Genomic DNA, 113,465 nt, shown 5'->3' with positions numbered 1-113,465 from the left:
GCACTGCCTGCGCGCGCTCGCGAAGCACCGCGCGCAGGCGACGCCCGACGCGCTCGCGATCTGAGGGGGCCGCCTAGGTGGGGCCGCCCAGGTGGGGCCGCCCAGGTGGGGCCGCCCGGATCGGGCCGCCCACGCGCGGGCGCCCGGACCCGTTTTTACAGCCGGTTATAAAAAAGCCAGCGCGCGCATGCAGTAGCCCGATGTGGCGCATGCGTGCGCAGGCCGGCACGGTTTTCGCTGTACCTCATGCACGGACGGTTGTCGCGACAAGTGTCGCCGTCAGCCGGATTGTTTTCCGACATCGACAGGAGGTGCAGGTGAACGCGACTCACGATCCAGCCAGACCGCCGCTCGCCGGCCGGACCGCACTCGTGACCGGGGGCGGCCGCGGCCTCGGCGAAGCCATTTGCGAGGAGTTGGCGCGGCACGGCGCGCATGTGGTCGTCGCCGATCTCGACGGCGACCGCGCGGCGGCCGTCGCGCAGCGGCTCGAACGGCACGGCGGGCACGCGGTAGGCCGGCCGCTCGACGTGCGCGACGAGGCATCGGTGCTGCAGGTCATGCACGATGCGCGCGAGTCGCTCGGCGATCTCGACGTGATCGTGAACAACGCGGCGATCGACGTGACCGCGCCGATCGACGACGTGAGCGTCGACGCATGGCAGCAGGTGCTGATGACGAACCTGTTCGGCCCGTACCTGATGTGCCATGCTGCCGTGCCGATGATGAAGGCGCGCGGCAACGGGCACATCGTCAACATCGCGTCGACCGCGTCGAAGCGGGCGTGGCCGAACGCGTCCGCGTATCACGCGACGAAGTGGGGGCTGCTCGGGCTCTCGCACGCGCTGCATGCGGAACTGCGGCCGAGCGGCGTGTGCGTGTCGGCGATCGTCGCGGGCGGGATGCGCACGCCGTTCCTGCTCGACCGCTTTCCGGACATCGACGAGGACACGCTGCAGCCGCCCGAGCACGTCGCGGCCGCCGTGCGCTTCGTGCTGACGCAGCCGCCGGGCACCGTGGTGCCGGAGCTGATGGTGCTGCCGATGAAGGAGACGTCATGGCCCTGAAGCGCGAACGGCGGCTGCCCGGCGCGGTGCTGCTCGACAAGGACGGCACGCTGCTCGACGACGTGCCGTACAACGTCGATCCCGCGCGCATGCGTCTCGCGCCGGGCGCGGCGCGCGCGCTGCGCACGCTCGGCGCGACCGGCATGCCGCTGGCGGTCGTGTCGAACCAGTCGGGCGTCGCGCTCGGCCGCTTTACCGAAAACGAGCTTGGCGCGGTCCGCCAGCGTCTCGCCGAACTGTTCGAAGCGAACGGCGCGACGCTGGCGGATTTTTTTTACTGCCCGCATCACCCGCAGGGCAGCGTGCCGCGCTATAGCGTCGAGTGCATCTGCCGCAAGCCGCGCCCGGGCATGCTGCGCCGCGCGCTGGCCGCGCTCGACGCCGTGCCGGAATGGAGCTGGATGATCGGCGACATTCTCGACGATGTCGAAGCCGGCCGCACCGCGCGCTGCGGTACGATCCTCGTCGACCGCGGCCACGAGACGGAATGGCGTGTCGACGCGGCGCGCACACCGCACCACGTCGTCGATCGCGTCGACCTGGCCGCCGACATCGTCGTGCGCGAAGCCGTGCGCCGGCACGGCGCGTGGGTGCGGCAATGAACACGGCCTGGAGCCGCGCCCGCCGCATCCTGTGCGTGCGGCTCGACAGCATCGGCGACGTACTGATGACCACGCCCGCGTTGCGTGCGCTGAAGGAAAGCGGCAGCGACCGCCGGCTGACGCTGCTGACGTCGCGCACGGGCGCCGCGCTCGCCAGGCATCTGCCGATGGTCGACGACGTGTGGAGCTACGACGCACCGTGGGTCAAGCATCCCGACGTGCGCGGCGATCCGGTGGCCGATCTCGACATGATCGACCGGCTGCTGGCCGGCCGCTTCGACGCCGCCGTGATCTTCACCGTGTACAGCCAGAACCCGTTGCCCGCCGCGATGATGTGCTGGCTCGCCGGTATTCCGCTGCGGCTCGCGCATTGCCGCGAAAACCCCTACGAATTGCTGACCGATCGCGTGCCGGAAACCGAGCCGGAATCGCACGTGCGCCACGAGGTCGCGCGCCAGCTCGCGCTGGTGCGCGCCGTCGGCGCGAAGACGTCGGACTGGCGGATGGCGTTCGCGCCCGGCGACGCGGCGCGGCATGCGGTGCACGCGCGCTTGCAGGCCGCGTTGCAGCGCGTCGGCGGCGCGCGCGAGCCGGATGCCGGGCGCGCGCGCTGGCTGGTCGTCCATCCGGGCGCGAGCGCGGCGTCGCGGCGCTGGCCGGCCGAGCGGTTCGGTGAAGCGGCGGCCGCCGTCGCGCCGCTGTTCGACGGCATCGCGGTGACGGGCAGTGCGGACGAACGCGCGCTGGTCGACACGGTGTGCGAACGGGCGGGGCCGCGCGCCGTGCCGCTCGCCGGCGCGTTGCCGCTCGGCGAACTGGGCGCGCTGATCGAGACGGCCGACCTGCTGCTGTCGAACAACAGCGGCCCCGTGCATCTCGCGGCCGCGCTCGGCACGCCGGTGGTCGACCTGTACGCGCTGACCAACCCGCAGCACACGCCGTGGCGTGTGCCGCACCGTGTGCTGAACGTCGATGTGCCGTGCCGCAACTGCTACCGCAGCGTGTGCGACCAGCCCGGCCATCCGTGCCTGCGCGGCGTGAGCGTCGACGACGTGGTCGCGGCCGTGCATGCGCTGCTGCGCGGCAGCGCGCGCCATGCGCAACGCGCGGCCGCGCGGGCTGCCGTGCACGGCGAAGAGCCGGCCGCGGCGCACGCATCGAACGTGATTCCGTTCGCGCACGTCATCACGAGGAACTGACGCATGCCAGACCCGATCCATACGCTCGGCATCAACGCCGCCTTCCACGACAGCGCCGCGTGCATCGTGCGCGACGGCGTCGTGATCGCGGCGGCCGAGGACGAACGCTTCACGCACGTGAAGCACGCGAAGCGCCCGGTGCCGTTCTCGACCTGGGAGCTGCCTTTCCACGCGATCGACTATTGCCTCGCGGAAGCCGGCATCACGCTCGCGGATGTCGACCACGTCGCGTATTCGTACGACCCGTGGTTCGAACTCGATCGCGAAGGCACCGCGCCGGCGCTGACCCTGCCGCTGTCGCCGTCCGCGCATGCGCCGCGCGAGGACGGCGCGTCGCCGTGGCATCCGCTGTTCCTGTCGTCGATCGTCAACGCGCCGCGCCAGCTCGCGGGCGGCGCGCCGCATCATCTGCAGCGGCGTTTTCGCGGCGTCACGCACGACGGGCCGTTCCGCTGGCATTTCATCGAGCACCATCTCGCGCACGAGGCGAGCGCGTTTCTCGCGGCGCCGTTCGAGCGCTGCGCGGTGATGACGATGGACGGGCGCGGCGAGCGCGCGACGACGAGCTACGGCGTGTTCGACGGCCGCTCGTACCGGCGGCTCGGGCAGGTGAACCTGCCGCATTCGCTCGGGCTGCTGTACGAGCGCGTGACGCGCTATCTCGGCTTCCTGCACTCGTCCGACGAATACAAGGTGATGGCGCTCGCGTCGTACGGCAAGCCGGTGTTCGCCGACGAGATGCGCAAGCTCGTGCAGTATCGCGGCGAAGGGCGCTATGAAGTGGTCGACGCGGACCTGGCCGCGCTGTTCGGTGCGCCGCGCGAGCGCGGCGGCCCGATCGAGCCGCATCACTGCGACATCGCGCATGCGCTGCAACTGGTGCTCGAGGAGACGACGCTGCGGGCGGTCGACTGGCTGGCCGCCGAGACCGGCGAGCGGCAGCTCGCGATGGCGGGCGGCGTCGCGCTGAACTGCGTGATGAACGCGCGGATCCGCGATCGCGGCCCGTTCGACGACGTGTGGGTGCAGCCGGCCGCCGGCGACGCGGGCACGGCGCTCGGCGCCGCGCTGTGGACCGACTTCCGGATGCGCGGCGCGCGCGGCGACTGGCGCATGGATCACGCGTATCTCGGCCCGGCCTACGACGACGACGCGATCGAGGCGTTCCTGAAGGAGGCACAGTTGCCGTACCGCCGGCTCGCCGACGTCGCCGCGCAGACGGCCGCGCTGCTCGCGGCGAACCGCGTGATCGGCTGGTTCCAGGGGCGCATGGAGTTCGGCCCGCGCGCGCTCGGCGCACGGTCGATCCTCGCGTCGCCGATCGACCCCGACATGCAGCGCAAGCTGAACCGGATCAAGGATCGCGAGGATTTCCGGCCGGTTGCGCCGGTCGTGCTCGAGGATCGCGCGCATCACTGGTTCAGCGGCGGCCGGCGCACGCCGCTGCGCGCGCCGTTCATGCTGTTCGTGTACGACGTCCTGCCCGAGCGCGCCGACAAGATTCCGGCGGTGCGCCACATCGACGGCACCGCGCGCGTGCAGACCGTCGATGAAACCCAGCATCCGCTGCTGCATGCACTGCTGACCGAGTTCGACGCGCTCACCGGCGTGCCGGTGCTCGTCAACACGTCGTTCAACACGCGCGGCGAACCGATCGTGTGCTCGCCGCGCGATGCGATCGAATGCTTCTGGACCTCGCCGCTCGACGCGCTCGTGATCGGCCCGTTCCTGCTGGAGAAGCCGAGATGAACATGCGCGACACGCACGTGGCGCCGGTCGTGTCGGTCGTCGTGCCGACCTACCGGCGGCCCGATCTGCTCGAACGCTGCCTCGATGCGCTGTGCGTGCAGGCGTTCGATCCGGCCACCTACGAGATCGTCGTGGTGGACGACGATCCGGCCGGCAGCGCGCGCGCCGTGGTCGATGCGTGCCGCGCGCGCGTGACCGACGTGCCGGCGATCCGCTACATGACGGCGCCCGACACGCAGGGGCCGGCCGGCGCGCGCAACGTCGGGTGGCGCAGCGCGGACGGCGCGCTGATCGCGTTCACCGACGACGACACGATTCCCGATCCGGCCTGGCTGCGCAACGGCGCGGCCGCGCTGCTGGCCGCGCCGTCGGCGGCGGCCGCGGCCGGCCGGATCGACGTGCCGTTGCGGCCGTGCCCGACCGACTACGAACGTGACGCGGCGGGGCTCGCCCATGCGGAATTCGCGACCGCGAACTGCTTCGTGCGGCGCGCGGCGCTCGAACGCGTCGGCGGCTTCGACGAACGCTTCACGCGCGCGTGGCGCGAGGACGCCGACCTGATGTTCGCGTTGCGCGAGCACGCGGGGCCGATCGTCGAGGCCGATGCCGCGCGCATCGTGCATCCGGTGCGTCCCGCCCGCTGGGGATCGAGCATCGGCGCGCAGTCGAAGGTGTATTTCGATGCGCTGCTGTACAAGAAGCATCGCGCGACCTACCGGCGCCATATCCGGCCCGTGCCGCCGTGGCATTACTACGCGGCCGTGCTCGCCGCGCTCGGCGCGCTCGGCTGTTTCGCGGCCGGCTGGCCGGCGCCGGCCATCGTGTGCGCGGCGGTGTGGGCCGCGATTACCGCCGGGTTCTGCGCGAAGCGATTGCGCGGCACGCAGCTCACGCCGTCGCATGTGGCCGAGATGATCGTCACCTCCATCGCGATTCCGCCCGTGTCGCTGTACTGGCGCATGCGCGGCGCGCTTCACTTCCGTGTGCTTTTCCTTTGACGTCCCCCTACCTTTCCTTCCCGCCATCCATGGCGGGGTTTCCCGGAGCAGATCGTGATGAAGCTCGATCCAGACCTCGATTCCGACGGCCCGCGCGGCCCGAAACGGATCGCGGTGTTCCGCGCGCTGCAGCTCGGCGACATGCTGTGCGCGGTGCCCGCGCTGCGGGCGTTGCGGCGCGGCGAACCCGATGCGCGCATCACGCTGATCGGCCTGCCGTGGGCGCGTGAATTCGCGTCGCGCTTTTCGGACTACGTCGACAGCTTCATCGCGTTCCCCGGCGCACCGGGGCTCGGCGAGCAGCCCGAACCCGACGCGGCCACGCGCGAGGCATTCATCGCCGAATGCCGCGCGCGCGACTTCGATCTCGCGATCCAGTTGCACGGCAGCGGCGCGCACACGAACGCGATCGTCGCGTCGCTCGGCGCGGCGCGCACGGCCGGCTTCGTGCCGGCCGACGGCGGCACGGCCGCGCTCGACTGCGCGCTCGTGTGGCGCGACGACGAGCCGGAAGTGACGCGCTACCTGGCGCTCACGCGCAAGCTCGGCTACGCGGACTGGGGCGACTTCCTCGAATTCCCGCTCGGCGGGCTCGACTACGCGCTGTGGCACGTGCTCTGCGACGAACATGGGCTGGATCCCGGCCGCTACGTGATCGTCCATCCCGGCGCGCGGATGGCGTCGCGCCGCTGGCCGGTCGAGCGCTTCGCGCTGGCGGCGCGGCAGCTCGCCGACGACGGCTGGCAGATCGTGCTGACCGGCACGCGCGCGGAACTGGCGCTGGCCGCCGCATTCGCCGAGCATCTCGGGCGGCCGTGCGTGAATCTGTGCGGCCGTACGCCGCTCGGCGCGCTCGCCGCGCTGATCGCCCGCGCGCGGCTGCTGTTGTGCAACGACACGGGCGTGTCGCACGTGGCGGCGGCGCTCGGCACGCCGAGCATCGTCGTCGCGTGCGGTAGCGATACGGCCCGCTGGGCGCCGCTCGACGCCGAACGCCATCGCGTACTCGCGAACTACCCGGCATGCCGGCCGTGCATGTTCGATACCTGTCCGTACGGGCACGAGTGCGCGACGGCGATCGGCGTCGGCGACGTGATCGAGCGGGCGGGCGAACTGCTCGCGGAGGAGAAGCGCCATGTCTGTTAAGCGGTTGCGCGTGCTGACCTGGCACGTGCATGGCAACTATCTGTATTACCTGTCGCAGGCGCCGCACGATTTCTACATCGTGACGAAGCCGCAGCATCCGCCCGGCTATGCGGGCCGGGTCGGGCACCTGCCGTGGGGCGACAACGTGCACGAGGTGCCGGCCGAGTGCGTGCGCGACACCGAATTCGACTGCGTGCTGTACCAGCACGTGAAGCATTACCAGCACGACCGCCTGCGGTTGCTGAGCGAAGCGCAGCGTGCGCTGCCGACGCTGTTCGTCGAGCACGATCCGCCGCGCGAGCATCCGACCGACACGCTGCATCCGGTGCAGGACCCGAACGTGTTGCTGGTGCACGTGACGCCGTTCAACGCGCTGATGTGGGACAACGGCGTGACGCCGACGCGCGTGATCGAGCATGGCGTGCTGGTGCCCGAAGGCATCGAGTATCGCGGCACGCTGCCGAAGGGCGTGGCCGTCGTGAACAATCTCGCGCGGCGCGGCCGGCGCCTCGGCGCGGATCTGTTCGAGGTCGTGCGGCACAGCGTGCCGATCGATCTCGTCGGGATGGGGTCGGCCGAACTCGGCGGGATCGGCGAGGTGCCGAACCCCGCGCTCCCGCAGTTCCTGTCGCACTACCGGTTCTTCTTCAATCCGATCCGCTACACGAGCCTCGGGCTCGCGGTGATCGAGGCGATGATGATCGGGCTGCCGATCGTCGCACTCGCGACGACGGAGATGGCACAACTCGTGAGGACCGGCAGCAACGGCGTGGCCGATACGCGGCCGGGCGTGCTGATCGACGCGATGCGCATGCTGATCCGCGATCCGGACCTGGCGCGCGAGTGGGGCGCGGCGGCCAGGCGCGACGCGTGCGAGCGATTCGGCATCGAACGCTTCGCACGCGACTGGGACGCCGCGCTGCGCGACATGACGGCGTGACGCGCCGACGCGACGGCGGCGGCGTGACCCGCCGCGCTCACGGCGTCGTCGCGGACGGCGACGCAGGCGGCGCAGCGGGGGCGCCGCCGCCGTTCGATGCATTCCCGGCCGGTGGCGCGTTGCCGCTTGCCGCGTTGCGCTCGCTTTCGGACAGCAGCGCGAGCCGGTTGTACAGCGTTTTCAGGCTGATGCCGAGCGCCTTCGCGGTGCGCGGCTTGTCGCCGTTGAAATGCCGCAGCGACGCGACGATGAAGCGCTGCTGTGTGTGCGCGAGCGTCGTGCCGATATGCAGCGTCATCGCGTTGTGACGCACTTCCTCGCGCGGCGGCGGACGGCGCGGCAACTGCAGTTCGATCTGCTCGTCGGCGAGGATGAACGCGCGCTCGAGTGCGTTGCGCAGTTCGCGCACGTTGCCGGGCCACGTGTAGGTGCGCAGCGCCTTCATCGCCTGGGTGGACAGCCGCTTTCGCGTGCGGTGCCGCGCGTTCAGCCGTTCGACGATCTGCACCGCGATGTCGCCGACGTCGTCCTCGCGCTGCCGCAGCGCGGGCACGTGCAACGCGATCGGCGCGATCCGGTAGAACAGGTCCTCGCGCAGCCTGCCGCTGCGCATCGCCTCGACCGGATCGTGATGCGTGGCCGCGACGATCCGCACGTCGAGCGGAATCGGCTCGTGACCGCCCACGCGCACGATCGTGTTGGTTTCGAGCGTGCGCAGCAGCTTGACCTGCAATTCGAGCGGCATCTCGGCGATCTCGTCGAGAAACAGCGTGCCGCCGCGCGCGGCTTCGAACATGCCCACGTGCTGCGCGACGGCGCCCGTGAAGCTGCCTTTCTCGTGACCGAACAACTGCGACTCCGCGATGTCCTTCGGAATCGCGCCGCAATTGACGGGCACGAACGGGCCGCGACGGCGCGGGCTCATGTCGTGAATGAGCCGGGCGACGATATCCTTGCCCGCGCCGCTTTCGCCGACCACCAGCACACTCACGCGGGTGGCGGCGACGCGCGACACTTTCAGCAGCAGATCCTGAATTGTTCGCGAACGACCGAACAGTCGCGTGCCGTCATCGTGGGATTTCGACATGGGGTAATAACCGGATTGGGAAGTTTTGACCGAATGTGTCGTGGCCAGGTAGAAACGACGTGACACACGTCGTCTTTCAGGTGCTCAGAATACCTTTTATGCCGATTCGCCGACATTGAATCTGGCAATGCGGCTTGCGTCGGCGGATAGATTTATTCGATGGGCGACGAATGCGAGACACCGTTCTTCTATACTGCTAAGCACGCGTTTTCATTGCAGGACAGCTTGTCTGCGATTCGTGTGCAGCGTGGAGGATGCCGTCGTGGGCTCTGTGACGCGCATTGCGCTGCACGTGTCGCGGCGCCGGCCGATGTACGCGCCGGCCCGCATTACAAGGAGCCTCGATGCCTTACGTCCTGATCGTCGAAGACGACGCCGATACGCGAACGATGCTCGCCACGCTCGCACGCACGCAGCAGCTCTCGTGCGATACGGCCGCGACGCTTGAAGAAGCGCGCACGCTCGTCTCGACGCATACCCCCGATCTCGTGCTGTGCGACCTCGTGCTGCCCGATGGCAACGGGATGGATCTGTTCGACGCATTGCCCAAGCGCGGGCATTGCGAAATGGTGCTGACCACCGGCCACGCGAGCCTCGAAACCGCGATCGACGCATTGCGGCGCGGCGCGAGCGACTATCTGGTGAAGCCGCTCAACATGCAGCGGCTGAACAGCATCTTCGCGCGCGTGCCGCGCACGACCGCGCTGCACGAGGAAATCGCGGAGCTGCGCTCGGAGCTGCAGCGCCTCGGCCGCTTCGGCCGCATGCTCGGCAGCTCGCCCGCGATGCAGGCCGTCTACGATGCGATCGGCCGCGTCGCGCGCACCGAAGCGTCGGTGCTGCTCACCGGCGAATCGGGCACCGGCAAGGAACTCGCCGCGCAGACGGTGCACGACCTGAGCCTGCGCCGCCGCGGGCCGTTCCTCGCGGTGAATTGCGGCGCGATCGCCGCGAACCTCGTCGAGAGCGAGATGTTCGGCCACGACCGCGGCAGCTTCACCGGCGCCGAACGCCAGCACAAGGGCTTCTTCGAACGCGCCGACGGCGGCACGCTGTTTCTCGACGAAATCACCGAGATGCCGCTCGAATCGCAGGTCAAGCTGCTGCGCGTGCTGGAAACCGGGCGCGTCACGCGGCTCGGCTCGACGCGCGAGATCGACGTCGACGTGCGCATCGTCGCCGCGACGAACCGCGACCCGGAAGCCGCGATGGCGGACGGCAAGCTGCGGCCCGACCTGTTTCACCGGATCAACGTGTTCCCGATCCCGCTGCCGTCGCTGCGCGAACGCGGCGACGACATCCCGATGCTCGCCGATGCGTTCCTGCAGCGCTACAACGAGGAGAGCGGCCGCAACCTGCGCTTCTCGCCGGCCGCGCGCGAAGCGCTGAAGACCTACGAATGGCCGGGCAACGTGCGTGAGCTGCGCAACTTCGTGCAGCGCGCGAGCATCTTCACCGATGCCGACGTGATCGACACGCTGCCGCCGCCGATCATGGACGAGCTGTCGAGCATGGTCGATTCGCACGAGGATCGCGTGACGGTGCCGTTCGGCACGCCGCTCGAGGAAGTCGACCGCAAGCTGATCCTCGGCACGATCGCCCAATGCGGCGGCGTGAAGGCGCAGGCGGCCGAGGTGCTCGACGTCAGCCTGAAGACGATCTACAACCGGCTCGCGCAACTGGAAGACGAAGCGGAAAAACCCGATTCCTGATGCCGCTACGATCGCGTTCACGTTCCCGCTCATGTGCCCCTTCCGGTCTCGCGGCGCGTATCGCGCTCGAGCAGACGGCGCATGTGTTCGATCCGTGGCGGGATCGTGCGTCGTTCGCGCAGGATCCACGGCAGCCCGGCGAACGTGCGCACGATCGCACGTTCGCGGCGCAGGAGCGGCAGCATGCGCACCGTATGCAGCCACGCGGCGGCGGCGGGCCATCTGAGCCACGCGGTCCACACCGCGTTGCGGGCGGCGGTGTGCGCGCGCATCGTCCGGTCGCGCCGCGTCGACGGATGGTGATGGACGGTCAGGCCCGGCGCATACACGAGCCAGTGGCCGGCGCGATACAGGTCGAGCGCGAGCAGCGCTTCCTCGCCGCCGAGGAAGTAGCGCGGATGGTAGCCGCCGGCGCGCACGAACGCGTCGCGCCGGAATGCGGTCGCACCGGCCAGCAGCCCGAGGATCGGGCGGCCGGGCAGCGCGACCGGCGCGTCGAGCGGGCTGTCGGCCATCAGCCGGCAGGTCGGGTCCTCGCGCTCGTCGGGGCCGACCAGCACGCGTGCGGTGACGGCCGCGACGTGCGGATACGCGTCGAGCAGATTCGCGGCTTCGGCGATCGAGCCGGGCGCCCACCACGTGTCGTCGTCGCAGAACGCGACGTGGCGCGTGCGGGCCGCGGCGACGCCGAGATTGCGGCCGGCGGCGCCGAGATTGCCGGGCGCGTGCACGAGCGCGACATGCGGGTAGCGCTCGCGGATCAGCGTGGCCGTCTCGGCGTCCGCCGCGTTGTCGACGACCACGATCGCCGGCCGGTCGGGCAGCGCGGAAAGGTGGTCGAGCGTGCGCGCGAGTTCGGCCGCGCGCCGGCAGGTCAGCACGATCGCGGTCACGCGCGGCTCCCCCGGCGGCAGCGCGACGCGCGCGGGCGTTACGCGGACGTGACGTCGCATTCGAGCCGCCAGATCGTTTCGGGTTCGCGGAGAGCGGCACGCATATGAGGCTCGAGCAGCGTGACCTGGCTGGCATAGGCGTCGACGGCGGCGGCTTTCGCGGCGGCGCCGTCCGTCCCGCTGGCCGGCGGGGCGACCGGATGCGCGAGCCAGCCGTGCTCGCGCCAGCCGGCCACGCGCTCGGCCATCAGCCCGTCGATGCGGCGGTAGGGCGCGTCCTCGTAGAAGCGCCAGACGCGCGACGCATCGTCGTCGCGCAGCAGGCGCAGCATGGCTTCGTGCACCTGCAGATGATCGCGGTGGAACAGGCCGGCCGGCGCGAGCACGCCGAAGCCCGGGTGGGCGTCGATCACCGCGGCCACGCGTGTCGCGATCGCGGTCGACGTAGTCGGTATGCCATACTGATCGTCGAGGAAGTCGAGCCACACGGGGCGGGCGTCGAGCAGCGCGAGCGCGCGGCGGTCTTCGTCGCGGCGCGCGCGCATCGCTTCGTCGGCGTGGCGAAACCCCGCGCGGCGGTCCCACGGCGGCGCGGGCGTGCCGGGTGGCGGCATCCCCGCGAAGACGGTCACGACGATCGAGCCGGGCGCGTGCGCGAGCAGTTGCCCGCAACTGAAGACGGCATCGTCGAGATGCGGCGAGACGACGAGCCAGCGTGTCGGGTCGGGCATGGCGTGAAGATCTCCATCGTGAGCGGCCGGGCCGCCGGTGCGAATCGGCCAGCATGCGGGCCAGCACGCGCCGTGCCTGCCGGCGGCATCCGCGCCGGCCGCCGCCGACTGTCCCAGCAGGAGCGTGTCCGATGACCGAAATTGCACGGCCGCAGGCCGGAAATTACGCGACGGCCGTGATGCTGGTCGCGATCGCGACCGTGCTGCAGACGCTCGCGATCCGCTTCGGCGGCGTGAATCTGCCGTTCGTGTTGTATTACCCGCTGCTCGCCGGCGCCGCGTGGGTGACGTCGTTCCTGTTCGGCATCGTGTCGACGGTGGTCAGCGGGCTGCTCGTGTGGACGCTGTTCCTGTCCGATCCGGCTGCCTATACGGCGCCGCTGCCCGACCGGCTCGTGCAGCTCGGCACGTTCATGCTGATCGGGGCGCTGGTATGCGCGGTCGCGTCGATGCTGCATCGCACGCGCGTCACGAGCGATCGCGCGCGCCGCCGCGAGGCCGCCGCGCGCCGGCGGCTCGAAGCCGTGCTGCGCGCGCTGCCGCACGGCGTGATCGCGACCGATCCGACGGGGCGGCTCACCTATCTGAACGCGGCCGCGGCCGAACTCGTCGGCTGCGAGCCGGACGAGGCGATCGGGCGGCCGGTGCGCGATGTATTGCGGATCGTCGATCACGAAGGGCGCCGCGTGCAAACCACGCCGCTCGATCGCGCGCTCGGCGGGGCCGAGGCGACGTCCGACCGGCATTGGCTGCGGGCCGGCGACCACGATCCGGTGCCGATCGTCGCGGTCGCGTCGCCGATCGGCGACGCGGACGGCAACCTCGACGGCGCGGTGCTGCTGTTGCGCGATGCTGGCGCGGAGCGCGCGCGCGTGGACGCATCGCGGCTCCAGCAGGCGGTCGTCGAGGCGTCGCCGGATGCGATCGTCGGGATCGACGCCGACGGCCGCATCGCGAGCTGGAACCCGGCCGCGCAGCGGATCTTCGGTTACGACGAGGCCGACGCGCGCGGCCGCCGGCTCGACACGCTGATCGCACGGCGCTGGTTGCGGCTCAATCCGCTCGCCGATACGTTCGACGCGATGCGCGAGCCGGTCGGGCCGGTCGAACTGCTGTGCGTGCGGCGCGACGGGCGGCGGTTTCGGGCGACGGTATCGGCGTGCCCGGTGCAGGGCGACGCGCGGGCCTGCGTCGCGCTGTCGCTGACACTGCGCGAAACCGGTGCGCAGCGCCGCCGCGACCTGCGGGCGCAGCGCTCGCTGCAAGGCGCCCGCGATGCGCTCGACCAGGCCGACACGTCGAATCGTCTGAAGGACGAACTGCTGGCCACGGTGTCGCACGAATTGCGTACGCCGCTGAACGTGATCTACGGGTGGATCGAGGTGCTGCGCAACACCGACGACCACGCGTTGCAGCATCAGGCGATCGACGCGATCGACCGCAGCGCGCGTTCGCTCACGCGGATGGTCGGCGACATCCTCGACGCGTCGTCGCTCGCGACCGGCAAACTGCGGCTCGATGCGACGCCGGTCGACGTCGTGCGGCTGTTCTCCGATCAGGTCGGCACGTTCCAGACCGCGGCGTCGTCGGCCGGCATCATGCTCGAATTCGACTGCGACGCCTCCGCGTGCATCGTGTCGGGCGACGCCGAGCGGTTGCGGCAGATGCTGTCGAATCTCATCTCGAATGCGATGAAATTCACGCCGGCCGGCGGCAGCGTGACTGTCCGGCTCGCGCGCGACGATGCGCATGCGGTGCTGACCGTCACCGATACCGGGCAGGGCATCGCGACGGAGTTCGTGCCATACGTGTTCGACATGTTCCGCCGCGCGGACGATTCGCCCGCGTCGCCGCGGCGGGGGCTCGGTCTCGGCCTGTCGATCGTGCGGCACATCGCGGAGCTGCACGGCGGCCGCGTGACCGTCGCGAGCGCGGGCCGCGATCGCGGCACGACGTTTACGGTGACGCTGCCGGCCGGGTGGCAGCCGGCCGGCGCGATGGCGTGGGGCATCGTGCAGGCGAGCGGCCGCCGCGACGCGCTCACGCTCGATACGCAGCGCATCCTGATCGTCGACGACGACGCGACCACGCGCGCGAGCCTCACGGCCGCGCTGACCACGCTCGGCGCGGCCGTCGCGATCGCGTCGTCGGGACGCGAGGCGCTCGCGATGGCGGCCGACATGCGCCCGACCGTCGTGCTGTCCGATCTCGCGATGCCCGACGGCGACGGCTTCTGGCTGCTGGAAGCGTTGCGGCGCGGCGCGCTGAACGGCGACGGCGGGCCGCCCGACGTGCGCGTGCTGGCCGTCACCGCGCACGCGGGCCTCGCCGACGAACGCCGCGCGCTGGAGGCCGGCTTCGACGGCTACCTGTGCAAGCCGGTCGACGTGCGCGAACTGGCGCGCAAGATCGCGCACGTGACGAAGCGCGACGGTTGACGCGTTTCGTCCAGCGGCGGCCGGCCGCCCGTCAGGTGGTCGGTGCCGGCCGGTTCTGCGTATGGACCTGCGCGAGCAGATGCGACGCGATTCGCGTGCTGCGCACGAGATCGCCGGGCGTGTGGTGCGTGACCTGGCGTTGAATGAAGTACCGCGCGGTATGCGCGAGCCCGTTCGCGAGCGTCGTCGTCGCGCGCCAGCCAAGCCGCTTCTGCGCGGCGGCGAGATTCGGCCGCCGCTGGCGCGGATCGTCGGCCGGCAGCGGCCGGAACTCGATCGGCACCGTCGCACCGACGATTCGTACGACTTCCCGCGCGACGTCGATCATCGCGATCTCGACGTCGCTGCCGAGGTTGACCGGCTCGCTCGCGTCGCCCGCTTCGTCCATCAGCCGGATCAACGCGTCGATCATGTCGTCCACGTAGCAGAACGAGCGCGTCTGCTTGCCGTCGCCGTAGACGGTCAACGGCTGTTCCGCGAGCGCCTGCGTGACGAAGTTCGACACGACGCGCCCGTCGGCCGGATGCATGCGCGGGCCATACGTATTGAAGATCCGCGCGATCCGCACGTCGACGCCGTACTGGCGGTGATAGTCCGCGAACAGCGTCTCCGCGCAGCGCTTGCCTTCGTCGTAGCACGCGCGGATGCCGGTCGGATTGACGCGGCCGCAATAGTGCTCGTCCTGCGGATGCACGTCGGGGTCGCCGTACACCTCGCTCGTCGATGCCTGCAGGATGCGCGCCTTCACGCGTTTGGCGAGGCCGAGCAGGTTGATCGCGCCGTGCACGCTGGTCTTCGTCGTCTGCACGGGGTCGCGCTGGTAGTGAACGGGCGACGCAGGGCATGCGAGGTTGTAGATCTCGTCCACTTCGACGTAGAGCGGAAACGTCACGTCGTGCCGCATCAGCTCGAAGTTCGGCGCATCGAGCAGGTGCGCGATGTTGTCCTTCGTGCCCGTGTAGAAATTGTCGACGCACAGCACGTCGTGGCCCTCCGTCACGAGGCGCTCGCACAGATGCGAACCGAGAAAGCCGGCGCCGCCGGTGACGAGGACGCGTTTTCGATCGTAGCCCTTCATTACGTATTCTCCTTGCGGTGTGCGAGCACGCCTTGCGTGGTGCCGACCGGCGTGCGCCGGCCGGTGGCCGCCGACGTGCCGGCGCGCTGCGCGCGGGCGACGTCGCGGTAGATGTCGACGAGCCGGTCGGCGACGCCTTGCCAGGTGTAGAAGCGGTGCGCGCGCAGGTAGCCGGCGCGGCCGAGCGCCGCGCACAGGTCCGGTTGCGCGCGCAGTTGCACGAGGCGCGCGGCCAGCGCGGCCGGGTCGCGAGGCGGCACGAGATAGCCGGTGGCGCCGTCGTCGACGGTCGTGCGGATGCCGCCGACGTCGCTGCCGATCACCGGCGTCGCGCATGCCATCGCCTCGACCGGCGTGATGCCGAACGGCTCGTACCACGGCGTCGTCACGAACACGTCGGCCGCGCTGTAGTACAGGTGCAGCGCGTCGCGATCGCGGCGGCCCACGAAGGTCACGCGGTTCGCGATGCCGAGTGCGTGCGCGAAGGCGGCGAGCCGCGCGAGTTCCGGGTCGCGCGCGGGGTCGGGCGTGGGCTGGCTGCCGCCGACCACGTACAGGTGCGTCGGCCGTTGCGGATCGCGCGGCATGCGCGCGAGCGCGTCGATCACGGTATCGATGCCCTTGCGCGGCACGAGGCGGCCCAGTTGCAGTATGACGAATGCGTCCTGCGGCCAACCCAGGCGTGCGCGCGCATCGACGCGCGGCACCGGCCGGAATTCCCGCGCGTCGAAGCCGCACGGCACGATCTCGATACGTGCGGTGTCGGCGCGATAGTGCGTCGTCAGGTCGAGCGCGTCCTGCGGGCATTCGGCGATCAGGCGGTCCGAGCGGCGCGCGAGCGTGTCCTCGATCGCGAAGCGCGCGTCGGGGAAGCCGTCGGCCGTGCCCTGGTGCAGCCGCCGCACGCGGCCGAGCGCATGGAACGTCATGACGAGCGGGATGCCGAGCGCCTTTTTCACGCGCAGCGCGGCGTCGCCGGACATGAAGAAGTTCGCGTGCATCACGTCGACGGGGTCGGGCTCGCGCCGCATGCGCGCGATCATGTACTGCGCGAACGCGCCCATGTACGGCAGCAGCCGCTCCTTGGGCACGTCGGTCGGCGGCCCGGCCGGCACGTGGATCACGCGCATGCGCGGGCCGATCGGCACGACTTCCGGCAAGTGCGGATTGTCGCAGCGCGTGTAGACGTCGACGTCGAGGCCGCGCTCCTCGAGCTGCTTCGCGACGTTCGCGACATAGATGTTCTGGCCGCCGGCATCGACGCCGCCGATCACCCCCAGCGGCGATGCATGTTCACTGATCAACGCGATTCTTTGCATGGTCTTGCTCCCGATATCGGGGCCGCGCACACGGGCCGCCGTTACCCGTCGCTCGGCAATCGGCATGCCCGCTGCATTGCGGGGAAAACCGCTTCCCCGTGTGCCGAAAAAATTACAACGCGTTGGATGAAAGGGCGTCTGATCGCGCTGGCGTGCATGCATGCGGCGCACGCGGCGCGGCACGCGACTTGCGCGGCTCCCGTTCACCTGCCGGCGCGTCCGGCTTGACGAAAAGGAGGTCACGATGAAGGTATCCCCGCTACCAGCCCGCTCCCCGCGAATCCGCCGTCAACGCGCGCTGCGCACCGGCATGGCGGTCGCGATCGCCGCGGCCACCGCGTGCATGGTCGTCGCGCCGAACGCGGTCGCCGCCGGCGACGACGGCGCCGCATCGTCGTCGACGTCGTCGTCGCGTTCGAGCACCGGCACGAAAATCCGCGACGCGACGATCACGACCAAGGCGAAGGCCGAGCTCGTCGGCACGAGCGGCCTGTCGGCCGGCGACATCCACGTGAAGACCCGGCACGGCACCGTGACGCTCACCGGCAGCGTGCCCGACGAGCAGCAGCGCACGCAGGCCGTCGGCGTCGTCAAGCAGGTCGACGGCGTGCAGGACGTGCGCGACCAGTTGACCATCCGGCCCAAATAACCGCGCGTCGACCGTCACAGGAGTCCAGCGATGAACTGCATGCTCAAACCGGTCGGCGAACAGACGATCGTGATTACCGGCGCGACGAGCGGCATCGGTCTCGTCACCGCGCGCAAGGCGGCGCGGCGGGGCGCGAAGCTCGTGCTGTTCGCACGCAACGAGGACGCGCTGAACACGCTGTGCGAGGAAATTCGCCAGCACGGCGGCCTCGCGGTGCCGGTCGCCGGCGACGTCGGCAACATCGAGGATCTGCAGCGCGCGGCCGCGACGGCGGCCGATACGTACGGCGGCTTCGACACCTGGGTCAACAATGCCGGTGTGTCGATCTTCGGGACGGCGGCCCAGGTGCCGCTCGAGGATCAGCGCCGGCTGTTCGACACCAACTACTGGGGTGTCGTGCACGGCTCGCTCGTCGCGGCCGACCATTTCCGGCGCAAGAGCGATTTCCACGGCGGCGCGGTCATCAACATGGGCAGCGAGGCATCCGACGCGCCGGTGCCGCTGCAAAGCGCGTACGTCGCATCGAAGCACGCGGTGAAGGGCTTCACCGATTCGCTGCGACTCGAGATGGAGGCCGACCACCTGCCGGTTTCCGTCACGCTGATCAAGCCGGCCGCGATCGACACGATGTTCGTGATGCACGCGAAGAACTACATGAACGTCGAGGCGAAGCTGCCGCCGCCGATCTACGACCCCGACCTGGTGGCCGACGCGATCCTGTTCGCGGCCGCGCATCCGCGCCGCACGCTGTTCGTCGGCGGCGCCGCGAAGTTCACGTCGGCGAGCGCGTACCACGCGCCGCGCCTGTTCGATCGCGTCGCGGCCACGCTGTTCTCGCGCGGCCAGCGCACGGTGCGGCCCGCGCGGCCGCGCGACGACAACGCGCTGTACGACTCGCGCCATGCGCTGCACGAGCGCGAAGGCATGGAAGGCCCCGTGCTGCGCAGCTGTGCGTACAACACGGTGGTGCAGCGGCCGAAGGTTGCCGGCGCGGTCGCGCTCGGCGCGGCGGCGCTGATGTTTGCCGCGTTCGCGCGCGCACGCCGTCCGTCCGCGTGATTTTCGTTCATTTTCCAAGGAGGCTTTCATGACATCCCGACAACATACGGGCCACGAATACAGCCACTCGCGTGCGCACGAAGGCGAGCGCACGCAGCAGGACCACGACAAGGGCGGCCATCAGACGGGCCACGGCAAGCCGCCGAGCCCCGTCGACGTGCAGAAGGCGCTCAAGGGCATGGACTACCCGGCGAGCAAGTCCGACGTCGTGCAGTGCGCGGAACGCGCGCATGCGGACCGCGAGGTGCTCGACATGCTGCGCAAGATCCCGGAGCGCGAGTACGACACGCCCGCATCGGTATCGAAGGAACTCGGGCGGCTGATGTAAGCGCCGCCCCGTCGCGCCGCGTGCGCGAGCGCGCGGCGCACCCATCACGAGGAGCACGACCATGGCGATGATCGTCGCAGGCCGTTTCACGACGTTCGATGAAGCGGAAGGTGGGGCGCGTCACCTCTACGAGCGCGCGTTCGGGCCCGACGACGTGTCGATCTTCTTCCTGAACCCCGGCGGCCAGCACGCGCGCTTCCCGATCGGCGGCGACGTGTATGCCGACACGGCGGCGAAACCGGGCGGGCGCGGCGCGATGATCGGCGCGATTCGCGGGCTGCTGATCGGCGTCGTGGCCGGATTGATCGTGTATGCGGTCGGCCTGCGCTACTGGGTCGTGCCGGCCGCTGGCGCGCTGGCCGGCGCCTATCTCGGCGCGTTCGGCGGCGCGCTCGGCCGGATGCGCGGCGAGCAGGCCGAAGGCAAGGGCACGCTCGCGCAGAGCGAAACCGGCGTGATCCTCGCCGCGCGCGTGACGCCCGACACTGCGACGGCCGCCGAAGACGTGCTGCGCGCGACCGGCGCGAAGTCGATCGAGCGCGTCGAGGGCGACTGGCAGAACGGCGAATGGCGCGATTTCGATCCGGTGCGCCGGCCCGACGAAGCGCCATCCGACGTGCCGCGCTGAATACGCCCTTTTTTCCAAGCGCTTGCAAAGCACACCGTCGAAACCCGGCCGGCGCGCGCGGGCCGGCGTGCGCCGCGCGTGGCACGCCGCTTGCGCAGCATCGACGGCATTCGTTCAAGGAGGAACACATGACCACCGCACAGACTCCACCGCCGCAGAAGCAGTCGCATCAGCCGGGCACCGAGCGCGGCATGCACCCGAAGCCGCGCGACGAGGCGGCCGAATACGTCGGCAGCGGCAAGCTCGCGGGCAAGGTCGCGCTGGTGACGGGCGGCGACAGCGGGATCGGCCGCGCCGTGGCGATCGGTTTCGCGAAGGAGGGCGCGGACGTCGCGATCGTCTACCTGAAGGAATCCGACGATGCCGCGCACACGAAGAAGCTGATCGAGCAGGCCGGCCGGCGTTGCGAGGCGATCGCATGCGACGTCGGCGATCGCCGGCAGGCGCGCGACGCGGTGGCGCGCACGGTCGAGCGGCTCGGCCGGCTCGACGTGCTCGTCAACAACGCAGGCGAGCAGCATCCGCAGCCCGGCATCGAGGACGTGTCCGAGGAACAGCTCGAACGCACGTTCCGCACGAACGTGTACGGCATGTTCTTCTGCACGCAGGCGGCGCTGCCGCACATGAAGCAGGGCGGCCGCATCGTCAACACGGCGTCGGTCACCGCGTATCGCGGCAGTCCGAAGCTGCCCGACTACTCGGCGACCAAGGGCGCGATCGTCGCGTTCACGCGCTCGCTGTCGATCGAGCTGGCCGAGCGCGACATCCGCGTGAACGCGGTCGCGCCGGGGCCGATCTGGACGCCGCTGATTCCGTCGACGTTCACGCCCGAGCAGGTCGAGAAATTCGGCTCGAACGTGCCGCTCAAGCGGCCGGGCCAGCCGGACGAACTGATCGGCTGCTACGTGCTGCTCGCGTCGGAAGGCGCGAGCTACATGACCGGGCAGACGCTGCACCCGAACGGCGGCTCGATCGTCGGCGGCTGATGGCCGTTTCCACGCAAGTACCAGGAGAAAGCAGATGAGACAACCCAACTGGACGATCGCGGCGCTCGCCGCCGGCGTGCTCGCGGTGTCGGCGCTCGCCCGCGCGCAGATGCCGAGCGAGCCGCCCGCGTCGAATTCGCATGTGCCGGGCGGTGTGATCAATCCGTCGTCGGGCGCGGGCGCCGCGGGCGACCCCGGCATCGCGAAAGCGCCGAAGGGCGCCGACGCGGAATTCGTCGACAAGGCCGCGATGGCCGGCAAGGCGGAAGTGCAGGCCAGCCAGCTCGCGCTGAAGCAGGCGCAGTCGGCCGACGTGCGGGCATTCGCGAAACGGATGGTCGCGGACCACGGCAAGGCGAACGCGAAGCTCAGTGAGATCGCCGCGCGCAAGGGCATGAAGCCGCAGGTCGACACGATCTCGGACCCCGACGTGGAGGCGCTGCGCGGCAAGCGCGGGCACGACTTCGACACCGCCTATCTCGCGGCGGCCGGCCCCGATGCGCACAAGAAGGCGGTCGCGTTGTTCGAAGACGAAGCGCGCGACGGCAAGGACGCGCAACTGCGCGCGTTCGCGAAATCCACGCTGCCGACGCTCAAGCATCACCTGAGCATGGCGGAAACGGTCGCACGCAAGGTGGGCGCGCAATAACGCGCGCCCGGTTCCACCCCTGGGCCGCACGTGCGGCCCGCTTTTTCGGAGAAGCAGTCATGGCCCAACGGCAATCGAAGCACGAAGGTATCCTCGAACTGCTCTGCCAGGCATACGAGACCGAGCTTGGTGGCGCGCAGATCTACGAGGCCGCGCTCCAGTGCGCGACCGACGAGGACCTGCACAAGGAATGGGAGAAGTACCATCGGGAGACGCTGCATCACCAGGAGGTGCTGCGCAAGGTATTCGAAACGCTCGGCCTCGACCCGGATACGCAGTCGCCGGGGCGCGCCGCGGTGGCGGCGACCGGCAAGTCGCTGGTGCAGGTGATCGAGCAGGCGAAGAAGCAGGCCGACCCGGCGGTTGCGCAAGTCGTCGCGGCCGAATGCGTGGTGCTGGCCGAAACCAAGGACCACCTGAACTGGGAGCTGATCGGCTACGCGGCAGATCAACTGCCCGACAGTAACGCTGCGAAGGTGTTGAAGGCCGCGCACGATGAAGTCGAGGCCGACGAGGATCATCACCTGTATCACACGCGTGGCTGGGCGCGCGAGATGTGGATCGAGTCGATGGGCTTCAAGGCGGTGCTCCCGCCGCCGGAGGAAGTGAAGAAGGTGGAGTCCGCCGCCGATGCGGCGCGTGCCGAGCGCTCGCGCGGCAAGATGATGTAATGTCGCGGGCCAAGCGGGCGGCGCGGCCGCCCGCTTGCCGGTTCAAGCGGTTGCGCACGCAACCTCGTTCATCTCCGTTCCATCGATCACGTCAGCAGATCGACGATCATCGTCGCCACCGCCGCCGCCATCAGCACGACCGCCAGCCAGCCGAACAGTTTCGACACCGGCCCGCTGCCGGGCTGGCCGGCCGCATCGCGCTTGCGCGACAGCAGCATCACCAGCACGAGCATCGGCACCGCTGCGATGCCGTTGAGCACCGCGCTCCAGTACAACGCGCGGATCGGGTCGATCGGGCCGAAGCAGATCGCGATGCCGACGATCACGCACAGCGCCAGCACCGTGTAGAACGCGGGCGCGCGCTTCACGGGCTCGTTCAGCCCTTCGCGGAACCGCCACGCTTCCGCGCACCCGTAGGCGGCGCTGCCTGCGAACGCGGGAATCGCGAGCAGCCCGCAGCCGACGATGCCGAACGCGAATACGAGAAACGCGGCTTCGCCGGCGATCGGCCGCAATGCCTCCGCGGCCTGCGCGGTGCTGCCGATGTCGTGCCGGCCGCGCGCGAAGAAGACGGCCGAGCCGATCACCATGATGCAGAACGACACCGCGTTGGTGACGATCATGCCGGTCCACGTGTCGAACGTAATGCGCCGCTCGGTCTCGCGGCGCGTGCTGCGCTCGCCGTCCTGTTGCTCGGCCGTGGTTTCCTCGACTTCGAGCGCGGCTTGCCACACGAACAGGTACGGGCTCAGCGTCGTGCCGAGCACGGCGACCGCGGTGGTCGCATACGCATGCGTGAATGCGATCTGCGGCAGCACGATCGCATGCAGCAGGCCGGCCCAGTCGATATGCACGAAGCCGAGTTCGAGCACGTACGCGATCAGGCCGAGCGTCATCCATTTCAGCCAGCGCGCATAGCGTTCGTACGACAGCAGCACCTGCAACGCGAGCGACGCGATCCCGTAGAGCGGCGCATACCAGTAGCTGCGGCCGCCGACGACGAGCGCCGTCGCATCGCCCATCGCCGCGAGATCCGCGCCGACGTTCACGACGTTGACGATCACGACCATCACGATCAGCGTCTTCGCGACGCGATCGGAAAAATGCTCGCGGATGCCGGCCACGAGCCCTTCGCGATTGCGCCGGCCGATGAATGCCGACGCGAGCTGCACCGCGACCATCATCGGCAGCGTGACAATGATCATCCACAGCATGTTGAAACCGAACTGGCTGCCGGCCTGCGCGTAGACGGCGACGTTGCTCGGATCGGCGTCCGACGCGCCCGCGAGCAGGCCGGGGCCGAGCCGCCGGTACCACGGCTTCGCGGCGGGCGGCGGCGCTTCGGCCGCCGGCCGCGCGCCTTCGTCGAGTCCGCTCATCCGGCGTCCCCGTGCGACGGACGGCCGCCGCCGTGGCGCCGCTCGCGCGCGAGGCGCGACGCCGTGCGCAATGCGTCCACCAGTGTGCGGTAGGCGTGTTCGCGGGAATCGGCGCCGCGCGTGCGCAGCACGTACGACGGATGATAGGTGGCGACGACGAGCCGGCCGTCCTCGGTGCGCACCGGCGCGCGCGTGCGCTCGAGCGTCGCGTCGTTGTCCTGCAGCACCGCGCGCAGCGCCGTCGCGCCGAGCGCGACCACCACGCGCGGCTGTACGGCTTCGAGCTCGCGCTCGAGCCAGTAGTGGCACGCGGCCACTTCGCGCTGCGCGGGCGTCTTGTGCAGCCGCCGCTTGCCGCGCGGCTCCCATTTGAAGTGCTTGACCGCATTCGTCAGGTAGACGTGCGAGCGTTCGATCCCGGCTTCGTCGAGTGCGCGATCGAGCATGCGGCCGGCCGCGCCGACGAACGGCAGGCCCGCGCGGTCCTCCTGGTCGCCCGGCTGCTCGCCGACCAGCATGATCGGCGCGTCGACGGGCCCGGCGCCCGGCACGGGCTGCGTCGCGTGTTCCCACAGCGTGCAGCGGCGGCACGCGCCGAGCGTGGCCGGCGTATCGTCGTCGGTCGGCGGCGGCGTGGATGCCGGGCGCGCGGGCGGTTTGCGCGTCATGCGGCGCCCCTGGCCCGGGCCGGGCAAGCGGCGCGCCGCGGTTGCGCGGAACATGCCGGCGCGCGTGCTGCCGCACGGGCGGAGGGAAGAGCGGGCGCGGGAAGCCGCATCGTGCGCACGAAAGACTCCTGTGTCGGCGATGCGAAAGAGACAGCAACCGGCATGCCGCACTCGGTCGATATGGGCGCGCGCCTTGCTTGGCAAACCGGTCCAACGACAGGAGAAGCACGATGCAACCCGACCCCGGCGACGATCCGGCCGCCGACGACGTGCTGCTGTGGCGCGCGCCCGACAGCGTGCCGCGCCGCCCGCGCCGCGTGCTGGTCGTCGACGACTATCGCGAAGCGGCCGATGCGCTGCGCCTGCTGCTGGAGGCGCGCGGCTTCGAGTGCCGGGTTGCCGACGATCCGTTCGCGGTGTGCGACGTCGCGCGCGACTGGCAGCCGTTCGCGGTCGTGCTCGACATCGCGATGCCGGGCCTCGACGGGCTGCAACTCGCGGCGCGACTGCGCGGCGATCCGCAAACGGCCGACATGCTGCTGGTGGCGTGCAGCGGGCTCGCGTCGCGGCGGGATCAGGAACAGGCGAAGGAAGCCGGCTTCGACGCGCATTGCGCGAAGCCGCTGACGCCGCACCGGCTGCTGGGCTACCTCGAATCGGCAAGCGGCGGTGCCGCGAAGCCGGACGGGGACGTTACACGCCCCTTGTAAAAAGGCGGGCGGCGCGTGGGGTGCGGCACCTGCCGGCACGGCCCGGCGGACAAAAAAACGCCCCGCGCGGAGCGGGGCGTGTCGCATCAAAGGCGCCGGCGCTGCGGCGCCACGTCGTGGCGCGCTCAGTGGCGGCCGCGCGGATCGTTCAGGTCCTCGGTCGGGTCGGTGAGCCCGAGCTCGTCGCCGGCACTCCAGTACGGCGTGCTGCCGTAGAACTCGTGCAGCGGCTCGGCCCATTGCGGATCGGCCATCGCCGGCCAATGGTCCTTGTCGAACCCCGGCGCGTTGCGAATCCGCTCGGACGACACCGACAGCAGGAAGCACTTGCGCTCGGTGTCGAGCGTCAGCGCGCTCCACGGAATGGCGTGCAGCTTGTCGCCGATGCCGAGGATGCCGCCGCTCGACAGCACCGCATACGCGATGCGGCCGGAACGCACGTCGAGCATGATGTCCTTGATCTTGCCGACGTCGTCGCCGTCGGTCGTATAGACCTTGTCGCCTTCCAGCGTATCGGCCGCCATCACGTCGGGGCCGGGGCCGGCCGCCGTCGCGGCGCCCTTGCCGATGATGCGGGTCTGACCTTGATTGGAAGTCTGCATGGTTTCCTCCAGGCTGCGTGGGGCGCGACCGTGCCCGGGAGCGGGCCCTGCGGGTCGCGCGGGGTGGGCAGGGCGAAGCTGGAATCGCTTCGTCACGTCTGCTTCGGTTGCGACACGCCTTCGAGCGTGTTCGCCACGTCGTCGCGCTCGGGGCTCGCCGTGCGCGTCGCGATGTCGGCGAGCGACAGCATGCCGACCAGTCGCTTGTCGTGATCGACGACGGGCAGCCGGCGCAGTTGCGCGTCGGCCATGTAGTGCTGGATCTCGTCCAGCGAATCGTCGTCGAAGCACCATTCGATCGGGCCGGACGCCACCTCGTGGATTCGCGTCTCCGGCGGCTTGCCAGCCGAGATCGCGCGCACCGCGAGATCGCGGTCCGTCACCATCCCGACCAGCCGGTTGTTGTCGCACACGGGCAGCGCGCCGATGTCGTAGCGCTCCATCAGTTGGGCGGCGTGACGGATCGAGTCGGTCGGCGAGATCCGCACGACGTCCAGCGACATGATTTCGTTGACGCGATGCATGCAATTCTCCTTGCGGGTAGGTGTAGCAGTGTGTAGCAATGGGCCGATGCGGCCGCCGCGATTCAGCAAAGCACATGCCGTGCGCGCGGCCGCCGCGTCACGCGTCGTCGCGATCGCGTTTGTCCTGCCACGGCCCGTCGTCGTGCGTGCCGGGCGGCGTGTCGGGTTCGATGCGCGTCACGCCGCCCGTCGCGGGCGCGTCGCTCGCCGGAAACGTGTCCTCGAGCTGCTTGTCGATATGCCGTTCGGAATGGCGCGTGCGCGTGCGGTCCTGATCCTTCAGCGGCGGTTGCGGGTCGGGCTGCCGCTCGTGCGCCGGTGCGTTCTGGCCGGGCCGGGTCGAATCCTTCATGACGGTGCTCCGTATCGGTGACGATGATGCGCCGGTGTCGCAACCGGCGTTCCCGGTTCGCCCCCCGGCACGCGACTTGCCGCAGCGAGGCAGACGACCATGACGACGCAGGCGCGACGGCGTGTCTGCTGCGCACACATCAAGCGGAGGCACGACGATGATTCCGAAACGACGACCAGGCGTGCGCTATGAGATCAACGTATGCGGGGGCGGATTCGATTCGGTGAAAAGCCATTTCGATACGTGGAAGCGCGAGCCGCTGATCTACCGGCCCGAGCGCCGGATGTTCGAAGGCAAGGCCGACGTGCGGCCGCTCGGCGACGAGACGTTCGGCGCGACCGAGCCCGCGCGCTTCGCGCTGCAGCGGGCGTGCGAGCCGTCGGATCCGTATGCGCTCGCCGCGCGCGTGCGCGACGACGGCCGCGAGCTGTGGCTGGTGATGGCCGCCTATGACGCGTAGCGGCGCGCTTGCAAGATTTTCAGCGAACGGTGTAGCGAAGGCATGGCGCTTCGCGCCGGACCGCGCGGCTGTGTATCCGCCCGCGTATCGATTCCCGCGCGGTCCCCGTGCGATCTCCGTGTGCGGGCGGCCCGGCCGCACGGCATGCGGTTTGCGAATCCTCGCCATGCGGCTGTCGCGCCGATCCCGACCGAATCCCGCAACGATGGAATTGCCGATGAAAAACGAACCCGCGCAGTGGCTGCAACGGCCCGAACCGCCGCTTCCCGACATCGAGCCGGACCCCGAGCCGCCCGACCCCGACGACGTGCCGCCGGACATGCCCGAGCCGTACCGGCAGCCGGAGGGCGATCCGCCCGGGCATGCGCCGCCGGAACGCGATCCGCCGTCGCGCGAGCCGCCGGTGCGGGCGCCGCCGGTGAGCGCGGCGTCGCGAACGACACCGGCAAGGGAGGGCCTGCGATGAGCATCCGCGTGAAACCCGGCCTGCTGCGCGACATCGCCGAAACGCTGGGCCGCCATTTCGAGGCGCGCGCGATCCCGTTCCATGTCGAGGAGCAACCGGCCGGCGCATTGCATATCGGCTTTCGCGTCGACGGCCATCCGGCGTCGCTGACCGTGACGTTCGACGGCGATGCATTCGCCGCGCTCGAACGGGCCGACGTCGGCCGGCAACGCGGCACGCTCGCGCGCGTCGCGGCCGAATTCGACACGATGATGGCGCGCCGCGCACCGACCGCGTACGCGGGCGATTTCCATTTCAACCGGCTCTGAGCCGCGCCGCCACGGCGCGGCCCGCAGCCATGGGAGGAGCATTCGATGAACACGATCCAGACGATCCGCGTGGGCGCGTGTGCGTTGGCCGCCGCGTGCGCGCTGGGCGCATGCACGCAACCGGCCGGCGGCCCGTACGGCACGCGCGCGGCGCCGCCCGCGCCGCCCGACGGCCGCGGCGCGCAATCGACCACGACGATGCCGGACGCGAACACGCGCTACGACACGCGTCCGTCACCGGGCAACACGATGCCGCCGGGCGCAACCGTCGGCGAACCGGTCGACGCACCGCCGCCCGGCCCGAACGGCACGCAGGGCGATCGGCCGCTGCCGGGCACGCCGCCGCCGATGCAGTACTGACAGGACGTTGCGGTGTGGCGCCGCGCCACGGCATGCGGCACCGCGATGCGGCCGGGGCAACGCGATGGCGAATCCGCACGAGCATCCGGCGCCATCTGCCCGAATCGTCGATCGCTTTACTCGACCGGTCGTAGGGCGACCGCATCGATGCGAATGAGGACGGGCAGTCAGCCCAGGGCGGGGCCGCGTTTGCCCGAGCGAAATACGTGCCCCCAAACTTGCCCCGGCCTTGTAAAAAGGCAGGCTCCGGCGCGGGGCGACACGGGGTGCGAACCCCCGAGAGCCGCGCCCTGCCGCGCTTCGCGCGGCTGGCACGGATGCTGCATGACGTTCGGTAGAAGACACACCCGAACCGAACCGTCAGGAGGCTTTTGATGCCCGTCTCGCTTGCGCTGCAGATGCGACAGCATCTCGCACTCACGCCGAGGCTTCAGCAGTCGCTGCGGCTGCTGCAGTTGTCCTCGCTCGAATTTCAACAGGAATTGCGTCAGGCGCTCGACATGAACCCGTTTCTCGAAGACGGCCCGGGCGACGACGAAACCGCTGCCGCCACCCCCGAGCAACCGACCGAAGCGGCCGCGCCTGAAACGGCGCCCGAGCGCGACGAAATGCGCCCGCCGAACGGCGAGGTGCCGTTTACCGCCGCGCCCGCGCCGCGCGGCACGAGCCGCCAGGGCGACGACACCGACGGGCTGTCGCCCGGCGAATGGATGGCCGCCGAGCCGTCGCTGCATCAGCAACTGCACGATGCGCTGCGGCTCTATCCGCTCAACAAACGTGATCGCGAGGCCGCGCGCCTCGTGATCGATGCGCTCGACGACGACGGCTACCTGCGGCAGGAACTCCCTGAACTGCTGGTCGCCGCCGATCCCGCGTGGCTGCTGTCGGAGCAGGATCTGGCGGTCGCGCTGCGGCTCGTGCAGATGCTCGACCGGCCGGGTATCGCCGCTCGTTCGTTATCCGAATGCCTGGTGCTGCAACTGGACGCGATTCCGGCCGGCACGCCGGCGCTCGCGGAAGCGAAAGCGATCGCGCGCGAGCATCTGGAGCGGCTCGCGCGCCGCGAGACGGCCGAAATCCAGCGGCGCCTCGGCTGCAATCAGCAGACGCTGCAGGCCGCCTGCGCGCTGGTGCGTGGGCTCGACCCGCGCCCCGGCAATCACTACGGCAGCACGCGCGGCGACTACGTGGTGCCCGACGTGATCGTGCGTCAGGTGCGCGACGAATGGATCGTCACGATCAATCCGGCCGTGCTCCCGTGTGCGCGGTTGCACGAGCGCTATGCGACGCTGTTCGCGCAATCGAGCGGCGAGCGCGATTCGCCGCTCGGCCAGCAATTGCAGGAAGCGCGCTGGCTGATCCGCAACGTGCAGAAGCGCTTCGACACGATCCAGCGCGTGGGCGAATGCATCGTCGCGCGGCAGCGCGATTTCTTCCGCTACGGCGAGATCGCGATGAAGCCGCTGGTGCTGCGCGATATCGCGGAGGAACTGGACCTGCACGAATCGACCGTGTCGCGCGCGACCGGCAACAAGTACATGGCCACGCCGCACGGCACGTTCGAGTTCAAGCATTTCTTCCCGCGCAAGCTCGAGGCGGCCGGCAAGGGCGTGTGCTCGGCCTCCGCCGCGAAGGTGCTGATCCGCGACATGATCGCGGCCGAGCGGCATACCGATCCGCTGTCCGACGTCGCGCTCGCCGAAAATCTCGCGGGCCGCGGCATTCTTCTTGCGCGTCGGACGGTGACCAAGTATCGCCAGGCGATGAAGATTCCGCCGGCCGACCTGCGGCGCCGCGACGCCGCGTGACGGCCTCATTGTTCCAACCACGCGCGCGCCGTCCGTCGCGTCGGCTCGCGCCAACGAGAGGAGCGCAATCATGCCAGCCAAATCCCAGGCGCAGCAGCGCGCCGCAGGGGCCGCGCTGTCGGCCAAGCGCGGTGACACGAAAATGAAAGACCTGAAGCCGCCGTCGAAATCGATGGCCAAGTCGATGAGCGAGAAAGAGCTCGAGAAAATGGCTTCCACGCCCACGCACGGCAAACCGAAACACAAGCACGATGCGTGAGCGCCGCCGACGTTTAGTGACGACCGCTGTCATCCAGGAGGGTTCCATGCTTCGATACGCCATCATCTTCTTCGTCATCGCGATCATCGCGGCGGTGTTCGGGTTCGGCGGCATTGCCGCCGGCGCGGCCGAGATCGCGAAGATCCTGTTCTACATCTTCGTCGTGATCTTCCTGGTCACGCTGTTGCTGGGGGTCGTGCGCCGATGACGGTCGCGCCCGACCGGTCGCGGCGCGTCGCGGAACTCGAGCACGCGTTCGCGATCGGCTTTCCGTCGCAGTCGACCGTCGTCGTTCACGAGGACGACGCGTCGGGCCGGCTGACGATCCACGTATCGTGGGTGCGCGTGCCCTCCGACGAGGATGCGCGCGAATGGCGCTGCACGGTCGACATGCGGTTCGATGCGGACGTGATCGAGCGGTACGCGCTGCTCGACACGGCCGACCGGCTGCGCGTGCGCACGCAACTGTGCGACCGCGCGCGGCGCGCGGTGGACGAGCACAAGCCGCGCGTCGAGGATGCCGTGATCGAATGCAACGTGGCGCTCGACGTGACGGCCGTCGAATTCGACGCGGCGCTGCGCGCGCCCTGACGCCGCCGGCCCGCGGGCGCCCATCGGGCGCCGGGCCGGCTTTCCCCGCCGTTCGCACGCGCGCGCCGCGGCGCGCCGGCGTGCATGGCGGCTCCCCATTCGAATACCAAGAGGACACCTGACGATGACGAATCCCCCATCCGCCGGCAAGACGCCCCCGACGCAGCCGCACGACAGCGCGAAGTCGCGCCAGCTCGAAGCGAACCGTGCGCGGCCCGACGGCGAGGCGTTGCGCACCAACCAGGGCGTGCGGATCGCCGACAACCAGAATACGCTGCGAGGCGGCGCGCGCGGCCCGTCGCTGCTCGAAGACTTCATCATGCGCGAGAAGATCACGCATTTCGATCATGAGCGCATTCCGGAGCGCGTGGTGCACGCGCGCGGCTCGGGCGCGCACGGCGTGTTCCGCGTCTACGAGCCGATGGCCGACTACACGAAGGCCGCGTTCCTGCAGGACCCGGCCGTCGAAACGCCGGTGTACGTGCGCTTCTCGACCGTGCAGGGGCCGCGCGGGTCGGCCGACACCGTGCGCGACGTGCGCGGCTTCGCGGTGAAGTTCTATACCGAGGAAGGCAACTACGACCTCGTCGGCAACAACATGCCGGTGTTCTTCATCCAGGATGCGATCAAGTTTCCCGACTTCGTGCATGCGGTGAAGCCCGAGGCGCCGAACGAGATGCCGACCGGCGCGTCCGCGCACGACACGTTCTGGGATTTCGTGTCGCTGGTGCCGGAAACCACGCACATGGTGCTGTGGCTGATGTCGGATCGCGCGCTGCCGGCGAGCTATCGCGCGATGGACGGCTTCGGCGTGCACACGTTCCGCTTCGTGAACGCGGCCGGCGTCGAGCGTTTCGTGAAATTCCACTGGCGGCCCGTGAGCGGCGCGTATTCGCTGCTGTGGGACGAGGCGCAGCGCATCGCCGGCCACGACCCGGATTTCAACCGGCGCGACCTGTGGATGGCGATCGAGCGCGGCGACTATCCGGAGTTCGAGCTCGGCGTGCAGATGATCGATCCGGACGATGCCGACAAATTCGACTTCGACCTGCTGGACCCGACCAAGCTCGTGCCGGAAGAACACGTGCCGGTGCGGCCGATCGGCCGGATGACGCTGAACCGCAACCCCGACAACTTCTTCGCGGAGACCGAGCAGGTCGCGTTTCACCCGGGCCACGTGGTGCCGGGCATCGATTTCACGAACGATCCGCTGTTGCAGGGGCGGCTGTTCTCGTACACCGATACGCAACTAAGCCGGCTCGGCGGCCCGAACTTCCACGAGATTCCGATCAACCGGCCGGTGTGCCCGTTCGCGAACAACCAGCGCGACGCGATGCACCGGCAGACGATCAACGTCGGGCAGGCGTCGTACGAGCCGAACTCGACGAGCGGCGGCTGGCCGCGCGAGACGCCGCCCGCGCCGTCCGGCGGCGGCTTCGAGACCGTGCCCGAGCCGCTCGAAGGCCACAAGGTGCGCGTGCGCAGCGAATCGTTCGCCGATCATTTCTCGCAAGCCGCGCTGTTCTACCAGAGCATGACCGAGATCGAGCAGCGGCATATTCGCGACGCGTACTGCTTCGAGCTCGGCAAGGTGACGCAGCCGCACATTCGCGAGCGGGTGGTCAACGAAATCATCGCGCGCTTCGACGCGGGGCTCGCCGCGCAGGTCGCCGAACGGCTCGGGCTGCCCGCGCCGCAGGCGGCCGCGACGCCGGCCGTTCCGCGGCCCTCGCCGGCGCTGAGCCTGGTCGGCCGCGCGAAGCCCGGCATCCGCTCGCGCAAGATCGCGCTGATCGCGACGCCGGGCGTGAACCCGGTGCTCGTCGAGCAGGTGCGCGACGCGTTGCAGGCCGCGCACGCGGTGCCGACGATCGTCGCGCCGACGCTCGCGCCGATCGGCGGCATCGTGCCGGAGGCGACGCTCGCCGGCATGCCGTCGGTGATGTTCGACGCGGTGTTCGTGTGCGGCGGCGACGGCGATGGCCGCGATCTCGCGCACAGCGCCGACGCCCGCCATTTCGTGCGCGAGGCGTTCAAGCACCTGAAGCCGATCGCGGCCGTCGGCTCGGGGCGGCAATTGCTCAGCGCCGCGCACTTGCCGGATCCGGCTGAAGGCGTGTGCGTCGGGCAGGCCGTCGATCTCGACAAGGTGCTGAACACGCTGTCGGATCACCTCGGCCAGCATCGCGTGTGGGCGCGCGAACAGCAGGCGGCGGAACTGCCGGCATAGGGCCGGCGGCGGTTCGCGCCGGACGGCGCGCCTGCCCTCGGGCGGGCGCGCATCGGGCAAGGAGGAACAGCATGGCACCGCGGATGATATGGAAAGGCGCGATCAGCTTCGGGCTCGTGCACGTGCCCGTGCAACTGTTTCCGGCGACGCGCACCGTGAAGCCGTCGTTCCGGATGCTCGACAAGCGCTCGATGGACCCGATCGGCTATCGGCAGATCAACAAGCGCACCGGCAAGGAGGTCACGCGCGAGGACATCGTGCGCGGCTACGAGTACGAGAAGGAGCGCTACGTCGTGCTGACCGACGACGAAATCCGCGCGGCGAACCCGGAATCGACGCAGACCGTCGACATCCTGACCTTCGTCGACGAGGACGCCGTGTCGTTCCTCTATCTCGACACGCCGTACTACCTGGTGCCGGACCGCAAGGGCGAGAAGGTCTATGCACTGCTGCGCGACGCGCTGAAGGACAGCGGCAAGATCGGCATCGCGCTCGTCGTGATGCGCGACCGCCAGCACCTGGGCGCGCTGATCCCGGTCGGGCCGATGCTCGCGCTCGATACGCTGCGCTGGCAGGAGGAACTGCGGCCGCTCGACGAGCTGTCGGTGCCGGCCGACGACGCGAAGGGCGCGGGCGTCACCGCGCGCGAACTCGCGATGGCGAAGAAGCTGATCGACGACATGTCCGGCAAATGGACGCCCGACGAATATCACGACACGTTTCGCGACGACATCCTCGAACTGGTCGAGCGCAAGGTGCGCGCGGGCAAGGTCGAGGAGATCGAGGACCGGCCCGCGCAGACGGGCCGCGCGGCGACCAACGTGGTCGATCTCACCGAGCTGCTGAAGCGCAGCCTCAAGGGCGGCGCCGGCGCGCGCGCGGCAGATCTGCGTGACGAGCGCGACGAAGCGGAAGAGGAGGCGTCATCGTCGTCATCGTCGCGCCGCAAGTCGCCCTCGAAATCCGCGTCGAAAGGCGCGGCGACGAAAACCGCGGCGAAGCGCGGCACCGCGAAACGCGCGGCGAGCGAGCCTGCGGCGAAGAAGACCGCCGCGCGACGCAAGCACGCGGCGTGAAGCCGATGACGCCGACTCCGATTTCGACGAGGTGACGCGATGGCCGGCAAGCTCGATCCGTATCGCCGCAAGCGCCATTTCGGCGCGACGCCAGAGCCCGAAGGCGCGCACGGGAAGCGTCGCGCGAAGGCGGAGGTGAAAGCGGGCACGAAGGCGAAACCCGCCGCGCGCGCCCGCCACCCGCTGCGCTTCGTGATCCAGGAGCACCACGCGCGCCGGCTGCACTACGATTTCCGGCTCGAGCTCGACGGCACGCTGAAGTCGTGGGCCGTGCCGAAGGGGCCGAGCTTCGATCCGCAGGTGAAGCGGCTCGCGGTGCATGTCGAGGACCATCCGCTCGAATACGCGTCGTTCGAAGGCGAGATTCCGGCCGGGCATTACGGCGCGGGGTCGGTCGTCGTCTGGGACGAGGGCACGTGGACGCCCGACGGCGGCGTCGCGCAGGCACGCGAAGGCTACCGGGCCGGCAAGCTGACGTTCCGGCTCGACGGCGAGAAGCTGCACGGCGGCTGGGCGCTCGTACGTAGCGGGCGCCAGGAAGGGCGCCAGGAGCAGTGGCTGCTGATCAAGGAGCGCGACGACGACGCGCGCAACGCCGATGAATTCGACGTGGTCGGCGAGCGGCCGGGCAGCGTGCATGACGGCGCGTCCGACGGCGCGGCGCGCAAGCGAGCGGCGCGACGCGGCGGCTCGAGCGGCGCGAACGGCGATTCACGGGCAACGCGACCTGCAAGCCGCGAAGGCAACGAAAGCCAGCGCCCCACCGATCCGTCGCAAGTCGAGGGCGCGGTGCGCGCGCCGCTGCCCGAGCGCGTCGCGCCGCAACTCGCGACGCTGGTCGACGCACCGCCGACGCACGGCGGCTGGTGCTACGAACTGAAGTTCGACGGTTACCGGATCCTCGCGCGCATTGCCGGCAAGGGCGCGCGCCGGCGCGTCACGCTGATGACGCGGGAAGGCCGCGACTGGACTGCGAAGCTGCGCGCGCAGCGCGACGCGCTCGCGGCGCTCGATGTCGACGACGCGTGGCTGGACGGCGAGGCCGTCGTGCTCGGCGAAAACGGCCTGCCCGATTTCCAGGCGTTGCAGAACGCGTTCGGCACGGGCCGCTCGGATGCAATCACCTTCTTCGCGTTCGATCTGCCCTATCTCGACGGATACGACCTGCGCGACGCGCCGCTCACGGCCCGTCGCGCGCTGCTCGAACCGCTGCTCGCGAACAGCGACCCGACGCGCGTGCGTTTTTCGCCCGATCTCGGCGAGGACGTCGCGTCGCTGATCGCGAGCGCCTGCGACACGGGCCTCGAAGGGCTGATCGGCAAGCGCGCGGAGTCGCGCTATCGCGCCGGCCGTTCGCCGGCGTGGATCAAGCTCAAATGCCGGCGCCGGCAGGAATTCGTGATCGGCGGCTTTACGGAGCCATCGGGCAGCCGGCACGGCTTCGGCGCGCTGCTGCTCGGCGTGCACGAACCGCCGCCGGCCGGCAAGCGGCGGCGCGGGCCGGGGCCGCTGCGCTACGTCGGCCGCGTCGGCACGGGATTCGACGCGCGCATGCTCGACCGTCTCGCCGCGATCCTGCGCAAGCACGAGCGCGACACAATGCCGTTCGACGCACCGCCGCGCGAACGCACGCGCACGCGCGTGCACTGGGTCGAGCCGACGCTCGTCGCCGAATGCGAATTCGCGGAATGGACCGGCGACGGCATCGTGCGGCAGGCCGCGTTCATCGCGCTGCGCGACGACAAGCCGGCGCAGCAGATCGTCCGCGAAATGCCGAAACACACGGAAACGGAGGTGACGATGGATCGACGCGAAACCACGCACGACGACAAACGCAAGCGCGCATCGCCTGCCGCTCATGAAACGGCCGCTCGCAAGCGCACCGCACGTTCCGGCGCGGCCGCGCGCGCCGAAGACGGCGCGGCTGCGCCAGACTCGCTCGGCGGCGTGCGCATCACGCATCCCGAGCGCGTGCTCGACCCGCAAAGCGGCACGCGCAAGATCGATCTCGCGCAGTATTGGCAATGGGTCGCGCCGTGGCTGCTGCCCGACCTGAAAGGCCGGCCCGTCTCGCTCGTGCGCGCCCCGGGCGACATCGCCGGCGAGCTGTTTTTCCAGAAACACGCGGAGCGCCGCGAGATTCCGTTCGTCACGCAGCACGAAGGGCTCGACCCCGGCCACGGGCCGTTGCTGTCGATCGACAGCGTCGACGCGCTGCTCGGCGCCGCGCAAATGGGCACGGTCGAACTGCACACGTGGAACGCGCATGCGTCGAACATCGAGCGGCCCGACCGCATCGTGTTCGACCTCGATCCCGATCCGGCGCTGCCGTGGCGCACGATGATCGACGCCGCGCAACTGGTGCGCGGCCTGCTCGACGAGCTGGGGCTCGTGTCGTTCTGCAAAACGAGCGGCGGCAAGGGGCTGCACGTCGTCGTGCCGCTCACGCGGCACGCGGGCTGGGACGACGTGAAGGATTTTTCGCGCGCGGTCGCGCAGCACGTCGCCGGCACGCTGCCCGAGCGTTTCACCGCGACGATGGGGCCGCGCCACCGGCGCGGCAAGATCTTCGTCGACTACCTGCGCAACGGGCGCGGCGCGAGCACGATCGCCGCGTATTCGGTGCGCGCGCGGCCCGGCATGGGCGTGTCGGTGCCGCTCGAGTGGGACGAGGTGCCGCAGACGACGGGCGGCGCACAATGGACGATCGACACGTTGCACGTGCGGCTGGACGCGCTGAAGCGTGACCCGTGGGAAGGCTATGCGAAGGCGCGCCAGCGCATCACCGCGGCGATGCGGGCGCGGCTCGGCGCGGACACGTGAACCGTCAGCGACGGCGCTGCTGCAACCGGTAATACCAGTTCATCAGCGGCGTCGCGGAGACCCCGTGCGCCACCACCGACGCGGACACGACGGCCAGCACGGGCGCCGCCAGCGGGCGCACGGCCTCGGACGGCCCGTGCTCGAGCGCGAACAGCAGATAGTAGAACGAGCCGATCCCGCGGATGCCGAACCACGCCATCAGCCGCCGCTGCGCATGCGTCGCCCGCGACCCGACGAGCGTGACCAGCACCGCGAGCGGGCGCACGGCGACGAACAGCACGGTGGCCAGTGCGGCGGCGCCCCACGTGAACAGCGGGCCGGGCAGCGTCGACAGCACGCTGCCGATCATCGTCATCACGATCGCCTCCGCGATCCGTTCGAGCTCGATCGTGAAGCCGAGCACCGATTCGGCCATGAACGCATGCGCCTTGTCCGGATGCTTTTCGGTCGCGACGACGTCTTCCGAATCGATCTGGCCGATCACTTCGCGCGGCGGACGGTCGCCGCTCGCACGATGCTCGACGCGCCGCATCGCGACGCCGGCCGCGAACGTCGCGATGAAGCCGAACGTGTGCGCGAGCTGCGCGGCACCGAACGACAGCACGATCAGCGCGAGCGCGAAGAAGCCTTCGAGGCCGAGCGCCTGCGCGTGGCGCGTGCGCAGCCAGCCGATCGTCTTCGTCATGGCCCAGCCGAGCCCGCCGCCGATCGCCGTCGCACCGGCGATGCCCCACAGCGCGACCAGCGCGAACGTGCCGGACAGCGGCGGGATGCCGTGCGTTGCGCCCGGTGCGCCGCACAGCGCGAGCCCCGCGAGCGCGAACGGCAGCGCGATGCCGTCGTTCATCCCGCCTTCGCCGGACAACGCGAAGCGCACCATATCGCGATCGCCCGGGTCGTGCACCTGCACGTCGTGCGCGAGCACCGGATCGGTCGGTGCGAGGATCGCCGCGAGCAGCAGCGCGGGGCCCCAGCCGACGCCAAGCGCGAGCACCGTGCACGCGGCGAGCAGCGGCACGGTGACGACCATCGCGAGCAGCCCGAGGCGGCACGGCACGAGCCACAGCTTGTCGGACAGCGGCACGCGCAGCCGCAGCCCGATCGCGAACAGCGATACGAGCAGCGCGACTTCGACGATCGCGCGCAGCAGGGGGCCGTCGCGTTCGAGGTCGAGATGCAGCAGGCCGGCGCCGCTCGGGCCGAGCGCGACGCCGAGCACCAGGTAGATCATGGCCGAGCTGCAGGGCAGGTGGCGCAACGCGGATGTCACGACGCCCATGCCCAGCAGCACCGCGCCGATGATCAGGTACCAGAGGGTTTCGTGCATGTGTGATCGCAGCGGAGGGAGACGGGCGACGCGCCGGCCGTCAGGGCTTGCGACCGAACGCTTCGCGCAGCTTGCGCTTCGCGCGTTCGAGCGTTGCACGGCGCGTTTTCGGCAGGTTGCGGCCCGCGCGGTTCACGTAGAAGTTCAGCATCGACATCGCCGACTGGAACGGCGACGCCTTGCGGCGGCGGCTGTGTTCGGCCGAGTGCTTCAGCGACGCGGCGATCGCCGCCGGATCGTCGGACTTGAAGATGTCGGGCTCGATGTCGAGCGCATCGCTTTTTTGCGTGACTTCGCCGGACCAGCGCTTGCGGTGGTTCGGATCGGCGCCGCGTGCGCGGCCGGGGCGGCGCGTATGGCGCTTGCCGTGTGGGTGGGAAGCGGAAGCAGAAGCGGAAGGCATAAGGCGGAGGCTCCGTATGGGTCACGGACAAGTCGTGCGCGGGAGGGGAGCAAACCGCGTGCCGCATCTCGAACGTCGCCGGCGCGGCATGGGCCTTGCTGAAAGACCGGAGCAGGAATTTCCATCACGCGATCGTCCATAGGGAGAAAACGCCATGAAGTCAGTATTCGAATCGAAGTTCGTCGCGCGGCACGTGCTGGGCTGCGCGGCCGTCGCGATCGCCGCCGCCGCGCCGGCCGCGTGGGCGCAGAACTCGCAGCGCTCCGACGAGGGCACCGGCGCGCCAAACCCGTCGATGGACATGTCGACGCCGGGCACCAACGGCAATACGGCCGCGCCGCCGCCGCCGGCGGGCACGCAGCGGCATGGCGCGAAGCACGGGATGCGGTCGCACAGCGGGTCGGCCGGGCATGTGAAGCCGGGCGGCGGCCCGAACGGTGCCGGCCAGGGCGGCAGCGGCTCCCCCGGCGGCGGCGTCGGCGGCGGGTCCGGTGGGGCCGGCGGCTCGGGCGGCTCGGGCGGCACGAGCGGGACGGGCGCCGGCAACGGCGGGTCGGCGGGCTCGACGGGCACGGGCGGCGGCGGGGCCGGCGGGACGGGCGGCGGTTCCAGCGGTTATTGACGGTGTCGTGCCGGCGCGGCCGGCACGGCGCGATGGCGGCGCGGTTACCCGGGACGGGCGCGCCGTCACCACGCAGGAGGACATCATGCAATCGAATTCCCGGATTTTTCTGGAGCACGACGAGATCGACGACGATGCAGGCGACATGGACGATCTCGACACGACGGTGCACGTGGACGTCGAAACGGGCAGGGTCATGTTTCATGCGGCGTGGGCGAACGCGGTCGAGGCGCCACCCGAGGCGGCGCGGCATTCGGTCGTGCTCGCGCTCGAATGCTCGACGATGGAACGCTATACGGACCTCGACGACGGCGCGCGGATGCGCGTGCATGCGATGTTGCACGACGCCGTGCAGCAGACGCTCGAACAGTTGCCCGATACCGACGAGAATCTGACGCTGACGGTCGAGCTGACCGACGCGATGCTCGACGCCGCGCGTCATTTGCAGTGATCGCGGCGCATCGAACGGGCGCACGGCGTCGGCTTACATCCCGTTGAAAAGTTTGCACCCCCGACCGTGACGAACGGGGCAGGCGAGACGACGAGAGGCATACGCACGCCGGCGCGCGGGTCGTTCCCCGATTGCAGGGCAATACAAGCGCGCATGGTTGCTGCGGCGTGCGGCAGCCTGCGGCGCCTCGAGCACGCGGCACGCCGATTGCTGCGCGACGAACACGGCACGACGTGTGCCACACCTTCCACGGAGGCATTCATGAGCGGCAGGCTGGATCATTGCAAGGTAGCGATTCTCGCGGTCGACGGCTTCGAGGAAGCCGAGCTCGTCGAACCGCAGCGCGCGCTCGCGGCAGAAGGCGCGCAGGTGGACGTGATTTCGCAGAAGGGCGGCGAGATCCAGGGCTTCAGGCATGTCGACAAGGGCGAGCGCGTGAAGGTCGATCGCACGTTCGACGAGGCACGCGAAGGCGACTACGACGCGGTCGTGTTGCCGGGCGGCGTCATCAACGGCGATGCGATCCGGATGGTGCCCGCCGCGCGCGAATTCGTGACGGCGGCGGTGGGCGCCGGCAAGCCGGTCGCGGCGATCTGTCACGGCGGCTGGCTGCTGGTATCGGCCGGGCTGGTCGACGGCAAGACGATGACGAGCTGGCCGAGCCTGCAGGACGACATCCGGCACGCGGGCGGCAAGTGGGTGGACGAGGAAGTCGTGCGCGACGGCAACCTGATCACGAGCCGCAAGCCGGCCGACCTGCCCGCGTTCAACGGCGCGCTGGTCGAGCGCCTCGCGGCGCGGGGGGCGTGAGCCGATGCCGACAGGTTCTCCGCGCGCCGTCACGCTGACCGACGAACCGCCTGCGTTCGACGGCGCGGCGCTGCAAATGCGCTTCGTCGTCGAGGTCGGTGGCGTGCCGCATGACTGCGCGATCACCGTCGAGGCGCTCGAAGACCATTTCGGCGCGCGCTCCGCGCTGGAAGCCGACTTGCGCGACGCGTTCGAGCGCGGCCGTGCGCGTATTGAAGCCGCATGCGCGGACGTGCTGGCGAGTGGCAACCACGACGTGGTGCTGCACAGCGGGTATTTCCGTGCGCCGGCAGGCGCAGCGAGGGCCGGGCTGTTTCGCTCGCGGAGATCGTGAAGCGAGCGCGTTTCCCGAAGCATCTGCTCGGTACGTTGTCCAGACGGAGCGACGCCGGTCGCATCCGGCGGCCTGCCATTACACGCCGTTGAAAACTTTGCAGCGGCTCGAACACGTCGTCCGGCGCCACATCGCGCGGTGCGCGCGCCCTGCGGATACAGGCGGCACGAGAGTGGTTGGCACGGTCCCTGCATGCCCCTAACGTCGCCGGCGCACGATACGCGCCGCATGCCGAGGCGACGCCGTCGTCGCATCGAGCGCAGCCGTCAACCGGGGAAACGAGCATGCTGACTGCCCACGAATTCGCCGCACTCTTCCTCGCGCATCACGCGCCGGAACAGATCCAGATCGATCGCGACGACGTCGTCGCGCTCGTCGAACGACGCCTGATCGTGATGGAGCACGACGACGCGTCGGGCGCGCACCGACCCGCGCTGACGGCCGACGGCCTGTCGGTGCTGCAATGCGTGCAGCGTCATGACGCCGCCGGTGCCCACGCGGTCGGCCTGCACGATGTGACCGACGGGTGATGCGCAGGGCCGCGCACCGCGCTCACCGCGCGACCGCGACCGGCGCATTGACCTGCACGACGGGCGGCTCGCCTTCGAATGGCGGCGCGTACAGGAAGCGGTCGATCACGCCGGGCTCGAACAGCAGGCAGTAGGTCGAGCCGCCGAACTGGAAGTAACCGATCTCGTCGCCCTTGTCGACGCGCTGCCCCGGCACGACCTCGACCACGCACGACGATACGTCGCCCATCCCGACGAACACGGCCGCCACGGTGCCGATGCCCGGATCGTCGCTCGCGATCGCGATCACCGCGCGTGCGGCCACCGCCGTCATGTAGCCCTGCGAGTCGTTGAGCCCGGCCGGGTCCGGGCCTTCCGCTTCGGCGACCGAATAATAGGCGCCGTCTACCCGATACGCGTGCGTGACGACGCCGCGCGCCGGCGCATGCCAGCGGTGATAGTTGTACGCGCTGAGGTAGGCCTGATAGACGTCGCCGCCGACGAAGCGCTCGGCGAGCGGCAGCCACGCGGGCGTGAAGAGGTCGCGCAGCGAATACGGCTGCGACTTGATCCAGAACGTGTCGCGCAGCTTCACGTTGGTTTCGGCGTGATAGGGCGCGGCTTCGCACGCGCTGACGATCACGTGTGGATCGTTCGGAGCCGCGACGGGCCGCGCGCCATCGCGAAAGCGCCGCGTGAAGAAGTCGTTCCAAGAATCGAAGCCCCAGTGCGGCTGGTCTTCGCGATACTGGAACTGCGACAGCCCCAGACGCTTGCGTGCTGCGTCGCAGAACCAGCCGTCGGGCGCGGACGTGTCGAGATGCGTGCGCGAGTGCGGGCCGCCAAGGAAGTCGCACCAGACGTTCAGCACCCGCTTCAACTGCGCGTTCACGGCCGCGTCGCGAAACACCGCGTGGCCCGACGGCATGCACATCGGCCAGTCGAAGAACGCGTTCAGCGGGCACACGATCAGGCTTTCCTCGCTGAACGGCGGCGTGTAGGTCATCAGATGATCGAGCACGGTCATCAGCTCGCCGATCGACGTGTAGCCGAGCCGGTATCCCGATTCGCATGCTTCGTCGATCGCGCGGGTCAGGCTCATGCGCAGCACCGCGTTGTCGTCGAACAGTCGCGCGAGGTCCTGCACGGCCGGCGTGCGCAGCCGCTCGCCGGCATGCGCACGGGCTTCGTTCGCGATTTTTTCGCGGAACGCGGCCATGCGGGATTCCTCGGTGGCCATCCATCCGCCGAGGCGGCGGCGTGTGGCGGGCGGCGTGTTGCGATTCGTCGGCATCGTCACCTCCGGAACGGTTTCGGTCGAATCAGCGGAGCAAGATGCTTGCCCGGCGGGCGGCACCGAAATTGCTGCGTTCGGGCGACCGGTTTCTTTCGATGACTCAGGAGAACGGAATGGCTACAGCTTCGAATGCACGACAGACCCACGATGCAGGCTCGACGGACGAGCGTCGCCGCGACGGGCAACGGACCGTGACGCCGACACGTACGCGGGCTCGAGTGCGAGCGCAGGCGGCGCCGCGCGACGGCGCTCGGCGGGCCGAGCGCGGTGACCGCGGCACAAGCGGAAACGGGCCGGTGACGCCGAGCCGCGGAGAAGAGGCGGCGAAACCGCTGTGGGAAGACGACCGCGGCGAGACGCCGCCGGAGGAGTGGTCGTAAGGTCGCCGACGCAGATCGTCGGCTGAACAAACCGGCTTGCGATCGGACGTTTCGGGTGAAAGCCGATCACGCGTTTGAAAGATCGATTATTCGCGGCACGTTTTGCACAAAATCGATCGCGGGCTGCTCCGGGGCTACCGTCAATCGGACATCGCCTTCAGTTTTCACTCCGCGCCGCGACGAGCACCGCCACAGGCAACTCGGCCAGACAGCGATCGAGCGCCAGCACACCATCCGGCGCATCGATCGCGTCCCCGGCATTCAACGCGTCTGTCCAGGGCCCTTCAACGCCGCGCGGCAGCACGGCGGCCGTGTCGCCCCATCGCGCCGGTTCCACGCGCGGCAATCCGGGCGCTTCGCCCAGCAACCGGCACGCGAGCCGCGTCGCGACCACCACCACGGTCGCCGCATCGTCGCACCGCGCGAACGCCACCGCATGCCGTGCCAACTTGCCGCGCACGCGCAGCGGAACGTACGCGCCATCCGCGAACGTCGCCGGCCATCGCGCGCGCAGCGCCAGCATCCGCTCGATCAGCGCGCGCTTCACGCGCGCGTCGGGCCATGTCGGCAGATACGACGCAACGGGCGCGTCGACCGCTTCGGCCGCCAGCGTCGCGAACGGCACGTCGCGCCGGTTGTCCGGATCGACGAGCGAGTGATCCCATGACTCGGTGCCTTGATACAGATCGGGCACGCCGGGCGACGCGATCCGCAGCGCCGTCTGCGCGAGGCTGTTGACGACGCCGGCCGGCGCGATCCGCGCGACGAACGCATGCAGCCGATGCGGAAAATCCCCGGCGCCGCGCGGCGTCAGGATCGCGCGAACGAATGCCTCGCAGCCGCGCTCGTAGTCGGGCTCGGGCGCGAGCCAGTCGGTGTGCTGCTTCGCTTCGCGCAGCGCCTTCGTCTGCCATTGCACGACGCGCGTCGCGAGCGCGTCGAGGCCGGCCGCATCGTCGGGTGCGAGCGCGGGCGGCCAGCAGCCGACGAGCGTCTGGTACAGCATCGCCTCGGCGGCCGGCCCGGGCGTCCACGCGAGGTCGCGGTGCGCGCCGCTGCGATGCGGCAAGTTCAGCGCCGACCAGTCGAGCGATGCCGCGCGCCACGCATCGGGCGCCTCGCTGAGCACCGCGAGCCGCGCACGCGCGTCCTCGCCGCGCTTGTGGTCGTGCGTGGCCGTCGCGACGAGCCCGTGCGGCACGGTGCGCGCGCGTCGCCGATTGCGCGCATGGAACGCGCCGCGCGACAGGCTGAAGTCGCCGGCGTCGGCGCCGACCTCGTTGCGCGACAGCAGCCGGCCGTAGCGATAGTTGGCCGTATCCTCGACACCCTTCGCGGCCAGCGGCGCGGTGAGCTGCGCGAACGCGACGCGCGCCGCGACCAGCGCGTCCGCGTTCGCGCGCGGCACGCGCACGACCGGCAGGCCGAGCCACGCGGCCACGCGCTCGAGCGCGAACCGGTCGGTCGGATCGACGGCCGCATACGCACCGTCATACGCGTGGGCGAGCACGCGCCGGTCGGCGTCGGCGAGTTCCTCGCCCGGCGCCGGATACATCCGGTACACGGGCAGCCGCACCGCGAGTTCACCGAGCACGCGCTGGATCGCGAGCCGGCTCACGTCGCGCGTCGCGGGCGACGCCCGCGCGATCCCGTGCAGCAACCGCGCGACCCGCGCATGCTCGACGGCGAGCTGGCGCATCAGCACGCGCCGCTTGCCGTCGAGCGCTTCCTGCGCGAACGTGCGCGCCGAACCCGACACGGCCGCCCAGTGCGCGGCGAGCGGCGCGGCGCCGGCCGGGTCGTGCAGCAGCGCGTCGACGTCGTTCATGAAGTCGTAGCCGGTCGTGCCGTCGACGGCCCAGTCGCTGCGCAGCGCCTCGCCGGGCGCGAGGATCTTCTCGACCACGATGTAGGGCCGCGCGTCGCGCTGCGCGGCGAGCCGCGCGTGCAGCCGCCGGCAGTACGCGCGCGGATCGGCGAGGCCGTCGACGTGATCGACGCGCACGCCGTCGACCAGCCCGGCCGCGTGGAGGCGCAGCGGCAGCGCATGAACGGCGTCGAACACCGCGTCGTGTTCGACGCGTACGGCCGCGAGCGTCGCGATGTCGAAGAAGCGCCGCCAGTTGAGCTCGTCGGCGGCCGTGCGCCACCACGCGAGCCGGTAGTGCTGGCGTTCGAGCAATCGGTGCAGGCAGGCGCGCGAGCGGGCGCGGCGCGGGTCGGCGCCGCGCAATACCGCGTCGAGCGCGTGCGGGCCGTGCGCGGCCGCATGATCGCGCAGCGCCGCATGGGCGGCGGCCAGCCGCGCGCTGCCGCGTGCCGGCGCGGCATCGAAGCGCTCGGCGAGCGCGTTCAGGTCCGCGCGGTTCGCGATGCGCAGGATTTCCGCGTAGGTGGCGGCGGCCACGGGCAGCCGCCGCCCGGGGCACGCGATATAGAAGCGGCCCGCGGCCGGATCGGCGCGCAGCGTGATGTCGCCGGCCGCGAGCGCATCGCCGTACGGCGCGCCGAGGCACGGCAGCAGCACCTTGCCGTCGAGCGCCGGGTCGGGCGGATGCCAGTCGATGTCGAAGGTGCGTGCATACGGGCTCGCCGGCCCCCATTCGAGCACGTCGTTCCACCAGCCGTTCGACGACCCGCCGACGCCCATGTGGTTCGGCACGATGTCGATGATGATGCCGAGGCCGCGCGCGCGCAGCGCATCGACCAGCCGCAGGAAGCCGGCTTCGCCGCCGAGTTCGGCGCTGAGCGCGCCGTAGTCGACGGTGTCGTAGCCGTGCAGCGAGCCGCGCTCGGCCGTCGACACCGGCGACAGGTACAGGTGGCTCACGCCGAGCCGCGCGAAGTAGTCGGCGTGCGCGGCCGCGTCGTCGAACGTGAAGCCCGCGTGCAACTGCAGGCGCAGCGTCGCGCGCGGCGTCATGAGCGGCGCCCCCGCGAACGGCGCGCATGCACGACGGCGGCGATGCGCGTGCGCACGTCGGTGTCGAACAGCGTGTCGACCGTGCGCGGCAGACGCTGCCGCCAGTTCGGATGGCCGCACGGCGGCCCCGGCAGGTTCGGCTGCGCGTCGAGCGCGAGCAAATCCTCGAGCGGCAGCAGCGCGAGCGGCGACGGGCTGATCGCGACGTAGCCGAGGATCGCGTTCACCGGCGGCATGTCGGCCGGCGGCGCCGCGGCGCCGGCCGGCGCGCACCCGGCCTGTTGCAGCGCGTGCCACAGCGCCGCGCGCTCGGTGGCGCGTTCCGCGTGGGCGGCGAGCAGCTCGGGCGGCGAAGCCGGCGGCGGCGTCGGCTTGCCCGGCTCGGGGCGCTGCACGGTGTCGTGTCCGAACGCCATGCGCTGCACGATCTCGTCGGAATCGTGCGTGCTCGCATCGTCCGGCGCCGGGGCGGCCACGTCGCGCGGCGGTGTGTCGTCGCGCCGTTTACCGGCTTCGGCGTCGGCGGCGACGCGCCGCCATCCGAGATCGACGCCGCGCCACCAGCCGGCCACGGTCGGCAAGTCATGCGTCGAGGTGGTCGCGATCGCATCGCGATCCCATGCGGACGGCGGCCGGAACGCGCCGTTCGCGTCGCGCTCGAACCACAGCACGCGCATGCCCGCGACGCCCTGCGCGCTGAGCCGTTCGCGCAATCCGGCCGGCACGGTGCCGAGATCCTCGCCGATCGCGATCGCGCGATGGCGGGCCGCCTCGAGCGCGACGAGCCGCACCAGATCGTCGAGCGGATAGCGCAGGTACGCGCCGCTGCGCGGCGAGCCGCCGTCCGGCACGATCCACATCCGCGCGAAGCCGAGCACGTGATCGATGCGGATGCCGCCCGCGTGCGCGAACGCGGCGCGCAGCAGCTCGATGAACGGCACGAAGCCGTCCGCGCGCAGCGCGGCGGGCGTCCACGTCGTCACGCCCCACGCCTGGCCGGCCGCATTGAACAGGTCGGGCGGCGCGCCGAGCGACACGCCGCGCAGCAGCGTCGTGCCGTGTGCCCACGCGTCGCTGCCGGCGCGATCGGAGCCGACCGCGAGATCGGCGATCAGCCCGGTCGCCATGCCTGCGCCGCGCGCCGCGTGCTGCGCGTCGCCCAGCGCGCGCGACGCGCACCATTGCAGGAAGGTGTGGAACGCGATCGTGTCGGCATGCGCGTGCGCGAACGCGTCGACTTCCGCCGATCCCGGCATGCGCCATTGCGCCGGCCATTGCCGCCAATCCGCGCCGATCCCGTGCTCGATGCAGAACGCCTGCAGCGCATCGAAGCGCGCGTGCGCGTCGAGCGCCGCGCCGCCCGCCGCGCGAAACCGCTGGTACGTGTCGCGCGACGGGTCGTCGCTCGCTCGCCATGCGTCGAAGCATGCACGCAGACGGCGCAGCTTCGCCGGCAGCACGCGGGGCCAGTCGATCAGTGCGGCGTCGGCGTCGGCGACGGCGGCCGATGCGCGCGGCGCGGCATCGGCGCCCGGCACCGCGTCGCAGTCGAGATACGCGACGTTGTGCCAGCGCCTCGACGACGGCGAATACGGGCTGTCGTGCGCGGGGAGGGCCGGAAAGCCGGCGTGCGTCGGGCTGATCGCCACGGCCTGCGCGCCGTGGCGCGCCGCGTGCGCGGCGAGCCGCGCGAGCGTCGTGTAGTCGCCCGCGCCGTCGTCGCCGGTGCGGCGCAGGCCGTAGAGCTGCGCGGCGATGCCCCAGCGGCTGTTCGCGTCGCGTGTGCGCGCGAACGTGTCGAACGGCCGCGCCCGCGGCGGTGCGATCGCGAGCCCGATACGCTGCTCGCCGACGTCGAGCGCGTGATAGCCGGCCATCGCGAGCGGCGGCAGCGTGCCGTGTTCGCCCGTGCCGCCCACGCGCCCGTCCACGTGCCCGCCGCTTTCGAGCGAGATCCTGAAGCGCGCGCCCGGCGCCGCGACGGTCGCGGGCAGCGTCAGCGGCAGGCCGGCGTCGCCGGTCAAGGTACGCGGCGGCGCCGCGTTCGCGTCGGCGAGCGCCGCCGCGCTGTCGACCCGCTGGATCGCGGTGCCGCACGGCCAGCCGAGCGCATCGACGAGCGCGACGAGCGCGTCGTCGTCCACGCGCCGCGCGACGCCGCCCGCGTCGGTCCAGTCGGGCTCCAGCCCGGCCGCACGGGCGAGCGCCGCGATCGGAACGTCGGTCGTCATGATGAACTCCGTCCGTTCGCGCGGTGATGCCGCGCATCCTGGTTGACCGCGCCGTCGCGCCACGCGATGCACGCGCGGGGCGGCACGTGCCCGCCCGGCAGCCGGTCGCGCGCGCGCGGCGGCGTCTCGAACACGATCTTGCCGACCGGCAGCGCGGGCAGCGTCGCGTCGTGCGAGCCGAGATTCAGCGCGATCGTCAGCGTGCTGCCGTCGCCGAGGCGCCAGCGCGCGGCGAGCGCGGGCGGGTCGCCGTCGCCCGCGAGCAGATCGACGCCGAGCGACCGCGCGCCGGCCAGGTGCGGCGTCACGAGCGCCGCGCGCACGGCCAGCGCGCTGCGGTAGAAGCGCCGCCACGCGGCCGCGTCGGGCCACGATTCGTCGGGCGGATGGTGCGACGACGAGCGCACGAACGTCGCGATGTCGTTCGGATCGGGAATCGCGTCGCGATGCGCGGCATCGGCGAACGCGGGAAACGCGGCGAATTCGCGGCGCCGGCCTTCGCGCACCGCGTCGGCGAGCGCGCCGCGATAGTCGGTGAAGAACTGGAACGGCTGCGTGCTGCCGTCTTCCTCGCCCATGAACAGCAGCGGAATCGACGGCGCGAGCAGCATCAACGCGGTGGCCGCGCGCACCGCGTCGTCGTTCGCGAGCGCGCGCAGCCGTTCGCCGAACGCGCGGTTGCCGATCTGGTCGTGGTTCTGCAGAAACACGACGAACGCGGTCGGCGGCAGGTGCGCGCTCGGCTCGCCGCGCGCCGCGCCGTCGTGCAGCGGCGACGGTTCGCCCTGATATGCGAAGCCTTCGCCGAGCGTGCGCGCGAAATGGCGCAGCGGCGCGTCGGCGTACGCGCGATAGTAGCCGTCGCGCTCGCCCGTCAGCAGCACGTGCGCGCTGTTGTGGAAGTCGTCGTTCCATTGCGCGTCGAAGCCGCCCGGGCCGAGCAGGCTCGCGGTATTGCGCTCGTTCTCCAGCACGAGATGCACGTGGCGCGCGTCGCCCGCGTGCGCGCGTACGCGGCGCGCGAGTTCGCGCAGCCATGCGTCGTCGCCGATCGCGTGCGCGGCGTCGATGCGCAGCCCGTCGAAACGGTACTCGTCGAGCCAGTACAGCGCGTTGTCGATGAAGAACGCGCTCGTCTGCGGGCGGGAGAAGTCGATCGCCGGTCCCCACGCGGTCTGCCGGTCCGCGCGGAAGAATTCGGGCGCGTAGCGCGGCAGCAGGTTGCCGTCGGGGCCGAAGTGGTTGTAGACGACGTCGAGGAACACCTGCAGCCCGAGCCCGTGCGCGGTGTCGACCAGCGACTTCAGCTCCTCGGGCCGCCCGTACGACGCGTCGGGCGCGAACGGCAGCACGCCGTCGTAGCCCCAGTTGCGCGCGCCCGGGAACGCGTTGACGGGCATCAGCTCGACGGCGGTCACGCCGAGTTCGGCGATCGTCGGCAGCCGCCGCTCGACGGCCGCGTAGCCGCCGCAGGCGCCGACATGCAGCTCGTACAGCACCGTCTCGTGCCACGGGCGGCCGCGCCATGCGTCGTGACGCCAGCGGTACGCGGTTGGATCGACGATCTGGCTCGGCCCGTGCACGTCGTACGGCTGGAAGCGCGACGCGGGATCGGGCACCGCGAGCGCGTCGTCGAGCAGGTAGCGGTACAGCGTGCCGGGGCCGCACGGCGCGACCGTCTCGAACCAGCCGTCGCCGGCCGGCGTCATCGGAATCGCGCGGCCGCCTTCGTCCTGCAGCTCGACGGCGGCCGTGCGGCTCGCGGGCGCCCACAGCCGGAAACGCGTGTGGTCGGCATCGACGCAGGTCGCGCCGAACGACGATTCGAATGCATGCGTGCCGGTTGGGCGGGCGGAACGGGATGTCATGGCGATCCTCGGGAAGGAGACTGATCGGGCGGCGGCACGGCCGCGACCGCGATCGCGGCCGCATGCGCGGCGACGTCGAGGCCCGCTTCCGGCCACGAGCGCGGGCCCGAGTCGGGCGTCGCGGTGTCGAGCAGGATCCGGTAATCGAGTACGGGCGCGGGCGGCATGAACGTGATGGTGTCGGCCGATGCGTTCAGCATCACGAGCAACGCCTCGGTGCGTCCGGTGCGGCCGGTGCCGACGCGCCGCATCGTCAGCGCGCGGCGTTCGCCGTCTTCCCACGCGGGGACGGTCAGCGCGTCGCCGCGTTCGTCGAACCATTCGATCTCGCGCATGCCCGGCGCGCCGTCGCGGTCGCCCGACGGGTAGCGCGGCGCCGACATCACCGGGTACATGCGCCGCAGCGCGGCGAGCCGCGACACGAAGCGCGTCATCTCGACGCCTTCGTCGCCGTGCGCCAAGTCCCAGTCGAGCCAAGACAGTTCGTTATCCTGGCAATACGCGTTGTTGTTGCCCTGCTGCGTGCGGCCGAATTCGTCGCCCGCCACGAGCATCGGCGTGCCGAGCGCGGTAAACAGCGTCGCGAGCATCGAGCGCGCGACGCGCCGGCGCACGTCGCGGATCGCCGCGTCGTCGGTCGGCCCTTCGGCGCCCCAGTTCGCGCTGCAGTTGTCGTCGCGGCCGTCGCGGTTGTCCTCGCCGTTCGCGTCGTTGTGCTTGCCCGCGTACGACACCAGATCGGCGAGCGTGAAGCCGTCGTGCGCGGTGACGAAATTGATCGATGCCCAGGTGCGGCGCCGCCCGTGATTGAACAGGTCGGCCGAGCCCGACAAGCGTGCCGCCAGTTCCGGGCGCTGGCCAGCGTCGCCGCGCCAGAAGCGTCGCACGGTGTCGCGAAACCGGTCGTTCCACTCGGCGAAGCCGGGCGGATGGCGGCCGAGCTGATAGCCGCCGGGGCCGAGATCCCACGGCTCGGTGATGAGCTTGCGCTGCGCGAGCACGGGGTCCTGCCGCAGCGCGTCGAAGAACCCCGCGCCGGGTTCGAAGCCGTGATCCTCGCGGCCGAGCGTCACGCCGAGATCGAAGCGGAAGCCGTCGATGTTGAACGCGGTGGCCCAGTAGCGCAGCGAATCCATCACCATCTGCACGACGCGCGGATGCGACATGTTCAGCGTGTTGCCGCACCCGGTTTCGTCGACGTGGTAGCGCGGATCGTCGGGCCGCAGCCGGTAATAGCTCGCGTTGTCGAGGCCGCGCCACGACAGCGTGGGCCCGAGCTGATTGCCTTCGCACGTGTGGTTGTAGACGACGTCGAGCACGACCTCGATGCCGGCCGCGTGCAACTGGCGCACCGCGATGCGCATTTCGTCGAGTCGCCGCGTCGTCAGATACGACGGCTCCGGCGCGAAGAACGCCGCCGTGTCGTAGCCCCAGTAGTTGCGCAGCCCGCGTTTCACGAGCTCGCGCTGCTGCAGGAACGCGTGAATCGGCAACAGCTCGACCGTCGTCACGCCGATCGACAGCAGATGATCGATGAACGCCGGATGCGCGAGCGACGCGAACGTGCCGCGCTCCGGCGGGCGCAGCCCGGCGCGGCGCATCGACGCGCCGCGGACGTGCGTCTCGTAGATCACGGTACTGCGCCACGGCACGTTCGGGCGCCGGTCGTTGCTCCAGTCGAACGCTTCGTCGACGACCACGGCTTTCGGCATCGCGGGCGCCGAATCGCGGCGGTCCATCGACAGATCGGCCCGATTCGAATGCACGCGATAGCCGAACAGCGCGTCCGACCAGCGGAACTGGCCGACCAGCTTGCGCGCGTACGGATCGAGCAGCAGCTTGGTCGGATTGAAGCGATGGCCGTTCTGCGGCTGGTAAGGGCCGTCCGCGCGAAACCCGTACACGGTGCCCGGATGCGCGTTGGGCAGGTAGCCGTGCCACACCTCGTCGGTGCATTCGGGCAGGTCGAGGCGCGCGAGTTCCTTGCGGCCGGTCGGATCGAACACGCACAGCTGAATGCGATGCGCGTGCGCGGAAAACACCGCGAAATTGGTCCCGAGGCCGTCCCAGGTCGCGCCGAGCGGATAGCTGCGGCCGGATTCGAGACGGGTGGGGAGGGCGGTCGGCATGGGGCGGTTCTCCGTGTCGAGGGCGCGAGCGAGTGATCAGGCAGGGGTAAGCCACAGCGTCGCGAGCGGCGGCAGGCGCAAGGTCGCCGACCACGCCTCGCCGTGGGCCGGCACGGCTTCGGCCCACACGGCGCCGTCGTTGCCGGCGTTGGTGCCGCCGTACGTCGCGGCATCGGTGTTCATCAGTTCGCGCCAGTGCCCGGGCGCGGGCAGCCCGAGGCGGTAGCCGCTGCGCGGCACGGGCGTGAAGTTGCACACGGCGACGACGAGGTGCCCCGCATCGTCGCGGCGGGCGAACGCGAACACGCTGTTGTCGCGGTCGTCGCCGATCAACCAGGAGAACCCGGCCGCGTGGCAGTCGAGCGCATGCAGCGCCGGTTCGGCCGCATACGTGCGGTTCAGGTCCCGCACCAGCCGCTGCACGCCGCGATGCGCGGGCGCGTCGAGCAAGTCCCAATGCGGTGTCGCATCGTGCGCGAACTCCGACCATTGCGCGAATTCGCTGCCCATGAACAGCAGCTTCTTGCCGGGATGCGCCCACATGAAGCCGAAATACGCGCGCAGCGTCGCGAGCCGCTGCCACGCGTCGCCGGGCATCTTCGCGACGAGCGAGCCCTTGCCGTGCACGACCTCGTCGTGCGACAGCGGCAGCACGAAGCGCTCGGAGAATGCATACACGAGCCCGAACGTCATCCGGTCGTGGTGATAGCGGCGGTGGATCGGGTCTTCGTGCAGGTATGCGAGCGTGTCGTGCATCCAGCCCATGTTCCATTTGAAGTCGAAGCCGAGCCCGCCGTCGGCGGTCGACGCGGTGACGCCCGGCCATGCGGTCGATTCTTCCGCGACGGTGACGACGCCGGCCGGCGCGGACGCACCGTGCAGCGTGTCGTTCAGCCGGCGCAGGAACGCGACCGATTCGAGGTTCTCGCGGCCGCCGTGCACGTTCGGCACCCATTCGCCTTCCTTGCGCGAATAGTCGCGGTACAGCATCGACGCGACCGCGTCGACGCGGATGCCGTCGACGTGATAGCGGCGCGCCCATGCGAGCGCCGACGCGACGAGGAATGCACTGACTTCGGTGCGCCCGACGTTGAACACGCACGTGTTCCAGTCGGGATGCATGCCTTCGCGCGGATCGGCATGCTCGTACAGCGCGCTGCCGTCGAATTGCGCGAGCCCGTGCGCGTCGTTCGGAAAATGCGCGGGCACCCAGTCGACGATCACGCCGATGCCGGCCGCATGCGCGCGATCGACGAACCGCGCGAAACCCTCGACCGGCCCGAAGCGCGCGGACGGCGCGAACTGCGCGAGCGGCTGGTAGCCCCACGAGCCGCCGAACGGGTATTCGGCGATCGGCATGAACTCGACGTGCGTGAAGCCCATCCCCTTCACGTATGGAATCAGCCGCTCGGCGAGTTCGTCCCACGTCGCGCTGCGGTCCATCTGTTCGGGGATGCGCTGCCACGATTCCGGATGGACCTCGTAGATCGACCACGGCACGCGATAGCGGTCGTCGTTGCGCGGCCGCGCGTGCATCCAGCCGTCGTCGTGCCATGCGAACGCGTGGAGCGCCGCGACGTCGGCGACCACCGATGCCGTGCTCGGCGGCGCCTCGGTCGCACGCGCGCACGGGTCGGCCTTGTGCGGCAGCACGCGCCCGTCGGCCGCGCGCAGCTCGTACTTGTAGCGCTCGCCCGCGCCGATGCCCGGCACGAACAGCTCCCATACGCCCGACGGCCGCCGCAGCCGCATCGGATGGCGGCGCCCGTCCCATGCATTGAAATCGCCGACCACCGATACGCGCTGCGCGTTCGGCGCCCAGACCGCGAAGCGCACGCCGTCGGTATCGTCGATGCGCGCCGGCGTCGCGCCGAGGCAGTCGAGCACGGCATCGGGATCGCCGGCCGAGAAGCGCGCGAGCGCCGCTTCGTCGAGCAGCGTGCCGAATGCATACGCGTCGTCGGTGACCTGGTGCGCGTTCGGCCAGTCGATCGCAAGCAGGTAATGCGGCCAGCCGCCGTCGTGCGCGATCGTCCCCGCGAAGCAGCCGGCGCGATCGATGCAGGCGAGCGCGCCGAGCTCGGTGCCGTCCGGCGACAGCGCGCGCACGCGCTCCGCACCGGGCAGCAGCGCGCGTACGACGATCCGGTCGGCCTGTTCGTGCGGGCCGAGGCACGCAAACGGGTCGGGATGGCGGCCGGCGAGCAGCGCGTCGATATCGGCGCGTTCGAACAGCGTGTCGGTCATGGGTGTCCTCCGTCGTCGGGCAGCACGCCGTCGCCGAGCAGCCGGTCGACCAGCGCCGCGAGCCCGCCGACCGGCACGCTCAGCCAGTCGGGCCGGTTCGCGGCTTCGTAGCACAGCTCGTACGACGCCTTGTCGATCAGAAACAGCGCGAGCAGGCGGTCCGCGTAGTGCGGATCGACGAAGCGCGCGGGCGCGTGGTCCGCGGCCGCGCGATAGCATTCGACGAAGCGGTCGGCGGCGGCCTGCCCGAAGCGGTCGAACAGCGCGCGCTTGCGGCCGGCGGCCTGGGGCGGCGCTTTTTCGATCGCGAACTGCGCGGTCGCGCTGACGTATGACAGCGAGCGCAGCAGGCCGGCCACGTCGCGCAGCGGATGCGATTTCGCGCGACGCCGCTCGAGCGGGCGCGCCGGTTCGCCTTCGAAGTCGATCAGCAGCGCGTCGCCCTGCACGTCGAGCACCTGGCCCAGATGGAAATCGCCGTGAATCCGCGTGCATTGCGCGTCGAGCGTGCGCGGCACGAGCTCGCCGAGCGCCAGCACGGCCGCGTCGCGCGACGCGAGCAGCGCATCGGCCGACGCGCGGGTGGGCACATCGAGCGCATCGAGCCGCGTGCGCAGCACGTCGAGCGCGCGCTCGAACGATGCGATCGCGTCCATGCACCAGCCGTCGATGTGATCGGGCGTCGCGCGCTCCGGCGAGAACGCGGGATCGTCGGACGGCTGCGCGAGCGCGACGTGCAACTGGCCGAGCCGCGTGCCGATGATGCCCGCGAACGCCGCGTAGCCGAGCAGCGCATCGGGTTCCTCGTCCGTTTCGGCCGCCTCTCCTTCGTCCGCGGCCGGCAGCGCGAGTTCGTCGATCGCGCGCCGCAGGAAGTCGAACGAGCGCGTCCACGCATCGCCCTGGTTGTCGACGTAGCGCTGCAGGATCGCGACCGTATGCGGCGTGCCGTCCGGATCGACGTGCACGACTTCGCCGGCCAGCGTCGCGGTGTTCGCATAGCCGATGCGCGTCAGGTGCCGGCTCATTTCCGCTTCCGGATGAACGCCGTGCGCGACCTTGCGCACCAGCTTCAGCACGATCGCGTCGCCGATCACGAGCGAGCTGTTGCTCTGCTCGGCCGCGAGCCAGCGCACTTCCGCGTCGTCGCCCGGATCGAGCCCGGCGAGCGCGTCTTCCGGCAGAAAGGTGAGCCGGCCGCCGTCGGACGTGGGCACCGTCGCGCCGTCGCGCAGCTTGCGCAGCATCCCGCGCGCGAACGCCGGCAGCGCGAACGCGTCGGTCAGGTAGCCGACCGTATGGCCACGCCGCACGCGCGCCAGCGCGAGTTGCGCGAACAGCGGATGGGACGTCTCGCCGCCCCACGCGGCCGCGAGCGGCACCACGTAGCGTTCGACGCCGCCGTCGCTCGCCGACACCCATGCCTCCGCATACTGGAACGGCTCGTCCGGAATCGGCGTGACGACGTTCAGCCACGCGTCGCCGATCTTGCGGTCCTTCGACGCGAACCAGCGCCGCCGCGCGAGCCATGACGCAAGCGCGTCGTGCGCGAGCGTGTGCAGCTGCGAGACGTCCGGCCGCGTGTCGCCGCGCCGCATCACGAGCGTCACGTATTCGGGCAACGGTTCCGCGTGCGGCTGCCGCCACGACGGCTCGCGGCCGTGCTCGGCGAGCACGAACCAGAGGAATCCGTACGGCGGAAAGGTGAGGAGATACGGGAGCTGTCCGATCGGCGGAAACGGCGAATCGGACGTCATCTCGATCGGCACGCGGCCCGCGAATTCGGACAGGTCGAGCTCGACCGCCTGCGATGCGCGCGACAGGTTCGCGACGCACAGCAGCGGCTCGTGGCCGTCCAGCTCGCGCAGATACGCGAGCACCTTGCGGTTGTCCGGGCGCAGGAAGCGGATCGTGCCGCGCCCGAACGCCTGCGACGCCCGGCGCGTCGCGAGGATGCGCCGCGTCCAGTTCAGCAGCGAATGCGGGTCGCGCGTCTGCGCCTCGACGTTGATCGCGTCATAGCCGTACAGCGAGCCCATCACCGGCGGCAGCACCAGCAGTTCGGGGTCGGCGCGCGAGAAGCCGCCGTTGCGGTCCGACGACCACTGCATCGGCGTGCGTACGCCGTCGCGGTCGCCGAGGTGGATGTTGTCGCCCATCCCGAGCTCGTCGCCGTAGTAGATCACCGGCGTGCCGGGCATCGACAGCAGCAGCGAATTGATCAGCTCGATGCGGCGCCGGTCGCGCTCCATCAGCGGCGCGAGCCGGCGCCGGATCCCGAGGTTCAGCCGCGCGCGCCGGTCGCTCGCATAGGTCTGCCATAGCAGGTCGCGCTCCGAATCGGTGACCATCTCGAGCGTCAGCTCGTCGTGGTTGCGCAGGAACACGGCCCACTGGTTGCTCGGCGCGAGCGCCGGCGTCTGGCGCATGATGTCGAGGATCGGGAAGCGGTCCTCGCTCGCGATCGACATGTAGATGCGCGGCATCAGCGGGAAGTGGAACGCCATGTGGCATTCGTCCTCGTTGCCGAAATATTCCTGCACGTCTTCCGGCCACTGGTTCGCTTCCGCGAGCAGCATCCGGTTCGGGTATTCGGCGTCAATCGTCGCGCGGATCCGCTTCAGGATCGCATGCGTCTCCGGCAGGTTCTCGTTGTTGGTGCCTTCGCGCTCGACGAGGTACGGCACCGCGTCGAGCCGCAGCCCGTCGATGCCGAGGTCGAGCCAGAAGCGCATCACCTGGATCACTTCGCGCACGACGGCCGGGTTGTCGAAGTTCAGGTCGGGCTGGTGCGAGTAGAAGCGGTGCCAGTAATACTGGCCGGCCACCGGGTCGTGCGTCCAGTTCGACGTTTCGGTATCCAGAAAGATGATCCGCGTGCCCGCGTATTTCGTATCGGTGTCGGACCACACGTAGTAATCGCGATACGTGGAGCCCGGCTTCGCGCGGCGTGCGCGCTGGAACCACGGATGCTGGTCCGACGTGTGGTTGATCACCAGCTCGGCGATCACGCGGATGCCGCGCGCATGCGCTTCGCGGATGAAGCGCCGCACGTCGGCCAGCGTGCCGTAGTCGGGATGCACGTCGCGGTAGTCGGCGATGTCGTAGCCGTCGTCGCGTCGCGGCGACGGATAGAACGGCAGCAGCCAGATCGTGTCGACGCCGAGCTCGGCGATGTAGTCGAGCTTCGCGATCAGGCCGGGGAAATCGCCGATGCCGTCGTTGTTCGAATCGTAGAACGACTTCACGTGCACCTGGTAGATGATCGCGTCCTTGTACCACAGCGGATCGTCCGCGCAGAGCGCGGGTTCGCGGCGGCGCGCGCGGCGCCGGCGCGGCGTGCCGGCCGGCGCGAGCGACGGGAATTGCGCGCGGCGCACGTCGTCGAGGGAATCTTCGCGTTTCATCATCCGTGGGCTCCCGAGGAAGGTCGGGCGTCGTCCGGCGCGGGCGTCGCCGCCCGCGCGGCGCCCGGAGGCGGCGTGAGCCGCCAGATGGCGTACGGCCGCACGTGCGGATCGAGCGACACGTACTGGCGCTGGCCGCGCCAGGTCTGCGCGTGCGCGGCGTCCTGTTCGAGCGCATCGAGCGGCTCGCCGTCGGCCAGCCCGAGGCCGCGCCACAGCGCCGCATCGAGCGTGAAGTTGGCGGCCTGCGGATGCCACGGGTCGAGGCTGATCGCGACGACCACCACGCTGTCGAACGCGGGGGTCGCCTTCATGAACACGAGCACCGAATCGTTGTCCGCGTCGACGAACGTGAGCCCGAGATGCGTCTGCAGCGCCGGGTGATCGCGCCGCGCGCGGTTCAGCCGCGCGATTTCCGCGCCGATGTGCGCGGCCTTGCTCCAGTCGCGCGCGCGCAGCTCGTATTTCTCCGCATCCGCGTATTCCTCGCTGTCCGGCAGCGGCGCCGATTCGCCGAGCTCGAAGCCCGAGTACAGGCCCCACGAGCCGGCCAGCGTCGCTGCGAGCGCCGCGCGGATCACGAACTGCGAGCGCGGCGCGTTCTGCAGGTGGCGCGGGTTGATGTCGGGCGTGTTGACGAAGAAGTTCGGCCGGAAGAATTCGCGCGCGGGGCCGGCCGTCAGCTCGGTCAGGTAATCGATGAAGTCGCGCTTCGATTCGCGCCACGTGAAATACGTGTAGGACTGCGAGAAGCCGACTTTCGCGAGGCGATACATCATCCCCGGGCGCGTGAACGCCTCGGACAGGAACACGACGCCCGGATGCCGGCCGCGCACGTCGTCGATCATCCACGCCCAGAACGGCAGCGGCTTCGTGTGCGGGTTGTCGACGCGGAAGATCCGCACGCCCGCGTCGACCCAGAACAGCACCGCGTCGCGCAGCGCGAGCCACAGGTCGGGCAGCGCGTCCGGCGCGTAGAAATCGGGGTTCACGATGTCCTGGTAACGCTTCGGCGGGTTTTCGGCGAAGCGCAGCGAGCCGTCGGGCCGCCACGCGAACCAGCCCGGATGCGCGGCGAGCCACGGATGGTCGGGCGAGCACTGGATCGCGAAATCGAGCGCGATCTCGAGCCCGTGCCCGCGCGCGGCGTCGACCAGCGCGCGGAACGAATCGAGCGTGCCGAGTTGCGGATGCACGGCCGTGTGCCCGCCGTCGGGCGAGCCGATCGCATACGGGCTGCCGACGTCGTCGGGGCCCGCGGTCAGGCTGTTGTTGCGGCCCTTGCGGGCCGACATGCCGATCGGGTGGATCGGCGGGAAATACAGCACGTCGAAGCCCATGTCGCGGATGCGCGGCAAATGCGCGATCACGTCGTCGAACGTGCCGTGCCGGTGCGGATCGTCGCTCGCCGAGCGCGGAAACATCTCGTACCAGCTCGAGAAGCGCGCCTTGCGGCGTTCGACGTCGACGGGGTAGGTCGTCGCGTCGTGCGTGACGAACGGGCGGTAGCGCAGCGCCGCGTACGCATCGGCGAGTTCGGGCGCGCCGATCAGTGCGAGGCGGTCGTCGGGCGACGCGTCCTTGAGCTCGGCGGCGAGCCGCTCCATCTGCTTGCGCGCGCGCGGATCGACCGGCTCGGCGTGCTTCAGCGCGGTCGCGAGCAGCAGTTGCGCTTCGCGCACCTCCAGCGTCACGTCCTGGCCGGCCGCGCGCTTCTTTGCGATATCGGTGACGAGTGACGCCCAGTCGTCGCGCCACGCGACCACGCGGAATTCATGACGGCCGAGCCGGTCGAGCGTGACGCGCGCATGCCAGCGGTCGTTCGGCTCGGCGTTGAACGGCACTTCGCGCCAGGTATCGTCGTCGGCGGCGCGCCACTGAAGCACGGCCGCCAGATGCGCGTGGCCGTCGGTGAAGATCGACGCACCGACGACGAGCGGCTCGCCGATCACGCGCTTGATCGCGAAGCGGCCGCCGTCGACCGACGGCTCGACGCGCTCGATCGCGATCCGGTCGGCCGCGAGCGCCGCCGACAGCACGGTGCGTTCACGCGCGGCGTCCGGGCGTGTCGTGACGGGCGGCGCCCGCCACGCGTGCAGCAGCGCATACGCGCCGGGCGCGAGCGCGAACGGTTCGAGCGCGGCAGGCGGATGCGCGTGCGCGCCGGCCTGCGTGACGACGCGCGTGAAGCCGCCCGGCACGCCGGGCAGGATCGTCGCGGGGTCGAGCGTGGCGGGCGCGTCGAGATCGGGATTCAACGCGATCAGCAACGCCGCGTCGTCATGGTCGAGCGACGGGCCCGTACCGCGCAGCAGCGCGGTCGCGTGCGCGGCCGGCGCGCTCAGTTGCACGATTTCGCCGCGCGTCGCCGCGACCGGGGTGGCGCGGCGCCACGCGTTCGCATCGGCGAGCGCGCCCGACAGGTCGAAACGCGCGTGCTCGAATGCGGCGCGGTAACGTTCGGCATCCGCGTCGCGCGCCATCAGCGGCACCGTCACGCCGCGCTCGAATCCCATCGGCACGAGCCAGCCGGTGCCGACGGCCGCGGCCGTCCACAGCGCGCGGCGATACGCGCGGGCGACGGTGTCGTCCGACGCGTCGGGCCAGTCGTCGGCGAGACGCGGGCCGTCCGGCGCATCGGGGAACGCGATCGGCGCGCCGATCCGACGCAGCAGCCGGTGTTCGTCCGCGAACCACGGCGCGCGCAAGTCCCACCAGCGCACCGATGAAAACACCGCGTCGAACCCGGCGCCTTCGAGCTGCGCGAGCGCATCGCGCGCATGGCCGGGCACACCGGCGAGCACCGCGGCGTCCGGGCGTGCGCGGCGCAGCGCCGCGCGCCACCCCGGCCACCAGTCGGCCGGCAGATGATGCGGCGCGTCGATCAGGAAGCCGGCCGCGCCCGCGTCGGCGAACGCCGCGAGATGCGCGCACCACCATGCCGACAGCGCGTCGCGCACCGCTTCGTCGCCGGCGTTCGCATGCGCGATATCCAGCGCGTGCGCGGTGCCGCGCGGATCGATCAGCGCGTCGTCGTGCGTGTGCTCGACGTACCAGTCCGGATGCTCGGCGCGCAGCGGGTTCTCGCGTGCGATGCGATCGGGCACGACTTCGAGCAGCAGGCGCAGCCCGTGGCCTTTCGCCAGTTGCGCGAGCCGCGAGAAGGTTTCGAGCGCGCTCGCGCGCGTCTCGAACGACCGGGCCGGCCGCCGGAAATCGGCCACGTGGCGCGGAAAGCCGGCGACGCTCGCGGCCCAGAACGCGCCGACCAGCACGTGGTCGAAGCCCATCCCGGCGATATGCGCGAAGGTCTGCGGCCACGCGTCGAGCGGCCCGACGAGGCGGGCGTCGCAGAAGTAGAGGTGTGGAGCGAACGGCGGTGTGGAGTCCATGGCGTGGCGCGGGCGGATGGCGGCGATCGGTAACGCAGCGGCATCGCAATCGGTGTGCCTGCTGCGCGATTACCGGCGGAACAGGGCGTGCACGGGAAGGCGGTTTGAAGGGGCCTGTCGTTTTTACATGACCGCCGAGGCCGCACCTGTATTACATGCGCGGGATGGATCGAATATCCGAGCTGTCGCCCGTCGCCGGATCATCGTCCGTATCCGGAATCGGCACACCGGGGTCATAGCGCACCACCTTGCCGTGTTCGATCCGGTGCGGGAACGACGGCGGCGCGTCCACGTCATCGCCGAAACGCGCACGCACGAACGCGCGCAGCAGCGCCACGCGCGTCTCGCGGCCGTGGGCGCCGCAGGTCGACGGGCCGTCGACGAAGGTGGCGTCGCATTCGACGTCGTCGCCGTGACGCGCGATCCGCAGGTCCTCCACGCGATCGAGCACCGCACCGGCGTCGGCCCACGACGCCGACGGCGCGAACGGCGCGTCGAGATGCCGGAACGCGTCGCAGGCGGCCGTCACGACGACGGTCGGCGCGACGGCCGTGAAGCGCAGCGTGTCTTCATCGTCGGCGCACAACGCGCGTGCGCACCAGTAGTCGAGATCCTTTCCGTCGAGTGCGTCGGTTCGCATGGGCTGCCTCCGTCGGAGCGAGAAAAGGCTCACCGCGCAAGCGCCGTGCCCGTCGCGGGCGTCGCGCGCATCCGCGCGACCAGCGGATAGTGGTCCGATGCGTGCCGCGCCCGCGCGCTGCGATGTACGACCACGTCGACCAGCAGCTCGCCCGGATGAATCCAGATCCGGTCCAGCGAGAACACCGGGCACACGGTCGGGAACGTGCGCGGCGCCGGCGCCCGCCGGAACCGCGTGACCAGCGCTTGCAGCGCGCGGCCGCGCACGAACCACTCGTTGATGTCGCCAAGCAGGATCACCGGCATCGCGCCCGTGTCGAACGCCGCGAGCAGCCGCTGCACCTGCGCGCTTCGTTCGCTCGCCGACAGCCCGAGATGGGTCGCCACCACGCGGATCGGGCCGACGCTGCACTCGATGTCGGCGTCGAGCGCGCCGCGCGGCTCGCGCGGGTGGAACGACAGGTCGAGCGTGCGCGCCGCGCGGATCGGGCAGCGCGACAGCACCGCATTGCCGTAGCGGCGCTCCGGCGTGTCGATCGTCGGGCCGGCCACCGCGTGCATGCCGGTCGCGTCGCGCAGATGCGCGAGCACGTCCGGCGCGCGCGTGCCGCCGAGCGGCACCTCCTGCAGCGCGATCACGTCCGCGTCGAGTTCGTCGATCACCGCCGCGATCCGATCGGCCGAGCGCGCCGGCCACGCGCCGTAGCCGCCGCGGATGTTGTAGGTCGCGATCCGCAGGTCGCGCCCGCCCGGCGCGGCGGCAGGCGCCGCGTCGGCGGTGACGACGTGCGGCGGCGGGGCCGCGTGTTTGCTCAGCGCCATCGTCGCAATATCCTCACGAGCAGGATCGACACGCCGACCAGCGCGAGGCCGATCGCCGCGAGCCACGCGAACGCGCCAGGGCCGGGATGGCTGAGCGCCGCGGTCAACTGATGCGCGAACGTGACGGTCAGCACGATGCCGGGCAGCATCCCGAGCGCGGTGCCGATCAGGAAGTCGCGCAGCCCGATGTGCGACGCGCCGGCGACGAGGTTGACGACGGTAAACGGCGCGATCGGCAGCAGCCGCAGCACGGCCATCGCGACCACGCCGCGCCGGCCGATGTGCTCGCTCAGCCGGTTCGCGCGGGGGCCGGCGAGCCGGCGCACCGCGTCGCGCCCGAGCCAGCGGCCGAGCGCGTAGGTCGCGGCGGCCGCCGCCATCGAGCCGACGCCCGCATACGCGAAGCCTGGCCATGCGCCGAACACGAGCCCCGTCGCGGCGATCAGCAGCGTGATCGGCACCGCGAAGGTCGCCGCGACCACGTAGGCCGCGAGCAGCAGCGCCGGCGCGGCCGGCAGCCGGGCGATGGCGGCCACCGCATGCGACAGCGACGCGACGTTCAGGTGCGCGCCCAGCGGCGTGAAGCGCCACGCGAGCGCGAGCGCGGCGATCGCGAGCACGATCGCTCCGAGCACGAAAAAGCGCGCGGTGAGCGAGCGGTGCTGCTCGTGCGGCACGAATTCGCGCACGAACCGGTCCGGCTCGATCGGCTGCTCGGGATCGAGCCGCGCGCTGACCGGCACGAGCGCCTCGAATTGCGGCGACACGGCCGGATCGAGCGTGCGCAGCGTGCGGCCGGGCTTCGCGCGCAGCCGGTCGAGCACGACGTTCGGCCGCTCCCCGCCCGCGAACGCGTCGGCCACCGCGGCGGGCGTCGTGCCGAGATGTTCGGCCAGCAGCCGCTCGCGCATGCCGGCGATTGCCGCGCGAATGCGTGGATCGCCTGCCGCGACGAGCGCGATGCAGCATTCGGTGTCGAGCAGCATCGAGCGGTTGTTCAGGTTCGCGCTGCCGATCACGATGCATTCGTCGTCGACGATCGCGACCTTGCTGTGCACGTTCACGCACGCGTCGCCGAGCCCGTCGACGTGCGGATACAGCAGCCGGTAGCGGTCGAAGCGGTCGGCCGACGCGAGCGTCGCGTGCAGCCGCGCGCGCAGCACGCCCATCGTCGCTTCCTGCAGCCAGCCGCTCTGCACCCGCGGCGCGACGACCGTCACGTCCGGCCCGTGCGCATCGGCAAGGCGAGCGGACAACGCTTCGCGCACCACCGCCGCGGTGAAGTACTGGTTTTCGATATACAGGTGCCGGTGCGCGGCGCGGATCGTGTCCTCGACGAGCGCGCGCACCTGCAGCACCGGCTCGCGGCCGCCGTGGCGCGGCGCCGTATACGCGATGCCGAGCCGCACGTCGCGCACGTCGACGCGCGCATCGGGCGGCCACGGATCGTCGTCGGCCGCCCGCTCGAGATGCCGCTGCGCGCGGATCGCGATCGGGCGCCCGCACGCCTGCAGCCAGCGCGAGCGCGCCTGTTCGCCGATCGCGGCGGCCGCGTCGCCGTCGAACATCGCGTGCACGTCGTGGAACGGCGCGTACGGCATGCCGTGCTCGTCGCGGCGGCGCGGGTCGTCGGCCGCATGGGCCGGCGTGTCCCAGCGGGCGCGCGTCAGGTCGAGGCCGCCGACGAACGCGAGCCGGTCGTCGATCACGACGAGCTTCTGGTGATGCGACGCACCGCGCGGATGTGCGTCGTCGAGCCGGAACCGGATGCCGCGATGCGCGCGCCAGCCGGCCCGATACACGGGCGGCCAGTCGCGCTCCAGCGCGTAGATCATCGCGAAGTCCCACGCGAGCACGTAGATGCGCAGGTTGTGGCGGGCGGACGCGAGCGCGTGCAGGAAGGCGGCGAGCGTGTCGGGCAGCGTGTCGCCGGCGCCCGCGGGCGCGAGCCGCATCCGGCTGTCCACGTCCCAGCCGACGATGAACACGGTATGGCGCGCGCGCAGCAGCGCCGCGCGCAGCGTCGAGAAGTACGCGTCGCCGTCGACGAGCATCGCGAAGCGGTCCGCGCCGCGGATCGCGTCGCAGTTGCGCCCGCGCTCGAGCAGGCCGTGCCGCAGCGGGCCGTCCGCCGGCGCGGCGTCGATGCGCCGATCCTCGGCGCGGGTCACGCGGTCCGGCACGATCATCGAGCGCCGACGTCCCGGTCGCCGTCGATCCGCTGCAACAGTGCGTCGCAGCGCGCACGCAGCGCCTGCAGTTCCGGCGAATGCGCGTCGAGCCGCACGCGTTCGCCGTGCACGACCGCGATGTCGTAGATCTCCTGCGCGATCGTCGCCGACGCGTATGCGATCCTGATCCGGTCGAGCCAGTCGCATTCGGCGCGCCGGCACGCGAGCCACGCGCGCAACGCGCCGACCAGCTGGCTGGTCGTGAGCCAGGCGCCGGTGCGCATGCGCGCGGCGAGCTGGCTCGTCACGAGATAGGAGAGCAGGTCGGTCTGGGTCACACGAAACTCCTTGACGAGGTGTCGGGTTGACAGGTCCGCACGCACGCGATGTTTTGCAGCGTCTCGCAGATCGCCGCGAATTCCGGCCCGCTCGTGCGCGAGAACGAGACGGAGATGTCGTCGGTGTCCGGATCGTCGTCCGACTGCTGGACGATGAACCGTTTCACGCGCACGCGGCCGGGGCCGAGCGCTTCGTGCAGCGTGTTGAGCGTCAGGCCGCCGCGCTCGGCCACCAGCAGCAGCGTGCGTTGCTGGCGCTGCGCAATGAAACGGCGCTCGAGCGGCTTCACGCCTGCGAGGATAACGAGCACGATCGCCGTCGCGCCGACCGACGCAACGACCATGCCGCCGCCCGCGGCAAGCCCGACGCCGGCCACGGCCCACAGGCTCGCGGCCGTCGTCAACCCGCGCACCACTTCGCCGCGCAGCAGGATCGAGCCCGCGCCGAGGAAGCCGATGCCCGACACGACCTGCGCGGCGACCCGCGACGGATCGACCACGACGCCGTTCTGCCCGCGCACGTCCTCGAAGCCGAACGTCGATACCAGCATCACGAGCGCGGAGCCCACGCACACGAGCATGTGCGTGCGCAGCCCGGCGGCCCAGTTCAGACGCTCGCGTTCGAGCCCGATCACGCTGCCGAGCAGCGCGGCCAGCAGCAGGCGTCCAAGCAATTCGAGGTGACCGATCATGATGTGCATCCGTTCGGGCCCTGCGCGAGGCGGGCCCGGTAGCGCTTCGATGCGGAAAAGGGACGCAAGCAGCGTGCCGGCCGGGCACGGTCCGTGCGCGCGAGGCCCGGGGTGTGCGCGGCGTGCATGCGGCGCGCATTTTTTGCATCGCCATCGCAGATAAGACAGGAGGCCACCTTGGCACATCAACAGGACGCACAGGTTCGGGACCCGTATCGCGGCCACGAGATTCTCGTGTGGGCGCGGCCCAACGAGCGCGGCGCATGGCGCGACGAGGTACAGGTATACGTCAACGGCGCGCGCGTCGAGCTGGTGGTGCCGGAGGCAGCCGGCCCCGAATGGCTGACCGAGGTCGAGGCGCTGCGGGCAGGCGTCGAACGCGGCCGCTATTTGATCGATAAGCGCGTCGACGACGACTGAGCGGCATGGCGCTTGCGGCGCCGCGTGCCGCGACAGTATCCCGCAGCACTCCGAGAACCCATGCCGGCTGGCGCCGGGAGGAAACGATGAGCGATCCGCGCACCCTGCATATCTATCGTTACGACCCCGATCGGGACGCGCAGCCGTACCTGCAGCGCTACGAGATCGACGTGGACCCGGCCGACCGCATGCTGCTCGACGTGCTCGGCCGCGTGAAGCGCGACGACGAGACGCTCGCGTATCGCCGCTCTTGCCGGGAAGGCATCTGCGGCTCGGACGCGATGAACATCAACGGCAAGAACGGTCTCGCGTGCCTGACCAACATGCAGACGCTGCCGCGCGAGATCGTGCTGCGGCCGTTGCCGGGGCTGCCGGTGGTGCGCGACCTGATCGTCGACATGACGGATTTCTTCAATCAGTACCACTCGATTCGCCCCTACCTGATCAACGACACGACGCCGCCCGCGCGGGAGCGGCTGCAGTCGCCGGAAGAGCGCGACCAGCTCGACGGGCTGTATGAATGCATCCTGTGTGCATGCTGTTCGACGTCGTGCCCGAGCTACTGGTGGAACCCGGACAAGTTCGTCGGCCCGGCCGGGCTGCTGCAGGCGTACCGGTTCATCGCCGATTCGCGCGATCTCGCGACGGCCGAGCGGCTCGACGATCTGGAGGATCCGTACCGGCTGTTTCGCTGCCGGACGATCATGAATTGCACGGACGTGTGCCCGAAGGGGCTGAATCCGACCAAGGCGATTTCGGAGATCCGGACGATGTTGGTCAGGCGGACGGTGTGATATGCCACGTCTGAATGCTTGCTCCCGGACTTATGAAAATACCGAGATCAGTCGTTGGAGCAAAGGCATTTGGGCCGTCAACCGGTCCATCCTGGAAGGCGGCATGGCGATGAAGCGCAAGGGCGACGACTTCGATTGGTCGTAGTAGAAAATCGTGTCGTCGCCGTACTCCAGTTCCCGAGGAGCTGCATCGTTGATCGTGCGCACCGCGAAATACCTCTCCGCCAGCACATTTCCTGCCGAGCCTATCACCCGGAGACGAATTTCGTCGCCGTCGCCAAGAGAGCGAGGTGCCCCACACAGCTCGATTTTGTATTGCTCGCCACCGAACTCTTTCGTTCCCCCGTTAAAAGCTTGAGTATAGTTTTCGCAACCCCCATATGATTCGCGCAACATAAGAGACGGAATCGCCAAGACCAAAACGGCCGAGATCGCGATTAGATTTTTTCTGGTGACCTGCATATTTCGCCCAGACTTAATTATGGCAATGGGAATATATCAGGCTGTTTCGCTGCCGGACGATGCTGGTCAGACGGACGGTGTAGGGTCGTGCGTTCGGCGGGCGCGCCGCGTACATTCCTCCCTTGGCTATTTTTCGGCGACCGTGTCCGCATGCGCGGCCGGGCGCCGCGCCGCGGGCCGCTCGACGCCCGGATAGAACTGCCGCGCCCAGCGCTGAAACACCGGGTACGGTCCGTCACCGGCACCCGGCGTACCGTAGCCCGTGTAGTCGCGATTGTTCCACACCATGATGTCTTCCTTGAAAACGGGCACCAGCCACAGTCGGTGCAGCAACCGGCCGAGCGCGGCGTAGACGATCCGCTGTAACGGGGCGGGCCACTTCGACAGCCACGAAAAGCGGAACGAAATACCGTCCCGGAAGGTCCAGCGTAGCGGCGCGATCTGCACGCCGCACGCGAAGATCTTCGCTTCGAGGCCGATCGCCTTCATTTCATGGTCGGACGACACGCAGCCCAGGCCATGAACGCCAATCAGCGTGCTCCATCTGATGTTCTTCCACGCCATGTCCACCTGCATCGAAATGCGCGGCCCGTCGATTACGGGCGCATGCGGTTTCATGTCCTTCCAGCGATGCAGCGCGCCGAAATGTTCGAGGTCGTAGCCGTTTTCCGGCAGGTTCTGCATCACGCCGCGCAGCGTGAATGCCTGGCCGACCGGCGCCGAGAAGCCGGTCATGTCCACTTCGGGCAACTCCCACGTCGGCGCCAGCCCGTCGGCGTTCTGCCACACGAACACGAAGCCGTTCCATTCGCGCACGTGCCATGTGCGAAGCACCAGTTCCTGGCTACCCTTCATGCAGCGGGCCGTGGTGCGCCGGCCGTCGGGGCCGTACGCGTAGTGATGGAACGGACAGACGATCTGCTCGCCGTCGACGGTGCCCCCGTGGCCGAGATGCGCGCCCTGATGCGGGCAATATGCGTCGACCGCACACGCGACGCCCGAGGCCGTCCGGTACAGCACGACATCGCGCCCCATGAAAGGCGTCGTGAGCACGGCCCCGCGCTTCAGCTCGCGGCTGAAACACAGCGCGAACCATCCGTCCGGATAGGGCAGCGGGGCGGCTTCGTCGACGGGGCTGGCTGCATGCATCGCGCGCTCCTGCGTCGGCATGGCGTTCATCGCGCGAATGCCCGGTCGGCGTGGGCGACGGCCGCCGGCACGGCGCCGTGTTGCCCATGTTGCCCGTCGGGCGCGTCGCCGCGGGCTTCCGGATAGAACTGCGCGGCCCAGCGCCGGAACGTCATGATCGGCATCTCGCCGGCCATCAGCGTCGGGCGCGCGTCGTAGTCGCGGTGGTCCCAGATGCGCAGGTCGCGCTTGAATTGCGGCACGAACCACAACCGGTACGCGGCGCTCACGAGCATCTCGTGCACGACCCGGCGCAGCGGCGACGGCCACGCCGACGCGCGTTCGACGCGCAGCGCAACGAATTCACGGCACGTCCAGCGATCAGGTTCGATCTGCGTCGGGAACAGCACGACGCGCGCGTGCAGCCCGAGGTCCGGCAGTTCCATGCGCGCGGCCATGCAGCCCAGGCCGTGCATCGTGATGTCCAGCAGCAACCGTTGCCCGAGCAGCACGAGCGTCGAGCGCATCGTCATCCGGTGGCCGTCGGCTTGCGGCGGCTCCAGCACGGGATTCGACCACCCGTGCACCGGGCTGAAATGATTGACGTCGACGCCGTTCTCGGCCGGATTCTGCAGGCTGCCGTTCAGCGTGTGGCACGCGCCGCGCGGCCGTGAATACCCGTCGAGGTCGAGTTGGGGCAGCGACCACGACGGCGGTGTGCCCGCCCGGTCCTGCCACGCGAGCACGACGCCGTTCCATTCGCACACGTGGCGCTGCCGCAGCACGACGGCGGGCGGCTTGCCGTCGCGCCCGGCCCGCACGCAAGTGCCGTCCGGCGCGAACGCGAGATGATGGAACGGGCACACGATCTCCTCGCCGCGCACGATGCCGCCGTGCCCGAGATGGGCGCCGAGGTGCGGGCAATGCGGCGCGACCGCGCGAATCAGGCCGGATGCCGTTCGATAGAGCACGACGTCCTCGCCCATGAAGCGCGTGACGACGAGCGCGCCGGATCTGACGTCGCGGCTGTATGCCAGCGCGAACCAGCCGTCCGGGTAGCGAGGTCGCGCCGCGGCGGGGTCGGGCGGGAAATGAATCGATGAATGCATGCGCATGTCTCCGTTCACCAGCGCGAATCGCGACGGTCGCGCACAGCGATTTCGTCGAGTGTCGGGAGCGCCGTCATCGCGATTTCGCCCCCTGTGAAGCGCCCGCCACCGAAATCGTCGCCGTGGTAGCGGGTGCTGAACGCGTGAAACTCCGCATTGCCCGCACTCATGTAGCCGAGCTCCGTCACGTACGCGTGCGCGTCGGCGTCGCCTGCCAGCACGCCTGTCGCTACCGCCTGCTGCGCGTCGATCAGGCGGCGTTCGTTCGCCGTGCAGAGCGCGGCCAACCGGTCGAGCGCCGCCGGAACGTCCAATTCCTCCGCGCGCATCAGGATCCAGACGGCGTTGAAGCGCTCGCGCGCGGACCGTTCCTTGCGAAACGAAAACAGGTCGTTGACGAGGATCACCGAATCGATCGCGGCGTTACGCGCGTCGGCCAGTGCCGCGTATTGCGCGAGGCGCTGCCCCATGTCGACGTCGAGCGCATATTCGGTGAGCAGCGTTATCCAGTGTCCGAAGCCCTCCACCCGGCGAAACGCCAGATAATCGGCGAGCGACAGGCGCGCCGCGTCGGTCGCCGTCGGGTCGGCCTGCGTGCGGATCTGTTCGCGGATGCATTCGACGAGCCGCTGCCGGAACGCCGGACGCGCGTCGAGTACGGTGCGCATCGCGCGCAGCGTGTCGTACAGCAGTTGCGCGGCAGGCGCATCGGCCGGCGGCGGCGTGCCGTCGACCGCGGCGAGGAAATGAGCGTGCAACGCGTCGAGCCCCGCCTGATCGCCGGTGCGCGCGAGATGCGTGAAGGCATCGTCCATCAGCGTCGTGACGTTCATCATGCGATGGATCGCGTACACGCGATCGGGCCGCGCGTTCGGGTAGCACAGGCTGCCGTATGCGGGAATCCGCTGCGCGAGGAAACGGCGAGCCGCCGCCTCGCTGCGATAGTGCCGCAGGATGTACGGGTAGTCGTCGATCGCAAGTTGCTGCTCGATCGCTTGATGCTGAGGGTGCCGGGCGAGCGGCAGCGACAGACGCGGCAGCGGCAGCACCAGCGTGTCCGTCGCGCCCGATGGGGCGGCCGCGGCGGGCGGCGTTCCGGATGCGTGCATGCGGGCCTCCGGGTTACGCGTTGGGTTTGACCGCGACGATGCTGTAGGTCGACACCTTGTTCTTGATCAGCGCGACGGACCAGTTTTCCGCGAGCACGCGCAAGTCTTCCAGCGTGTCCGGCGCGCGGTGCGGAAAATGGCGATCGATGTTGGCCTTGGCATCCATCAGCCAGCGCGCGACGTCGATGTTCGACGGCAGCACGCGCATGTCGCGGATCGCGAACCCGGCGTCGATCAGCACCTGCCTGAAATAGTCGGGCGTCTTGCGATGCTTGCACGCGATCCGGTCGACCTCGTCCGGCGTGTCGGACTGGTATTCGTTCAGATCGACGTTGTACAGATTGTCCGAGATGACGACCGAGCCGCCGCTACGCACACGCGCATGCAGCGCGCGCATCGCCTTTTCGTACAGCGCGTTTGGGAAATGCGAGATCACGCCGCGGATGATCACGAGATCGTACGGCGTCGCGGGATCGGGCAGCCGATCGACGTCCTGTGCGTTGCACTGATACAGGTTGATGCGCCCGGCGAGCCCGTGCTGCGCATGAAGACGTGCGCAGTACTCGAGCTGTTCGCGACTGACGTTGACGCCGTCGAGGCGCATGCAGCCCGGGAAACGGTCGGCGAGATACTTGAGGATGTAGCCCCAGCCGCAGCCGATGTCGAGAATGCGCTCGACGCGCGCGGGAACGGGATCGTCGAAGCCGGCGAGGCCAAGCTGGCGTTCGAAGTAGCGAATGCCCGACTCGTCGAGCGAGATCGGCGGCGTGGAGCGCGGATCGTCGTAGACGCCGAACTGGAACAACAGATATTCGCCGATCGCCTTGCGCCAGTCGTCCGGGCTGCCGGCGTAGGTCGTCTGCACTTTCCGTTCGTAATCGCTCACCGTGTCGCCGTGCAGCACCCGGATCGGCAGGGCGGGCGCCGGATGCGCTGCCCGCATGTCGGCGATCGCCTGTTCGCTGACCTGATTCATCGGAATCCTCGCGTCGTTTATTTTCGTCAAACTGGACAAAAACAACACCCGCCGATCGAGCGGCAGCACACGTATTCACGAAACGCCGGAACGAAAAAAAAGCGCGTGCCGATACGTACGATCGTGCGATTGAATAAAACGATGTAATGCTTTCGTTGAAACGTTATGAAGGTGAAAGATCCGTGCGCATTTATAGAATCCCCGGATAAATGGCGGAAAGGGCGCCGTGACGCGGCATCGCGAGGCAGGCCCGATCATGTGCGGGACGCCTGGCGACGCGGGTTGCACCGGCTGGCCGGTTCGGCTCCGTATGTGACTCGCATTTTCACGATTCGGATACTGCGACCGTGAACCGGAAACGAAGTGTCTTTGTTATATGAGAGGCGATTCGATTTTTCAAGAATCTTCCCGTCTGTTTTAAAAACACGGGAAAACAGGCGCCGATAAAGATATTGAAATCTCAATCGTCAATGACGGTGGGGATTGTTTCGATTCGATGAATCGAAAAAGCAGCCGCGCCGTGAACGAATCGCGCACGCGGCTGCCTCGGCCGGACGAGGCCGTGCGGACACACGGCGTCCGGCTCGACTGAAACGCCGTTCACGCATGAACGGACCGGGCGCGACCTAACTGCGCCTACGGCCGCGCGGCGACCTCGTCCAGATGCCACAGCAGATCGGCCGGATCGTCGTACACGCGCAGCGCGCCCGCCCGCTCCAGTTCGTCGCTGCCGTAGCCGCCCGACAGCAGCCCGACGCCCAGCGCGCGGCAGCGGGCGGCGGCGAGCATGTCCCAGATGCTGTCGCCGACCACCACCGTATGCTCGATCGGCACGTTCAGTTTCGCGGCGGCGGTCAGGAACAGGTCCGGGTCCGGCTTCGCATACTTCACCTGATCGCGCGTGACGACGACGTTCTTCGCCGGATCGACGCCGAGCGCCTCGAGATTGATCGCCGCGGTTTCCATTCGCCCGCTGGTCGCGATCGCCCAGCGAATGCCGGCATTCGACAGCGCGGCGAGCAACTCGCGCGCACCCGGCAGCGGCCGGACCTGCGCGCGCAGCCGCTGGTACGCGGCCGCATGCAGCCGTGCGAGCCGCTCGACGCGCTCCGCGTCGATATCGCCGGCCGTCTCGCGCAGCAGCTGGTTCAGGAACAGGCCGCCGCTCATCCCGATCTTGCGATGGATGCGCCATACCGACAGTTCGATGCCCTCGGCATCGAGCGCTTCCTTCCACGCGAGCACGTGCTGATAGACGCTGTCGACGAGCGTGCCGTCGAGATCGAACAGAAATGACGTTTCAATGCGCATGTAACTCTCCTGGCCTGATGGTGATCGGGCAAATCGTCGGTAAAACCCGATTCGTCACATTATCGGCGCGCGGCCGTGTCACCGCCATGTCCCGCGCCGCACGCGCCGCACGCGGCGCGCCCGGCGGCGGCGTGTCGAACAGCGCTGGTACAATCGCGCCGATGCGCCGGGCGGGCCGCCCGCGCGCGCCCAACCTTCGTCGAATCCCCGTATGGCAACCTCCGACGCCGTCAGTTCCGAGCAATCGTGGTGGGGCGTTCTGGCCCTGGCACTCTCCGCCTTCATCTTCAATACCACCGAATTCGTGCCCGTCGCGCTGTTGAGCGCGATCGGCGACAGCCTGCAGATGCAGCCGACCGCCGTCGGCCTGATGCTGACGATCTACGCGTGGGCCGTCGCGGTCGTGTCGCTGCCGCTGACCTTCGTCACGCGGCACGTCGAGCGCCGCAAGCTATTGAGCGTCGCGCTGCTGGTGTTCGTCGGCAGCCACGTCGTGACCGGCTTCGCGTGGAATTTCACGGTGCTGATGATCGGCCGGCTCGGCATCGCGTGCGCGCATGCGGTGTTCTGGTCGATTTCGATCCCGCTCGCGGTGCGGCTCGCGCCGAGCGACCGCAAGAGCCGCGCGCTCAGCCTGATCGCGATGGGCTCGGCGATCGCGATGGTGGCCGGCATTCCGCTCGGACGCGTGATCGGCGAGGCGTTCGGCTGGCGCATCACGTTCCTGATCATCGCGGGCGCGGCCGGCGTCACGCTGCTGTTGCTGCGCGCCACGTTGCCGTTGCTGCCGAGCCAGGGCGCCGGGTCGCTGAGCAGCATCGGCGTGTTCCTGCGCAAGCCGGCGCTGGTCGCGCTGTACGCGATCACCGTGCTGGTCGTGTCCGCGCACTTCACGTCGTACACGTACATCGAACCGTTCGTGCAGAGCATCAACCATGCGAGCAACAGCCGGATCACGTACGTGCTGATCCTGTTCGGCGTCGCCGGCCTGCCGGCCGCGGTCTGCTTCAATCGCGTCTATCCGCACCGGCCCGACGATTTCCTGCTGGCGTCGATCGTCGCGCTGTCGGGCTGCCTGCTGATCCTGTTCCCGTGCGCGCTGAACATCGTCACGCTGTCCGTGCACACGCTGGTGTGGGGCGGCGCGATCGTCTGTTTCGGGCTGGCGATGCAGGCATGGGTGCTGAAGCTGGCGCCCGAAGCGACCGACCTGGCCGTGTCGATCTACTCCGGGCTGTACAACGTCGGGATCGGCGCCGGCGCGCTGCTCGGCAACCATATCGCGGGCGACTTCGGGCTGCCGTGGATCGGCACCTTCGGCGGCGTGGTCGCGATCTTCGCGGCCGGTGTCGCGTGGGCCGCGTTGCGGCTGCATGAGCGGCGGGCAGTGGCTTAGCACCATCGCCACACCGCACTTCATCCCGCATGGTCAATGCGCCCCGCCGTGCCTGATCCCCGCCGCATCGCGCTGTCGCAGCTTCGCATACAGCGTCGTGCGTGAAATGCCGAGTTGCCGCGCGGCCGCCGACACGTTGCCGTCATGCTCGTCGAGCGCGCGCCGGATCGCGTCGAGCGACTGTTCGCGCAGGCTGGCGTTGGCGTGAGGGCGGCCGGCCGGCGCCGCGTGGCACACGTCCTCCGCGTCGGCAAGCACGTCGGCGTGCCGCGCCGCGGTCGCGCGATCGAGCGGTGCACGCACGGTGCGCACCCATACGTGGCTGCCATCGTCGCGCGCGATCCGCTGCGGCGTGCGCGACGGTGTCAGCAAGCGACGCTGCTGCGCGGGTGTCGCGCCGGGAAACAGTTGCCGGTGACCGACCGGCGCGACCGGCCCTTCGGGCGCGAGATCGAGCATCCGGCGCGCCAGGCGGCTCACCGCGCGCACGCGGCCCGCTTCGTCGAGCGCGATGACGCCGGCGAGCGGCGTGCCGAGCCAGCGCGGATCGAATTGCACCTGCAGCAGATGGCAGTCGCGCAGCATCGCATAGAGCCGCTGCTCGGCCGACAGCGATGCATGCCGGAACGGCTCGTGCAATTGTGCGACGTTGCGCCGGCCGATCCCGGTGATATCGAGCGCGCCGATCACTTCGCCGTCGAAACCGACGAGCGGCACCGCGAGACAGAATACCCGCGAGAACTCGTCGAGATAGTGCTGCGCGCCCGCGACGACGGCTTCGGCGCCGTCGTGAATCACGCAGCTCGGCGCGGTCGTGCCGATGTTCGGCTCGACGATCCGGCGGCCGGCGACGATCGGCGTCAGCAGCGCGTCGTCGCATTGCGGGCTGCGCCGCGCATGCACGATCGTGCCGCGTGGGTTGACGCACATGATCGCCCATTCGCGGCCGCCGAACGCGGCCCACAGCGGCTCGATCTCCTGCGCGACGCAGCGATAGAGCCGCCGGTCGTCGCGGGATTCGTCGCGCTCGCGCTGCATTTCATAGCGGGCGGCTTCCCACGGCCGCAGCCCGGCCGCGCGCGAACGCAGCCACGAGCGCGCGACGCTGGCCGGCAACGCCGTTTCCGGCAGCGGCTCGCCCGCGGCGAAGCGGGCGCGAAGCCGGTCGAGGTCGACCGGCCGTGCAGGGGATTCGGGGGCTGTATTCACGCTGCGCTCCAGTTGGGGTCGAAGGTCGGGGCTGGACGTGCAGGCCCCGTGTCGCGCGAATGCGTAATATAGCCCGGCGCCCCCGGCGCGGTATTTTCGCGGCGGCTACGCGCGGCCCCCGGCGGTCGCGATCTATTGCGCGGTCGACGGCGCATCGCCGCTCAATGCGGCAAACGCAGGATCGGCTTGAGCGTGCTTCCGTTGCTGCTGTCTTCCGCCGCCTGGTTGATCTGGTCGAGCGGATAGAACTTCACCAGCCGGTCGAACGGAAACCGTCCTTGCAGATACAGCTGCACGAGCTGTGGAATGAACGTCTGCGGCACGCTGTCGCCTTCGACGATGCCGCGGATCGTGTGGCCGCCGAGCAGCAGGCTGTTCACGTCGAATTCGCCCTTCGTGCCCAGCTTCGGCGCGCCGACCACGCCCATCGTGCCGCGCGAGCCGAGCGCGTCGATCCCTTGCGACAGCACGGCCGGCAGCCCGGTCGATTCGAGCGCGTAGTCGACGCCGCCGTCGGTGATCTCGCGGATCGCGTCGACGACGTCCACTTCTCGGCTGTTGATCGCATGCGTCGCGCCGAGCTCCAGCGCCAGCGCGAGCCGTGACGGCACGATGTCGACGGCGATGATCGTCGTCGCGCCGGCGATGCGCGCGGCCATCACGGCGCTCATGCCGACCGCGCCCGCGCCGAAGCTCGCGAAGCTGCTGCCCGGGCGCACCGCGAGCGAATTGATTACCGCGCCCGCGCCGGTCTGGATTCCGCAGCCGAGCGGGCCGAGCAGTTCGAGCGGCGCTTCCTTCGGCACCTTGATCGCGTTGTTCTCGCGTGCGAGCGCGTAGCTCGCGAACGACGACTGCGCGAAGAAGTGATCGTGCAGCGGTTGCCCGGCCTCGTCCCGCATGGCCGTCTGGCCGTCCGAGTCGGCGCCGCCGAAATTCAGCGCGAAGAACTGCCGGCAATACGCGCCGTGACCGCCGACGCACGACGCGCAGTGGCCGCACGCGCCGTAGGTCAGCACGACGTGATCGCCGGCCGCGAGCGTCTTCACGTTCGGGCCGACCGCCTCGACCACGCCGGCGCCTTCGTGGCCGAGCACGGCCGGCAGCGGCACCGGATAGTACTGGTCGCGCACGATCAGGTCGGTATGGCACAAGCCGGTCGCGACGACGCGCACGAGCACCTCGTCGCCGCGCGGCGCGCGAATGCGGGCGGATTCAATGGAGAAGGGTGCGCCGGCCGCGCGCGCGACAGCCGCGGTGACGGCGCGTGTATCGCGTTCGGTGTACATGATCGGTCTCCTCGTCAAATCGGATACAGCGGCGCTTCGCCCTTGATCGTCAGCCACTGCCACTGCGTGAATTCCTCCCAGTTTGCCGCACCGCCGATGCTCGAGCCATTGCCCGATGCGCCGACGCCGCCGAACGGGTTGATCGCTTCGTCGTTGACCGTCTGGTCGTTGATGTGCAGCAGCCCGGTGTTCAAGCGCTCGCCGATCCGCAGCGCGCGGCCGACGTCGGCCGACAGGATCGCCATCGACAGCCCGTATTCGGTTTGATTGGCGAGTGCGATCGCGTCCTCGTCGGTATCGAACGGCACGACGATCGCGACCGGCCCGAAGATTTCCTCGTCGAATGCCGGATTGCCCGGCGCGACGCCGCTCAGCACGGTCGGCTCGAAGAACAGGCCGCGATGGCCGCCGCCCGTCTCGACGCGTGCGCCCGCGCGGCGGGCCGCGTCGACCACGTTCGCCGCATGGTCGCGCTGCGCGGCGTTGATCAGCGGGCCCAGGCCGACGTCGCCGGTGGCCGGGTCGCCCACGGGCAGGCTTTGCGCCTTTTCGACGAGCTTCGCGACGAAGCGGTCGTGAATCGCGCGCTGCACGAGCACGCGGCCGGTCGCCATGCAGATCTGGCCTTGATGCAGATACGCGCCCCACGCGGTGTTGGCGACCGCGCGGTCGAGGTCGGCATCGTCGAGCACGATCAGCGAGTTCTTGCCGCCGAGTTCGAGCGATACCTTCTTCAGATGGCGGCCCGCCGCTTCGCCGACCTTGCGCCCGGCCGCGGTGGAACCCGTGAACTGGATCATCGCGACGTGCGGATCGGCGACCAGCGCCGCGCCGGCCGCGCCGTCGCCGGGCAGCACGTGCAGCACGCCTTCGGGCAAGCCGGCGAGCTCGAACACGCGGGCGATCGCGATGCCGCCGCACACGGCGGTGCGCGGATCGGGCTTCAGCACGACCGCGTTGCCGAGCGCGAGCGCCGGCGCGACCGCGCGTATCGCGAGGTACAGTGGAAAATTGAACGGCGAGATCACGCCGACCACGCCGCGCGGGCGGCGGCGCGCGAGCGACAGCCGGCCGGCCGTCGACGGCAGCACCTCACCGGCCGCGCGCGACGGCAGTCCGGCCGCTTCGTGCAGCGCCTTGATCGTGACGGACGTTTCGAACGACGCCTTCGCGCGGGTCGAGCCGCTTTCGCGCACGAGCCAGTCGACGATCGCGTCGAAGTGTGTTTCGGCGACGGTCGCTGCGCGGCGCAGCACCGCCGCGCGCTCGTCGTAGGGTAGGGCGAACCACGCGGGCTGTGCGCGATGTGCGGCGGCCGATGCGTCGGCGATGGCCGCGCTGTCCGCGAGACCGATGCGGCCGAGCGTGTTGCCGGTCGCCGGTTCGATCACGTCGGCCGCGTGCGGGCTCGCGTGCCAGCGTCCGGTGAAGATCCTGCCGCGCCAGATGTCGGCGTCGAAGAGGGCGGGGTTCCTGCTGCTATCCATGTGCGCTCCTGGGGAAATTCGGATCGCCGGATCGGGTGTTGCCTGGCGTCGACCGGCGTGCGCGCGAGGGTAGGCCGGTGTGGGGAAGCGGGGCTATCCGGGTTTCTTCCCACGCGCGGCGCGCGCATGGTTTGGAGAGCGTTCGCGATTCGGTGTACGGAAACTGGACAGTCGGTGGGTGGATTGTTGCGGCGTGCCGGCTGATGACGCGGCAGGTAGAGCGGGTGCGGCGCGACGTGCGTCGTATCTGAAGGCTCGGCGCGCAAAGCGGCGCCAAGGCCCATGCTCGGCTTTTCTCGAGCCAGGCCCCCTCCACCAGCAACAAGGCGCCAGACTTGCGCGTGATCGTCTCAGGCGTCGAGACCGGCGCCGCCTGCCGCCGGAACGCGACGCACACCAACCGCTCCTGCCATTCCGTCAAACTGGACGAATCCGTCCTTCACCTCGCCGATCCACGCCAGTCGCTTCGAAAGGGTCGATGCAGCCGGAGAACGGAATCCGCGTGCTCAAACCAGCATCGATTGTTGGGCGAAGATACCCGCCATCGCGCCCTGCGACGATGCCTGGGTGACCGAGGGCAAGAATGGCGTGGCGAGGTCGCCGGCGGCGTAGATACCGGGCATGCTGGTTTGGCGGCGCGCGTCGACCTCGAGGACGATGCCGGTTGGCGTATCGACCGTGGCGAGGCCCAGCGATTCATGCAGGCTTGCGGACGGCTTGTTGCGCGGCTGGGTGAACAGAATGTCGACCGCGACATGGCGGCGGGTATCGAGATTGACGGTGGTGATATGGCCATTGCGATGGGCGATCTCCACGATCCGGCCATCGACGACAGGGATGTTGCGGCGGGCCAGATCGGCCTGGATATCCGGCGCGATGTCGTGACCATCGGCGAAGACGGTCAATTTGTCGGTCCAGTCGCGGAACAGCCTGACAGACTGGTGCGACTGCGGGCCGGACCAAACGAGCCCCCAATGCTGGCCGGCGGCTTCAAAGCCGTCGCAATAGGGGCAGGGTACGATGGACGTGCCCCAGCTTTCCGCGAAGCCCGGAACATCGGGCATCTGATCGGCGACGCCATAGCTCAGGATCAGGCGGCGCGCCGTCAGGATTTCGTTATCGTCCGTGACGACACGGAAATCGTCGATCGCGCCGGACACGCTCTCCGCCCGGGCGTTGACCAGCGTGATCGTCGGATAGCGCGCCAGTTGCCGTCGCGCCTCGACCAGGATGTCCAGCGGCGGCTTGTGATCGTGGCCGAGCAGGCCATGCGAATGGCCGGCAAAGCGGTTGCGCGGCCGGCCGGTATCCAGCACGGTGACCGCGCGGCGGGCCCGACCGAGCTGCAGGGCGGCGGCGAGGCCGGCAAAGCTGCCGCCGATGATGATGACGTCGTTCATGGTGATGGGCTCCGTGTCGTGGATGAGGGGTGGGCGGGCCTGCTGCGCAATATCGTCCAGCGATACGCGAAGCCGCCCCCCCATTGGCTTGCACATTTCTGATACTGCGTGGTATCGTAATACTCGAATTTGAATACTGTCAAGTACTGGAATTGTCGTGACCGAAAACAACCCGGGCCGCCGCGGCCGGCCGGCCAACGAAGCGCTTCGCCAAACGATAGTCGACGCCGCCTCCGAACTCTTTGTGGAATTGGGTTTTCAAGCGACGACCATGGACAAGGTCGCCCAGCGCGCGAAGATATCCAAGCTCAGCATCTATCGGCACTTCGAGAACAAGGAGGCGCTGTTCAGCGCGGCCATGGTGGCTCGTTGCGATCAATTCGCACCGCAGACCCTTTCCGAAGGCGTCGACGGTTCGGTCGAAGATCAGCTCATGGCGGTGGGATCATCGCTGCTTCGCACGCTGTTGAGCCCGGACGTCCGCAGTGTCGAAGCCATGGTTTTGGCCGACAAGACGAATCAAAGGTCGTTGAGCAAGCTTCATTACGAAGCCGGGCCGGCCCGTGTCATCGCTCAAATCGAGGCGGTGTTGCGTCAGTTGCACGCGAAAGCGATTCTGAACGTGCCCGATGCTCACCGGTCCGCCCGCTTGTTTGCCGCGCTTTTCAAAGGATCCGATCTTCTGCTTGTCGCGCGCTTCGATGAGGCGCGCGCAGAGGACGACGACGAAATCGAGTCCTATTGCCGGTCGGCCGTCGCCATGTTCATTGCCGCGCACGGTGGCATCTAGGCCGCGAACGAAGGTCGCTTTCTGGGCGATAGCGCCCGTCGGCTTCTGACAGACGACGAGGGTCGTTCAAGAACGTCGATATCCGCCTACCCACTTCCTTCCGATCATTCGTAGCAACCGACACCGAAGCTGAAGACCGGGCGACCAGCCCCACCCTTTTTCCCATCAGGAAAACCCTGATCGCCTCGACAGGCCACCGGTTTCAGCGGGCTTTCCGGCTGCCAAAAGCAGTAGCGGTAAGCTTCCGCTCAAACACCACCCCGAACCCGCGCGACCGCGCGCCAGCAAGCCTCCCAGCCAGCATACCTATCCAAAACAGGTATGGCGCACCGCCATATTTCGCGCCGCCAGTGCGGTTTCAATACCTGCTAGGTATCGAAAATCCCGCCTAAAAGTATTGGACGCCCCGTTTCCCCGCCGCGTATAAATCCGTCCCATGAACCACCCCCACGCAGCGCACCCCATGTCCTCAGCGACCATCGAACGCATCGAAACCCGCCTCGTCGATCTGCCGACGATTCGCCCGCACAAGCTGTCGGTGGCCACGATGCACGGCCAGACGCTGATGCTCGTGAAAGTGTTCTGCAGCGACGGCGTGACCGGTATCGGCGAAGGCACGACGATCGCCGGAATGGCCTACGGCCCGGAAAGCCCGGAAGCGATGAAGCTCGCGATCGACGCGTACCTCGCGCCGGCGATCGTCGGCCGTGACGCGACGCGCGTCCAGGCGCTAATGGCGCATGTCGGCAAGCTCGCAAAGGTCAATCACTTCGCGAAGAGCGCGCTCGAAACCGCGCTGCTTGACGCGCACGGCAAGCGTCTCGGCGTGCCGGTCAGCGAACTGCTCGGCGGCCGCCGTCGCGACCGCCTGCCGGTTGCATGGACGCTCGCGTCGGGTGATACGGCCGCCGACATCGCCGAAGCCGAACGCATGCTCGATCTGCGCCGCCACAACGTATTCAAGCTGAAGATCGGCGCGAGAGCACCGGAAACGGATATCCGCCACGTGGCCGAGATCAAGCAGGCGCTCGGCGAGCGCGCCTCGGTGCGCGTCGACGTGAACATGGCGTGGAGCGAAACGCAGGCCGCGCGCGCGATCCCGGCGCTCGCCGATGCGGGCTGCGAACTGGTCGAGCAGCCGGTCGCGTCGGCCGCGGCGCTCGCGCGCCTGATGCGCCGCTTCCCGGTCGCGCTGATGGCCGACGAAATCCTGCAAGGCCCGGACAGCGCATTCGAGATCGCGAAGCATCACGGCGCCGACGTGTTCGCGATCAAGATCGAACAGAGCGGTGGCCTCTTTGCCGCGCAGCGCGTGGCCGCGATCGCGGACGCGGCCGGCATCGAGCTGTACGGCGGCACGATGCTCGAAGGCGCGTTCGGCACGGTGGCGTCCGCGCACCTGTTCGCGAGCGTCGCGAACCTGCAGTGGGGCACCGAACTGTTCGGTCCGCTGTTGATCACCGAGGAAATCCTGACGCAGCCGCTGGATTACAGCGACTTCGAACTGACCGTGCCGGACGGCCCCGGTCTCGGCATCGCGCTCGACGAGGACAAGGTCAGGCGCTTCACCCGCGACGGGCTGACGAAAGTCGTGCGGTAATCGAGTCAGGCAAAGACCGTCATCCCCCAATACACATGGAGACAGCATCATGAGCGTCAAGGTTTTCGACACGAACGAAGTGCAGGATCTGCTGAAGGCCGCATCGAACGCGAGCGGGAGCGGCGGAAACGGCTCGAAGGGCGACGCACGTACGCAGCAGATCGTGCTGCGCCTGCTCGGCGACCTGTTCAAGGCGATCGACGATCTCGACATCACGCCGGACGAAGTGTGGGCCGGCGTGAACTACCTGAACAAGCTCGGTCAGGATGGCGAAGCGGCGCTGCTCGCGGCCGGCCTCGGTCTCGAGAAGTATCTCGACATCCGGATGGATGCCGAGGACGAGGCGATCGGCCTCGACGGCGGCACGCCGCGCACGATCGAGGGGCCGCTGTACGTGGCGGGCGCTCCGGTGCGCGACGGCGTCGCGAAGATCGACCTCGACGCGGACGAAGGCGCGGGCCCGCTCGTGATCCACGGCACGGTGAAGGATCTCGACGGCAAGCCGGTGACTGGCGCGCTGGTCGAATGCTGGCATGCGAATTCGCACGGCTTCTATTCGCACTTCGATCCAACCGGCGCGCAGACCGACTTCAACCTGCGCGGCGCGGTGAGGACGGGCGCGGACGGCAAATACGAATTCCGCACGCTGATGCCGGTCGGCTACGGCTGCCCGCCGCAGGGCGCGACGCAGCAACTGCTGAACCGTCTCGGCCGTCACGGCAACCGTCCCGCGCACGTGCACTTCTTCGTGACGAGCGACGACCACCGCAAGCTCACGACGCAGTTCAACATCGACGGCGATCCGCTGATCTGGGACGACTTCGCGTATGCGACGCGCGAGGAATTGATTCCGCCCGTCACGCAGAAGACCGGCGGCACGGCGCTCGGGCTCAAGGCCGACGCGTACCAGGACATCGAATTCGACTTCGTGCTGACGCCGCTCGTACAGGGCAAGGACAACCAGATCGTCGAACGCCTGCGCGCGTCCGCCACGGCATAACCCGCCGACGGCACGGCGGCGTGCGTGCGCCGACGCTGCCGGCCGGTTCCCCGAGACTCAACCGATACCGATGCGAGCGTGCTTGCAGGACGCGGCACGCGCATGGAAGGAGCCATCATGTCCGTCACGATCGACGCTACGAACGAACTGGATCACCTGCTGGAGACCGCCGTGCAGGATGACAAGGAGGCCGGCATTTTCCGCTGCCGCCGCGACATCTTCACGAACGCGGCGCTGTACGAGCTCGAGATGAAGCATATCTTCGAGGGCAACTGGGTGTATCTGGCGCACGAAAGCCAGATTCCCGACAACAACGATTACTACACGACGTGGATCGGCCGCCAGCCGATCGTCATCACGCGCGACAAGACCGGCGAGCTGCATGCGGTGATCAATGCGTGTGCGCACAAGGGCGCGATGCTGTGCCGCCGCAAGCACGGCAACAAGGGCAGCTTCACGTGCCCGTTCCACGGCTGGACCTTCTCGAACACCGGCAAGCTGCTGAAGGTGAAGGACGAGAAGACGACCGAGTATCCGGTGCAGTTCAACACGCACGGCTCGCACGACCTGAAGAAGGTCGCGCGCTTCGCGAACTATCGCGGCTTCCTGTTCGGCAGCCTCAACGCCGACGTGCTGCCGCTCGAGGACTACCTCGGCGAAGCGCGCGTGATCATCGACCAGATCGTCGATCAGGCGCCGAACGGTCTCGAAGTGCTGCGCGGCAACTCGTCCTACATCTACGAAGGCAACTGGAAGATGCAGATGGAGAACGGCTGCGACGGCTATCACGTCAGCACCGTGCACTGGAACTATGCGGCGACGATGGGCCGCCGCAAGGAAGCGGGCACCAAGGCGGTCGACGCGAACAGCTGGAGCAAGTCGGTCGCGGGCGTGTACGGCTTCGACCACGGCCACATCCTGCTGTGGACCAAGACGATGAACCCGGAAGTGCGGCCCGTGTACCGGCACCGCGACGAGATCCGTGCGCGCGTCGGCGACGTGCAGGCCGATTTCATCGTGAACCAGACGCGCAACCTGTGCGTGTATCCGAACGTGTTCCTGATGGACCAGTTCAGCACGCAGATCCGCGTGGTGCGTCCGCTCGCGGTCGACAAGACCGAAGTCAGCATCTTCTGCTTCGCGCCGAAGGGCGAGAGCGAAGCCGACCGCACGACGCGCATCCGCCAGTACGAGGATTTCTTCAACGTGACCGGCATGGGCACGGCCGACGATCTCGAGGAATTCCGCGCGTGCCAGGCCGGCTATGCGGGCATCACGGCGATGTGGAACGACCTGTCGCGCGGTGCGCCGCTGTGGATCGACGGACCCGACGAGAACGCGAGGAAGATGGGGCTGAACCCGCGCATTTCGGGCGAGCGCAGCGAGGACGAAGGGCTGTTCGTGTGCCAGCACGAACACTGGGTGCACGTGATGCGCGATGCGCTGAAGAAGGAACGCGGGGAGGTGGCGGCATGAGCTTCGATTACCGGACGATTTGCGCGACGCTGTATCGCGAGGCGCGTCTGCTCGACGATCGCGAGTGGGACGCATGGCTGACCTGCTACACGGAGGACGTCACGTACTGGATGCCCGCGTGGGACGACGACGATCGGCCGACCGACGATCCGCAGCGCCAGATTTCGCTGATGTACTACCCGGATCGCGGCGGGCTCGAGGATCGCGTGTTCCGGATCAAGACCGAGCGCAGCGGCGCATCGACGCCCGAACCGCGTACCAGCCACAACGTGACGAACGTCGAGGTGCTGGCCGAACGCGACGGCGAGGTCGACGTGCGCTACAACTTTCATACGCTGAATCACCGCTACCGCGTCACCGACCACTTCTTCGGCACGGTGTTCGTCACGCTGCGGCAGGCGGGCGACGCGCTGCTGATCTCGCACAAGAAGATCGTGCTGAAGAACGACTACATCCGGCAGGTGCTCGACGTCTATCACGTCTGACGCCCGTTGTTTGCCATGAAAGGAAGTGGAGGTGACGCGATGTCCAGCTACAAGATTGCATTGAATTTCGAGGACGGGGTAACCCGCTTCATCGACTGCAAGGCCGGCGAGAAGGTGCTCGATGCGGCTTTCCGCGCGAAGATCAACCTGCCGATGGATTGTTCCGACGGCGTGTGCGGCACCTGCAAGTGCCGCGCCGAAAGCGGCCGCTACGACCTCGGCGACGACTACATCGACGATGCGCTCACCGAGGACGAAAAGGACGGTGGCCTCGTGCTGACGTGCCAGATGGTGCCGCAAAGCGACTGCGTGATCGCGGTGCCGACGTCGTCGGTCGCGTGCAAGACCGGGCAGAGCAGCTTCGCCGCGACGGTCACGAAGGTCGAGCAGCACAACGATGCGGCCGTCGTGCTCGAGCTCGATGTCGGCGCGAGCGCACCGGCGTTCCTGCCGGGCCAGTACGTGAACATCGGTGTGCCGGGCAGCGGCCAGCATCGCTCGTATTCGTTCTCGTCCGCGCCGGGCGATACGAAGGTCGGATTCCTGATCAAGAAGATTCCGGGCGGCGTGATGAGCACGTGGCTCGAATCGGCGAAACCCGGCGACACGCTCGAACTGAACGGGCCGCTCGGCAGCTTCTACCTGCGCGACGTGCAGCGGCCGCTGCTGTTCCTCGCCGGAGGCACGGGCCTCGCGCCGTTCCTGTCGATGCTCGACGTGCTCGCGCGCAGCGGGTCGCGGCAGAAGGTGCACCTCGTCTACGGCGTGACGCGCGATCTCGATCTCGTGCTGGTCGACGCGATCGAGGCGGTTGCGGCGAAGCTGCCGAACTTCAGCTTTGCCACCGTCGTCGCGGACGCCGCGTCGAGCCATCCGCGCAAGGGTTGGGTCACGCAGCACATCCCGGCCGACGCGCTGAACGACGGCGACGTCGACGTCTACCTGTGCGGGCCGCCGCCGATGGTGGATGCGGTGCGCCAGTACTTCGACGAAGCGGGCGTGAAGCCGGCCAGCTTCCACTACGAGAAGTTCACCCCCAACGTCACGGCAAAGGCGGCATGATCATGCAACGATTCTCCGGCAAGGTCGTCGTCGTCACCGGCGCGGCGCAGGGCATCGGCCGCGGCGTCGCGCTGCGCGCGGCGGCCGAGGGCGGCAGGGTGCTGTTCGTCGATCGCGCGGATTTCGTCGCCGAGGTGGCGGCCGAAGCGAGGGGTGGCGACACGGCGGGCTTCGTCGCCGATCTCGAAACGTACGAAGGCGCGCATGCGGCGATTGCGCACGCGGTGCGGACGTTCGGCGGCATCGACATCCTGATCAACGGCGTCGGCGGCGCGATTCGCATGCGGCCGTTCGCCGAGTTCGAGCCCGCGCAGATCGACGCGGAAATCCGCCGTTCGCTGATGCCGACGCTCTATACCTGCCACGCCGTGCTGCCGCACCTGGTCGCGCGTGGCGGCGGCACGATCGTCAACATCTCGTCGAACGCGACGCGCGGGATTCGCCGCGTGCCGTATTCGGCCGCGAAGGGCGGTGTAAACGCGCTGACGTCGGCGCTCGCGATGGAGTACGCGGAACACAACATCCGCGTCGTCGCCACCGCGCCGGGCGGCACCAGCGCACCGCCGCGCCGCGTGCCGCGCAATGCGGCCGGCGACACCGAGCAGGAACAGGCGTGGATGGGGGAAGCGGTGCGGCAGGTGACCGAATCGACGTACTTCAAGCGCTACGGCACGCTCGACGAACAGATCGCGCCGATTCTGTTTCTCGCGTCCGATGAAGCGAGCTATATCACCGGGACGGTGCTGCCGGTGGCGGGCGGCGATACGGGTTGAGCGGCGCGCGCACCGATCCTCACACGAACAATCGGCCGGCGCTGCGAGTCCGGCCACGGAGACACTCATGCAACAACGCGAAGCGATCATCCCGGCCGGCATGGAAGCCGTGTACGAAAAAATCGGCTATGCGCCGGCGGTCAAGGTGGGCGATACGTTGTACGTGTCCGGCCAGATCGGCCGCGACGCGGCGATGCAACTGGTCGAAGGCCGTGAAGCACAGATCGTGCAGGCGTTCGAGAACCTGAAGCGCGTGCTCGAAGCTGGCGGTGCGTCGCTCGACGACGTCGTGGATCTCACGACCTTCCACACCGACATGCGCGACCTGCCGCTGTTCATGCAGGTGCGCGACCGCTACCTCCGCGCGCATCCGAAGCCGGCGTGGACGGCGGTCGGCGCGCACATGCTGGGCGGCGCACCCGGCTCTATCGTCGAGATCAAGGCGGTGGCGGTGTTGCAGCGGTGAGTGTCGGCGTCGCGGCTTGCTTCGCATCGCTTTCGTCCCCGGCGGCCGTCATCGCGAGGCGCCCCGGCGTTCCGGCTGCCGCCCTCAGCCGGCGCGCAAGCGTGCGGCCGATATTGCCGGTTCCGATGATGCCGATTCCCATGGCGGGTGCCTCGTCCACGGACGTTTCGTCGGCTGGCCGCGTCACGCGAGCCGGAATTTTTTCCGCAGGCTCGCATCGACCGGGCCGGCCGGCATGAAGCGCCGCAACCTGCGCAGCAGCGACGCCTCGCCGTTGGGCGTGCGCCGCATCCGCCATGCGCCGAGCGCCGCGTCGACGACGGTGGCGGCCACGCCCTCGGGGTGCGGCGCGGCTTTCACGCTGTCGCCGACGGCGCGCGCCGCGAGCGTGCGCTCGCGGTCGTAATCGGCGATCGGCGCGCTCGCCTGCGGCGCGTTGACGTCCAGGTTGGTCCGCGTAAACGACGGCTCGACCAGCGTCGCGCGAATGCCGAACTGGCGCAGCTCGTGATCGAGCGATTCGGTCAAACCTTCCACCGCATGTTTGGACGCCGAATAAAGCCCCATGTACGGCGCCGGCAGAAAGCCGAGCACCGAGCTGACATTGACGATCCGGCCGCGCCGTTGGGCCCGCATGTGCGGAAGTACCGCACGGGTCGTGCGCAGGATGCCGAATACATTGGTGTCGAACAACGCGTCGGCTTCGTCCACCGACGTCTCCTCCACCGCGCCGATCAGGCTCATGCCCGCATTGTTCACGAGCACGTCGATACGCGCGGCGCGGTCGATGATCGTCCGGATGCCGGATCGAACGGACGCGTCGTCACGCACGTCCATCTCGATCAGCTCGACGCCGGCGACGGGCGCCGTTCGCGCGATGCTGCGCACGGTGCCGAACACGCGGCAGCCCCGTTTGGCGAATCGTTCTGCGGCGACGCGCCCGATGCCCGACGACACGCCGGTCACGACGACAACGGTGGAATTCGACATGGCTGTTTCCTTCGATACGGGGAATGGGGAATATCAATCGCGCGCATCCAGCGCGGGCTGAAGTGCGGTCGTGGCAGGCGCTGCCGGTTCATGGCCGCCGTGGCGGGCGGCGGCGGAATGACCGGGCCGGATCCTGAACCAGATCGCATACATCGCCGGCAGGAACATCAGCGTGAGGATCGTCCCGGCGAACGTGCCGCCGATCAGCGTGTACGCGAGCGTGCCCCAGAACACCGAATGCGTGAGCGGAATGAAGGCGAGCACGGCCGCCATCGCGGTGAGAACCACCGGGCGCGCCCGCTGCACGGTCGCTTCGACGACCGCGTGGAACGGATCCAGCCCCGCCTGTTCGTTCTGGTGAATCTGGCCGATCAGGATCAGCGTGTTGCGCATCAGGATCCCCGACAGCGCGATGAGGCCCACCAGCGCATTGATGCCGAACGGCTGCCGGAACAGGATCAGCGTCGGCACCACGCCGATCAGGCCGAGCGGGCTCGTCAGGAACACCATCACCATCGCGGAGATCGAGCGCACCTGGAAGATGATGATGATCAGCGTCACCGCCAGCATGATCGGGAACAGCGGCAGCATCGCCTTCGTGGCCTTGCCCGATTCCTCGATCGAGCCGGCTTCCTCGATTCGATAGCCGCTCGGCAGCGCGGCGACGATCGGCTGAAGCTGCTTCGTGATCGCGGCCGACACGTCCGGCGGCTGCAGGCCGTCGGCGATGTCGCCGCGCACCGTGAGCGTCGGCACGCGATCGCGCCAGCGCATGATCGGCTCTTCCATGCGCACGTCGACCTTGCCGACCTGCGACAGCGGAATGCGCTGCCCGTTCGCGCCGGCGAGCGTGAAGTCGTCGAGCCGCGCCGGGTCGAGCCGTGCATCGCCGCCCGAGCGGGCGACCACCTGCACGGTCCGGATATCCTCGCGCACCTCGGTGACGGGCACTCCGGTCAACAGAAACTGCAGCTGCTGCGCGACCGCGCTGGACGTCAACCCGACGGCCTGCAGGCGGTCCTGCTCCAACGTGAAATGCAGCGCCGGCGCGCGCGTGCCCCAATCGGCATTGACCGTGCGCATCATCGGGCTGCCGGCCATCACGCGCTCGACGTCGGCCGCGATGCCGCGCAGCGTGTCCGGATCGGGGCCCGTGACCCGATACGCGACCGGGAACGGCGAATACGGGCCGAACACGAGCTGCGTCACGCGCACGCGCGCATCGGGCGCGAGGCCGTCGGCGATCGCCTGCCGCAGGCGTGCCTTCAACGCGTCGCGCTCGTCCTGGCTGTCGGTGCGCACGACGATCTTCGCGAACGACGGATCGGGCAGCTCCGGCCCCATCGCCAGATAAAAGCGCGGCGCGCCCTGGCCGACGTACGCGGTGACGATCCTCGCTTCCTTCTGCTTCGCGAGCCACGCTTCGACCTTCGACGTGGCCGCGCTCGTTTGCGAAATCGACGTGCCGTACGGCATCTGCACCTCGACGAGGACCTCGGGGCGATCGGAGATCGGGAAGAACTGCTTCTTGACGACGGCCATGCCGAGAATGGCGAGTACGAACAGGCCGACGACGGACGCCGCAACCAGCCATTTACGCGCAATCACGCGCGTCAGCACCTGTCGGAAACGGTTGTAGCGCGGCGTGTCGTAGATCGCATCGTGACCGCCTTCGAACTTCTTGAGGTTCGGCAGCATCTTCACGCCGAGGTACGGCGTGAACGCGACGGCGACGACCCACGATGCGATCAGCGCGATCCCGACGATCCAGAACATGTTGCTCGTGTATTCGCCGGCGGTGGAGCGCGCGAAGCCGTTCGGCATGAAGCCGACCGCGGTGACCAGCGTGCCGGCCAGCATCGGCGCGGCCGTATGGCTCCACGCGTAAGCCGACGCGGCCACGCGGTCGTAGCCTTCCTCCATTTTCACGACCATCATTTCGATCGCGATGATCGCGTCGTCGACGAGCAGACCGAGCGCGAGGATCAGCGAACCGAGCGTGATGCGATCGAAGTTCTTGCCGGTGGCGGCCATCACGACGAACACCACGGCGAGCGTCAGCGGCACGGCCGCGGCGACGACGAGGCCGACGCGCCAGCCCATGCTGACGAAGCTCACCAGCATCACGACGAGCAGCGCGGCGAAGAACTTGACCATGAACTCGTCGACGGCCGAGCTGATGTTCACGGACTGGTCGGTGACCTTGGTCAGGCTCATGCCGAGCGGCAACTCCGCGTTGATCGCGCCGACTTCCCGGTCCAGCGCGCGGCCGAGGTCGAGCCCGTTCCAGCCGTCGCGCATCACGACGCCGAGCAGCAGCGCGGGTTCGCCGTTGTTGCGGATCATGAAGGTGGACGGGTCTTCGTAGCCGCGCTCGACGGTGGCGATGTCCGACAGTTTCAACGTGCGGCCCTGCGCGACGATCGGCGTGTCGCGAATCTTCTGCAGCTTGTCGAACGCGCCATCCATGCGAATGAAGATCTCCGGCCCGCGCGTCTCGACGGAGCCGGCCGGCGTCAGCGCGTTCTGGCCATTGAGCGCGGCGAATACGTCCTGCGGGCTCACGCCGAGCGTCGCGAGCCGGTCGTGCGACAGCTGCACGTAGATGCGCTCCGCCTGTTCGCCGATGATGTCGACCTTCTTCACGCCCGGCACATGCAGCAGCCGCTGGCGCTGCGTCTCCGCATCGCGAACCAGCAGGCGCTGCGGTTCGCCCTTGGCCTTCAGCGCGAACAGCGCGAACGTGACGTCCGCGTATTCGTCGTTGACCAGCGGGCCGATCACGCCGGCCGGCAGATCGTTCGCGACGTCGCCGATTTTCTTGCGCGCCTGATAGAACTGCTCCTGCACCTCGGACGGCGGCGTGCTGTCGAGCAACGTCAGCGTCGTGAACGCGAGGCCGGGGCGCGTGTAGGTTTCGGTGCGGTCGTACCAGCGTAACGCCTGCAATCGCTTTTCGATCTTTTCGGCCACCTGGTCGTGCATTTCCTGCGCGGTCGCGCCCGGCCATGCGGTGACGATGGTCATCACCTTGACGGTGAAGGCCGGGTCTTCCGCGCGCCCCAGCTTGAAGAACGATACGAGCCCCGCGAGCGAAATCAGGCAGATCAGGAACAGCGTGATCGCGCGCTCGCGCACCGCGAGCGCCGACAGGTTGAAGCGGCGTTCGCTCACGGCCGTGCTCCTTCGTGTGCGGCCGTGGCGGCCACGCGAACCGCTTCGCCGTCGCGCAGCAACTGCGCGCCGAGCGCGACGACCCGCTCGCCTTGCTTCAGTGCGCCGGACACGCGCGCGCTGTCGTCGTCCAGATGCTCGACCGTGACGGGCCGCCATCCCACCTTGGCCGGATCGCCCGCGACGACCCACACGCCGGGCCCTTTGCCTGCATCCAGCAGCGCGCCGATCGGTACCTGCAGGCCGGCTTGCGGCGTCGTGCGCGCGTCGTCCGGCATGCGGATCGTGACGGTCGCGCCCAGCGGTGCGGCGGCCAGCGCGCCCTGCAACACGTAGCGCGCTTCGAACGTGCGCGTTCGCGCATCCGCGGCGTTGGACAACTGGCGCAGCGTCGCGGGGACACTCGCGCCCGGCTTGCCGAACAGCTCTGCCTGCGCGATGGATCCGACCGCGGGGCGCAGCGTTTCCGGCAGCTGGATCACCGCTTCCCGGCTGCCGGCGTGCGCGAGCCGCACGACCGGCTGGCCGGCGCTGACGACCTGGCCGGGCTCCGCGAGCGTTTCCATCACGACGCCGTCGCCGTCCGCGACCAGTTCCGCGTAGCCGGTCGCATTGCGCGCGACGTCGGCGTCGGCCTCGGCGGCGCTCAACTGGGCTTTCGCGGCGTCGGCCGCGGCCTTGACCTGGTCATAGGCCGATGCCGATATCGCGCCGGTGCCGCGCAGGTCGCGGTAGCGCGCTTCGTCTTCGGCGGTCTGCCGCGCGCGTGCCCGTGCCGCGGCCACCGCTTCATCGCGTGCGCGCGCCGCGAGCTTCAGGTCGACGGGGTCGATGCGCATCAGCGGCTGGCCGCGGCGGACGGTTTGCCCGGTATCGACGAGCCGCTCCAGCACCTTGCCGGACACCCGGAACCCGAGGTCGCTCTGCACGCGGGCGGCGACGGTGCCGGTAAACGACCGCGATGCGGGCGCGGCTGCGTGCACGATGGCGGTACGCACGAGCGGCGCTTCCGTGCGCGGATCGGAAGGCGCTTTTCCGCTGCAGGCGGCTAGCGCGAGGGGCAGCGCGGAAGCGACTGCAAGGAGAGCGAGGCGACGCCGGACCATGAAAGACCCACTGACGAGGTGATCGGGGCTTTCATTGTGTATCTAGTGACCAAAATAGTCAATAGTCACAAACGGTGTCGGTTCATGGGGCGAGGCTGCGGAGCACCAGGCTCGACAACTGCGCGGGCGCGGCGTCGGTCGTGTCGAGGTTGTACTGCAGCAGCAGCGGATTCAGGTACGGCCGCATCACGAGGTAGATCGCCGTCGCGGTTTCGTCCAGCGGCGTCTTGCGCTCGAACTCGCCGCTTTGCCTGCCCGCCTGCAGCACCTCCTGCAGCAGCTTCTGCACACGGGCCTCATAGGCCTGCACCGACTGCCAGTTGCCGGTGGCGGCCGACGCGGCGATGTCGTACAGCTTGCGGTCGCGGAAGAACAGCCGCAGGCTCGCTTCGGTAGAAACCTTGAACATGCGCCGCAGCTTTTCGGTGGGCAGTTCCGCTTCGGCGACGGCGGCGCGCACGTCGGTCTCGATTTCATGCAGGCAGTTCGCGCAGATCATCTCGCCGATCGCCTGTTTCGATTCGAAGAACTTGTAGATATAGGCCTTCGAGAAGCCGATGGACTTCGCGAGGTCGGACACGGTCGTCTTCTCGTAGCCGTACCGGCTGAAGTGCTCGGTGGCGGCGGCCACGATCTGGTCGCGCACGTCGTGATCGGCCGGGCCGCGTGCGGGCGCGGGGGGAGCGGTGTTTTCTTTCATGGGTTGCGGCTGGCAGGGATGGACAACGAGTGACTATTTGGTATTATAGTCACTACCTGATCTTGACTGAAACCGTCATGCTACCGAAACCCATCGTTGCCGCGCTGCTCGCCGCGCTCCTGTCTGCCGGATGCGCCGTCGGTCCCGACTACGTGCGGCCGGACGTCGCCATGCCGCAGCGCTTCCAGGGCCAGAGCGCCGTGGAGCAGCGGCGCGCGGCGGCCGACGCCGAACTCGCGACGTGGTGGACGGGCTTCGGCGATCCGCAGTTGACCCGGTTCGTCACGCTCGCGCTTGCACAGAACCTCGATCTCGCGCAGGCCGCGGCCCGCGTCACGCAAGCGCGTGCCGGGCTCGGGGCGGCCGATGCGGCGCTGTTGCCGTCTGGCAATGTGACGGGCCAGGCTGCGCGCGCCTACCAGTCGGTCGAAACGCCGTTGGGGAGTGTCCTGAATTCGACGCCCGGTTTCGACCGTCACGGGAGCGCCTACGAAGCCGATTTCAACGCGAGCTGGGAACTGGATGTGTTCGGCGGGCTGCGCCGCGGGCGGCAAGCCGCCCTTGCCGACTATCAGGCGTCCGAAGCGGCGGCGGTCGCCACGCGCCTGGCCGTCGCCGCGCAGACGGCCGACATCTACATCACGATTCGCGGGTTGCAGGGCCGGTTGAAGGTCGCGCAGCATCAGGTGCGGACCGAGCAGGATCTGTTGTCGACGATCAATCTGCTGTACGGGAAGGGGCTCGCGGCGGAGCTTCAGGTCAGGCAGGCCGAAGGTGCGCTCGCGCAGGTTCGTGCGACGGTGCCGGTGCTCGAGGCGGCGCTGGACACGGCGATGAATGCGCTCGACGTGATGCTCGGTGCGCAGCCCGGCACGCATCGCGCGGAATTGCTCGACGGCGGCGACGTGCCGGTGGCGCCGCGGATCGCGGCGACGGGCACGCCGGGCGAATTGCTCAGACGGCGGCCCGACCTGATGGTCGCCGAGCGACGGCTTGCAGCGTCGAACGCGCGCATCGGCGTGGCGATTGCCGAGTATTACCCAAAGTTCTCGCTGAGCGGATTGCTCGGCAGCGCGACGACGATGGGCGCGGGCAACCTGTTTGCCGGCGGCGCGAACCAGGCGGCCGGCGTGCTCGGTCTGCGCTGGCGCTTGTTCGACTTCGGCCGGATCAATGCGCAGATTGCCGACGCCAAAGGAAAGGAGGCCGAAATGCTGGCCGCGTATCGGCTCGCGGCGCTGCACGCCACCGAGGATGTCGAAAATGCGTTCTCTGCGCTCGTCAAGCGCGACGAACAGGCGGCCGTGCTGGCCAGCGGCGTGGATTCGCTCGGCCGCGCGCGGGCCGCGTCGTTCGCGGCGTACCAGAAAGGCGTCGTCAGCCTGATCGAAGTGTTGCAGGCCGACGAAAGCTTGCTGCGCGCGTCCGACGAACGCGTGCAGGCGCGAACCGAATCGGCGCGTGCGGCGGTCGCGGCGTTCAAGGCGCTCGGTGGAGGATGGCAGGCGCCGGAGGCCGAGGCCGTTGCGAGCCGGTAGCGGTAGCGCCGGAGCCTCTGATGACCGCGCGAATATGAAAATCAGCGAACTGGCCGAATTCGATGGCTCGAAGTACCTGAAGGACGAGGAAGCGATTCGTCACTACCTGGCGCAGGCATTCGAAGATCGGGACCCTCGACTGATCCAGGCCGCGCTCGGGAACGTCGCGAAAGCGCGTGGCATGACGGCGTTGGCGCGCGAGTCCGGCGTGAAGCGTGAAGCGCTCTACCGTGCGCTGTCGGAAGGCGGAAACGCGGAGTTTGCGACGATCATGAAGGTTGTCGCCGCGTTGGGATTGCATCTGACCGTTGCGCCAATCACGCAGACCGCCGAAGCGGCATCCGCGCCTGAGCGGACTCTTCGCAAGCGCTCGCACGCACGCGCGGCGGCTCACGGCTGATGCCGTCAGGGGCGGGCAGGAAGTCCCGCCGGCCCATTCGTGTCGACCCGGTCGGCATCGTTCGGGAAGCCCTGCATGCGGCACGCGACTATCGATGGATCGCTCCCCGCAACCGCCTCACATCCTGCTCCGACACCGGCGCCGCCCGATTCCCCCACGCGCCGCGCACGTAACTGACCACCGCCGCGATTTCTCCGCTCGTCAACGTGCCGCGCATCGCCGGCATCCGCTGCACGGGGCCGTTTTCACCCGGCGCCGGCTGAGCGCCTTCGACGACGATCCGGATCGTGCTCGTCGGATCGGCGGCCAGCACGACCGAACTGCTCGCGAGCGCCGGCCCGTGATCGCGCACGCCCGTGCCGTCCGCGCCGTGGCAACGCGCACAGAACCCCGCATACACACCGGCCCCGGGCGCTTGCTGGCCGCTTTCCGGGCGCGGGCCGGCGGGCGTCAACCGCGGCACGCCGACGCCCAGCGGATTCGTCGCGGCGGTCGGTTGCGCGGGCAACGATTTGAGGTACACGGCGATCGCCCGACGATCGTCCTCCGTCAGCAATGCAGTGCTTTCGCCGACGACCGGGGCCATCGCGCCGAACACCGAGCCGCGCGCCGCATGGCCGCTGCGCAGGAACGCGGCGATGTCGTCGGTCGACCAGCGGCCGAGGCCGTCCGGGTCCGCGCCGGTCAGGTTCGGCGCGAACCAGTGATCGTTGATACCGCCGGTCAGGAACGCGGGGCTGCGTTCGTCGTAGCCGCGTTCGTTGTAGGCCGGCCCGCGCGGCGTATGGCATGCGCCGCAATGGCCGAGCCCCTGCACGAGATAGGCGCCGCGATTCCATTGCGCTGATTGCGACGGCTGGGGCGTGAACCGGTCGCGGTTCGCGAACGCGAGGCTCCACAGCCCGAGGGCCCAGCGCTGGTTGAACGGAAACGGCAGTTGCGTGAGCTTCGCCGCGTTCGGGGACGGCGCGACGCCGCGCATGAAATACGCGTACAGCGCGCGCACGTCGTCGTCGGTCAGGTGCGCGAGCGACGGGTACGGCATCGCCGGATACAGCCGGCTGCCGTCCGCGCGCACGCCGCGCCGCAATGCGTCGTCGAACTGGCGCAGCGTGTAGTGGCCGATCCCGTGCGTCGGGTCCGGCGTGATGTTCGGCGCATAGATCGGCCCGAACGGCGAATTCACCGGCTGGCCGCCCGCGTACGGCGTATGGTCGGCCGCGTCGTGGCACGCGGCGCAATCGCCGGCCAGCGCGAGATAGCGGCCGCGCGCGATCGTCGCGGCGTCGGCGCTCGCGGCGGCCGCGGCAATGACCGGTCGGCGGGCGGTCGACGCGGAAGCGGAGTCCGGCGGCGGGGCGGAAGCCCCGGACGCTGCCGCATTGGCGACACTCGCCTCCCGCTTGCGTGAAAGCCGCGGATCCTCTCTCGCACGAGCGGACATCGACGCACCGGCATCGGCCGCCGACGCGTGAATCCGCACGAACCGCCAGCCCGACGCGGGCTCGGGCGCTTCGGCCGCCGACGCGCCGCCGCCCGTATCGCCGGCTGCCGCTGCGTTGTCGTCGGGCTGCATGTCGCACGCGCCGAGCATGACACACAGCGCGAGCGCGACACCCGCACGGCGACCGGGCACGCAGCACGAAGCGAACGAGATCAGCGCCATGGACTGCAAGGCCCCACGAAAGCCGTGACGATTCCCGTGAACACGAGACCGATCACGAAGCCGAGCGCGGCGAGCATTCCGCAGCGCGCGAGAAAGCGCGTACTGTCGTCGCGCGTCACGGCGGGCGCATCGGCATCGCGTCGATATCGGTGCCGCCACGCCCGCGCGAGCCACGTCGCGCAGGCCGCGGCCAGTGCGAACGCGCCCGCGGCGATCAGTGCGAGCCACACGCCGACGTGCGTCCAGCGCGGCGCGGCCTGCGCGACGCCGAGCGGATAGCATGCGGTGGACGCGAGCGTTTCGGACACGAGCATCTGCGCAAACCACAGCGCGGGCGCGCCGACGAGGCCGGCCGCGATCGCGAGCAGCGGGGTCCACGCGCGTCGGGCGTCGCTCATCCCGTGCTCCTCAGCCAGAACGGCGATACGTACAGCGCGGTGAAGATGAACAGCCACACGATGTCGACGAAGTGCCAGTAGAGCCCGCCGACCGTCAGCGCGACGCGTCGCTCGCGGCTGAAGAAACCGGCGGCCGTCCACCCCGCGAGCAGCGCGAGGATCGCGAGGCCGGCCACGACGTGCGCGAGATGGAACCCGGTGATCGTGAAATAGAGGCTGCCGTACAGGTGCGCGGTCGGGCCATACGGATGGTCGCGCCATTCGTGAAGCTGGACCAGCGCGAACGCGGTGCCGAGCACCAGCGCGACGACGAGCATCGCGACCGCGCGGGCCTGCCGCTCGGCCCGCACCGCGCGCTCGGCCAGCCACACGAACACGCTGCTCGACAGCAGCACGACCGTGTTGACGGCCGCGAGCCCGATCTTCGGCATCCCTTCGGGCGGCCACGGCGCGGACCATTGCGACTGCAGGTAGAAATAGCAGAACAGCAGATAGCCGAACAGCCCGGCCTCGGTCACGATCAGCGTGAGCACACCCCACCAGCCGCCCGCGCGTTCGCCGCAACTGCCGATCGGCAGCGGGTCGAGGCAGGCGGCCGGCGCGCCGGCCGGCACCGTCGCCGACGGCGGTTCGGCCGGGCGCGCCCCGGCGGCCGCGGCAGGTGCCTGCGTGTTCGCGCGAGCGGGCAGTTGAGCACGTTGCCCGAGCGCGCGGCGCGGCCACAGCCACACGGCGATGGCGACCGCGCAACCGGCCGCGGCCACGCACACGAGCGTTGGCGAGCGCGCGAGCATCGCCGCGAACACGGCGGTCGCGAGCAGCGCGAGCACGAACGGCACGCAACTGTCGTCCGGCATCTTCAGGATCGCGCTCGGCGCCGCGGCGAGCGGCGTGACCGCGAGCGCCTCGCGCCCGTGTGCGAGCCGGTAGCCGATCCGCAGGCTGGTGCGCGTCGGATCGTCGCGCGTTTCCCACAGCGGATGCCGCGACGCGACGAGCGGCAGCACCGCGAAGTTGTACACGGGCGTCGGCGACGCGACCGACCACTCGAGGCCCGCCGCGCCCCACGGATTGTCGCCGGCGCGCACGCCGCGCCGTGCGCTCACCAGCGCGTTGACGACGAACATCACGATGCCGATCCCGAACACGAACGAGCCGATCGTCGTCAGCAGGTTCGACGTGTCCCAGCCCATTCCAGATGGATACGTATAGATGCGGCGCGGCATTCCGAGCAACCCGGAAACGTGCATCGGGAAGAAGCCGAGGTTGAAGCCGATCAGCACGACCCAGAAGGTCCAGCGGCCGAACCGCTCGTTCATCATCCGCCCGGTGAACTTCGGGAACCAGTACGCGACGCCGCCGAGCACCGGGAACACGTTGATGCCGAGCAGTACGTAATGCAGGTGCGCGACGACGAAGTACGTATCGGTGAGCTGCCAGTCGAGCGGCACGGCCGCCGTCATCACGCCCGACACGCCGCCGATCACGAACATCAGCACGAAGCCCGCGAAATACAGGAACGGCGTGCGAAACACGGGGCGTCCGGTCCAGATCGTCGCGATCCACGCGAACACCGCGACTGCGCTCGGGATCGAGATCAGCATGCTCGCGGCGCCGAAGAACGCGAGCGCGAGCGGCGCGATGCCGGTCGCGAACATGTGGTGGACCCACACCTCGAAGCCGATCAGCATCGTCGCCACCGTCGATACCGCGACGGCCTCGTACGCGACGAGCGGCCGCCGGCAGAAGGTCGGTAGCGCGTCGGATACGATCCCCATCGCCGGCAGCACGACCACGTACACCCACGGATGCGCGAACATCCAGAACAGGTGCTGCCACAACAGCGGCCGGCCGCCATGCGCGACGTCGAAGAAGTGCGTGCCGGCATTGCGGTCGAGCCACAGCAGCAGGAACGCGAGGCTCACCGACGGCACCGCCACCAGGTTCGCGACCGACGCGGTCAGCGTGCCCCACACGATGATCGGCACGCGGTCGATCGACATGCCGTGCGCGCGCATCCGCAGCAGCGTGACGACGAAGTTCGCGGCGCCGCCGGTCGTCGAGATGCCGAGCAGGATCATCCCGAGCGCATAGATGTCGATGTTCGCGCCGGCGCTGTAGTCGAGCGACGTGAGCGGCACGTAGTTGAACCAGCCGCCGTCCGGCACCGCGCCGAGCGGAAAGCTCGCGTACAGGAACAACCCGGCGAACAGGAACGACCAGTACGAGAACGCGTTCAGCCGCGGGAACGCCATGTCGCGCGAGCCGAGCATCAGCGGCCACAGGTAGTTCGCGAAGCCCGACAGCACCGGCAGCGCGTACAGGAAGATCATCGTGACGCCGTGCATCGTGAACAGCGAATCGTATTGCGCGGGCGTGAGCAGCGTCGCGTTCGGCCGTGCGAGCTGGATGCGCATCACGAGCGCCTCCACGCCGCCGAGCAGCAGGAACGCGAACGCGGTGACGATGTAGCGCAGCCCGATGCGCTTGTGATCGACGGTGCCGAGCCAGCCGCGCCAGCCGGGTTCCGATTCCCACAACTCGGCCAGCGCGCGCTCGTGCGCGGAACCGGGCGGCGCTTCGCCGAGATCGGGTACGCGGTTGAGCGGGGCCGGCGTGTCGCGGGCAATGGCCATCGGCATCCTCGGTTCAGTGCAGCGTCGCCAGATACGCGGCGAGATCGTCGGCGTCGCGCGGCGCGAGCGCGATCGACGGCATCAGCGACTGCGGCTTGATCTGCTGCGCGTGCGCGACCCAGCGGCGCAGGTTGTCAGGTGTGTTGTCGAGCGTGCCGGCCGCGAGCAGCCGGCGCGTGCCGACGTGCGTGAGATCGGGGCCCGCGTCGCCCGCCGCGTCGGTGCCGCGCACCGCGTGACAGCCCGCGCAGCGCGCGGCGAACACGCGCTGGCCGCGGCGTTCGGCGCTCGCCGCGGGGGCCGCGGCCGGCTGGCGCTGCGTGGCGAGCCACGCACGGAACGCTGCCGGCGGCTCGGCCACGACTTCGAACGCCATGTGCGCGTGCTGCGCGCCGCAGTATTGCGAGCACTGCCCGCGATAGACGCCCGGCCGGTCGGCCTGCAGCCATTGGCGATTGGTCTGGCCGGGTATCGTCTGCGTCTTGCCGGCGAGTTGCGGCACCCAGAACGCGTGGATCACGTCGGCGCTCTTCAGTTCGATTGCGATGGGTTCGCCTACCGGAATATGGATCTCGTTCGCCGTGACGAAGCCGGCCCCGTCAATATCGTCCGGATAACGCACGGCCCACCACCAGTCTTGCGCGGTCACGGTGATCGTCAGCGCGGGCGGACGCGGCGGCGCCGCAACGGCACCCAGCACCCGCAGCATGTAGACGAGCGCGCCGAACAGCAGCGCGATCGAGATCGCGGTGCCCACGGTCACGATCGTCAGCCCGCTGCCGTGGCCGGCGCCTGCCTGCGCGCGACGGCGAAACAGCGCGATCAGCAGCAGCACCGCGATCGCGACGCAGACGAACGTGCACAGCGCGAGCAGCGCCCAGCCGAGCACGAAGACCGGCTGCGCCGCGGGGCCGGCCGCGTGCACGACGTACGCGAGCGGCAATGGGCCGGACGGATTGCCGGGCTCGGCAGGCGCGGCGGCCGCGCGCGCGACGATCGGCACGATCGTCCACGCGACCGGTGCGATCCATGCGGCATGACGGGTTTTCAGGAACGGCGGAACGGGCAACGCGACTCCTTGCCGGGTTGGCGGCATGACGACGGCCGTTCGCGGCGGAGCAAATTTCATGCGCACGCGGCTCGCACGCATGCTGCCGTGGAAGGGCGGGATGACGTGCACGACGGCCGGTGCGTTACAGCCGGCTTGTAAATTGGGCGGCCATTCACGTCGCCGAACGCGCTTTTCGGCGGCCGGCTTCCGGCTCGTGCAGGTGTACCGGATACAGCGGCGCGACGACGATGCGCACGCGCTGTTCGAACGGCCACTCGGCTTCCGTGACGATGTCGGGCTGCGATCCGAGGAATACGACGTGAGGGCGCGGCGCATGTGCGGGATTTCCCGTTCACGCTCGCGCAAGTCAGGCGTCGTAAATGCGGTGCTCGGCGGTGCTCGGCGGTGCTCGCACGGCCGGGCGACGGGCGAGACGACGCCGACATCGGCCAGCATCGTCCCGCGCGCTTGCGTTACGATTCGCCTTTCCCTTCCTTGCCGCGCTTGTCGCCGTGTTCGCCGTTGCCGGGCAGCACGGCCGACAGCACCTGCCGCGCGGTCTCGACGATCACGTTGGCTTCACGCGGGTCGCCTTTCGCCAGCGTTTCGGCAAAATGCTTTGCCTGCTGCAGCGTCACGTGCGGCGGCAGCGGCGGCACCTCGGGGTCGCTCTTCACTTCGAGCACGACCGGCCGGTCGGACGCGAGTGCTTCGTCCCACGCGGCGCCGAGCTGTTCCGGATCGTCGACGTAGATGCCCTTGAGGCCGAGGAGGGTCGCGAAGCGGTAGTACGGCACGTTCGGGATCTGCTGCGACGCGTCGAACTTCGGGTCGCCCTCCATCACGCGCTGCTCCCACGTGACCTGGTTCAGGTCCTCGTTGTTCAGCACCATGCAGATCCAGCGCGGGTCGGGCCACTGGCGCCAGTATTTCGCGACCGTGATCAGCTCGGCCATGTTGTTCATCTGCATTGCGCCGTCGCCGACCATCGCGATCACCGGGCGCACCGGGTGCGCGAACTTCGCGGCGATCGCGTAAGGCACCGCGGCGCCCATCGACGCGAGGCCGCCGGACAGCGATCCCATCATCCCGCGCCGCATCATCAGGTCGCGCGCATACCAGTTCGCGCAGGATCCCGAATCGCTCGTCAGGATCACGTCGTCGGGCAGGCGCGGCGACAGCTCGGTGAACGCCCGCTGCGGATTCACACCGCGGCCCGCGCTGGCCTTCGCGGCCGCGCGGGCGGCGAGCGTCTCGCGCCAGTCGTGGTTCCATTTCGCGATCCGGTCGCGCCATGCGGTGTCGCGCCGCTCGTTCAGGAGCGGCAGCAGCGCGCGCAGCGTCTCGGCGCTGTCGCCGACCAGATTGACTTCCATCGGATAGCGCAGGCTCAGCATGTCGGCCTTCAGGTCGATCTGCACGCCGCGCGCCTGGCCTTCCTTCGGCAGGAACTCCGAATACGGAAAGCCGGAGCCGACGACCAGCAGCGTGTCGCATTCGGTCATCAGCTCGTAGCTGGGCTTCGTGCCGAGTAGCCCGATCGAGCCGGTGACCCACGGCAGGTCGTCCGGCAGCGCGGCCTTGCCGAGCAGCGCCTTCGCGGCGCCGGCGCCGAGCCGGTCGGCCACCGCGATGACTTCGTCGGTCGCCTTCAGCGCGCCGGCGCCGACCAGCAGCGCGACTTTCGATCCCGCATTGAGCACGTCGGCCGCGCGCCGCAGGTCGTCCGCGTACGGGACGACTTTCGGCGCCGTATAGCCGACCCCTGAATGCACGGTGCCGTGCGCGCGCTTCGGCGGCGCGTAGTCGAGCTCCTGCAGGTCGTTCGGCAGCACGAGCGCGGTGACCGTGCGCGCGCCGAGCGCGGTGCGCACCGCGCGGTCGACTAGGTGCCGCACCTGGCCCGGTACCGTCGCAAGCTGAACGAATGCGCCCGCAACGTCCTTGTAAAGGGCCGGCAGATCCACTTCCTGCTGATAGTGGCCGCCGAGCGCCGCGCGTGCCTGCTGGCCGACGATCGCGAGCACGGGCATGTGGTCGAGCCGCGCGTCGTACAGGCCCGTCACGAGGTGCGTGGCGCCGGGGCCCGAGGTCGCGACGCATACGCCGAGCTCGCCTGTAAATTTTGCATGCGCGGACGCCATGAAGGCCGCCATCTCCTCGTGGCGCGCCTGGATGAATTCGATCTTGCCGTCCGCGCGGTTCAGCGCGCCGAAAAAGCCGTTGATGCCGTCGCCCGGGTAGCCGTAGATGCGGCGCACGCCCCAGTCGTACAGCCGCTGGACGATGAAATCCGCCACTGTCGCCATGCCGTTTCTCCTTGGTTCGGGATGAGCCGATGCGGGGCTGCCGCGCAAGGCACGTGCCGCGCCGCGTGCGTCGGGCACGGCGGTTGCACGCGGCATCCGCGAGCAACGAGCAAGCTGACCGGAGCGCAACGATGGTCGCATTCGCACGCTGGTCGCGCCCAGCGACGCGCGTGCGTGGTGGCGGTAACGCGGGTCGCGCGGCCTCAGCCGTTTCAATGCGTGCGAACGGAAGGGGGATGACGCACGTGGACCGTTCACTTTCTTGTCGAGGATTCGTCTCATGCGTGCATTCAACCGTTCATCCATACGCCGTTGTGCCGCCAGCGCGCGGCTCGCGGCGTGCGCGTCGGCGCTGCCCGCGGCCGCACAGTTGCGCCCGGCCAATCCGGTCAGCGTGCCCGACACGTCCACGCAGGCGTTCAAGCGCGCCGACCGAAAAATGATGGAAGCGATGGAAAGCGCGCCGTACACGGGCGACGCCGACCGCGATTTCGTCGCGCACATGGCGCCGCATCACCAGGGCGCGATCGACATGGCGCAGGTCGAACTCAAATACGGCAAGGATCCGACGCTGCGGCAACTCGCGAGCCGGATCGTCGCCGCGCAGCGCGACGAGATCGCGTTGATGGAGCGCTGGCAGAAGGAGCACGGCAGCACGCCGTGAACCGCGATGCGAGACGGCGATACGCGGGCGACCGTACCGGTGGTTCCGCATCCGGCAAGCGGCGACGTCGGACGCGCGCCGAGCCGATGGCCGCGTGTACGGGCAGGCACGACGGGAGGGGCGATGCATGGACGGTAAGCGCGAGAGCACAGGCCGCTCGATCGATAGCGTCGCCGACTACATGACCATGATCGGCGCGCAGCGGCAGACGATGGCGCTGCGGCTTTTTCGCGGCCAGTGCAATGCCGGCTGGCCGCTCGCGCCGGGCATCGCGCGGCAGCACGCGTCGCCCGACGTCGAAGCGCGGATGCTCGACGAATTCACGCGGCGCGCGCTGCCGCATCTCGAACCCGGGCAGAACCTCGAGGCATGCGACTGGCTCGCGCTCGCGCAGCAGCACGGGATGCGCACGCGCCTGCTCGACTGGTCCGGCAACGCGCTGGCGGCGCTGTGGTTCGCGGTCAGGCGCGCGGGCGAATCGGGCGGCGACGGCGTGGTGTGGTGCCTGTCGCACGACGCCGACGACATCGCGACCGCCGCGGACCGGCGCGCGCCGCTGGAGGTCACGCGCACCAAGGTGTTCCGGCCGCGTCACGTCATGCCGAGGATCACCGCGCAGGACGGCTGGTTCACGATTCACCGTTATGACGCGCGCGGCGGGCGCTTCGTGCCGCTCGACGAGGACGCGGATCTCGCCGGCCGCCTCGTGCGCATCGCCGTGCCGGGCGCCCGGTTCGCGTCGATCCGGCAGGAGCTTGCCGGCGTCGGCGTGAGCATCGCGACGATCTTTCCGGATCTCGACGGCATCGCCCAACTGACCGACACGCGCTATTTCCCGGACGACGAGGACACGCACGCACCGCGCTAAAGCCGGCGTTGCACGGGCGTGCGGATCGGGCACGCGTGATGCTTCTCCCGACGGCGCGCACGCGGGACCGAACCCCCGAGCGGCCGCTGGCGTGCGGTTCGCGGCGGGCGGCGACGCGGTTCATGCGCGCATTCAAACAGACTATCGATCCGGGAGGCATTCATGCGCGAACTCAACGAACCACCGAGCGACCGTCGCGGCACGGCGTGCAAGCGCGGCGCCGGTTCCGGGCCGGCCGGGCACGCCGTTACCCGTGCGTTCGAACGTTTTGCGTCGCGCGTGACCACCTGGGCCGGCTCGCCGGTCGCATTCGGCAGCGCGGTCGCGATCACTGCGATATGGCTCGTGAGCGGGCCGGTGTTTCACTACTCGGACGCGTGGCAGCTCGTCATCAATACCGGCACCACGATCATCACGTTTCTGATGGTGTTCCTGCTGCAGCGCAACCAGAATCGCGACAGCGTGGCGTTGCACCTGAAGCTCGACGAACTGCTCGCCGTCACGCGCGCGGCGAGCGACCGGCTGATCGGGATCGAGGATGCGTCCGAGGAAGAATTGCGCGCGTTGGCGCAGACCTACGTCGAAATGGCGCAGCGCGCGGCCGAGCGCGGCGACGACGAGCCGGGCGGAAAACGGGCGGAAGCGGCCGACACGAAAACGGCCGACACGCCGCCCGAATCCTGATCTCGCGATCGAGCGATGCGCGGCCCGATGATTTTTCAAACGCTTGTCGTTTCCGGCGCCGCATCGCGGCGCGACGGCTCGTTCGCGCCGCTCGCGGCGGGGAACGGCACGTGCTGCATGCCGACACGAAGCCCGGTCGTTCCGGGTATAGCCCAGGGTGCCGCCATGAACTCCAGAGTCCCGTCGAATCCGTTGTTGAATCTTGCGGTGGCCGTCGCCTGCGGGGCGGCCGCGATGTACTTCCTCGATCCTGCGTCCGGCCGGCGCCGCCGCGCGTATCTGCGCGACAAGGCGGCCGCGGGCCGGCACGACGTGGCCGATTATGCGAATACGCAGGTGAAGCGGGCGGCCGACCATGCGCGCGGCGCGATCGCCGGGCTGCGGGCCGACTGGCTCGCGGGCGACGCGAACGACGTACAGGTCGCCGAGCGCGTGCGTGCGGCGCTCGGCCGGCTCGTCGCTCGCCCGCGCGACATCGACGTGAGCGTCGAGCGCGGCAACGTGTGCCTGACCGGACAGGTCGACGAGGCCGAACGGCAGGCGCTGATCGACGGTGTCGCCGCGCTGCATGGCGTGCATCGCGTCGAGGACGCGATGGGCGCGCGCAGCGAATACAAGGCGCCGACCGACGGTCATTCGCAGTGACGCGGCCGCGGCTGACCGCCCCGGCGGGGGCCGGTGAACGAGTACGACATGCATTCGGCGCACGCACGGCTGCCGGAACGACGGCAGCCTGGCGCCTCAACCGGAGCCACCCATGACCGAACGCCAGCCTCCCGACACGACGTCCGCGCATCCGGAGCCGGGCGCGCACGACGCGCTCGAACATCTGCTCGGCAGCCTGCATCGGCACGGCTTCCTGCGCTTCGCGAACGAGGTCGTCAGCGCGAACGCGCGGCTGGCCGACACGTTCGTCGACGCGCTCGACAAGCCCGGCATGCAGAGCGGCATGCAGAATCTCGCGATGCTCGTGACGGCGCTCTCGCGCATTCCGCCGGAACAGTTCGGCCGCGCCGCGTTCGCGGCGGCCGACGCGCTGCATCACGTCGGCGCATGGCAACCGGCGCAGCACCCGCACGTCGCGCCCGGCGTTCGCGGCGTCTACCGCTTGCTGCACGACGAGGCGCTGTGGGATGCATTGACGCCGCTGCTCGAAGGGCTGAAGGTCTTCGCGCAAGGGCTTGCGCGCGATCCGCAGCCGCCCGTCGCCGGGATCAGCGAGACGGCGAAAGACGCGTGACCGCGCCCGGCCGCGGATCGCTCGCCACGCACAGGCCCGCGAACTGACGGATGATGCGCTGCGTCGGCGCGCTCGCCGGCCAGTGCGGCACCGCGTCGATGCCGACCCAGCGGCACAGCGCGATTTCCCGGCCCGGGCAAGCGTGCGCGCCGCGCGGCAGGCTCGCGACGAACACGTGATGACGCTTCACGCTGCCGTCCACGTAGAAGAAATACGCGAGTTCGAGACCGGTGAGCCCGGTTTCCTCGCGAAGTTCGCGATGCGCGGCGTCGAGCGCCGATTCGCCGCGCCGGATCACGCCGCCGGGCAGCGTCCAGCGCGACGATCGCCCGCGGGCGACCAGCAGCACGCGCCGGTTGCGATGGCAGACGATCGTGGCGCGTTCCTTCGCCAGCGGCGCGAGCGGTACCGCGCGAACGGGGAAATCGGACGGGTCGGGTAGCGTCATGCAGGGCACGCGGCAGATGGGCGAAAGATCCATGCGCCCCCTGCCGCAACGTGCGTTCCCGCTTCGCTGTCGCATGTGCCCTCGTGCGAGTGTTTCGGGCCCGCTGGCCGGCCTTCGTCCGCGATTTTTCAACGGCTTGTCATTTCTGCCGCCGCCCGCTGCGGCCGTTTCGCGCGAGCGGGACGGCGGTATGGCGCGACGCGCGTCGATCACGCGTCGCCGCGTTCGGCAGAGGGCGTGCGACGCGGCGGCGCCCCGCTTGGCGGTGCGGCCGGCTTGCCTTCGGCCGGGTCGTGCGCGCTGCGCGGCGGTGGTGTGGCGGTGCCGCGGCGCTTGCCTTCGGGGCCGGGCGTGCTGTCGCCGCGATCTTCGTCGCGTGTGTCGGTGTCGAGCGGGGTCGAGCGTGTCATGGTTCGCGAGTCCTGTCGGGGCGGTCGAGGCGTACACGTCGCGCATCGCGCATGCCGCGGTGGACGACGCGCGTTGCCGGGCCCGCTGTTTGCTCGATCGCGCGCTTGAGGTCGGCGCGGGCAATGGCGCCCGCGGCCGCCGCCTGGAGCCCCGTTTCATGTCCGATGCGATCCTGTGCCCGTGGTCCGTTCGTGAGCGATCTTGCGTCGCGCTGCGGCGCGCGTCGACACCCGGACGGCGCGGCACCGGCGCGCCGGACGCGTTCGCGCCGGCGGTGGCCGGCGTCGTACTGTCGACGCCGCTGCCTACCCGCTGGCCTGCCGTCGTCGCCCGCGCGGGCGACGACCCGTCCGGCGGCGGCAGCGGCTCGGGAGCGGCGCCGGGCCGCAACGGCGAGCACCCGACCGACGCGCCGGGCGGCGGTGGCGGCGACGGCCATTCGCACGACGATCGCGGCGGCCGCACCGGCGGCGACGGAGACGGGGACGGCAACAACGGCGAAGGCGAACGCAAGCGGCCCAGTAAGAAAACGCTGATCATTCTCGGCGCGGTGCTGGTCGTGCTGCTCGTCGGCGGGCTCGTCTGGTGGCTCGCGACGCGCAACCAGGAAAGCACCGACGATGCGTACACCGACGGCAACGCGATCGCGGTCGCGCCGCACGTGTCCGGCTACGTGACACGGCTCGCGGTCGACGACAACAGCTTCGTGCGGCGCGGCGACGTGCTCGTCGAGATCGATCCGCGCGACTACCGCGCGCAGGTCGACGCGGCGCAGGCGCAGCTCGGTCTCGCACAGGCGCAGCTCGACGCGGCGCGCGTGCAGCTCGATATCGCGCGTGTGCAGTATCCGGCCCAGTATCGGCAGGCGCGCGCGCAGATCGAGTCGGCGGAAGCCGCGTACCGGCAGGCGCTCGCCGCGCAGGCGCGGCAGCGGGCGGTCGATGCGCGCGCAACTTCCCAGCAGGCGATCGATGCGGCCGACGCGCAACGTGCGACCGCCGACGCGAACGTCGCGATGGCCCAGGCGCAGGCGCGCACCGCGAGCCTCGTGCCGCAGCAGATCCGGCAGGCCGAGACGGCCGTCGAGGAACGCCGCCAGCAGGTGCTGCAGGCGCGCGCGCAGCTCGAGACGGCCAACCTCAACCTGTCGTACTGCGAGATGCGCGCGCCGTCCGACGGCTGGGTCACGCGGCGCAACGTGCAATTGGGCTCGTTCCTGCAAGCCGGCACGTCGATCTTCTCGATCGTCACGCCGCGCGTGTGGATCACCGCGAATTTCAAGGAGTCGCAGCTCGAACGGATGCGCGTCGGCGATCGCGTCGACGTGTCGGTCGACGCGTATCCCGATCTCGACCTGCATGGCCACGTCGACAGCATCCAGCTCGGCAGCGGCTCGCGCTTCTCCGCGTTCCCGGCCGAGAACGCGACCGGCAACTTCGTGAAGATCGTGCAGCGCGTGCCGGTGAAGATCGTGCTCGACGGCCCGCTGCCGACCCGTCCGCCGCTCGGTCTCGGCCTGTCGGTCGAGCCGACCGTCCATCTGAAATGACCGGCCGCCGTGCCGCGGCCGGCGTCGACCGGAGCGATCCGATGCCCGATACCCGCATGCCGTTCCCGCCTCGCGAGGCCCGCCGATGAACCGGCCGCCCGACCGCGGCGGCGCGTCCGGCGGCGCATGGCGCCCCGCCGCGAACCCGTGGCTCATCGCGATCGTCGTCACGCTCGCCGCGTTCATGGAGGTGCTCGACACGACGATCGTCAACGTCGCGCTGCCGCACATCGCCGGCACGATGTCGGCGAGCTACGACGAGGCGACCTGGACGCTCACGTCGTACCTCGTCGCGAACGGCATCGTGCTGCCGATCTCGGGCTTCCTCGGGCGCCTGCTCGGCCGCAAGCGCTACTTCCTGCTGTGCATCGCCGCGTTCACCGTGTGCTCGTTCCTGTGCGGCGTCGCGACCAACCTCGGCGAACTGATTGTGTTCCGCGTGCTGCAGGGGCTGTTCGGCGGCGGGCTGCAGCCAAACCAGCAGTCGATCATCCTCGATACGTTCCCGCCCGAGCAGCGCAACCGCGCGTTCTCGATCTCGGCGATCGCGATCGTCGTCGCGCCGGTGCTCGGGCCGACGCTCGGCGGCTGGATCACCGACCATTTCTCGTGGCGCTGGGTGTTCCTGCTCAACGTGCCGATCGGCGCGCTGACCGTGCTCGCGGTGATGCAGCTCGTCGAGGATCCGCCGTGGCGGCGCGGCGCCGAGCGCGGGATCTCGATCGACTACATTGGCATCGGGCTGATCGCGATCGGGCTCGGCTGCCTGCAGGTGATGCTCGATCGCGGCGAGGACGAGGACTGGTTCGGCTCGACCTTCATCCGCGTCTTCGCGGTGCTGTCCGCGCTCGGGCTGATCGGTGCGACGCTGTGGCTGCTGCGCACGAAGAAACCGGTGGTCGACCTGTCGTGCCTGCGCGACCGCAATTTCGCGCTCGGTTGCGTGACGATCGCGACGTTCGCGGCGGTGCTGTACGGCAGCGCGGTGATCGTGCCGCAGCTCGCCCAGCAGCATCTCGGTTACACGGCGACGCTCGCGGGGCTCGTGCTGTCGCCCGGCGCGCTGCTGATCACGCTCGAGATTCCGCTCGTGAGCCGGCTGATGCCGCACGTGCAGACGCGCTATCTCGTCGGGTTCGGCTTCGTGCTGCTGTGCGGCGCGCTGATCTATTCGCGCATGCTGGTGCCGGACATCGACTACACGCACCTCGTGATGATCCGGTGCGCGCAGTCGCTCGCGATCGGCTTCATGTTCGTGCCGATCACGACGCTCGCGTACCTGACCGTGCCGCGGCGGCTCAACGACGACGCGTCCGCGTTGTTCACGATGTTCCGCAACGTCGCGGGCTCGATCGGCATCTCGGTGTCGACCGCGCTGATCCGCGAGCGCACGCAGGCGCGCATGGCGCACCTGTCCACGCACATGTCGACGCTGTCGCAGAACTTCCAGGATGCGCTGCGGGAGAATGCGCGCGCGATCGGCGCGCTGACGGGCGCGCCGCCGCCGGCCGCGTTGCAGACCGCGACCGGCCGGCTCTACGAAACGTTCGTCTCGCAGGCGACGATCCTCGCGTATATCGACGTGTTCGCGATCCTCGCGGTGTTCTGCGCGTTCAGCATTCCGCTGACGTTCCTGTTCTCGCCGGCGAAGGCGGCGCGCGGCGCGGGAGGGCATTGACATGCGCATGCGCCGCGACAATCGCAGCCACCGCCTGATTCGCCGCATCGTGTGCGGCGCGATGACGACGATCATCGCCGGCTGCACCGTCGGCCCCGATTACCAGCCGCCGCAAGCGGACGTCCCGGCCACCTGGCATGCGATGCAGGCGGACGGGCAGGCGGCGTCTCCCGCATCCGGCGTGGCCGCGCGGTCGTCGCCCACGATCGACGCCGATCCCGATCCGCGCTGGTGGCGCGCGTTCGGCGATCCGCTGCTCGACCGGCTCGTCGAGCGCGCCGCGCACGACAACCTCGACGTGCAGGCGGCCGTGCTGCGCATCGCGCAGGCACGCGCGCAGGTGCGCGCGGCCGCCGCGCAGGGCTTGCCGAACGTGCGCGCGAATGCGAGCTACCAGCGCGAGCAGCTCGGCCTGAAGGGCATCGTCGAGGAGCAGGGCATCGACCAGCGCGTCGATCGTCTCGGCGCGCCGGACTCGCCGCTCGACCGGTTCGGGCCAGGCACCGGGGCAAGCGTGCAGCAAGGTGCGCGCGGCGCGCTCGATGCCCTCGAATCGCCGGTCAACCTGTGGCAGGCCGGGTTCGACGCATCGTGGGAACTGGACCTGTTCGGCCGCGTGCGCCGCTCGGTCGAAGCGGCCGGCGCGCAGACGAGCGCCGCGGTCGCGAGCCGCGACGACGCGTTGCTGTCGCTCGAGGCCGAAGTCGCGCAGACCTATCTGCAACTGCGCGGCGCGCAAGCGCAGCGCGCGCTGGCCGACGACCTGCAACGCGCGCAGCGCGAGTTGCTCGACCTGACGCGCGAGCAGGCCGCGCACGGCCTCGCGAGCGATCTCGACGTGCGCAGCGCCGACGCGCGGCTCGCGCAGATCCGCGCGCAACTGCCGCAGTTCGACCAGCAGATCGCGCTGCTGCGCAACGGTCTCGCCTATCTGGTCGGCGGGGCGCCGGGCGCGCTCGACGACTGGCTGGCCGCCCCGCGCGCGTTGCCGGCGGTGCCGCCGACCGTGCCGGTCGGCCTGCCGTCGACGCTCGCGCGCCGGCGCCCCGACATCCGCCGTGCGGAGGCCGAGCTGCAAGCGGCCACCGCCGACGTCGGCGTCGCGGTCGCGCAGTTCTATCCGGACATTTCGCTAACGGGGCAGGTCGGCCTGCGCGCGTCGCACGTGCGCGAGCTCGCGCACTGGTCGCATCTGTTCTACGCGTTCGGGCCGGCCGTGTCGCTGCCGATCTTTTCCGGCGGCGCGCTCGTGTCGAACCTGCGGCTGTCGCAGGCGCGCCAGGCCGAAGCGGCGCTCGCGTACCGGCAAGCCGTGCTCGTCGCGCTGCGCGACGTCGACAATGCGCTGGCCGTATACCGCACCGACCAGGCGCGCGCGGCCGCGCTCGACGACGCGGTGAAGGCCGAACAGGGCGCGCTGGACCTCGCGCGCGATCGCTACCGGAAGGGCCTGTCGCCGTTCCTCGACGTGCTGGATGCCGAGCGGCAATGGGCGGAGGGCCGGCAGCAGGCCGAGCAGGGCGCGTTGCAGACGACCACCGATCTCGTCGCGCTGTACAAGGCGCTCGGCGGCGGCTGGCAGGCGGGGCCGGCCGCGAATGAGGATACCGGCACGGCGCGCGCGCAGTAGCCTCGCGCGCGCGGCGGGCATCGGGTGCCGCGCTCGCGCAACGCCGTCCGGCGGCCCGCGCGCGGCCTCAATCCCATGCGTGCTTGCTGAACTGATAGCCCCTGGAGCGGATGGTCTTGATCCGTTTCGGTTCGTTCGCGTCGTCGCGCAGCTTGCGGCGCAGCTTCGAGATGCGGCCGTCGATCGAACGATCGAGGCCGTCGAACGCGATGCCGCGCAGCAGCAGCGTCAGGTCTTCCCGGCTCACCACCTCGCCCGCGCGGCACACGAGGGCCCACAGCAGATCGAATTCCGTCGACGTCAGGCGCGGCATGCTGCCGTCGGGCAGATGCACGCGGCGATCGGCCCGGTCGATCGAGAACTTGCCGAACACGTATCGCTGCGGCGAATCCGGCACGGCGTCGCCCGCCGGCACGCGCGTGCGCCGCAACTGCGCCTTGATTCGCGCGAGCAGCAGACGCGGTTCGAGCGGCTTGCGGAGAAAATCGTCCGCGCCGAGTTCCAGGCCGAGCAATTCGTCGAACGGCTCGTCGCGGCCCGTCACCATGATCACGATGCCGTCGTACTGCATGCGCGCCGTGCGGCAGATATCGAAGCCGTCCTTGCCCGGCAGGTTGATGTCGAGCAGCACCACGTCGGGGCGGCTCGCGACGATCGCCGCTGCCGCGCCGGCGCCGTCGCACAGCGTGTCCACCTGATAATGATGCGTGCGCAGGTACTCGGCGATCAGCGCGGACAGCGGGACGTCGTCTTCGACGATCAGGATTCGGATGGGCATCGCTAAACGAAGGGGCAAAACGGGAAGGTGGCGAGCGGTCAGGCCCAGTCCGAGCGTGTCGTGGCCGAAGCGACGTGGATGATACTGCGCAACATTCCGATGGAATGTGGGGAAATCTGGATCGTTCGGTGAGCTTATCTGCGCGCCAATCGCCGCCATCGAAGGAAACGCGCGGGGCGAGCGACGCGGGGCCGCGCGTGAGGCTGAAACGGTTCGATGCGAGAGTCGGCGCGGCGCTCGGGACGATGCGCGCCCGCGCATCCGTCAG

Annotated in this window: 102 protein-coding genes and 1 pseudogene (1 of these 103 cut by a window edge); 56 read left to right on the top strand and 47 right to left on the bottom strand. The window is 69.7% G+C overall.

The genetic code is table 11. The features are described 5' to 3' along the window. The 8 genes from C5F75_RS33815 to C5F75_RS33780 form a co-directional block, all read left to right on the top strand. On the top strand, positions 1-64 hold the 3' end of the coding sequence (locus C5F75_RS33815; RefSeq protein ID WP_060967411.1) for a hypothetical protein. Its footprint begins 467 nt before the window's first position; only the last 64 of its 531 coding nucleotides appear in the window; its start codon lies beyond the left edge, outside the window; it ends in the stop codon at positions 62-64. 253 nt (positions 65-317) lie between these two features. Then, a complete protein-coding gene (locus C5F75_RS33810; RefSeq protein ID WP_059575202.1) occupies positions 318-1,067 on the top strand; it encodes an SDR family oxidoreductase in 750 nt (249 codons plus the stop codon). Beyond that, on the top strand, positions 1,058-1,669 hold the full coding sequence (locus tag C5F75_RS33805; RefSeq protein ID WP_059575000.1) for a D-glycero-alpha-D-manno-heptose-1,7-bisphosphate 7-phosphatase: 612 nt from the start codon (positions 1,058-1,060) through the stop codon (positions 1,667-1,669). Before C5F75_RS33810 ends, C5F75_RS33805 begins: the two co-directional genes overlap by 10 nt. Continuing rightward, positions 1,666-2,868 carry a glycosyltransferase family 9 protein gene (locus C5F75_RS33800; RefSeq protein WP_060011143.1) on the top strand — a complete coding sequence of 401 codons (1,203 nt, stop codon included), beginning with the start codon at positions 1,666-1,668 and terminating at the stop codon, positions 2,866-2,868. The genes C5F75_RS33805 and C5F75_RS33800 overlap by 4 nt, the downstream gene beginning before the upstream one ends. Positions 2,869-2,871: 3 nt before the next feature. Beyond that, positions 2,872-4,617: a carbamoyltransferase family protein gene (locus tag C5F75_RS33795; RefSeq protein ID WP_089466123.1), complete on the top strand. Its 1,746-nt coding sequence runs from the start codon at positions 2,872-2,874 to the stop codon at positions 4,615-4,617. Next, complete coding sequence (locus C5F75_RS33790; RefSeq protein ID WP_059575004.1) at positions 4,614-5,615, top strand: glycosyltransferase family 2 protein; 1,002 nt, start codon at positions 4,614-4,616, stop codon at positions 5,613-5,615. Before C5F75_RS33795 ends, C5F75_RS33790 begins: the two co-directional genes overlap by 4 nt. A 57-nt stretch (positions 5,616-5,672) precedes the next feature. Continuing rightward, positions 5,673-6,761 carry a glycosyltransferase family 9 protein gene (locus C5F75_RS33785; protein WP_059575006.1) on the top strand — a complete coding sequence of 363 codons (1,089 nt, stop codon included), beginning with the start codon at positions 5,673-5,675 and terminating at the stop codon, positions 6,759-6,761. Further along, on the top strand, positions 6,751-7,701 hold the full coding sequence (locus C5F75_RS33780) for a glycosyltransferase (RefSeq protein WP_059575008.1): 951 nt from the start codon (positions 6,751-6,753) through the stop codon (positions 7,699-7,701). Before C5F75_RS33785 ends, C5F75_RS33780 begins: the two co-directional genes overlap by 11 nt. A gap of 37 nt (positions 7,702-7,738) precedes the next feature. Here C5F75_RS33780 and C5F75_RS33775 read toward each other — a convergent pair whose 3' ends face one another. Further along, a complete protein-coding gene (locus C5F75_RS33775; protein WP_089466124.1) occupies positions 7,739-8,788 on the bottom strand; it encodes a sigma-54 interaction domain-containing protein in 1,050 nt (349 codons plus the stop codon). A 344-nt stretch (positions 8,789-9,132) separates the two neighbouring features. Here C5F75_RS33775 and C5F75_RS33770 point away from each other — a divergent pair, with 344 nt between their 5' ends. After that, complete coding sequence (locus C5F75_RS33770) at positions 9,133-10,500, top strand: sigma-54-dependent transcriptional regulator (RefSeq protein WP_059575013.1); 1,368 nt, start codon at positions 9,133-9,135, stop codon at positions 10,498-10,500. A gap of 29 nt (positions 10,501-10,529) precedes the next feature. On the opposite strand, the gene C5F75_RS33765 is transcribed toward C5F75_RS33770, so the two are convergent. Both C5F75_RS33765 and C5F75_RS33760 read right to left on the bottom strand, forming a co-directional pair. Further along, the gene (locus C5F75_RS33765) at positions 10,530-11,453 is read right to left on the bottom strand and encodes a glycosyltransferase family 2 protein (RefSeq protein ID WP_104013360.1); all 924 of its coding nucleotides are present in this window, start codon (positions 11,451-11,453) and stop codon (positions 10,530-10,532) included. After that, entirely contained in the window at positions 11,432-12,124 is a 693-nt protein-coding gene (locus C5F75_RS33760) for a PIG-L deacetylase family protein (protein WP_089466126.1), read from the bottom strand. Before C5F75_RS33760 ends, C5F75_RS33765 begins: the two co-directional genes overlap by 22 nt. 131 nt (positions 12,125-12,255) lie before the next feature. On the opposite strand from C5F75_RS33760, the gene C5F75_RS33755 reads away from it, so the two are divergent. Then, positions 12,256-14,562 carry a hybrid sensor histidine kinase/response regulator gene (locus C5F75_RS33755; protein ID WP_089466127.1) on the top strand — a complete coding sequence of 769 codons (2,307 nt, stop codon included), beginning with the start codon at positions 12,256-12,258 and terminating at the stop codon, positions 14,560-14,562. A 31-nt stretch (positions 14,563-14,593) separates the two neighbouring features. Here C5F75_RS33755 and C5F75_RS33750 read toward each other — a convergent pair whose 3' ends face one another. Both C5F75_RS33750 and C5F75_RS33745 read right to left on the bottom strand, forming a co-directional pair. After that, positions 14,594-15,640, bottom strand: a complete 1,047-nt coding sequence (locus tag C5F75_RS33750) for a UDP-glucuronic acid decarboxylase family protein (protein WP_059575017.1) — start codon at positions 15,638-15,640, stop codon at positions 14,594-14,596. Further along, positions 15,640-16,959: a glycosyltransferase family 4 protein gene (locus C5F75_RS33745; RefSeq protein ID WP_089466128.1), complete on the bottom strand. Its 1,320-nt coding sequence runs from the start codon at positions 16,957-16,959 to the stop codon at positions 15,640-15,642. The genes C5F75_RS33750 and C5F75_RS33745 overlap by 1 nt, the downstream gene beginning before the upstream one ends. A 244-nt stretch (positions 16,960-17,203) precedes the next feature. On the opposite strand from C5F75_RS33745, the gene C5F75_RS33735 reads away from it, so the two are divergent. The 7 genes from C5F75_RS33735 to C5F75_RS33705 all read left to right on the top strand — a co-directional run bounded on the left by C5F75_RS33735 (position 17,204) and on the right by C5F75_RS33705 (position 21,929). Next, positions 17,204-17,608: a BON domain-containing protein gene (locus C5F75_RS33735; protein ID WP_059575206.1), complete on the top strand. Its 405-nt coding sequence runs from the start codon at positions 17,204-17,206 to the stop codon at positions 17,606-17,608. Positions 17,609-17,638: 30 nt separating this feature from the next. Next, positions 17,639-18,667 carry an SDR family oxidoreductase gene (locus tag C5F75_RS33730; RefSeq protein WP_104013359.1) on the top strand — a complete coding sequence of 343 codons (1,029 nt, stop codon included), beginning with the start codon at positions 17,639-17,641 and terminating at the stop codon, positions 18,665-18,667. 28 nt (positions 18,668-18,695) lie between these two features. Next, positions 18,696-18,995, top strand: coding sequence for a DUF2795 domain-containing protein (locus tag C5F75_RS33725; RefSeq protein WP_034209262.1), 300 nt, complete (start codon positions 18,696-18,698; stop codon positions 18,993-18,995). 61 nt (positions 18,996-19,056) lie between these two features. Further along, entirely contained in the window at positions 19,057-19,623 is a 567-nt protein-coding gene (locus tag C5F75_RS33720) for a hypothetical protein (RefSeq protein ID WP_104013358.1), read from the top strand. A 128-nt stretch (positions 19,624-19,751) separates the two neighbouring features. Continuing rightward, positions 19,752-20,609, top strand: coding sequence for an SDR family oxidoreductase (locus C5F75_RS33715; RefSeq protein ID WP_104013357.1), 858 nt, complete (start codon positions 19,752-19,754; stop codon positions 20,607-20,609). A 34-nt stretch (positions 20,610-20,643) separates the two neighbouring features. Further along, the gene (locus tag C5F75_RS33710) at positions 20,644-21,258 is read left to right on the top strand and encodes a DUF4142 domain-containing protein (RefSeq protein ID WP_060310438.1); all 615 of its coding nucleotides are present in this window, start codon (positions 20,644-20,646) and stop codon (positions 21,256-21,258) included. A 59-nt stretch (positions 21,259-21,317) separates the two neighbouring features. After that, entirely contained in the window at positions 21,318-21,929 is a 612-nt protein-coding gene (locus tag C5F75_RS33705) for a DUF892 family protein (RefSeq protein WP_059575023.1), read from the top strand. A gap of 86 nt (positions 21,930-22,015) precedes the next feature. Here the strand turns inward: C5F75_RS33705 and C5F75_RS33700 are convergent, their stop codons facing one another. Together C5F75_RS33700 and C5F75_RS33695 are read right to left on the bottom strand one after the other, a co-directional pair. Further along, positions 22,016-23,308 (bottom strand): Nramp family divalent metal transporter, encoded by a 1,293-nt coding sequence (locus C5F75_RS33700; protein WP_059637154.1) that lies wholly within the window; start codon positions 23,306-23,308, stop codon positions 22,016-22,018. After that, positions 23,305-23,976 carry a UdgX family uracil-DNA binding protein gene (locus tag C5F75_RS33695; RefSeq protein WP_104013388.1) on the bottom strand — a complete coding sequence of 224 codons (672 nt, stop codon included), beginning with the start codon at positions 23,974-23,976 and terminating at the stop codon, positions 23,305-23,307. Before C5F75_RS33695 ends, C5F75_RS33700 begins: the two co-directional genes overlap by 4 nt. Positions 23,977-24,206: 230 nt before the next feature. Here C5F75_RS33695 and C5F75_RS33690 point away from each other — a divergent pair, with 230 nt between their 5' ends. Further along, complete coding sequence (locus C5F75_RS33690; protein WP_059575025.1) at positions 24,207-24,686, top strand: response regulator; 480 nt, start codon at positions 24,207-24,209, stop codon at positions 24,684-24,686. 125 nt (positions 24,687-24,811) lie between these two features. On the opposite strand, the gene C5F75_RS33685 is transcribed toward C5F75_RS33690, so the two are convergent. The 3 genes from C5F75_RS33685 to C5F75_RS33675 form a co-directional block, all read right to left on the bottom strand. Beyond that, complete coding sequence (locus C5F75_RS33685) at positions 24,812-25,288, bottom strand: PRC-barrel domain-containing protein (protein WP_059575026.1); 477 nt, start codon at positions 25,286-25,288, stop codon at positions 24,812-24,814. 92 nt (positions 25,289-25,380) lie between these two features. After that, positions 25,381-25,812, bottom strand: a complete 432-nt coding sequence (locus C5F75_RS33680; RefSeq protein WP_104013356.1) for a CBS domain-containing protein — start codon at positions 25,810-25,812, stop codon at positions 25,381-25,383. 97 nt (positions 25,813-25,909) lie between these two features. Continuing rightward, on the bottom strand, positions 25,910-26,164 hold the full coding sequence (locus tag C5F75_RS33675) for a hypothetical protein (RefSeq protein ID WP_060310435.1): 255 nt from the start codon (positions 26,162-26,164) through the stop codon (positions 25,910-25,912). Between the two features lie 157 nt (positions 26,165-26,321). Between C5F75_RS33675 and C5F75_RS33670 the strand changes: the two genes are divergently transcribed. The 11 genes from C5F75_RS33670 (at position 26,322) to ligD (ending at position 36,545) form a co-directional block, all read left to right on the top strand. Then, a complete protein-coding gene (locus C5F75_RS33670) occupies positions 26,322-26,624 on the top strand; it encodes a hypothetical protein (protein ID WP_059575029.1) in 303 nt (100 codons plus the stop codon). Between the two features lie 217 nt (positions 26,625-26,841). Next, on the top strand, positions 26,842-27,090 hold the full coding sequence (locus tag C5F75_RS33665) for a hypothetical protein (RefSeq protein WP_059575210.1): 249 nt from the start codon (positions 26,842-26,844) through the stop codon (positions 27,088-27,090). After that, positions 27,087-27,398, top strand: a complete 312-nt coding sequence (locus C5F75_RS33660) for a hypothetical protein (RefSeq protein WP_059575030.1) — start codon at positions 27,087-27,089, stop codon at positions 27,396-27,398. The genes C5F75_RS33665 and C5F75_RS33660 overlap by 4 nt, the downstream gene beginning before the upstream one ends. A 45-nt stretch (positions 27,399-27,443) precedes the next feature. Next, positions 27,444-27,758: a hypothetical protein gene (locus C5F75_RS33655; RefSeq protein ID WP_059575031.1), complete on the top strand. Its 315-nt coding sequence runs from the start codon at positions 27,444-27,446 to the stop codon at positions 27,756-27,758. Between the two features lie 374 nt (positions 27,759-28,132). After that, positions 28,133-29,566, top strand: coding sequence for an RNA polymerase factor sigma-54 (gene rpoN, locus C5F75_RS33650; protein ID WP_104013355.1), 1,434 nt, complete (start codon positions 28,133-28,135; stop codon positions 29,564-29,566). 70 nt (positions 29,567-29,636) lie between these two features. Beyond that, entirely contained in the window at positions 29,637-29,825 is a 189-nt protein-coding gene (locus tag C5F75_RS33645; RefSeq protein WP_006498333.1) for a DUF3008 family protein, read from the top strand. Between the two features lie 46 nt (positions 29,826-29,871). Beyond that, positions 29,872-30,033: a DUF1328 family protein gene (locus C5F75_RS33640; RefSeq protein WP_006498332.1), complete on the top strand. Its 162-nt coding sequence runs from the start codon at positions 29,872-29,874 to the stop codon at positions 30,031-30,033. Next, on the top strand, positions 30,030-30,416 hold the full coding sequence (locus tag C5F75_RS33635) for a DUF3022 domain-containing protein (RefSeq protein ID WP_060310432.1): 387 nt from the start codon (positions 30,030-30,032) through the stop codon (positions 30,414-30,416). The genes C5F75_RS33640 and C5F75_RS33635 overlap by 4 nt, the downstream gene beginning before the upstream one ends. Before the next feature lie 124 nt (positions 30,417-30,540). Continuing rightward, on the top strand, positions 30,541-32,646 hold the full coding sequence (katE, locus tag C5F75_RS33630; protein WP_089466129.1) for a catalase HPII: 2,106 nt from the start codon (positions 30,541-30,543) through the stop codon (positions 32,644-32,646). A 71-nt stretch (positions 32,647-32,717) separates the two neighbouring features. Beyond that, positions 32,718-33,722, top strand: a complete 1,005-nt coding sequence (gene ku, locus C5F75_RS33625; RefSeq protein ID WP_059575035.1) for a non-homologous end joining protein Ku — start codon at positions 32,718-32,720, stop codon at positions 33,720-33,722. A 39-nt stretch (positions 33,723-33,761) separates the two neighbouring features. Continuing rightward, positions 33,762-36,545 (top strand): DNA ligase D, encoded by a 2,784-nt coding sequence (gene ligD / locus C5F75_RS33620; protein WP_104013354.1) that lies wholly within the window; start codon positions 33,762-33,764, stop codon positions 36,543-36,545. A 4-nt stretch (positions 36,546-36,549) separates the two neighbouring features. On the opposite strand, the gene C5F75_RS33615 is transcribed toward ligD, so the two are convergent. After that, positions 36,550-37,872: a cation:proton antiporter gene (locus C5F75_RS33615; protein ID WP_089466131.1), complete on the bottom strand. Its 1,323-nt coding sequence runs from the start codon at positions 37,870-37,872 to the stop codon at positions 36,550-36,552. A gap of 40 nt (positions 37,873-37,912) precedes the next feature. After that, positions 37,913-38,275 carry a DUF3175 domain-containing protein gene (locus tag C5F75_RS33610; protein WP_089466132.1) on the bottom strand — a complete coding sequence of 121 codons (363 nt, stop codon included), beginning with the start codon at positions 38,273-38,275 and terminating at the stop codon, positions 37,913-37,915. A 154-nt stretch (positions 38,276-38,429) separates the two neighbouring features. Between C5F75_RS33610 and C5F75_RS33605 the strand changes: the two genes are divergently transcribed. From C5F75_RS33605 to C5F75_RS33585, 5 genes are all read left to right on the top strand, one after another. After that, positions 38,430-38,897, top strand: coding sequence for a hypothetical protein (locus C5F75_RS33605; protein ID WP_059575039.1), 468 nt, complete (start codon positions 38,430-38,432; stop codon positions 38,895-38,897). An 85-nt stretch (positions 38,898-38,982) separates the two neighbouring features. Continuing rightward, entirely contained in the window at positions 38,983-39,348 is a 366-nt protein-coding gene (locus C5F75_RS33600) for a DUF3022 domain-containing protein (RefSeq protein WP_089466240.1), read from the top strand. A gap of 261 nt (positions 39,349-39,609) precedes the next feature. Further along, positions 39,610-40,158: a type 1 glutamine amidotransferase domain-containing protein gene (locus C5F75_RS33595; protein ID WP_059575215.1), complete on the top strand. Its 549-nt coding sequence runs from the start codon at positions 39,610-39,612 to the stop codon at positions 40,156-40,158. 4 nt (positions 40,159-40,162) lie between these two features. Continuing rightward, complete coding sequence (locus tag C5F75_RS33590) at positions 40,163-40,492, top strand: DUF1488 family protein (protein WP_059575040.1); 330 nt, start codon at positions 40,163-40,165, stop codon at positions 40,490-40,492. 284 nt (positions 40,493-40,776) lie between these two features. After that, positions 40,777-41,022, top strand: coding sequence for a hypothetical protein (locus tag C5F75_RS33585; RefSeq protein ID WP_059575041.1), 246 nt, complete (start codon positions 40,777-40,779; stop codon positions 41,020-41,022). A 22-nt stretch (positions 41,023-41,044) separates the two neighbouring features. Here C5F75_RS33585 and C5F75_RS33580 read toward each other — a convergent pair whose 3' ends face one another. The 13 genes from C5F75_RS33580 to C5F75_RS33515 form a co-directional block, all read right to left on the bottom strand. Beyond that, a complete protein-coding gene (locus tag C5F75_RS33580) occupies positions 41,045-42,295 on the bottom strand; it encodes a phosphatidylserine decarboxylase family protein (RefSeq protein ID WP_059575042.1) in 1,251 nt (416 codons plus the stop codon). 540 nt (positions 42,296-42,835) lie between these two features. Beyond that, entirely contained in the window at positions 42,836-45,601 is a 2,766-nt protein-coding gene (gene treY / locus C5F75_RS33570; protein ID WP_104013353.1) for a malto-oligosyltrehalose synthase, read from the bottom strand. Then, complete coding sequence (malQ, locus tag C5F75_RS33565; protein WP_104013352.1) at positions 45,598-47,832, bottom strand: 4-alpha-glucanotransferase; 2,235 nt, start codon at positions 47,830-47,832, stop codon at positions 45,598-45,600. The genes treY and malQ overlap by 4 nt, the downstream gene beginning before the upstream one ends. Beyond that, positions 47,829-49,700 (bottom strand): malto-oligosyltrehalose trehalohydrolase, encoded by a 1,872-nt coding sequence (gene treZ / locus C5F75_RS33560; RefSeq protein ID WP_060967435.1) that lies wholly within the window; start codon positions 49,698-49,700, stop codon positions 47,829-47,831. Before treZ ends, malQ begins: the two co-directional genes overlap by 4 nt. Next, positions 49,697-51,829 carry a glycogen debranching protein GlgX gene (gene glgX, locus C5F75_RS33555; RefSeq protein ID WP_059575046.1) on the bottom strand — a complete coding sequence of 711 codons (2,133 nt, stop codon included), beginning with the start codon at positions 51,827-51,829 and terminating at the stop codon, positions 49,697-49,699. Before glgX ends, treZ begins: the two co-directional genes overlap by 4 nt. A 36-nt stretch (positions 51,830-51,865) precedes the next feature. Continuing rightward, on the bottom strand, positions 51,866-54,076 hold the full coding sequence (gene glgB, locus C5F75_RS33550) for a 1,4-alpha-glucan branching protein GlgB (RefSeq protein WP_059575047.1): 2,211 nt from the start codon (positions 54,074-54,076) through the stop codon (positions 51,866-51,868). Next, positions 54,073-57,483 (bottom strand): maltose alpha-D-glucosyltransferase, encoded by a 3,411-nt coding sequence (gene treS, locus C5F75_RS33545; protein WP_059575217.1) that lies wholly within the window; start codon positions 57,481-57,483, stop codon positions 54,073-54,075. The genes glgB and treS overlap by 4 nt, the downstream gene beginning before the upstream one ends. Further along, on the bottom strand, positions 57,483-60,875 hold the full coding sequence (locus C5F75_RS33540; RefSeq protein ID WP_059575048.1) for a maltotransferase domain-containing protein: 3,393 nt from the start codon (positions 60,873-60,875) through the stop codon (positions 57,483-57,485). The genes treS and C5F75_RS33540 overlap by 1 nt, the downstream gene beginning before the upstream one ends. A 151-nt stretch (positions 60,876-61,026) precedes the next feature. Continuing rightward, positions 61,027-61,515, bottom strand: coding sequence for a phage protein NinX family protein (locus C5F75_RS33535; protein ID WP_059575049.1), 489 nt, complete (start codon positions 61,513-61,515; stop codon positions 61,027-61,029). Positions 61,516-61,544: 29 nt separating this feature from the next. Then, positions 61,545-62,336 (bottom strand): endonuclease/exonuclease/phosphatase family protein, encoded by a 792-nt coding sequence (locus C5F75_RS33530; protein ID WP_059575050.1) that lies wholly within the window; start codon positions 62,334-62,336, stop codon positions 61,545-61,547. Next, positions 62,327-64,525 (bottom strand): VTT domain-containing protein, encoded by a 2,199-nt coding sequence (locus C5F75_RS33525; RefSeq protein WP_059575051.1) that lies wholly within the window; start codon positions 64,523-64,525, stop codon positions 62,327-62,329. Before C5F75_RS33525 ends, C5F75_RS33530 begins: the two co-directional genes overlap by 10 nt. Next, positions 64,522-64,845, bottom strand: coding sequence for a hypothetical protein (locus C5F75_RS33520; protein WP_059575052.1), 324 nt, complete (start codon positions 64,843-64,845; stop codon positions 64,522-64,524). The genes C5F75_RS33525 and C5F75_RS33520 overlap by 4 nt, the downstream gene beginning before the upstream one ends. Then, a complete protein-coding gene (locus C5F75_RS33515) occupies positions 64,842-65,537 on the bottom strand; it encodes an MgtC/SapB family protein (RefSeq protein ID WP_059575219.1) in 696 nt (231 codons plus the stop codon). The genes C5F75_RS33520 and C5F75_RS33515 overlap by 4 nt, the downstream gene beginning before the upstream one ends. Positions 65,538-65,714: 177 nt before the next feature. On the opposite strand from C5F75_RS33515, the gene C5F75_RS33510 reads away from it, so the two are divergent. Together C5F75_RS33510 and C5F75_RS33505 are read left to right on the top strand one after the other, a co-directional pair. Next, a complete protein-coding gene (locus C5F75_RS33510) occupies positions 65,715-65,957 on the top strand; it encodes a DUF6566 family protein (protein WP_059575053.1) in 243 nt (80 codons plus the stop codon). An 86-nt stretch (positions 65,958-66,043) separates the two neighbouring features. Next, on the top strand, positions 66,044-66,751 hold the full coding sequence (locus C5F75_RS33505) for a succinate dehydrogenase/fumarate reductase iron-sulfur subunit (RefSeq protein WP_059500499.1): 708 nt from the start codon (positions 66,044-66,046) through the stop codon (positions 66,749-66,751). Between the two features lie 30 nt (positions 66,752-66,781). Here the strand turns inward: C5F75_RS33505 and C5F75_RS33500 are convergent, their stop codons facing one another. From C5F75_RS33500 to C5F75_RS33475, 6 genes are all read right to left on the bottom strand, one after another. Next, positions 66,782-67,213, bottom strand: a complete 432-nt coding sequence (locus C5F75_RS33500) for a hypothetical protein (protein WP_059575054.1) — start codon at positions 67,211-67,213, stop codon at positions 66,782-66,784. Positions 67,214-67,339: 126 nt separating this feature from the next. Next, positions 67,340-68,362: a Rieske (2Fe-2S) protein gene (locus C5F75_RS33495; protein WP_230951135.1), complete on the bottom strand. Its 1,023-nt coding sequence runs from the start codon at positions 68,360-68,362 to the stop codon at positions 67,340-67,342. Positions 68,363-68,388: 26 nt separating this feature from the next. Further along, entirely contained in the window at positions 68,389-69,450 is a 1,062-nt protein-coding gene (locus tag C5F75_RS33490; protein ID WP_104013387.1) for a Rieske 2Fe-2S domain-containing protein, read from the bottom strand. Between the two features lie 14 nt (positions 69,451-69,464). After that, the gene (locus C5F75_RS33485; protein ID WP_104013351.1) at positions 69,465-70,559 is read right to left on the bottom strand and encodes a terpene synthase family protein; all 1,095 of its coding nucleotides are present in this window, start codon (positions 70,557-70,559) and stop codon (positions 69,465-69,467) included. Positions 70,560-70,572: 13 nt separating this feature from the next. Continuing rightward, the gene (locus tag C5F75_RS33480) at positions 70,573-71,535 is read right to left on the bottom strand and encodes an SAM-dependent methyltransferase (RefSeq protein ID WP_104013350.1); all 963 of its coding nucleotides are present in this window, start codon (positions 71,533-71,535) and stop codon (positions 70,573-70,575) included. Between the two features lie 636 nt (positions 71,536-72,171). Beyond that, positions 72,172-72,846 (bottom strand): HAD family hydrolase, encoded by a 675-nt coding sequence (locus C5F75_RS33475; RefSeq protein WP_027785977.1) that lies wholly within the window; start codon positions 72,844-72,846, stop codon positions 72,172-72,174. Between the two features lie 211 nt (positions 72,847-73,057). Here C5F75_RS33475 and C5F75_RS33470 point away from each other — a divergent pair, with 211 nt between their 5' ends. Further along, positions 73,058-74,242, top strand: a complete 1,185-nt coding sequence (locus C5F75_RS33470; protein ID WP_104013349.1) for a sugar transporter — start codon at positions 73,058-73,060, stop codon at positions 74,240-74,242. Positions 74,243-74,275: 33 nt separating this feature from the next. On the opposite strand, the gene C5F75_RS33465 is transcribed toward C5F75_RS33470, so the two are convergent. From C5F75_RS33465 to C5F75_RS33450, 4 genes are all read right to left on the bottom strand, one after another. After that, positions 74,276-75,451 (bottom strand): helix-turn-helix domain-containing protein, encoded by a 1,176-nt coding sequence (locus tag C5F75_RS33465; RefSeq protein ID WP_258048626.1) that lies wholly within the window; start codon positions 75,449-75,451, stop codon positions 74,276-74,278. Between the two features lie 161 nt (positions 75,452-75,612). Beyond that, on the bottom strand, positions 75,613-76,740 hold the full coding sequence (locus C5F75_RS33460; protein ID WP_104013347.1) for an NAD(P)-dependent alcohol dehydrogenase: 1,128 nt from the start codon (positions 76,738-76,740) through the stop codon (positions 75,613-75,615). A gap of 14 nt (positions 76,741-76,754) precedes the next feature. Next, positions 76,755-78,227, bottom strand: a complete 1,473-nt coding sequence (locus tag C5F75_RS33455) for a benzaldehyde dehydrogenase (protein ID WP_104013346.1) — start codon at positions 78,225-78,227, stop codon at positions 76,755-76,757. 506 nt (positions 78,228-78,733) lie between these two features. Continuing rightward, a complete protein-coding gene (locus C5F75_RS33450) occupies positions 78,734-79,627 on the bottom strand; it encodes an NAD(P)/FAD-dependent oxidoreductase (RefSeq protein WP_104013345.1) in 894 nt (297 codons plus the stop codon). 157 nt (positions 79,628-79,784) lie between these two features. On the opposite strand from C5F75_RS33450, the gene C5F75_RS33445 reads away from it, so the two are divergent. From C5F75_RS33445 to C5F75_RS33410, 8 genes are all read left to right on the top strand, one after another. Beyond that, positions 79,785-80,417: a TetR/AcrR family transcriptional regulator gene (locus C5F75_RS33445; RefSeq protein WP_059575062.1), complete on the top strand. Its 633-nt coding sequence runs from the start codon at positions 79,785-79,787 to the stop codon at positions 80,415-80,417. Positions 80,418-80,880: 463 nt separating this feature from the next. Next, entirely contained in the window at positions 80,881-82,017 is a 1,137-nt protein-coding gene (locus C5F75_RS33440) for a muconate/chloromuconate family cycloisomerase (protein ID WP_059575063.1), read from the top strand. A 49-nt stretch (positions 82,018-82,066) separates the two neighbouring features. Continuing rightward, positions 82,067-83,017: a catechol 1,2-dioxygenase gene (gene catA / locus C5F75_RS33435; protein ID WP_059575065.1), complete on the top strand. Its 951-nt coding sequence runs from the start codon at positions 82,067-82,069 to the stop codon at positions 83,015-83,017. A gap of 117 nt (positions 83,018-83,134) precedes the next feature. After that, positions 83,135-84,493 (top strand): Rieske 2Fe-2S domain-containing protein, encoded by a 1,359-nt coding sequence (locus C5F75_RS33430; protein ID WP_060011141.1) that lies wholly within the window; start codon positions 83,135-83,137, stop codon positions 84,491-84,493. Continuing rightward, complete coding sequence (benB, locus tag C5F75_RS33425) at positions 84,490-84,978, top strand: benzoate 1,2-dioxygenase small subunit (RefSeq protein WP_059637266.1); 489 nt, start codon at positions 84,490-84,492, stop codon at positions 84,976-84,978. The genes C5F75_RS33430 and benB overlap by 4 nt, the downstream gene beginning before the upstream one ends. A 39-nt stretch (positions 84,979-85,017) precedes the next feature. Continuing rightward, positions 85,018-86,040 carry a benzoate 1,2-dioxygenase electron transfer component BenC gene (benC, locus tag C5F75_RS33420; RefSeq protein WP_104013344.1) on the top strand — a complete coding sequence of 341 codons (1,023 nt, stop codon included), beginning with the start codon at positions 85,018-85,020 and terminating at the stop codon, positions 86,038-86,040. Next, on the top strand, positions 86,037-86,813 hold the full coding sequence (gene benD / locus C5F75_RS33415; RefSeq protein ID WP_104013343.1) for a benzoate diol dehydrogenase BenD: 777 nt from the start codon (positions 86,037-86,039) through the stop codon (positions 86,811-86,813). Before benC ends, benD begins: the two co-directional genes overlap by 4 nt. Positions 86,814-86,880: 67 nt before the next feature. Then, entirely contained in the window at positions 86,881-87,279 is a 399-nt protein-coding gene (locus C5F75_RS33410; protein ID WP_104013342.1) for a RidA family protein, read from the top strand. A 183-nt stretch (positions 87,280-87,462) separates the two neighbouring features. Here the strand turns inward: C5F75_RS33410 and C5F75_RS33405 are convergent, their stop codons facing one another. From C5F75_RS33405 to C5F75_RS33390, 4 genes are all read right to left on the bottom strand, one after another. Next, positions 87,463-88,269, bottom strand: coding sequence for an oxidoreductase (locus C5F75_RS33405; RefSeq protein WP_104013341.1), 807 nt, complete (start codon positions 88,267-88,269; stop codon positions 87,463-87,465). Positions 88,270-88,302: 33 nt separating this feature from the next. Beyond that, a complete protein-coding gene (locus C5F75_RS33400; protein ID WP_104013340.1) occupies positions 88,303-91,443 on the bottom strand; it encodes an efflux RND transporter permease subunit in 3,141 nt (1,046 codons plus the stop codon). Beyond that, positions 91,440-92,549, bottom strand: coding sequence for an efflux RND transporter periplasmic adaptor subunit (locus tag C5F75_RS33395; protein ID WP_059575080.1), 1,110 nt, complete (start codon positions 92,547-92,549; stop codon positions 91,440-91,442). Before C5F75_RS33395 ends, C5F75_RS33400 begins: the two co-directional genes overlap by 4 nt. A gap of 82 nt (positions 92,550-92,631) precedes the next feature. Then, complete coding sequence (locus C5F75_RS33390) at positions 92,632-93,249, bottom strand: TetR/AcrR family transcriptional regulator (protein ID WP_104013339.1); 618 nt, start codon at positions 93,247-93,249, stop codon at positions 92,632-92,634. A gap of 77 nt (positions 93,250-93,326) precedes the next feature. On the opposite strand from C5F75_RS33390, the gene C5F75_RS33385 reads away from it, so the two are divergent. After that, the gene (locus C5F75_RS33385) at positions 93,327-94,787 is read left to right on the top strand and encodes an efflux transporter outer membrane subunit (RefSeq protein ID WP_059575083.1); all 1,461 of its coding nucleotides are present in this window, start codon (positions 93,327-93,329) and stop codon (positions 94,785-94,787) included. 34 nt (positions 94,788-94,821) lie between these two features. Further along, positions 94,822-95,187 carry an addiction module antidote protein gene (locus C5F75_RS33380; protein WP_104013338.1) on the top strand — a complete coding sequence of 122 codons (366 nt, stop codon included), beginning with the start codon at positions 94,822-94,824 and terminating at the stop codon, positions 95,185-95,187. An 88-nt stretch (positions 95,188-95,275) separates the two neighbouring features. Here the strand turns inward: C5F75_RS33380 and C5F75_RS33375 are convergent, their stop codons facing one another. The 4 genes from C5F75_RS33375 to coxB are packed head-to-tail and all read right to left on the bottom strand — an operon-like array spanning position 95,276 to position 100,983. Further along, positions 95,276-96,853, bottom strand: coding sequence for a c-type cytochrome (locus C5F75_RS33375; RefSeq protein ID WP_104013337.1), 1,578 nt, complete (start codon positions 96,851-96,853; stop codon positions 95,276-95,278). Then, complete coding sequence (locus C5F75_RS33370; protein ID WP_059575088.1) at positions 96,844-97,251, bottom strand: hypothetical protein; 408 nt, start codon at positions 97,249-97,251, stop codon at positions 96,844-96,846. Before C5F75_RS33370 ends, C5F75_RS33375 begins: the two co-directional genes overlap by 10 nt. Continuing rightward, positions 97,248-99,887, bottom strand: a complete 2,640-nt coding sequence (ctaD, locus tag C5F75_RS33365; RefSeq protein ID WP_104013386.1) for a cytochrome c oxidase subunit I — start codon at positions 99,885-99,887, stop codon at positions 97,248-97,250. The genes C5F75_RS33370 and ctaD overlap by 4 nt, the downstream gene beginning before the upstream one ends. A gap of 13 nt (positions 99,888-99,900) precedes the next feature. Then, entirely contained in the window at positions 99,901-100,983 is a 1,083-nt protein-coding gene (coxB, locus tag C5F75_RS33360) for a cytochrome c oxidase subunit II (RefSeq protein WP_104013385.1), read from the bottom strand. Positions 100,984-101,128: 145 nt separating this feature from the next. Here coxB and C5F75_RS37730 point away from each other — a divergent pair. Continuing rightward, positions 101,129-101,388: pseudogene (locus C5F75_RS37730) on the top strand (glycoside hydrolase family 15 protein); the annotation flags it as partial. 23 nt (positions 101,389-101,411) lie between these two features. On the opposite strand, the gene C5F75_RS33350 reads toward C5F75_RS37730, so the two are convergent. Beyond that, positions 101,412-103,247: a thiamine pyrophosphate-requiring protein gene (locus C5F75_RS33350; RefSeq protein WP_059575092.1), complete on the bottom strand. Its 1,836-nt coding sequence runs from the start codon at positions 103,245-103,247 to the stop codon at positions 101,412-101,414. A gap of 280 nt (positions 103,248-103,527) precedes the next feature. Between C5F75_RS33350 and copM the strand changes: the two genes are divergently transcribed. From copM to C5F75_RS33325, 5 genes are all read left to right on the top strand, one after another. Beyond that, positions 103,528-103,911 (top strand): CopM family metallochaperone, encoded by a 384-nt coding sequence (gene copM, locus C5F75_RS33345; protein ID WP_104013336.1) that lies wholly within the window; start codon positions 103,528-103,530, stop codon positions 103,909-103,911. Between the two features lie 127 nt (positions 103,912-104,038). Beyond that, positions 104,039-104,779, top strand: a complete 741-nt coding sequence (locus C5F75_RS33340; RefSeq protein ID WP_059575096.1) for an FRG domain-containing protein — start codon at positions 104,039-104,041, stop codon at positions 104,777-104,779. A gap of 162 nt (positions 104,780-104,941) precedes the next feature. Then, positions 104,942-105,463, top strand: coding sequence for a low affinity iron permease family protein (locus tag C5F75_RS33335; protein ID WP_059575098.1), 522 nt, complete (start codon positions 104,942-104,944; stop codon positions 105,461-105,463). A gap of 165 nt (positions 105,464-105,628) precedes the next feature. Continuing rightward, entirely contained in the window at positions 105,629-106,108 is a 480-nt protein-coding gene (locus C5F75_RS33330; protein WP_059575229.1) for a BON domain-containing protein, read from the top strand. Between the two features lie 112 nt (positions 106,109-106,220). Continuing rightward, the gene (locus C5F75_RS33325; protein ID WP_059575101.1) at positions 106,221-106,703 is read left to right on the top strand and encodes a hypothetical protein; all 483 of its coding nucleotides are present in this window, start codon (positions 106,221-106,223) and stop codon (positions 106,701-106,703) included. Here C5F75_RS33325 and C5F75_RS33320 read toward each other — a convergent pair. Both C5F75_RS33320 and C5F75_RS33315 read right to left on the bottom strand, forming a co-directional pair. Then, a complete protein-coding gene (locus tag C5F75_RS33320) occupies positions 106,678-107,151 on the bottom strand; it encodes an NUDIX hydrolase (RefSeq protein ID WP_059575104.1) in 474 nt (157 codons plus the stop codon). The genes C5F75_RS33325 and C5F75_RS33320 overlap by 26 nt on opposite strands. Before the next feature lie 209 nt (positions 107,152-107,360). Then, positions 107,361-107,561: a hypothetical protein gene (locus C5F75_RS33315; RefSeq protein ID WP_059575106.1), complete on the bottom strand. Its 201-nt coding sequence runs from the start codon at positions 107,559-107,561 to the stop codon at positions 107,361-107,363. 158 nt (positions 107,562-107,719) lie between these two features. Here C5F75_RS33315 and C5F75_RS33310 point away from each other — a divergent pair, with 158 nt between their 5' ends. The 3 genes from C5F75_RS33310 to C5F75_RS33300 all read left to right on the top strand — a co-directional run bounded on the left by C5F75_RS33310 (position 107,720) and on the right by C5F75_RS33300 (position 112,419). Then, positions 107,720-109,111, top strand: a complete 1,392-nt coding sequence (locus C5F75_RS33310) for an HlyD family secretion protein (protein WP_104013384.1) — start codon at positions 107,720-107,722, stop codon at positions 109,109-109,111. A gap of 85 nt (positions 109,112-109,196) precedes the next feature. Beyond that, complete coding sequence (locus tag C5F75_RS33305; RefSeq protein ID WP_059575108.1) at positions 109,197-110,789, top strand: DHA2 family efflux MFS transporter permease subunit; 1,593 nt, start codon at positions 109,197-109,199, stop codon at positions 110,787-110,789. 1 nt (position 110,790) lies between these two features. Beyond that, positions 110,791-112,419: an efflux transporter outer membrane subunit gene (locus C5F75_RS33300; protein ID WP_104013335.1), complete on the top strand. Its 1,629-nt coding sequence runs from the start codon at positions 110,791-110,793 to the stop codon at positions 112,417-112,419. A gap of 67 nt (positions 112,420-112,486) precedes the next feature. Here the strand turns inward: C5F75_RS33300 and C5F75_RS33295 are convergent, their stop codons facing one another. Then, positions 112,487-113,197 (bottom strand): response regulator, encoded by a 711-nt coding sequence (locus C5F75_RS33295; protein ID WP_059575110.1) that lies wholly within the window; start codon positions 113,195-113,197, stop codon positions 112,487-112,489. Positions 113,198-113,465 lie beyond the last annotated feature (268 nt).

The organism is Burkholderia anthinoferrum (assembly GCF_002925705.1).
Taxonomy (GTDB): Bacteria; Pseudomonadota; Gammaproteobacteria; order Burkholderiales; family Burkholderiaceae; genus Burkholderia; species Burkholderia semiarida.
Note: the sequence above shows the minus strand (reverse complement) of the source record. Positions and strands in the feature narration are given on the sequence as shown.

What these genes read in the sequence shown, in the direction of transcription:
- C5F75_RS33805 (WP_059575000.1), top strand. Translation starts at nt 1,058, where the DNA reads ATGGCCCTGAAGCGCGAACGGCGGCTGCCCGGCGCGGTGCTGCTCGAC.
- C5F75_RS33800 (WP_060011143.1), top strand. Translation starts at nt 1,666, where the DNA reads ATGAACACGGCCTGGAGCCGCGCCCGCCGCATCCTGTGCGTGCGGCTC.
- C5F75_RS33795 (WP_089466123.1), top strand. Translation starts at nt 2,872, where the DNA reads ATGCCAGACCCGATCCATACGCTCGGCATCAACGCCGCCTTCCACGAC.
- C5F75_RS33790 (WP_059575004.1), top strand. Translation starts at nt 4,614, where the DNA reads ATGAACATGCGCGACACGCACGTGGCGCCGGTCGTGTCGGTCGTCGTG.
- C5F75_RS33785 (WP_059575006.1), top strand. Translation starts at nt 5,673, where the DNA reads ATGAAGCTCGATCCAGACCTCGATTCCGACGGCCCGCGCGGCCCGAAA.
- C5F75_RS33780 (WP_059575008.1), top strand. Translation starts at nt 6,751, where the DNA reads ATGTCTGTTAAGCGGTTGCGCGTGCTGACCTGGCACGTGCATGGCAAC.
- C5F75_RS33775 (WP_089466124.1), bottom strand. Translation starts at nt 8,788, where the DNA reads ATGTCGAAATCCCACGATGACGGCACGCGACTGTTCGGTCGTTCGCGA.
- C5F75_RS33770 (WP_059575013.1), top strand. Translation starts at nt 9,133, where the DNA reads ATGCCTTACGTCCTGATCGTCGAAGACGACGCCGATACGCGAACGATG.
- C5F75_RS33765 (WP_104013360.1), bottom strand. Translation starts at nt 11,453, where the DNA reads ATGCGACGTCACGTCCGCGTAACGCCCGCGCGCGTCGCGCTGCCGCCG.
- C5F75_RS33760 (WP_089466126.1), bottom strand. Translation starts at nt 12,124, where the DNA reads ATGCCCGACCCGACACGCTGGCTCGTCGTCTCGCCGCATCTCGACGAT.
- C5F75_RS33755 (WP_089466127.1), top strand. Translation starts at nt 12,256, where the DNA reads ATGACCGAAATTGCACGGCCGCAGGCCGGAAATTACGCGACGGCCGTG.
- C5F75_RS33750 (WP_059575017.1), bottom strand. Translation starts at nt 15,640, where the DNA reads ATGAAGGGCTACGATCGAAAACGCGTCCTCGTCACCGGCGGCGCCGGC.
- C5F75_RS33745 (WP_089466128.1), bottom strand. Translation starts at nt 16,959, where the DNA reads ATGCAAAGAATCGCGTTGATCAGTGAACATGCATCGCCGCTGGGGGTG.
- C5F75_RS33735 (WP_059575206.1), top strand. Translation starts at nt 17,204, where the DNA reads ATGAAGGTATCCCCGCTACCAGCCCGCTCCCCGCGAATCCGCCGTCAA.
- C5F75_RS33730 (WP_104013359.1), top strand. Translation starts at nt 17,639, where the DNA reads ATGAACTGCATGCTCAAACCGGTCGGCGAACAGACGATCGTGATTACC.
- C5F75_RS33725 (WP_034209262.1), top strand. Translation starts at nt 18,696, where the DNA reads ATGACATCCCGACAACATACGGGCCACGAATACAGCCACTCGCGTGCG.
- C5F75_RS33720 (WP_104013358.1), top strand. Translation starts at nt 19,057, where the DNA reads ATGGCGATGATCGTCGCAGGCCGTTTCACGACGTTCGATGAAGCGGAA.
- C5F75_RS33715 (WP_104013357.1), top strand. Translation starts at nt 19,752, where the DNA reads ATGACCACCGCACAGACTCCACCGCCGCAGAAGCAGTCGCATCAGCCG.
- C5F75_RS33710 (WP_060310438.1), top strand. Translation starts at nt 20,644, where the DNA reads ATGAGACAACCCAACTGGACGATCGCGGCGCTCGCCGCCGGCGTGCTC.
- C5F75_RS33705 (WP_059575023.1), top strand. Translation starts at nt 21,318, where the DNA reads ATGGCCCAACGGCAATCGAAGCACGAAGGTATCCTCGAACTGCTCTGC.
- C5F75_RS33700 (WP_059637154.1), bottom strand. Translation starts at nt 23,308, where the DNA reads ATGAGCGGACTCGACGAAGGCGCGCGGCCGGCGGCCGAAGCGCCGCCG.
- C5F75_RS33695 (WP_104013388.1), bottom strand. Translation starts at nt 23,976, where the DNA reads ATGACGCGCAAACCGCCCGCGCGCCCGGCATCCACGCCGCCGCCGACC.
- C5F75_RS33690 (WP_059575025.1), top strand. Translation starts at nt 24,207, where the DNA reads ATGCAACCCGACCCCGGCGACGATCCGGCCGCCGACGACGTGCTGCTG.
- C5F75_RS33685 (WP_059575026.1), bottom strand. Translation starts at nt 25,288, where the DNA reads ATGCAGACTTCCAATCAAGGTCAGACCCGCATCATCGGCAAGGGCGCC.
- C5F75_RS33680 (WP_104013356.1), bottom strand. Translation starts at nt 25,812, where the DNA reads ATGCATCGCGTCAACGAAATCATGTCGCTGGACGTCGTGCGGATCTCG.
- C5F75_RS33675 (WP_060310435.1), bottom strand. Translation starts at nt 26,164, where the DNA reads ATGAAGGATTCGACCCGGCCCGGCCAGAACGCACCGGCGCACGAGCGG.
- C5F75_RS33670 (WP_059575029.1), top strand. Translation starts at nt 26,322, where the DNA reads ATGATTCCGAAACGACGACCAGGCGTGCGCTATGAGATCAACGTATGC.
- C5F75_RS33665 (WP_059575210.1), top strand. Translation starts at nt 26,842, where the DNA reads ATGAAAAACGAACCCGCGCAGTGGCTGCAACGGCCCGAACCGCCGCTT.
- C5F75_RS33660 (WP_059575030.1), top strand. Translation starts at nt 27,087, where the DNA reads ATGAGCATCCGCGTGAAACCCGGCCTGCTGCGCGACATCGCCGAAACG.
- C5F75_RS33655 (WP_059575031.1), top strand. Translation starts at nt 27,444, where the DNA reads ATGAACACGATCCAGACGATCCGCGTGGGCGCGTGTGCGTTGGCCGCC.
- rpoN (WP_104013355.1), top strand. Translation starts at nt 28,133, where the DNA reads ATGCCCGTCTCGCTTGCGCTGCAGATGCGACAGCATCTCGCACTCACG.
- C5F75_RS33645 (WP_006498333.1), top strand. Translation starts at nt 29,637, where the DNA reads ATGCCAGCCAAATCCCAGGCGCAGCAGCGCGCCGCAGGGGCCGCGCTG.
- C5F75_RS33640 (WP_006498332.1), top strand. Translation starts at nt 29,872, where the DNA reads ATGCTTCGATACGCCATCATCTTCTTCGTCATCGCGATCATCGCGGCG.
- C5F75_RS33635 (WP_060310432.1), top strand. Translation starts at nt 30,030, where the DNA reads ATGACGGTCGCGCCCGACCGGTCGCGGCGCGTCGCGGAACTCGAGCAC.
- katE (WP_089466129.1), top strand. Translation starts at nt 30,541, where the DNA reads ATGACGAATCCCCCATCCGCCGGCAAGACGCCCCCGACGCAGCCGCAC.
- ku (WP_059575035.1), top strand. Translation starts at nt 32,718, where the DNA reads ATGGCACCGCGGATGATATGGAAAGGCGCGATCAGCTTCGGGCTCGTG.
- ligD (WP_104013354.1), top strand. Translation starts at nt 33,762, where the DNA reads ATGGCCGGCAAGCTCGATCCGTATCGCCGCAAGCGCCATTTCGGCGCG.
- C5F75_RS33615 (WP_089466131.1), bottom strand. Translation starts at nt 37,872, where the DNA reads ATGCACGAAACCCTCTGGTACCTGATCATCGGCGCGGTGCTGCTGGGC.
- C5F75_RS33610 (WP_089466132.1), bottom strand. Translation starts at nt 38,275, where the DNA reads ATGCCTTCCGCTTCTGCTTCCGCTTCCCACCCACACGGCAAGCGCCAT.
- C5F75_RS33605 (WP_059575039.1), top strand. Translation starts at nt 38,430, where the DNA reads ATGAAGTCAGTATTCGAATCGAAGTTCGTCGCGCGGCACGTGCTGGGC.
- C5F75_RS33600 (WP_089466240.1), top strand. Translation starts at nt 38,983, where the DNA reads ATGCAATCGAATTCCCGGATTTTTCTGGAGCACGACGAGATCGACGAC.
- C5F75_RS33595 (WP_059575215.1), top strand. Translation starts at nt 39,610, where the DNA reads ATGAGCGGCAGGCTGGATCATTGCAAGGTAGCGATTCTCGCGGTCGAC.
- C5F75_RS33590 (WP_059575040.1), top strand. Translation starts at nt 40,163, where the DNA reads ATGCCGACAGGTTCTCCGCGCGCCGTCACGCTGACCGACGAACCGCCT.
- C5F75_RS33585 (WP_059575041.1), top strand. Translation starts at nt 40,777, where the DNA reads ATGCTGACTGCCCACGAATTCGCCGCACTCTTCCTCGCGCATCACGCG.
- C5F75_RS33580 (WP_059575042.1), bottom strand. Translation starts at nt 42,295, where the DNA reads ATGCCGACGAATCGCAACACGCCGCCCGCCACACGCCGCCGCCTCGGC.
- treY (WP_104013353.1), bottom strand. Translation starts at nt 45,601, where the DNA reads ATGACGCCGCGCGCGACGCTGCGCCTGCAGTTGCACGCGGGCTTCACG.
- malQ (WP_104013352.1), bottom strand. Translation starts at nt 47,832, where the DNA reads ATGACGACCGACGTTCCGATCGCGGCGCTCGCCCGTGCGGCCGGGCTG.
- treZ (WP_060967435.1), bottom strand. Translation starts at nt 49,700, where the DNA reads ATGACATCCCGTTCCGCCCGCCCAACCGGCACGCATGCATTCGAATCG.
- glgX (WP_059575046.1), bottom strand. Translation starts at nt 51,829, where the DNA reads ATGCCGACCGCCCTCCCCACCCGTCTCGAATCCGGCCGCAGCTATCCG.
- glgB (WP_059575047.1), bottom strand. Translation starts at nt 54,076, where the DNA reads ATGACCGACACGCTGTTCGAACGCGCCGATATCGACGCGCTGCTCGCC.
- treS (WP_059575217.1), bottom strand. Translation starts at nt 57,483, where the DNA reads ATGAAACGCGAAGATTCCCTCGACGACGTGCGCCGCGCGCAATTCCCG.
- C5F75_RS33540 (WP_059575048.1), bottom strand. Translation starts at nt 60,875, where the DNA reads ATGGACTCCACACCGCCGTTCGCTCCACACCTCTACTTCTGCGACGCC.
- C5F75_RS33535 (WP_059575049.1), bottom strand. Translation starts at nt 61,515, where the DNA reads ATGCGAACCGACGCACTCGACGGAAAGGATCTCGACTACTGGTGCGCA.
- C5F75_RS33530 (WP_059575050.1), bottom strand. Translation starts at nt 62,336, where the DNA reads ATGGCGCTGAGCAAACACGCGGCCCCGCCGCCGCACGTCGTCACCGCC.
- C5F75_RS33525 (WP_059575051.1), bottom strand. Translation starts at nt 64,525, where the DNA reads ATGATCGTGCCGGACCGCGTGACCCGCGCCGAGGATCGGCGCATCGAC.
- C5F75_RS33515 (WP_059575219.1), bottom strand. Translation starts at nt 65,537, where the DNA reads ATGATCGGTCACCTCGAATTGCTTGGACGCCTGCTGCTGGCCGCGCTG.
- C5F75_RS33505 (WP_059500499.1), top strand. Translation starts at nt 66,044, where the DNA reads ATGAGCGATCCGCGCACCCTGCATATCTATCGTTACGACCCCGATCGG.
- C5F75_RS33500 (WP_059575054.1), bottom strand. Translation starts at nt 67,213, where the DNA reads ATGCAGGTCACCAGAAAAAATCTAATCGCGATCTCGGCCGTTTTGGTC.
- C5F75_RS33495 (WP_230951135.1), bottom strand. Translation starts at nt 68,362, where the DNA reads ATGCATGCAGCCAGCCCCGTCGACGAAGCCGCCCCGCTGCCCTATCCG.
- C5F75_RS33490 (WP_104013387.1), bottom strand. Translation starts at nt 69,450, where the DNA reads ATGCATTCATCGATTCATTTCCCGCCCGACCCCGCCGCGGCGCGACCT.
- C5F75_RS33485 (WP_104013351.1), bottom strand. Translation starts at nt 70,559, where the DNA reads ATGCACGCATCCGGAACGCCGCCCGCCGCGGCCGCCCCATCGGGCGCG.
- C5F75_RS33480 (WP_104013350.1), bottom strand. Translation starts at nt 71,535, where the DNA reads ATGAATCAGGTCAGCGAACAGGCGATCGCCGACATGCGGGCAGCGCAT.
- C5F75_RS33475 (WP_027785977.1), bottom strand. Translation starts at nt 72,846, where the DNA reads ATGCGCATTGAAACGTCATTTCTGTTCGATCTCGACGGCACGCTCGTC.
- C5F75_RS33470 (WP_104013349.1), top strand. Translation starts at nt 73,058, where the DNA reads ATGGCAACCTCCGACGCCGTCAGTTCCGAGCAATCGTGGTGGGGCGTT.
- C5F75_RS33460 (WP_104013347.1), bottom strand. Translation starts at nt 76,740, where the DNA reads ATGTACACCGAACGCGATACACGCGCCGTCACCGCGGCTGTCGCGCGC.
- C5F75_RS33455 (WP_104013346.1), bottom strand. Translation starts at nt 78,227, where the DNA reads ATGGATAGCAGCAGGAACCCCGCCCTCTTCGACGCCGACATCTGGCGC.
- C5F75_RS33450 (WP_104013345.1), bottom strand. Translation starts at nt 79,627, where the DNA reads ATGAACGACGTCATCATCATCGGCGGCAGCTTTGCCGGCCTCGCCGCC.
- C5F75_RS33440 (WP_059575063.1), top strand. Translation starts at nt 80,881, where the DNA reads ATGTCCTCAGCGACCATCGAACGCATCGAAACCCGCCTCGTCGATCTG.
- catA (WP_059575065.1), top strand. Translation starts at nt 82,067, where the DNA reads ATGAGCGTCAAGGTTTTCGACACGAACGAAGTGCAGGATCTGCTGAAG.
- C5F75_RS33430 (WP_060011141.1), top strand. Translation starts at nt 83,135, where the DNA reads ATGTCCGTCACGATCGACGCTACGAACGAACTGGATCACCTGCTGGAG.
- benB (WP_059637266.1), top strand. Translation starts at nt 84,490, where the DNA reads ATGAGCTTCGATTACCGGACGATTTGCGCGACGCTGTATCGCGAGGCG.
- benC (WP_104013344.1), top strand. Translation starts at nt 85,018, where the DNA reads ATGTCCAGCTACAAGATTGCATTGAATTTCGAGGACGGGGTAACCCGC.
- benD (WP_104013343.1), top strand. Translation starts at nt 86,037, where the DNA reads ATGATCATGCAACGATTCTCCGGCAAGGTCGTCGTCGTCACCGGCGCG.
- C5F75_RS33410 (WP_104013342.1), top strand. Translation starts at nt 86,881, where the DNA reads ATGCAACAACGCGAAGCGATCATCCCGGCCGGCATGGAAGCCGTGTAC.
- C5F75_RS33405 (WP_104013341.1), bottom strand. Translation starts at nt 88,269, where the DNA reads ATGTCGAATTCCACCGTTGTCGTCGTGACCGGCGTGTCGTCGGGCATC.
- C5F75_RS33395 (WP_059575080.1), bottom strand. Translation starts at nt 92,549, where the DNA reads ATGGTCCGGCGTCGCCTCGCTCTCCTTGCAGTCGCTTCCGCGCTGCCC.
- C5F75_RS33390 (WP_104013339.1), bottom strand. Translation starts at nt 93,249, where the DNA reads ATGAAAGAAAACACCGCTCCCCCCGCGCCCGCACGCGGCCCGGCCGAT.
- C5F75_RS33385 (WP_059575083.1), top strand. Translation starts at nt 93,327, where the DNA reads ATGCTACCGAAACCCATCGTTGCCGCGCTGCTCGCCGCGCTCCTGTCT.
- C5F75_RS33380 (WP_104013338.1), top strand. Translation starts at nt 94,822, where the DNA reads ATGAAAATCAGCGAACTGGCCGAATTCGATGGCTCGAAGTACCTGAAG.
- C5F75_RS33375 (WP_104013337.1), bottom strand. Translation starts at nt 96,853, where the DNA reads ATGGCGCTGATCTCGTTCGCTTCGTGCTGCGTGCCCGGTCGCCGTGCG.
- C5F75_RS33370 (WP_059575088.1), bottom strand. Translation starts at nt 97,251, where the DNA reads ATGAGCGACGCCCGACGCGCGTGGACCCCGCTGCTCGCGATCGCGGCC.
- ctaD (WP_104013386.1), bottom strand. Translation starts at nt 99,887, where the DNA reads ATGGCCATTGCCCGCGACACGCCGGCCCCGCTCAACCGCGTACCCGAT.
- coxB (WP_104013385.1), bottom strand. Translation starts at nt 100,983, where the DNA reads ATGCCGCCAACCCGGCAAGGAGTCGCGTTGCCCGTTCCGCCGTTCCTG.
- C5F75_RS33350 (WP_059575092.1), bottom strand. Translation starts at nt 103,247, where the DNA reads ATGGCGACAGTGGCGGATTTCATCGTCCAGCGGCTGTACGACTGGGGC.
- copM (WP_104013336.1), top strand. Translation starts at nt 103,528, where the DNA reads ATGCGTGCATTCAACCGTTCATCCATACGCCGTTGTGCCGCCAGCGCG.
- C5F75_RS33340 (WP_059575096.1), top strand. Translation starts at nt 104,039, where the DNA reads ATGGACGGTAAGCGCGAGAGCACAGGCCGCTCGATCGATAGCGTCGCC.
- C5F75_RS33335 (WP_059575098.1), top strand. Translation starts at nt 104,942, where the DNA reads ATGCGCGAACTCAACGAACCACCGAGCGACCGTCGCGGCACGGCGTGC.
- C5F75_RS33330 (WP_059575229.1), top strand. Translation starts at nt 105,629, where the DNA reads ATGAACTCCAGAGTCCCGTCGAATCCGTTGTTGAATCTTGCGGTGGCC.
- C5F75_RS33325 (WP_059575101.1), top strand. Translation starts at nt 106,221, where the DNA reads ATGACCGAACGCCAGCCTCCCGACACGACGTCCGCGCATCCGGAGCCG.
- C5F75_RS33320 (WP_059575104.1), bottom strand. Translation starts at nt 107,151, where the DNA reads ATGACGCTACCCGACCCGTCCGATTTCCCCGTTCGCGCGGTACCGCTC.
- C5F75_RS33315 (WP_059575106.1), bottom strand. Translation starts at nt 107,561, where the DNA reads ATGACACGCTCGACCCCGCTCGACACCGACACACGCGACGAAGATCGC.
- C5F75_RS33310 (WP_104013384.1), top strand. Translation starts at nt 107,720, where the DNA reads ATGTCCGATGCGATCCTGTGCCCGTGGTCCGTTCGTGAGCGATCTTGC.
- C5F75_RS33305 (WP_059575108.1), top strand. Translation starts at nt 109,197, where the DNA reads ATGAACCGGCCGCCCGACCGCGGCGGCGCGTCCGGCGGCGCATGGCGC.
- C5F75_RS33300 (WP_104013335.1), top strand. Translation starts at nt 110,791, where the DNA reads ATGCGCATGCGCCGCGACAATCGCAGCCACCGCCTGATTCGCCGCATC.
- C5F75_RS33295 (WP_059575110.1), bottom strand. Translation starts at nt 113,197, where the DNA reads ATGCCCATCCGAATCCTGATCGTCGAAGACGACGTCCCGCTGTCCGCG.